Below are 115,343 nucleotides of genomic sequence, written 5' to 3'. Positions count from 1 at the left end.
ATGGTAAACTGTCTAATCCTTTTTTAGGATTTACTTTTGTAAGAATATACTCAAAGTTCGATTTCCATTCTATATTAAAAGTGTCCTTTTTATTATTATAAGTTTCTATTTGTATGGAATCATTTCTTTCTGCCGTAGAAACTTCGTCAGATTCGTCTAAATGTGTTTCAAAAGTTCCGGTTCTAAGTTTAGAAGCATCTAAACCCTCACCGCTGCCACAGGATGAAAATATTAAAGAAAGTACTATGATTAAAAAAACATGCTTCATTAAATACCTGTATAATTACTTGGTGTAATAGCTTTTAATTCAACTTTAATTGTATCAGACACATCTAAATCATCAATAAAATTAGCAATAGAATTTTGATTGATTTTTTCATTCGTTCGTGTTAATCCTTTTAACGCTTCATACGGATTAGGGTAATTTTCTCTTCGTAAAATTGTTTGAACAGCCTCAGCTACAACTGCCCAGTTATTCTCTAGATCTTCCTCAAACTTTTCTTTATTCAGTAATAGTTTATTTAATCCTTTTAGGGTTGACTTAAACCCAATAATAGTATGTGCTAATGGCACACCAATGTTACGTAATACTGTAGAATCCGTTAAGTCTCGTTGTAATCTAGAGACGGGTAATTTGCTTGATAGATATTCAAAAATAGCATTTGCGATACCTAAATTTCCTTCAGAATTTTCAAAATCGATAGGATTTACTTTATGTGGCATTGCTGAAGAACCAACTTCACCTTTTTTGATCTTTTGTTTAAAATAATCCATTGAGACATAGGTCCATATATCTCTATCAAGATCAATCAGTATGGTATTTATTCTCTTTAAATTATCGAACAAAGCTGCCATATGATCGTAATGTTCAATCTGAGTAGTTGGAAACGAATGTTGTAATCCTAAACTTTGAACAAATTGACCACCAAACCCTTTCCAATCAATAGACGGATATGCAACTTTATGAGCATTAAAATTACCAGTAGCACCACCAAATTTTGCTGCACTTGGTATATCGTTCAATAAATTAAATTGTTCTTTTAAGCGAACTACAAAAACTTCTATTTCTTTACCTAATCGAGTAGGTGATGCGGGTTGGCCATGTGTACGTGCTAACATAGAGATAGCTGACCATTCTTGAACTAGTTCTTCTAATTTCTCTAGAACATTAAAATATTCTGGTACATATACATCCCCAATAGCATCTCTTAAAGATAAAGGAATAGCTGTGTTGTTAATGTCTTGAGATGTTAATCCAAAATGAATGAACTCCTTATATTCTTGAAGACTTAGGTCATCAAACTTTTCTTTTATAAAATATTCAACAGCCTTTACATCGTGATTTGTAACTTTTTCAATTTCTTTAATAGCCGAAGCATCTTCTGGAGAAAAATCTTGATAGATTTTTCTTAGACTTTCGAAAAAGGATTTGTCAAAGTTATCAAGTTGAGGTAGTGGAATTTCGCAAAGAGCGATAAAATACTCGATCTCTATTTTTACGCGATATTTTATAAGAGCTTCTTCAGAAAAAAAGTCGGCCAACTGTTCAACTTTACCTCTGTAGCGTCCATCAATTGGTGAAATAGCATTTAAGCTGGTCAAATTCATTCGTTGCGTTGTTAGAAACGCAAAAATAATGATTTAAAAGAAGTTGATAAATGAAAAATAGAAGATTTTAGGCAGCATTATTTTTACCTATTCTATCTAAGATTTTTAACCCTCGAGAAGAATATGCCGCGCTTTCAGCTTCAAGATCACGTTTTATGATCATTTCTAACTCATAATGTATCCAATGAAATTGTTTTCCTAAAAAATAGAGTGCCTCCATAGCATGAGCTTTGCTTGCCACTTTGGTGTCTTCTTTAACTAACCAATCAAAACAAGTCTCTATAATCTGCTCAATTTGTTCTTTGGTAACAATAACTTTAATAGGTGAGTCGAATTTAGAATTTACTTCTTGAGCTATCAAGCTACAGATTTTTGCTGCGGGTCTAATGGCACTTTCATTTTTAAGATATGCTATATTTTCTGTAAAGTGAGAAAGGTTATAAGCTATCCAATCTAATCGTTGCTCACAGGCATTTTCTAATATAAGAGCTGCTTTAACGGAAGTTTCGTCATTATAATCAAATGCTATTTCTATAAGAGATTTAAAAAGTGATTCGTCTTTTAGTACAGCACGACTTACCTTATCTCTATGAGATTTACTCATAGTTTTTATAGCATTTAATTCTTTAATTAAAGAATATTTTGTCATTTTAGTTATGGCTCCCATTTCTTTTTTTGGCAAATTGGGTTAGTAAATTTTAAAAAAGTACTGGATAAATAGAACTCATTTTCTGCTCATTTATTATATGCCCTATTATTTTTATCTGAAGTTAGTTTTTTTAGTATCTCAAAATAAAGTTTAGAAATATGCGTTATTGGTTTGCCGAAATGGCAAGAATATTGTTTACACAACAAAAAAGATTTTATCGAGTTATTAACAGTATGAAAATGCAAAGTAAAATAGTTATTTTCTTCTTTACCTTTATTTTAAGCATTAATTTTTCTAGTGCTCAAGAAACTTCAAATAAGTTTGATGAAAATGGTAAGCGTCATGGTATTTGGAAAAAATATTACAATAATGGTCGAGTGCGCTATGTTGGAAAATTTAATCATGGAAAAGAAGTAGGAACATTCAAATTTTATTCAGCTGCAAGTTCAGATTTTCCTGTTGTGATTAAAGAATACAATTCTGAAAACGATACTGCAAGTGTAAAATTCTTTACTAAAGAAGGTATTATTGAAAGTAAAGGATTGATGGTTGGTAAAAATAGGATTGGCAAATGGTTGTATTTTCATATCGATGGGAAAACTGTAATGTCTGAAGAAAATTATAATGATGGAAAATTACATGGTTCCTATAAAACCTTTTATAATACTGGTAAGCCTACAGAAGTTGCATATTATAACGATGGTAAATTAGATAGTACTTATAAAAAATATTCTATCAAAGGGCACTTATTTCAGCATTTTACTTATAAAGGAGGTAAATTGAATGGTAAAGCTGTTTATTATAATAGAAAAACTGGAGAAATCACAACCAAAGGACAATTTATAAATGATGTTCGCGTTGGTACTTGGGAGAATTATGTAGATGGTGAATTAGTGAGTACAGAACAACCTAACAAAAAGAAACCCCGTTTAAAAAAGAAAACTGAAACTAAAGAGAATTAAAATACCCTCAATACTAACTGAGTTAGCGCTAAACATTTAACTAACCCAACCATAGCCAAGGCTATGGTTTTTTTATGAGTAAAAGCTTCATAATATTTTATTATGAAGCTTTTACAATTAAACCAAACTAATTAAATATCCAACCAATGTTCTAAGAAGCCGGTAGTAATACAGTATCAATGGCATGTATTACACCGTTAGTGCCTTGTACGTCATTTGTTGATTCTCCAACTAATATATTTACTGATTGTCCACTTGAAGTTTCAATTTTTGCTCCACTAGATAAATCAATAGTAACCGAACCGCTTCCAAACATTTCTATTGATTGATCATCTGTAAGCTGATCTGCTTGCACATTAGCGCCATTTACTACATGATATTTTAAGACGGCATTTAATGTTTCTATAGGGATATCAGCTAAAGAATTCCAGTCATTGTTACTATCGAGTAGGGCTTGAAAAGCATCATTTGTAGGTGCGAATACAGTAAATGGGCCATCACCTTGCAATACAGAGATAAAGTCTGTGGTGTGCCTATTGTCAGTTAAGGCATCTACCAATATGCTAAAGTTACTGTTGCCAGATGCAATAGAGAGAATGTTGGGTATACCCATTACTTTATTAATTACATGTACTACTCCGTTTGTGGCTTCTACATCTGTTGCAACAGGAGTGGCTTCATCATTAAACTCTACACCTCCCGTAACTTTAATTAACAGGGATAAAGCCTCATTATTTGGACCTGTGGCCAGAGTTTTCACATAAGTATCTGTTAAGTCTGCGGCTTTAACTTCACCGGGAATTACATGAAAAAGTAAAGTCGATAACAGTAGATCATCAGGAATATCAGCTGCACTGCTCCAACCATTTTCATCTAGTACTGCCTGAAAGGCTTCATTAGTAGGTGCAAAAACGGTAAAAGGGCCGGTACCCGTTAGATCATCGGCTAAACCAGCTTCAATCACAGCATCTACTAAAATGCTAAGGTCAGGATTCGATTGGGCCAATCCTACAATATCGATTGGACCTTGAGACGCATTTCCGTCATCGTCATTACTACATGATATAGTAGATGTTAAGAGCAAGGTAATAATTACGAATTTTGAGATTTTTTTTAATTTCTTCATTTCAGTTATTTTTGTTTAACAAATATAATAAAAGACTAAACAATATAATTATGTTTAATGTTTTTTAATAAAAGTTTAACAAAATGGATTTTGAATATTTCTAAGGTTAAAACACTCAAACTGACTATCTTTGCAACCTCAATTTAAAAGATGAAAAGAGTAATTGTTGGACTTTCTGGAGGTGTTGATTCTAGCGTAACTGCTTATTTGTTAAAAAAGCAAGGCTATGAAGTGATTGGCTTATTTATGAAAAACTGGCATGATGAGTCTGTTACCATTTCTAATGAATGCCCATGGTTAGAAGATAGCAATGATGCTATGCTAGTTGCTGAAAAATTAGGAATTCCGTTTCAAGTAGTAGATTTAAGTGAACAATATAAAGAACGCATTGTGGATTATATGTTCAGAGAGTACGAAATGGGTAGAACTCCAAACCCTGATGTCTTATGTAATCGTGAGATAAAGTTTGATGTTTTTATGAAGATTGTACTCGATTTGGGTGCAGATTATGTGGCTACAGGACATTATTGTAGAAAAGATCAGCTTGAAATAAACGATAAAATTATTTATCAATTGAAAGCTGGTAAGGACGTTAATAAAGATCAATCTTATTTTCTATGCCAACTGTCGCAAGAACAATTGGCAAAATCATTATTTCCTATTGGTGAATTGACAAAACCGGAAGTTCGAGAAATTGCTGCTAAACAAGACTTAATAACAGCTGAGAAGAAAGATTCACAAGGATTATGTTTTATTGGTAAGGTACGTTTACCTGATTTTTTGCAACAGAAATTAGAACCTAAAGAAGGTAAAATTGTTCAAATTCCTGGAGACGCTTCGTTGTATAATATAAACACGAAAGAATTTATTACCAAAGAAGATGAATTAGCTTTTAAAGCTGAGAAATATCAATATTCTATTGCTGATGGAAAAGAGGTTGGCAAGCACCAAGGAGCGCATTATTTCACTAAAGGGCAACGCAAAGGTTTAGCCGTAGGTGGAACCAAAGAACCTTTATTTGTTATAGAAACAGATGTCGATGAGAATGTTATTTATGCTGGAGAAGGTAAAGATCATAGAGGACTATTTAGAAGTACATTATTTGTTAAAAGTGAAGAAGTTCATTGGGTGAGAGAAGATTTAGCACTTAAGAATGGCGAATCATTAAATGTATTGGCAAGAATAAGATATAGACAAGCTTTAGAAAAAGCTACATTATACAAAGTTGATGGAGGCTTGTATGTAGATTTTGAAAACGAGCAATCTGCCATTACAGAAGGACAGTTTGTAGCTTGGTACAGCAATGACGAATTATTAGGTTCTGGAGTTATTTCTTAAATTTAACTCCATGAATAATCGAATTACTCGACTTTTTAATATTCAATACCCTGTAATTCAAGCAGGAATGATTTGGGCTAGTGGCTGGAAATTGGCTTCAGCTGTAAGTAATTCGGGTGGATTAGGCCTTTTAGGTGCTGGTTCTATGTATCCTGAAGTATTATTAGAACACATTCAAAAATGTAAAAAAGCAACGGATAAACCTTTCGGAGTAAATGTTCCTATGTTATATCCTAACATAGAGGAAATTATAAAGATTATTGTTGACGAAGACGTCAAAATTGTATTTACTTCAGCTGGTAACCCAAAAACTTGGACATCTTTCTTAAAAGATAAAGGTATTACTGTGGTGCATGTAGTAAGTAGTGTAAAGTTTGCCTTAAAAGCACAGGCTGCTGGTGTAGATGCTATTGTAGCTGAAGGTTTTGAAGCGGGTGGGCACAACGGTAGAGATGAAACAACTACATTTACATTGATTCCAATGGTGAAAGAAGAAATAAATATTCCACTTATTGCGGCTGGGGGTATTGCTACAGGTAGAGGAATGTTAGCCGCAATGGTGTTGGGTGCTGATGGAGTTCAGGTAGGTAGTCGATTTGTAGCTAGTAACGAAGCTTCTTCTCATATTAATTTTAAAGAAGAGGTAGTTAAAGCAAAAGAAGGCGATACACAGTTGACCTTAAAACAATTGGCACCAGTAAGAATGATGAAAAATAAATTTTACAATGATGTCCAAGAACTATATCAAAAGTCACCCACTATAGATGAATTAAAAGAATTGCTAGGAAGAGCACGCGCAAAACGAGGTATGTTTGAAGGTGATTTGGTAGAAGGTGAGTTAGAAATTGGACAAATTGCAGGATTGATTCACGATATCAAACCTGCGGCACAGATTTTGAAAGATATAATTACAGAATATTCAGAAATCAAAAAACAAATAGCAAGCTTATGAAAAAAATAATACTATTAATTTGTTTATCATTTTTTTGTGTAACTATTTCGGCACAACGAAAAAGTAAGATTAAAGGAAATAAAAATGTAGTTAATAATGAACGTACATTTGGTTATTTCTCTAAATTAGAAGTCAATGATAAAGTAAAATTGTCCTTGAGGCAAGGAAATCAAACTAAACTCGAAATAGAAGCTGACGAAAACTTACATGATGTTGTTGAAACTGATATTGATGATAGTACTTTGTCAATTTCTTTAAATAAAAGAATTACAAATTCTAAACGATTTGAATTGATATTATATGTTGAAGATTTAGACTATATAGAATTAAATGATGATAGTGAAGTTACAGCTATTGATAAGTTAGAGTTTTTTAATGTTCAAGTTGTTTTAAATAATAAATCTGATTTAGAAGCTCATATAGAAACTCAGTTTTTAAGATTAGAATCAAATGAGCGCTCAAAAGCTGAGCTTACTATAAAGACCGATAGTATTGAGTTAAGTATGAAAGAATCCGCTAGGTTAAAGTCAAATCTTAATACTCAAAAAATAGTTATTGATCATTTTGGTAGCTCTAATAGTGAATTTACAGGTAAAACAGATTTATTGGTTATAAATACTAATGATAATGCAACTTTTAAAGGTGCTGAGTTTACCGCAGATGAAGTTTTAGTAAATGCTCTTAATAAATCTGATAGTTATCTTAATGCTAAAAGAATAATTGAGATAAGCGCTAAAAATAAGGCAAAGGTTTACATTTTTAACAAGCCAGAGATCACAATGAAATCTTTTGAAGATAGTGCTAGCATCTTTAAAAGAGAATCGATGACGTTATTAGAAAACCTTTAGATTACCTTTCAGGAATTCTAATATAATATGCTTTACGACTTTTATTGTTTAAATGATTTTCGCGTAACCAAGGATTATGGATTTTCAGTTCCTTATAGTGTGTGCTAAATTTCTTAGCAAAAGCTGCAATGTTAGTAATTGGGGTATCAACTTTTACTTGATAACTGTCAGGTAATACGTATAGATCTTCTTTATCAAATTGAAAACCATATTTTTTAGGATTCGATAGAATTTCTTTTGCTGCAACTATTCTAGGCACATAGCGTTCTGTGTTTTCACCAGCTAATACATCCCAATAATTGTCAACCATTTGTGTATTCATTCGCTTGTCAATACCATGATTTCCTGCATGATATGCTCCGGCGGCTAATGTCCAACTACCTAACCTTTTTTTAGCTTTTATTAAGTAATCACAAGCAGCTCTTGTTGCCTTTTCTAGGTGGTAACGTTCATCTACATTAGAATTTACTTCTAATCCATTTTCTCTAGCAGCACTTCTAAGCATTTGCCACATGCCTTTAGCGCCTGCAGGGGAAGTTACATTACGTAAATCACTTTCAATAACTGCTAAATATTTAAAATCTTCCGGTACACCTTTTTCTTTTAATATTGGTTCTATAGTTGGAAAATATTTGTGAATGCGTTTAAACCATAACAATGCATTAGATTGCCAATAAGTGTTGACTAATAGTTCTCTATCAATACGCTCTTTTACATCATGTCGTTCTAACGGAACACGCTCTCCTGCAAAAGATAAATTAGTAGGAATTTTCAATGCTTTAATGTTATAAGAATCACTTGTGTTTTTTATGGATACTTCTTTTTCTTTAGATTTATAATCAGGGTCTTGTTGTGTGGCATTTATTAAGATGCCGCTTATAATTACTAAAGCTAATAAGAGTAAAATTTTATGTGATTTTAACATTAGAGGAGATTTAAAATGGTGATAAAAAATCAGCAAATTTCATTCCAATCATATCTTTTTCTGAAATAATTGGGTTTTCAATTTGCCAGTTAATATTTAAAGTTTCATCACACCAAAGTATTGCTACTTCAGAGTCTTTATTGTAATAGTCTGTACATTTATAACTAAAAATTGTTTCATCTTCAAGAACCAGAAAACCATGGGCAAATCCTTCAGGAATGTACAACTGCTCTTTATGTTCACCGGATAGAACATGCTTATAATGTTTACCGTAAGTTTCTGAGTTTTTTCTTAGATCAACGACTACGTCTAAAACACTACCTTTAATAACGCGTACTAATTTGCCCTGAGCATAAGGTGGATTTTGAAAATGTAAGCCTCTTAAAACACCTTTTTGAGAAGCTGATTCATTATCCTGTACAAACTCTACATCTAAAATATCTTCGAGCTTTTTTTTATTATAACTTTCTAAAAAATACCCACGTTCATCAGCAAAAACTTGTGGAGTAATAACTAGCAACCCGTCAATAAAGGTTTTTTCAATATTCATGTTGCGAAGGTACTAAATATGTTCTATCAAAATCTGTGAAATTTTCTTCGCTTTGTTTAAGATCATCACATGAGTGCCTCCTTCAATCGTGATGCAATTTTTGATATGTTTAATTGGAAAGACACCGTCTGCACTTCCGTGAATGTGAATAGCATTTTCAATAGGACGTTCTTGCCTCCAATGTAATACATTGTGAATAGCCCATGGTAAATAGAGCTCATCATTCATAGACATGTATTTTTTATAGAGTTTAATACGTTTTTTTGTAAATCCGCTAAAAGCATACTTCTCATAAGTCTCAATATTACTTACAGTTTTTGTTGGAAATAGCTTATATGCTTTAGTTGCTCTTGCTAATCGTAATCGTTTAGGAAGTTCTTTTTTTGACTTTACACTAGAAATAATAATTGTTTTCTTTGAGTTAACAATTTTGCTCATTTCCTGTACCATGACACCGCCAAAGGAAACACCCGCTAAAACAGGATTTTCATGTTGAATTCTATCACACATGCGTTGAGCATAATGTTCAATGGTTTCGTTAAGTGATTCTGGAATGAGCCAATCTAAATAGTGAACTTCAAATTGATCTTGCGGAAATTCTAGATGCTCAAAAATCTGTGTATTGGCACCTAAACCTGGAACAAAATAAATAGGAGTCTTACTCATATCAACTAAAAATAGACTCGTGTATAAAGTTAAAACGAACCAGTCCGTCAATATCAATATCTGTTAATTCAACTTTATGGAGCGTATTGACCAATTCAGGATTCCAAGGTGTTTTTACTTTTACGTAGTTTTCTGTAAAACCATAAATATATCCTTCTTTATTTTCACCTTCAAATAAAACAGTCAATTCATTTCCTAACTGGCTTTCATAAAAAGCATGTCGCTTTTTAGCAGACAAGCCACGTAACATTTTACTACGTTTATGCCTTATGTTTTTTGGTACAACTCCATCCATTAAAACAGCTTCTGTATTTTGTCTTTCAGAATAAGTAAATACGTGCAAATAAGAAATGTCTAGATCATTTAAATAATTATAAGTTTCTAAAAACAATTCTTCTGTTTCTCCAGGAAAGCCAACGATTACATCAACACCAATACAGGCGTTTGGCATTACTTCTCTAATTTTAGTAACTCGGTCTGTATATATTTTTCTCAAGTAACGACGCTTCATTTTTTTGAGTAATTCATCACTTCCGCTTTGAAGTGGAATATGAAAATGAGGCACAAAACTATTAGAGTTAGCTACAAAATCAATCGTCTCATCTTTTAAAAGATTAGGTTCGATGGAAGAGATACGTAATCTATGTATACCTGTTACTTTATCTAAAGCTTGCACCAGTTCAAAAAAAGTATGCTCATGTTTTTTATTGCCAAACTCTCCTTTACCATAATCACCAATATTCACTCCAGTAAGAACAATTTCCTTAATTCCTTTTTCAGAAATTTCTTTGGCATTTTTTAAAACATTGTCTAACGTGTCACTACGTGAAATTCCACGAGCTAATGGAATTGTACAGTAAGTACATTTATAATCGCAACCATCCTGTACTTTTAAGAATGCACGTGTTCTGTCACCAATAGAGTAGGAGCCAATATAGAAATCGGCCTCAGAAATCTCGCAAGAATGTACTTCACCAACATCATTTTTAGTCAAATCATTTAGATAGCTAGTAACATTAAATTTTTCTGTAGCTCCTAAAACCAAATCAACACCATCTACTGCAGCTAATTCTTCAGGTTTTAATTGGGCATAACATCCTACAGCAATTAAAAAAGCATCTTCATTTTGCTTTAAAGCTGATTTCACAACAGTTTTAAACCGTTTATCAGCATTATCAGTTACTGAACAGGTGTTAATAACATAAACATCCGCTTTCTCTTCAAAGCCAACGCGCATAAAACCTTCATTGGTAAAATTACGTGCAATAGTCGAGGTTTCAGAGAAATTCAACTTACAACCTAGAGTATAAAAAGCAACTTTTTTTTGTGCATTCATTACTGTACATTTACAGGTGTGCAAAAGTACAATTTTAGTGCCAATGAATCCAATTTTTGAAACAGAAAGTTTCCTTGCAAGGAGGTTGAAATTAACTGATTTTGAGCCATTTCACGAAATGCAGGGTAATGCTAAGGTCATGCAGTTTGTAAGAGGTAAACCTATGACTTTTGAAGAAGATAAAGAAGAGTTGGAAAAATTGATTATCTCGTATGATAAGCAAGATAATGATTTTTGGATCTTTGCTGTAGAAAGTAAGGTAGATAAAGCTTTTATTGGAACTGTGGCAATTGTAAAAAGTGAAGACCATGGGGAAAAAAGAGAGAATGATATTACTGTTCTTAATATTAAGGACAATGAATGTGAAATAGGATATCGTTTGCTCGAAAAATATTGGGAAAAAGGATATGCCAAAGAAATTGCAAAAGGTTTAATAAAGTATGCACAACAAATTGGGTTTAAACGTTTGATAGCCTGTGTTGCAGACGAAAATATAGCTTCAGCTAAAATTTTAAATTATTTAGGATTTCAATTTATCAAAGACTCTATTGCTGAAGATTTACAAATACGAGAGAAAAAATTTGAGTTATATTTATGATTGCCAATACACCACAACCGCCATACTATGCCGTTATTTTTTCTAGTATCAGATCCGAAGAGGAGAATGGTTATAACAATATGGCCAATAGAATGTTTGAATTAGCAGCAAATCAAATAGGTTATTTAGGTGTAGAAAAAGCCAGTAAAGAGATTGGAATTACAATTTCTTACTGGGATAGTTTAGAAGCTATTAAAAACTGGAGAATGAATGCCGAGCATACAATTGCTAGAGAAAAGGGTAGAAGTATTTGGTATCAATATTTCAAAGTTCGAATTTGTAAAGTTGAACGTGATTATGAATTTAGAAAGTAAATTTTCTTATTTCTTTATCGGAATATTACTATTAGCATGCACAAAACCTAAAAGTAATTTTGACGATTCTCGAGTATTTAGGTATAATGAACATTCTAATATCAGTTCATTAGATCCGGCATTTGCAAAAAAGCAAGCAGATATTTGGGCTGTAAATCAGCTGTATAACGGACTAGTACAATTGGATGATAGTTTACATGTCAAGCCAGATATTACTAAAAGCTGGACTATTTCTGAAGACGGGAAAACATATTCATTTACTCTAAGAGATGATGTGCAATTTCATAAACATCAGTTATTTGGCAAGGATTCTTCGCGCACAGTAAAAGCAGCTGATTTTGAATATAGTTTTAGTAGACTCTTAGATAAGAATGTTGCATCTCCCGGAGGTTGGGTTTTACAAAATGTAGAAAGTTTTAAAGCTGAAAATGATTCTACTTTTATTATTAATTTAAAAAAACCTTTTCCACCTTTTTTAGGATTGTTGTCTATGAAATACTGCTCAGTTGTCCCTAAAGAAATTGTTGAGTATTATGGCAATGATTTTAGATCGAACCCAATTGGTACAGGTCCGTTTCAATTTAAAATGTGGGTTGAAAATACAAAGTTGGTGTATCGTAAGAATCCCTATTATTATGAAAAAGATAAGCAGGGGAAACAATTACCATATCTTGAAGCTGTAGCTATTACTTTTTTGCCAGATAAGCAGAGTGAATTTTTACAATTAGTACAAGGTAATATTGATTTTCTTTCTGGGTTAGATGCTTCTTATAAAGATGATGCATTAACAACAGATGGAAAACTAAAAGATAGATATAAAGATCAGCTGCGTTTAATTACTGGTTCGTATTTAAATACAGAGTATTTAGGTTTAATGATGAATGTTGATTCTGAATATCCAACCTCAAGTCATTTATTGAGAAAAGCTATTAATTATGGTTTTGATCGCGAGAAAATGATACTATATATGCGTAATGGTATAGGCACGCCAGCTATAAATGGATTTATCCCTAAGGGTTTACCTTCTTTTAATGGATTAAAGGGCTATGAATATAATTCTGCTAAAGCAAAAGAATTAGTAGATCAATTTAAAAAAGAAACGGGGAATCATAATCCTGAAATTGCAATTACTACCAATAGTCAATATTTAGATTTATGTGAGTACATACAGAGAGAACTTGAAAAAGTAGGACTTGGTGTGAATGTCGATGTGGTTCCTCCTTCCACTTTGCGACAATCAAAAGCTACAGGAAAATTACCGATTTTTAGAGCCAGCTGGATAGCAGACTATCCAGACGCTGAAAATTATCTATCACTTTTTTATAGTAAAAATTTTGCTCCTAACGGACCTAATTATACGCATTTTAAGAGTGATGAGTTTGATAAGTTATATGAAGAAGCCTTTGTAACGGTAGATAATGAAACGAGATACGCTCTTTATCAAAAAATGGATAGTATTATTATCGCCAAAGCACCGGTGGTACCTTTATATTATGATGCCGTAGTGCGATTTTCACAAAAAAAAGTAAAAGGATTGGGTATTAACCCCATTAATTTATTGAATTTAAAACACGTTTCTAAAACGAAACAGTAGCCATAATTGGATAATGATCAGAATAGTTGACTTCGTAATTTTTATGATTTAAAATTTTTAAACCTTTATCCACTAAAATATAATCAATCCGTAAGGGAAAACCTTTAAAATCATAAGTCTTGCCAAAGCCTTCACCAGCTCTTAAAAAAGAATCTTTTAGTTCTACTTTCAAATTTTTATACACCCAAGAATAAGCCGTATTGTTGAGGTCTCCAACAGCAATTATTTTACCTGAATATTTATTCCTGACTTCTTGTAAAGGAGTAAGTTGATCTTCTTGAAGTTTAAATGCTTTTTTTAAGCGACTTATCAATCTATCCGAATCCTTTTGACCTAAATATTCTTCTTCAGGAACTAATCCAAGTGATTGTAAATGAAAATTATAAACACGTAATGTATCCTTGTTTTTAAGTATATCAACATAAATAATACGATCTTCATGTTTTTTGGAAAAAACTCTACCTTGATTTATTATTGGATACTTTGAGTAAAGTATTAAACCTGAAGTATATCTTCCAATTTTAGGATTATAAATATGTGGATAATTGATTGCTATACCCTCTGTATTTACAAATTCTTGTAACGCTACTATATCTGGATTCTCTTGTTGTATGAATTCGCTTATTTTATTGGGAATAGCTACATCATCTTTCCATTTTCTTTGATTGAATTTTCGCACGTTATAACTCATTATTTTAAGCTGATTTTCGCTTTCAATATCATCTTTTGATGAAAATTTATATATAGGAGTTGATACAAAAAAACCTAAAACCAAAACAAAAGCAGATAGTACAAATTGTTTTTTAAGTCCGATAATAATCCAGTATATAACGAATATAACATTAGTGATAATGAGTGCCGGAATTGCTAAGCCAATAATTGGTGCTAGCGAAAATGAAGAAGGCTTGGTATAAGGCACAAAAAAAGATAACAATAATAATATGGCAAATATATTATTGATAAAGAATAGTACTTTATTTACAAAAGATAGCTTCTTCATAAGGTTTGTAGGGTATGATTAGCTTACTTTTTACCAGCCGAAAATAAGAAATCTTTTTCTTCTTGCGTTAGTGTGTCATAACCCGATTTACTTATTTTATCTAATATGGTGTCAATTTTTCGCTGATGCATATTTTTATCTAATGATGTTTTGGATGGCTTTTCTTTTTTGTAAACGGTTTTTAGAGGCTTTTGTTTCTTTGATGTAAGTAAATTAGAAAACCATTTTCCTATATCATTACCTTTCTTTAATTGCAGAGTATTCAAATAACCTACTAAAGCTCCGCCTAAATGAGCGAACTCCCCTCCAGAATTATTCCCTGGGATTCCCGCTATAAATCCAATAGTTAATAATGTTGATATTACCCATAATTTGACAACAATTAAACCAAAAAGATTAACCTCGTAATTTGGGACGTAAGCCGTTATTCCAATTAATGTCGAAAAAATAGCTGCTGAAGCCCCTATTAAAACTGCTGATTCATTTTTAAATGCTGGCAACAAATTATATGCTAACAAAAATATAATACCGCCAGCTATAATACCTAATATATAGTAAGATAGAAATTGTTTTTCATTAAAGAAATTTAAAAAAATTCTACCGGTAAAATATAAGACTATGATGTTTCCCAATAGGTGAAAAAAACTATAGTGCAAAAAACTGTACGTAAATAATGACCAGGGTATACTGGTAAGACTTGTAATATTATCTGGTAGAGCTAGATAATCTGTAAAAAAATAAGAATTATTGGCATTGACGGAATAAAATATTGCATTATAAATAGCAATAATGGCAAATATTCCAACATTAATGAAAATAAGTTTTATTGAAATATCTGATAAATTGTACTTTGATTTTAATTCTGCAAAAACACTCATAAATCTGTTTGTTTAATCCTTTAATAAGCCACTTAACCAAGTATAAGCAATCATCATTATAAATACGGAACCCGTTAAATATAATTGATTATTAAAAAATATAGCATTAAATATTCCTATTAATAGCATTATAATACTATAACTTAGACTTATCAGTCTAGAATTTTTATTCGGAAATTGCCTTGAATGAGTAATTGGTAATATAGTAAATAAAGACGTTAGAGATATGGTTAAAAAAGAACTTATATTAAGAGTGTAAAATAGAGAGATAGTTATGATTGAAATTGAGCCAAAAGATAATAATAGTAGTCCAGACTCTTTATCTCTTTTATTTAGTAAATATTTTCCGTAATTATTAAATAATAAAATGGCGTTTGATGTTGGAGTTATCAACCATGAGCCTAAGGCAAAAACTAAATAAGCAAAAACCAAAATAGGGGCTATATATGATAATCCGATATTTTTGAAAAAAGAATATGCGAATCTGTAAAGGATATAAATTCCAATTATAAAAAACCATTGCTGATTTTTAGACTTATTTTGAATCCAAAAAGCATATTTTAGAAAAGATCTATATATAAAGTTTTGTGATTTAATAGCCTCTACCATACCCTCTCTGGCATACTGATTATTTGGATCTTTTCGAAGGGCTTCTTTGAAGTGTTCTTTAGCAACTTTATGATTTCCAATTTCTAAGTTTGTCCAGCCAGCATTCGAATGTGTAAATTCATCTTCAGGATTGTCACTAAGTGTATTTTGTAACGTCTCAAAAGCTTCATCTTTTTTCTTTAGCTTAGTTAGTGCCTGTGTTCTGGTGTTAAGACAGTTTAAGTTTTTGGCATCAATATTTAATCCTTGATTAGCCATGTTAAGAGCATCATCAAATTTTTTCAAAGTCAAAAATATTAAAGATTTTTGACCGAAATAATCGGCATCATAAGGGTCAATATTAATAGCTAAATTAATGGATTCTAATGCTTTATCATGTTTGTTTTTTTGTAATAAAATAATTGAATTTAAGTAGTGAGCATTACTGAAATTTGGATTTGTAGATAAAATCGATTTGATAAGTTTTTCTGCAGAATCAAATTTATCTAAATTAAGATAACAAAGAACAAGATAATATTTAGTGTATTCGTCATTTGGGTTAATAGATAACTCTTCTTTAAAAGCTTTTATAGCATCTTGATATCGGCCCAAATTAAATAATTGAGTACCTCTTAAATAATATGATGATTCCATTATTTCTTAATGTTTAGGTAGTCAAGTATCTCGTCATATAGACCAGAATCATTGGAGTAAAGAGCATAATTTTTTGCAGAATTAAACCATTCTTTAGTGCTAGGATTTGTTTTTTTTATAGCTTTAGAAATAGCTTTAGTGGATATAGGCTCAAGCTTACCAGTTTTAAAGGATTCTTGTAGTTTTTCTTCAATGGCAATATCTATAACTGCATTTATGTCTGCGCCTGAGAAACCTGAAGATATTTTTGAAAGTTTATCTGTATCTATCTCACTTGTAGGTTTTTCTTTTAGATTTAATTTGAAAATTTCCTCTCTGGCATCAACATCAGGAGGAGAGATGAATATTATTCTATCAAATCTCCCAGGTCTTCTAAAAGCTGGATCAAGATGCCAAGGAGTATTTGTAGCACCTAAAATCAATATACCGTCATTATTAGAATTTATTCCGTCTAACTCTGCTAAAAATTGATTGATTAAAGTTCGTCCGCCGCTTTTAGACATATCATTTCTATTTGCTCCTAAAGCATCAATTTCATCAATAAAAATTACGCAAGGGATATTTCTACGGGCTGTTTCAAAAATTTCATGTAAGTTCCTTTCGCTATTTCCTATCCACATATCTAGAATATCGTTAATACCAACACTAATAAAATTGGCATTGATTTCTCCAGCGGTTGCTTTAGCAATATAAGTTTTTCCACAGCCTGGAGGGCCGTAAAGTAATATGCCGCCACCTATTTTCTTGCCATAAGCTTTATATAATTCTGGGTGAAGAAGTGGTTGAATTATCTTAAGAGAAATTTCCGATTTCACATTTGTCATTCCACCAACATCTTTAAAACTAATGCTAGGTTTTTCAATAAAACTTAATGCATCTTCGTCTATACCATTACTACTACTAGAGTGGGTACTAATTTTTAATGAACTTTCTAGTTCTTCATTTCTATATCCAGGAACTTGTTCTAGCATTAATTTAAAAACATCTTGAGCTCCACTTATTTCCCCCTGTTTAATAAGTGTTTTACAATACAATTCCTGTACTTCAATATTATTTTGGTTTGTAGCTAGTATTTCTTCAATTATAACTTGTGAAACAGAATACTTACCTAAAGAATAATAAACACTCGCTAGAGCTATTTTAGCTTGTAAATTTTTTGGATCTATATTCAATATTGTTGTATATTCTTTTTCAGCATTTTCAAATTCAAAAACCCTCTCATAGCATTTACCTAGTCTCAACCTTAAAGGAATATTATTTGGTGAATACTTTAAAGCTTCAACTAAATCATTTATTAAATCTCTTTCCATATATTGTTAATACCACCTTTTAAATTGATTTTTTTTCCAGTACCACATTATAATAAAACCGAATAATGCACCGCCTAAATGAGCAAATCTCCCAACATTATCGCCCGGCATTCTAAAAACACCAAAAAACAAATCTGTAAATAAAATTATTGGTACAAAAACTCTTGCTTCTATCATTATTGGAAGAAATATTAAGCCCATTTTAGCTTTGGGTTGGAGCATTGCAAACGATATCATTATTCCATAAAGAGCCCCAGATGCACCAACAGCTATTTTATTATATGCGGAATAAAATTTGTTTAAATTAGATTGGGAAATATTTATATCAAAATTTGAACTCACTGAACCAGTTTCCAAAAAAGTACTTATTTGAGTTGAATTTAAACCAGATTGGATAAATTCATTATAGATTGGATTAAATTGTAAATAATCAATACCTGTTGAAAAAAAAGCGGCGCCTATACCTGCAGAAAAATAAAGGAATAAAAACTTTTGTTTTCCTAACATTTGTTCCACCGAGCTTCCAAACATCCATAAACCAAACATGTTAAACGCAATATGCATTATACTCATCTGCAACATAGCAGGCTCAAAAACATAACCATGCATAAACATGTGAGTTATGTATTGCCATGGTTTAAATAATTTATTTTCAGGGAAATGGAATGCGAATAAATCATAGAAAGGTTCTTTAAATACAAACGATGCTGCAAAGAAAATTACATTAATAATAATTAAATGCTTTACTGTGTCTGTAATTCGCATCATAACTTAACTATCAAATTTCAACTGAATTTCTTCTAAAGGCAATGTGATAAATGTACTTTTGCCATAAGGAGAGTGGTTGGGTTCTTTGCAAGAGAATAGTTTTTCAAGTATTTCTTCTTGCTCTATCATATTTAGTTTCACACCGTTTTTTATTGCCAAACTTTTGGCTAAACTTTTAGAAATAATGTCTATTTGACTAAAACTAGTTTCTGGTATTTCATGTCGAACATTTTCTAACAACTCTTCAAGAATCGAACGAATTTCACTCTCTTTTATTAAGGTTGGTATTCCCTTAATTACAACACTTTCAGATACTACGCTATCAAATTGAAATCCGATACTTTCTAGATCAGTTCTCATTTCTTTAAGTAATTGTATTTCGATAGTAGTAAAGCTTAATTCTATCGGAAATAATAATTGTTGACTAGCGGCTTCGTCTATGGTAATTATGGTTAAAAACTCTTCATATAAAATACGTTGGTGCGCTAAGTTCTGATCAATCATAACAATACCAGACTTAATAACACTTAAAATATATTTTTGATGTATCTGAAATGTTTTTCCTGCTCTATTTGTAGATTGCTGTTGGTCAAAAAGTTCTTTAGTAACCTCTTGTGATTCCACCTCTATATTTTCTATTGCTAAAGCATCGTCTTTAACATTTACATATAGAGAACTCCAACTGGTATTTTGTTCTTTTCTAAAAGTTGGTGATGATTTTTTTCCTGTTTCAAACGGATTAAAACTGGGATCAACAGTTACTTTAGGAGTTGTAGCTTTTTTTTCTTTAAAATCATATGGAACATCAAGAGTTGCATCCTTTTCAAAATCTAATACTGGAGCAACATTGTACTGCCCTAAACTATGTTTAATAGTAGATCTCAATATAGCATACAGTGCATGTTCATTATCAAACTTTACTTCAGTTTTTGTAGGGTGTATATTAATATCAAGGGTATTAGTAGGTACTTTTAAATACAAAAAATACGATGGATGATATCCATGCGCTAATAATCCTTCAAAGGCATTGACTACTGCATGATGCAAATAACCATGTTTAATAAAACGATCGTTCACAAAAAAGAATTGCTCACCTCTTTTCTTTTTAGCAAAATTTGGTTTGGCAATAAATCCCTCAATTTTTACTATATCCGTTTCTTCGCTAATCGGAACTAGCTTTTCATTTGTTTTACTCCCTAAAATTGATACAATGCGCTGACGTAAATTACCAGACTTTAAATTAAAAAGTTCACCATCATTGTGATACAGTGAGAAAGAAACTGATGGATGTGCTAAAGCTACTCGTTGAAATTCGTCAATAATATGTCTGCTTTCTACACTATTTGATTTTAAAAAATTACGTCGAGCAGGTATATTATAGAATAAATGTTTCACAGCAATACTCGTTCCCTTAGGTGTAGAAATAAGACTTTGCGAAATAATCTTGCTACCCTCTAATTTTATTTGTGTGCCTAATTCGTTATTATCTGACCTAGTTTTTAATTCTACATGAGATATAGCAACAATAGAAGCCAAAGCTTCACCTCTAAATCCTTTGGTGGTTAGGTTGAAAAGATCATCGGCCGATTTTATTTTTGAGGTTGCATGACGCTCAAATGCTAATCGTGCATCAGTTTCACTCATGCCAATACCATTATCGATTACTTGTATTAGTGATTTGCCAGCATCTTTAATTAATAATTTAATTTCGGTTGCATCGGCATCAATGGCATTTTCGAGTAATTCTTTTACGACAGATGAAGGACGTTGTACTACTTCGCCAGCTGCAATCTGATTAGCAACATGATCTGGTAAAAGCTGAATGATATCTGGCATTATTCTGATAGGAAGATTGAAAGGTCAAAATTGATGAGGTATAAGAAGATGAAAATTAGAATAGCGGCAATAATAAAAATTGTTTTGTTAGAACCTTTATTCTCTGAACTTTTAAGCTCTTCTACTGCATCAATAAATTTAGCTTTTAGATTTTTATTCTTGCCTGTGGTAGTTCTAAACTCATCAAACTTATGTTTGATTTCAAAAGGATTTCCTTCTCCTTTATAATATCTAGGCTGATATTCAAATTTTTTAGGTTTACGTTTAAAGAATCCCATAAGGCAAAAAATATTGTTTAGATTTTAGCACAAAAATCTTACCATTTTTGATGGTAAATCAAAAGTACCAAAATTAAAAAGAGTGGTCAAATTTTGTTTATAACAAGCGCGTTAAATCTATCATAAAGTTGCCATTTTTATGGCAGCAATAGCGCATTCTACACCTTTATTACCTAATTTTCCGCCTGACCTATCAATAGATTGTTGCATTGTATTATCTGTAAGAACACAGAAGATAGTAGGTGTGTCGTATTGTATGTTTAAGTCTTTAATACCTTGTGAAACGGCATCACATACAAAATCAAAATGCTTTGTCTCACCTTGAATAACGCAACCTATTGTAATAATAGCATCAAAAGATGCTGTTCTTAATAAATGCTTGGCACCATATATTAACTCATAACTGCCTGGAACATCTAACCTAGAAATATTTTTAGGTAACGCACCACAGTCAATAAGGGTTTCCTTAGCTCCTATAAAAAGATTGTTGGTAATAGCATTGTTCCACTCAGAAACAACAATCCCAAATCGAAGAGCCTTCGCATTTGGGATTGTAGCTTTATCATAATATGATAAATTAGTAGTTGCCATAGTTAGCTAATTACTGTTGTGCAAATTTAGCTCTTTGTATAAAAACATCTATTTCTTGACCTTCTTCAGATTTAGAGTAGTTGTCCTTTATTCTATTAAATAAATTTTCAGCTTTTTTAAATTCTTTTAAATCTAATGCTGTTCTACCTGCTTTCATTAGGTAGATAGGTGAGGTAAACTCGTTGCTTTTAAAATCTGCGGCTTTTTCATAATATTCTAATGCTTCTTCGGGTTGATTTATTTCTGCGAAAGCATCACCAATATTACCTAAAGCTAACGCTCCTAAAATTTGATCATCTGTTGAAAAATCACCTAATTGAGAAATAGCATTTTGATAATCTTTCTTTTTTAAATACGAAATACCTGCCATATATTTAGCTAAATTTCCAGCATTGGTACTTCCATAATTGTCTATAATATCTAATAACCCATACTTTCCGTCTGTACCATTTAATGCTAAATTATATAATGAGTCAGCTTCAACAGTATTGGTTTGAGCTTGGTCAAAGAAACTTTTTGAATATGCTAGTTCATCGGCAGCTTCTAGTTCTCTAGGTTCTTTTACATATTTATTATATGCTAAATATGCTAAAATTAATGTAGCAATAATCACCAAACCAGCAAATAAGGGCTTGCTATTTTTTTCTACCCATTGCTCTGATTTTGAAGCGGTCTCATCAAGTGTATTAAACACTTCTGCAGTAGTACTATTTGCTTCAATATTTTGCTTTACTTCTTTATTCGCTTTGTTTCCTCTTTTCTTATAAGTTGCCATTCGTTTCAAAATTTGAATGCGCAAAAATATAATTTTTTATCGAATTCTAAGGTGTATAATTGCTGTAATTTTTGTTTTTTTGTAGTCAGACAGCCACTAGAATGTATCTTAAAAAAATTGCATTAGTAAATTATAAAAATTTCTCCTCAACGGATTATATTTTTGATGAGAAAATAAACTGTTTTGTCGGTAACAATGGTGTAGGTAAAACGAACGTGTTAGATGCAATTTATCATTTGGCTTTCGCAAAAGGATATTTTAATAGTATTGCCTTGCAAAATATTAAACATGATGAAGATTTCTTTTTAATTGAAGGTGTTTTTGAAAAGGAAAGTCGTGAAGAGGTAATTAGTTGTAGCTTAAAGCGAGGACAAAAAAAAGCAGTAAAGAGAAATGGTAAGTTATATGATAAATTATCTAATCATATAGGCTTAATACCATTGGTAATTATTTCACCATCAGACACTAATCTGATTGTAGAAGGTAGTGATGTGCGTAGAAAATTTATTGATAGCGTTATCTCTCAGTCAGATAAAATATACTTACAGAATTTAATTTCGTATAATAAAGTACTTTCCCAACGGAATTCTTTGTTGAAGTATTTTGCTTTAAATCATACATTTGATGTTCTAAATTTAAATATTTATAATGAGCAATTAGTTGATTTTGGGTATAAAATTTACGAGAAACGGAAACAATTCTTGACTGATTTTATTCCGTTATTCAGAAAACGTTATCAGATAATCGCTCAAACAGAAGAGAAGGCAGATTTGGCCTATAAATCTCAATTAGAATCTGATTCATTAGAAAATTTACTTGAAACTAATCTTGAAAGAGATCGGTTATTGCAGTATACTTCAGTAGGAATCCATAAAGATGACTTGTTATATACTATAGATGATCATTTGGTTAAAAAGTTCGGTTCACAAGGTCAACAGAAATCATATTTAATAGCGTTAAAATTGGCTCAATTTGACCTGGTCAAAGAACAGTCAAATACAACACCAATATTACTATTAGATGATATTTTTGATAAATTAGATAAGACAAGAGTAGCTAAACTCATATCTTTAGTGAATGATGACAATTTTGGGCAATTGTTTATTTCTGATACTCATGTTAATAGAACAGAAGAAATTATTAAAAAGACTGAGCAATCGTATAAAATGTTTGAGTTAAAAAAGTTAAGTAATGTCGAAGCGTAATAATGAATTTCTGTCTATGCTAGAGGCAATGAAAGAAATGCTTAATGAAAACAATTTACAAAAAGGTATAGACCAAATCTTGGTGAAAGAGGCATGGTTAGAGGTTATGGGTCAAGGGGTTATGAGTTACACACTTTCAGTAAAACTTGTCAACAGAGAGCTTAAAGTTAAGCTTTCTTCTTCTGCTTTACGCGAAGAATTAAGTTATGGTAAAGATAAGATCATTACATTAATGAACGAAAACTTAAAGAAAACCGTTATAAATAAGATAAAACTCCTGTAAAACAGGATAGAATTTATATATTTGTAAATTAAGAAAAAGATTAAAAAGGGAATTTAATATACTACTCATGATGAAAAAATTACTATGCACTTTTCTATTTACTGTATTTGCTGTTATTCTGGTCCAAGGTCAGGATACTGTTAGTGGAAGAAGTGACTCTGGAAGTACATTTCAAGAAATTTCGACTACAAGTACATCACCTCCTTCTAATACGGTGACCATTACTGAAGGCACCGATTTTGGTTCTGTAGCAGCAGGTGATTTAAATACTAACGAGTTTGTATTTACAAGTGGTGTTGCTGGAACAAGAACATTGATAACAACTGAGTTTCCGGCTAGTACGGGGCCAGATTATACTGGATCTTTTGTTGTTGGTGGACCAGTGCCAAGTTCAGGAATAGAATTAGATGATCAATCTTTTTTTGATATCACATTTCAGCCGGAAGTAGGTGCTACAGTTGGTGAAGTAAGAACAATTTATGTTAGAGTTCGAGCGGCTACTGGTGGTTTTGGAACTCCTTCAGATTATTTCTTTCAGGTTACGGGAACTGTTGGTGCATCTTCACCTCAAATAGAGGTTTTGAATAATGATGGTAATCCAATAACTGGGGGAACTACAGATAATTTTGGTACCGTAGTTGGTAACTTCGGATCGGTTTCGAGACAATATACAATAGTAAATAATGGTACGGGAGCGTTAAATGTAAATGATATTATTTTTGCTTCAACATTTACTTCAACTAGTACAGAAGACTTTGAATTACAAGGGGTAACTTTACCTGCTTCTGTAGCCGCAAATGGAGGTTCTTTAACATTTAATATTGTTTTTACTCCACAAGACCCAGATGCACCAGGTCTTAGTGATGTTCCATATAATGACTTTGTTGGTATAGAAACAGAAACTGTTCCTAATCCACCAGGTGATCCGTTTCCGAATGACCCTACTGATTTTATTTTTCAAATCACTGGTACAGGAACTGCTCCTTCACCAGTGATGGCAGTAACTGGTAACAGTAACCCTATTACTGGTAATGACACCAATATTCCTAGTGTAACTAATGACACTTATTTTGGTGATGTACAAACAAATGGAGGAACTTCCGTACGAACATATACAATTACAAATAATGGGACTTATGATTTAATATTGAACGGTATACCCGTAGTTAGAATAGATGATGATGCTCAAAATAATTTCTCAGTTACATCTTCTCCTGGTTTAACAACGTTAACACCTGGGCAGTTTACAACATTTCAAGTGACATTTGATCCAAATTCACCAGCTGAATTAAAAACAGCTGAAATTAATATTCCAAATAATGCTGGAGCAGAATATGTTTTTGATATAAGTGGTGATGCTAGTACTGGTCCGCCACCAGGTAGCCCATTACTAATAACTCAATACTATGAAGGAGGCGGAAGTGAACAATACTTAGAGATTAAGAATGTTTCTGCTAATGATGTTCAAAATGGAGATTTTTTTGTGGCTATTTACTTTAATAATAGAACAACTAACGGTATTATTAATTCTCAAGCTCCAGATAGAAACTTTCAACTTCCTTTTATAGGTGCTGGTGATGTCTTTTTACTGAGAAATATTGGAGCCTCTGGTAACGGAACTCCAACAGATCAATTAGTTTTTGATGGAGATGATGTTATTTTAATTTCTACTACAAATGATGCTGGAACTTATGCTGCAAGAATAGATATTATGGGAGTTGTTGGTAATGCAACTCCACCATCTTGGGGAAGTAATACATCTTTCATAAAAGGATGTGGTACAAACGAGATACCATCTACAAGTTTTTTATATGATTCTGGAACGAATACAGTTTTAGACTATATTGAGATCTCTGATTTATCTGAAGTAGATAACGCAAACCCTACTACAAATTTATATTTAGGAACACAAACAGTAGGTTCCACTACTTATAGTGGCGGATGGACAAACGGAATACCGGATAAAACGAAGGATGCAATTATTTCTGGCACATACAATGCGGCTGCAGGTTCTTTTGAAGCTTGTAATTTAACAATTAATGGAAGTATAAACTTAGATGGCGGAACTTCTAATTATGTTAAAGTTGCTGAAAATATAAATATAAATGGAAGTTTTATTATTGGTGACACAGAATCATTAATTACAACAAGTTCTAGCTCGAATCCAATTTCTGGTTCAATTACGAAACGTGAAAGCTCAACACCGCTAAACAATTTTAGAGATTTTACTTATTGGTCTTCTCCTGTAGAGAATGCCGATATAGCTACAGTTTTTAGTGGGGTTCAAAGAGTGTTTTATTTGGAAACACCACAGGTTGGTAACCCAGGTTACTGGGCTGTTGCCTCAGGGACTATGGAAGAAGGTAGGGGTTATATAGCAGAGGCACCCACAGGTTCGACTCAACACAATGTGTCTTTTACTGGAACTCCGCATCATGGCTTTTTATCAAGAGGTATAGGTTTTGATAGTGATTGGCCTGGAGGTTATGGGTTTAATTTAGTGGGTAATCCTTACCCATCAGCGATAGATGCTGATATCTTTATTGAGTTCACTGACAATGATGGTCCGAACAATGTTATATTTGATAATAATGCAATAGATGGTACTTTATGGTTTTGGACGCATACAACTGCTTATCAAGATAACCCAGGTGAAGATAATGATTATACTGTTGATGACTATGCAACATATAATCTAGCAGGGGGTACAGCAGTTGGTAGTGGTAGTGGCACCGGATCGCCATCGGGTAGTTTAGCACCCAATGGTAATATAGCTTCAGGACAAGGTTTCTTGGTAAACGCAATTACAGGAGGCGCTAATGTTTTTTTTGATACAAGTATGCAGCTAGAAGGTGGTAATAACCAATTTTTTAGAGGTAGTTCAAAAAAATCGAAAAACCAAGATGAAAAAGATAGAATGTGGTTGAATGTGACTAGTAAAGAGGGGGGCGCTTTTAACCAAATTTTAGTTGGTTTTTTCGAAAAAGCTAGTGACGGGTTTGATAGAGGGTATGACGGATTAAAATTTGATGGCGGTAACTTTGTTAGTTTGTATTCTAATATGGGAGAGAATCGTTATGCAATTCAAGGATTTGGACCTTTTTCTGCAGATAAAAAGATATCTATTGGTTTTGATTCTTATATAAAAGAAGAATTTGTTATTTCTATAGATAGAACAGAAGGTGTATTAGACAATGAAGAAATCTATTTAGTTGATAATGAATTAAACATTGTACATGATCTTAAGACATCTGATTATGAATTCGAGATTACAGAAGAAGGTAGCTTCTCAGATAGATTTACGTTGCAGTTTAATAAATCTGTGTTGAGTGTAAATGGAGAAGAATTAAACAATGATTTTATTGTTGTAAATGAAGATAATACATTAAGAATTAGATCTAATAATCAGATTTCTGAACTAAAAGTTTATGATATGTTGGGTAGATTGTTAATAGATAGAGCTCCAAATGAATTAGACTTTTACTTAAATACTCAAAATATTTCTAAAGGTACTGTTCTTATATTAAATGCAGTATTAGAAAATGGCGCTGAAGTGAGCAAAAAAGCAATAAAATATTAATTGTTGATTTTAAATATATAAATTTAAGCCTTGCTAAAGCGAGGCTTTTTTAATTATAAAGAATATGAAAGAAGGTGATAAGGTAAATCTAATAATTGGTAAAGAGTCGCCATTGGGGTTTTCTGTATTAATCAATGAAGAATATGAAGGTTTATTATACAGGAACGAAATTTTTCAAGCTATAGAAGAAGGTCAACGAACTACTGGGTATATAAAAAAGCTTAGAGAAGATGATAAGATTGATGTGAGTTTGTCTCCACAAGGTTTTAAGAATGCTATTGAAAATATATCTAATCGATTACTACATGCTTTAGAGGAAAATAAGGGTGTTTTAGAATTAACAGATAAAAGCTCACCAGAAGAGATTAAAAGTCAATTACAGATGAGTAAAAAGAATTTTAAAAAGGCAATTGGTAATCTGTATAAGCAAAAGAAAATTAAAATAGAAGAAGATGGTATATATCTTCTAAAGTAAATAAGGACGAGAATTTTTTAAAATTCGTCCTTATTTATCATATGAAATAATATTTTATCTGCCTCCTTCAGTTTCCTCTTCAACAGATTCTTCTTCTAAAGTTTCTTCCTCAATTGGCTCATTCTTCTTTTTAGTTTTGGCTAAAACACGCTCAACATTCTGAAAATAACCATCTGCATTAGGGTCATCAGAAGATATCTTGGCATATCCGTTCTTATAGTATTTTAAAGCTCTTTTAAGATCATTACCTGTTTCATAATATTGACCAATATAATAATCTCCAATTGGTGATTCTGGATATAGGCGATTAATCATTTTACCGAACTCTTCTAAGTAATCACCATTTTCTTTATCTAAAACGATTGACTCTATAGCAAAAATGTCACGTTGCCTTACTTTAAGGTTTGATCCGAATAAGTACTGAATTTCTACATATTTTCTTTCTAAGTATTCAATAGCTTCAGCTGGACTTAGGTCAGCAATGTGATTATCAAATTCTTGTTTAGAAATAGAAGAATACATTTCGAATATATGTGCAACCGCTCCAGGGATAGCTTGCCCTATAGAAGATATTTTTGTAGAATTATCAAATTCATCAAATCTATAGATAAAGTTCTCGTTTTCAATATTATTTAAGATGTAGTGAATCTTTTCTATAGCTTTATCCTTCTTTACACCATTGTACTTCCCTGTATTCATATAGAAATAGGTGTTATTTTCTAAACTTGGAACTTTCCCTTGAAAAAGACCTGCTACATCAGGTGGAAATAACGGATTAATATTAATATAGGCCGTAAAAGGTGGATTTTGCTCTACCAAGTAATAATTAATAAAATTGGCAGTAAGCGTATTACCTACAATAGTCTTGAAAGGTGAAATTCGATACTTACTTTCTATATGGTTAAGTAATTCATTTTTTATGAATTTATAGAATTTAGAACTTGTTTCAGTCAATAAGCCATTTGCAATACTAATTTCACAATCTGATTTTCGCTCATTTCTCTGATTTTGATAAACCCCTACTACTATTTGTTCTGGAGCTTTATCTTTAGAAGCAAATAATTTTGAATTTGCAACATAAATATCAAATAGGTACTCCGCATCCAATACAATAGCTAAAGGATAAACCCTAGTTGAATCTTCTTTGTAGGAATCCGGGACGTAAATTTTTAAGATACGTTCGTTATTTAATTCGCCTGACATTTCCATTGAAGTAAACTTCTCCAAATGAGTGTTTTGCGAAAATCCGTAAATGGTAAAAAAGAGTAAAAATAGTTTAGCGCACAATTTTTTCATCTCAAGTATTTTTAAGTTATAAAAAGCTAATTTTTTTAGTATTTTTCATAGTCATATCTTTACAAACGAATTAAATTGTAAAATATGATACAGATTGACTGGAAAGTTGCTAAAAAATATGATGACATCACTTACAAAAAGTGTAATGGAGTAGCTAGAATAGCATTTAACCGACCAGATATACGCAATGCATTTAGACCTAAAACTACTAGTGAATTATATGATGCATTTTATGATGCTCAAGAAGATACTAATATAGGCGCTATTTTACTTTCCGCCGAAGGGCCATCAAGCAAAGATGGTGTTTATTCATTTTGTAGCGGTGGAGATCAAAAAGCACGTGGTCACCAAGGCTACGTAGGTGAAGATGGATATCATAGATTAAATATATTAGAAGTTCAGCGTTTAATTCGATTTATGCCTAAAGTGGTTATTGCCGTTGTTCCTGGCTGGGCTGTTGGTGGCGGTCATAGTTTGCATGTAGTTTGCGATATGACATTAGCAAGTAAAGAACACGCCATTTTTAAGCAGACAGACGCTGATGTTACTAGTTTTGACGGAGGCTATGGATCTGCTTATTTAGCTAAAATGGTAGGTCAAAAAAAAGCGAGAGAAATTTTCTTTTTAGGACGTAATTATTCTGCACAAGAAGCTTACGAAATGGGTATGGTGAATGCAGTTATACCTCATGCGGAATTGGAAGACACGGCTTATCAATGGGCTCAAGAGGTTTTAGCAAAATCGCCTACATCAATAAAAATGTTAAAATTTGCTATGAATTTAACTGATGATGGTATGGTGGGCCAGCAGGTATTTGCTGGTGAAGCTACCCGTTTAGCTTATATGACTGATGAGGCTAAAGAAGGACGTAATGCATTTTTAGAAAAGCGTAAACCTAATTTTGAAAAAAAATGGATTCCTTAAAATACTACTTTCCAAATTGATATGAAGATTATTTGTATAGGTCGAAATTATGCCAAGCATATAGAGGAATTGGCTAATGAAAGACCAGAAGAACCTGTTGTTTTTTTAAAGCCAGATTCGGCAATTTTACCAAAAAAAACGCCTTTTTTTATTCCACCATTTTCAACTGATATTCATTATGAGGTAGAAGTTTTAGTGAAAATAAACAAAGTTGGTAAGTATATATCGGAAAAATTTGCTCACAAATACTATGACGAAATAGGGCTAGGAATTGACTTTACAGCAAGAGATGTGCAATCGAGTTGTAAAGAAAAAGGCTTGCCATGGGAAAAAGCAAAGGCGTTTGATGGAAGTGCAGTGGTTAGTACTACTTTCTACCCCAAACATGAATTTGATTTAAACAATCTTAAGTTTCAATTAAAAAAGAATGATTCAATAGTTCAAGATGGAAACACCAATGCCATGCTTTGGAAAATAGATGAACTAATAGCTTATGTATCACAATTTTTTATACTCAAAAAAGGCGATATAATTTTTACCGGAACTCCAGCAGGAGTAGGTAAAGTGGAATCAAATGATTTACTAATTGGAATCCTAGAAGGTAACGAAGCCTTTCGAATTAAAATTAAATAAAATTAATTTTTGATTGCTGTTCTATTATAGAGTTTTACCCCAGCGTCATGATACTTATCACCTTCTTTCCAAAATGGAATTTCTGGATCGTTAGCAATTAATCTAGATGCTAATACATATGATTTGAAGAACTTTTCTAAATAATCATAATCTAAACTTTCTGGATTATCAGCTTGTTGATGATAGTATTTTCCAATTTCTGCATCAAAAGAAGTAAACCCTAAACTGAAGGTTGGAGCGGGAATACCTTTTGCTGCAAAATGTACGTTATCTGATCGATCAAATAATCCTTGCTCTGGAGCTGGATCATCTGTTGCTTTCAATCCGAAAGCCTCAGCAGCTTTTTTAATATGTTTGTCTGCGGTAGTTCTACCTAAGCCTATAATTGTAGCTAAAGAAGTATCGTTATATCCTCCGTTATCACTATTAAAGCAATAAACCATTTTATCTAGTGGCACAACAGGATGTTCAACATACCATTTACTTCCTAATAATCCTTTCTCTTCACCTGTGAATAATATAAAAAGAGCAGATCGCTTAGTTGGATACTTACCCATGTTTTCTGCTGCACTTAGCACTGTTACGGTACCTACTGCATTATCTCTTGCTCCATTATAAATAGAATCTTTTTCAGCGTTAGGTTTACCTACACCTACATGGTCGTAATGTGCGGAATAAATAACAAATTGATCTTTTAACTTAGGGTCAGATCCTTCAATCATACCAACAACATTTTTTGCTTTTACTGGAGTTTTAGTAATTCCTTCTATATTTAAGTTGGCATTGACCTTTTTTGTAGATGACAATTCATTTAAGATGGCACTATCAGTATCTTTCAACCACAAATGAAGAGCTTTTTTAGTTTCATTGCTAGCTAATCCCATTTTATCATTATTAAAATAGTGTGCAAAGCGTTCCCATAATTGATCATTAGCATTGCTTAGTTCAATTAACCCGATTGCTCCATTTTTTTCTACTAACTCTCTTTTAGTTCTACCTACACCAAAAGCAGCTTGAGGGTTTGAATTTTCAGGTGTTCCAGCTTTAGCAATGATAAGTTTTCCTTTAACATCCTTTCCTTTGTAGTCATCTTCTAAGCCATAGCTAAGATAGATAGCTTGACCATTAAAAAATGTATTGTAACCTCTTATTTGCATTAATTTGTCTGAAGAGAAATCATTTAACCTAATACCTAATTTTTTTGGTGCAGATATATTTTCAAGTTCAACATTTTGATAATAACTACCATTATTTGCTGGTTTTGCTCCATATCTTCTCAATGTATTTGCTAAATAAGAAGCAGCGATATCAATTTCTGGTGACCCTGTTTCTCTACCTCTTAATTCATCAGAAGCTAAAAAATAGATATGGCCTTCGATATCATTTTTTGAAATAGTAGCTTTTGTTTTCTCTATGTCCGTTTGACCTGTTGTTGATAAGATAGACAATAATAAAATGATTGGTAGTATTATTTTTTTCATGATTAAAATTTAGAAGACGTTAAAGGTAGTTGAATCTAGTATGATTTTCAAAAATTTAACAATAGGTTGTGTTATTCTATTCCCAGTACTTTTTTATCCATATGCATAGTAACTAACATATGAGGAACATCTACAGTTTCAGCAATTTTAAGATCACCAGACAGGGAACATAAAGCATAAGCTTCTAATTTAGAAAGATTATGTTCTTTCATTAAGTAATCTATCATATATAATGTAGCCTTTTTTGCAGCTTCATCTATAGTAGTGCCAAACCCAGTTGTAGCATAATAATCTTCTGTTTCGTATTGTGGTTCTTTAATACTTTTGTCTTTAATCAACTCTATTTGATAGACAACTCTAAGAGGAACTTCAATTGCAGTACCACAAACTTCTCCATGACCTTGCACAGCATGACCATCACCTAAAGAAAACAAGCCGCCTTCAACAAAAACAGGAAAATAAACTGTAGTACCTTTAGTTAAGTTTGGATCATCCATATTACCACCATTTGCTCTTGGCGGAATTGTCGATAATAGTTCGGTAGTGGCCGGAGCAACCCCCATAACACCTGGAAAAGGGTTTAATTCAATTTTTATATTGTCGTTAAAATTAACATGAGTTATATTTTTTCCTAATTCATAAGTCCTAAAATAGGATCCTTCAATAGAATCTGCAACAAAACCAAATCCCGAAAGAATAGCATTCCAACCCCAATCACCAACTTCAATTTCATGGAGAGTAACTTTTAAGACATCTCCTGGTCGAGCATCTTCGACATAAACAGGTCCAGTAAGAGGGTGTACAAGATCTAAATTAAAATTTTTAAGATCTTCAACAGTGGAGTTTATATCAAATTGCTCATCAAAAGCATCTTCTGTAAATGCTTCTATAACAGCTCCAGATTTAACTGTCAAAACAGGTTTGATTGTGCTACTAAATTTATTATGTGTTTGGTCTTTAGTTAAGGTATGTTGAGGTTTTATCTCATTTATAATTTCTGTCTTAGCTTTAGTAGTATTTTGCTCTTCGGTTTTAGTATCATTTTTACAACCTGTAAAAAGAACTAATAAAGTAAATAATCTAATATATTTTTTAGTTGACATTTTGAAGAGATTTAAGGATGAAATAATAATTAAAGTTACAAAATTATTAAGAATAGCGTTAAATTTGCTTTTTCATAAAAAAAGAGATTTGAACGCGGAGATTATAACCATTGGTGATGAGATTTTAATTGGGCAAATTACCGATACCAACTCACAATGGATTGCCCAAGAGTTGAATAAAATTGGAGTTTCTGTTTTCCAGATTACCTCCATTCAAGATAAAAAATCACATATTTTGAAGGCTATTTCTGAAGCTGAATCAAATGCTAATATTGTAATTCTTACTGGAGGATTAGGCCCTACAAAAGATGATATTACAAAACATACTATAGCGGAATATTTCAACTGTAGTTTAGAACTTAACGAAGAAATTGTTGAGCATATTAGAGCGATGTTCGAAAAAATTGGATATGAATTTACCGAATTGAATAAACAGCAAGCTTTGCTTCCTGTTAAGGCTAAGGTTCTAAAGAATTACTTGGGTACGGCTTCAGGTATGTGGTTTGAGAAGAATGGAAAGGTGTTTATTTCATTGCCAGGTGTTCCTAATGAAATGAAAGGGTTGATGCTTAGAAAAGTATTGCCTAAACTTCAAGAATCGTTTGACCTACCTTATATTATTCATAAAACCATTCTTACTTATGGTATGGGCGAAAGTAAGGTTGCTGAACGAATAGAAGAATGGGAGGATAATTTACCTCAATTTATCAAGTTAGCTTATTTACCTGATTATGGTAGATTGCGATTAAGACTTTCTGCAAAGGGAGATGATGAAAAAAGCTTACAGCAATCTCTAGAAAAAGAGGTCGCAAATCTCACGCAATTAATTGATGATATCATTGTAGGTTATGACGAAGACGAGAGTTTGGAGGCTGAGATTGGTAAACTATTAATTAAAAAAAATAAGACCTTGGCTGTTGCAGAAAGTTGCACCGGTGGTAATGTGGCTAAAATGATTACTTCTGTACCAGGAGCATCGAGATATTTTATTGGTTCAATTACAAGTTATAATGAACGTATAAAAGAAGAATTTCTCAACGTTTCCAAAGAAATAATAGATGAACATTCTGTAGTAAGTGCTCAAGTTGCAGAAGTTATGGTGCTAGGTATACAGAAATTGTATAATTCTGATTATGCAATAGCCATTACTGGTAATGCTGGTCCAACTAAAGATAACACTGACGAATCTGTTGGAAAAGTGTATATTGCTATAGCCTCACCATTAGGAGTTTATGTAAAGGATTATCAATTCGGTCAACCACGCCAAAAGGTGATACAAAAGGCTTCTGTAAAGTCATTAGAATTGTTGAAAATTTCTATTTTAAAAAACAATTGAAATAGTTTGTGTGTTTTTTAAAAAGTTATTATTTTTGCACCTCGTTTTAGAACAACCATTAAAACAGTTTAGAAATGTCAAGAGTTTGTGAGTTAACAGGAAAAAAAGCAATGGTAGGAAACAATGTTTCTCATGCCATGAATAAAACGAAAAGAAAATTCGACGCTAACTTAATGAAGAAGCGTTTTTATATTCCTGAAGAAGATAAGTGGATCACTTTAAAAGTTTCTGCTTCTGCTTTAAAGAATATCAATAAAAAAGGAATTTCTGCTGTAATTAAAGAAGCCAGAGCAAATGGCTTTTTAAAAAAATAATATCAAATGGCAAAGAAAGGTAATAGAATTCAAGTTATTTTAGAATGTACAGAGCACAAAAATAGTGGTCTACCTGGTACGTCTAGATATATTACAACAAAGAGTAAAAAGAATACTCCAGATAGAATGGAATTAAAAAAATTCAATCCTATCATGAAGAAAATGACTGTTCACAAAGAAATTAAATAATTTCAGAAAATATTTGAATCATGGCAAAGAAAGCAGTAGCATCGTTACAAACAGGTTCTAAAAGGTTAACTAAGGCTATCAAAATGGTAAAATCTCCAAAAACTGGAGCATACACTTTTGTTGAAGCTATTATGGATCCGTCTAAAGTAAACGATTTCTTAAAGAAATAATCGTTTAAAACGTATATATAAAGAGCTACTTTCAGACTGTTGAAAGTAGCTTTTCTTATTTATATTTGTTACAATAATTTGAATTAATAAATGAGCTTATTTAAAAATATATTTTCAAAAGATAAAAAGGAAACTTTAGATAAAGGTCTCGAAAAAAGTAATGCATCTTTTTTTGGTAAGCTTTCTAAAGCTGTAGCTGGAAAATCTAAGGTAGATGACGATGTTCTAGATAATTTAGAAGAGGTGTTAGTAGCATCTGATGTTGGGGTAGCAACTACTTTAAAGGTAATAGAGCGTATCGAAGCGCGTGTGGCACGAGATAAATATTTAGGGACGGATGAATTGAATAAAATTCTTCGTGAGGAAATTGCAGGCCTGTTATCAGAAACTAATATTGGTAACGAAACAGAATTTTCTGTTCCAAAGGATAAAAAGCCATATGTTATTATGGTGGTTGGGGTTAATGGTGTAGGTAAGACCACAACTATTGGTAAATTGGCATCTCAATTTAAAAAGCAAGGACTAAAAGTAGTTTTAGGTGCTGGTGATACTTTCCGGGCGGCTGCAATTGATCAATTGCAAGTGTGGGCAGATAGAGTAGATGTGCCTATTGTTAAGCAAAAGATGGGTTCAGACCCAGCTTCGGTAGCTTTCGATACAGTACAATCTGCTGTAAATCAAGATGCCGATGTGGTGATAATTGATACAGCAGGTCGTTTGCATAATAAAGTTAATTTAATGAATGAGTTAACTAAGATAAAGCGGGTAATGCAAAAAACTATTGAAGATGCTCCTCATGATGTATTATTGGTTTTAGATGGTTCTACTGGTCAAAACGCATTTGAACAAGCAAAGGCTTTTACTAAAGCAACAGAAGTTACTTCTTTAGCCGTAACTAAGTTAGATGGAACAGCAAAAGGTGGTGTGGTCATTGGTATTTCAGATCAATTTCAGATTCCTGTTAAATATATTGGAGTAGGTGAAGGCATTGACGATCTTCAAGTATTTAACAAGAATGAGTTTGTAGATTCCTTTTTTAAATAATGGAAAATTCCACTAGAAACTTAATGGTTTTATATGGCATAGTTGCTTTCCTTTCTGTTGTTGGAGTAACATTAAACATCATTCAGATTTTTAATTTAAAAACCTTGGATGACCCAAAAATCACAAAAGAGATTGTTGAAGGATTTTCTAAAGGATTTTACACAATTGCGTTCTTTTATTTAGTAATAGCACTGACGTCTATAGGAGCAATGATAAAGAAAAGATTCTCCAAATCACTTTTATTAGTTTTAGCTGTGCTATTAATTACTGTTTTTGTTTTTGGTCCTTTTCTGTTCGATTTCATTCTTGGTGATAGTGCTCTAGATTTAAATATTAAAAGATAAGATGCGTACAAAATCTACAAAACAGAATAAGATTAATGTGGTAACCTTAGGTTGCTCAAAGAATATATATGACTCCGAAGTATTAATGGGTCAATTAAAAGCAAATGGGAAGGAAGTTGTACACGAAGACGAGCAAGATGATGGTAACATTGTAGTAATTAATACCTGTGGGTTTATAGGTCAAGCTAAAGAAGAATCAGTCAATACCATTTTACATTATGCCCATAAAAAAGAAAAAGGCGAAGTAGATAAAGTATTCGTTACCGGCTGTTTAAGTGAGCGTTATAAGCCAGATCTAGAAAAGGAAATACCAGATGTAGATCAGTATTTTGGCACACACGATTTACCTAATTTATTAAAAGTACTAGAAGCTGATTATAAACATGAATTATTAGGTGAACGTTTAACTACTACGCCTAAGCACTATGCATATTTAAAAATAGCTGAAGGTTGCGATCGACCATGTTCATTTTGCGCAATTCCTTTAATGCGTGGTAAACATAAGTCAACTCCTATTGAAGAATTAGTTATTGAAGCTACTAAGTTAGCAGAAAAAGGGATTAAAGAATTGATTTTAATTGCCCAAGATTTAACCTATTATGGGCTGGATATCTACAAGAAGCGTGCTTTAGCAGATTTATTGAATGAATTGGTTAAAATTGATGGTATAGAATGGATTCGTTTGCATTACGCTTTTCCAACAGGATTTCCACTAGATGTGCTTGAGGTTATGAAAAATGAACCAAAAGTTTGCAATTATCTAGACATTCCGTTGCAGCATATCAATACAGATATTTTAAAATCAATGCGAAGAGGTACTACGTTTGAAAAAACAAATAAGCTTTTAACTCAGTTTAGAGCGGCTGTTCCAGATATGGCTATTCGTACGACATTAATTGTTGGTTATCCAGGCGAAACAAATGAGATTTTTGAAGAATTAAAGCAATGGGTAATTGAAACTCGTTTTGATCGTTTAGGTGCTTTCGCTTATTCACACGAAGAGAATACGCATGCTGCAACATTAGTTGATGATGTTCCAGAAAAGGTTAAAGAGCAACGTGTTTCAGAAATTATGGAAATTCAAAGTCAAATTTCATTTGAATTGAATCAAGAAAAAATTGGCAAAACCTATAAATGTATTTTTGATAGAAAAGAAGGTAATTACTTCTTTGGTCGTACAGAATTCGACTCACCAGACGTTGATAATGACGTGATAGTAAATGCTCGCGAACATTATCTACAAATAGGTCAATTTGTAAATGTGAAAATTACTTCTGCAGGTGACTTTGACTTAAATGGTATTCCAGTTTAGTTAAAAAAATGTTAGTAATAACATTCTTATCTAACTGATGCGCTAAATTTTAGTAATTTTAGCACAATCAAATACATTTAAATGACCGAAGAAGATTGTAAAGTTAAAGCTCAAACTATTCCCTTTAAGCAAACTGGTTATTTTTCTAAAACTATATGTGATTATTTAGATAGATCTGAGCATATAAACACTTTTTATAACAATTTTCCAGATTTAAATGGATTTAAAAAGCAGCTAAAAGAAAAGCAGTCATCTTTTAATCCAGAATTTAGAACTGTTTTGGTATCGGCACTTAAGAATCAATATAAAAGCATACCTGCTTCCGATAGTACAAAACAAAATATTGAAGCTTTAGCTCTAGAGAATACCTTTACAATAACTACCGGGCATCAGTTAAACTTATTTACAGGCCCATTATATTTTTTATATAAAATCATTTCTACAATCAATTTGTCAGAAAGGTTAAAGAAAGAATTTCCTAATAGTAATTTTGTCCCTATTTACTGGATGGCTAGTGAAGATCATGATTTTGATGAAATCAATTATTTTAACCTTAACGAAAAAAAAATAGCATGGAATAGAGGGAGTAGTGGCGCTGTTGGAAGGCTGTCTACCAAAGGATTAGATGAGGTATTCGGAGCATTTTCTAGATTAGTTGGTAATACTGAAAATGCTAATTATTTGAAAGATCTTTTTAGAAAGGGCTATTTAGAACATGATGGTTTAACAGAAGCCACTCTATACATTGCGAATGAATTGTTTGCCAAATATGGGCTTGTAATAGTAGACGGAGATGATAAGGGGTTGAAAAAACTATTCATCCCTTTTGTAGAGGATGAATTAATAAAGCAGACTAGCCATAAAGAGGTTTCAGAAACAATTGCTACCCTTGAAAAGAATTATAAAATTCAGGTCAATCCTCGTGAGATCAACCTATTTTACTTAGCGGATGAACTGCGGGAGCGAATCATTATAGAAGATGGAACTTATAAAGTAAATAATACTGATATTTCTTTTAGCAAGGGTGAGATAATCAAACATCTCTATGAGATGCCAGAACGGTTTAGCCCCAATGCATTGTTGAGGCCGCTATATCAGGAAGTGATTCTACCGAACTTATGTTATATAGGCGGAGGGGGAGAGCTTGCTTATTGGTTTGAGTTGAAATCTTATTTTGAAGCAATAAAAATTCCATTTCCAATTTTATTACTTCGTAATTCGGTGTTGTTACAATCAGAAAAACAAACTCAGAAATTGGAAAAATTGAACATTTCTCAAGAAGAAATTTTCTTAAAACAAAATGATTTAATAGATAAAAAAATTAAAGAGGTTTCTGAACTTAAAATTGATTTTTCTTCACAAAAAGAGTTACTAAAAAAGCAATTTTATGAGCTTGAAAAGATTGCAGAACAAACCGATAAATCTTTTATTGGTGCTGTAAAAGCGCAAACAAAAAAACAACTCAATGGGCTTGATAATCTTGAAAAAAGACTATTAAAAGCTGAAAAACGGAAACACTTAGAAATAACTAATAGAATTAAGGACCTTCAAAATGAATTGTTTCCTAACCAGAGTTTAGAAGAACGACAACGTAATTTTTCTGAATATTATTTAGAATATGGTGACCAGCTAATTCCTAAATTAGTAGAAAGTTTAGATCCGTTAATCGGAGAGTTTTCAATAGTACAATTATAATTTCATGGAAAAGCAACCAAGTTTGCATCCTAGAAATATACATCGTTCGGGATATGATTTTTCTAAACTTTGTGATGCTTACCATCCGTTAAAAGAATTTGTATTTACAAATAAGTATGATACTACTACTATTGATTTTTCGTCACCTGAAGCTGTTAAAAAACTAAATAGAGCATTATTATTTGCATATTATAATTTATCTTATTGGGAATTTTCGGATGTAAATTTATGTCCTCCTATTCCTGGGCGTGTAGATTATATTCATCATATAGCAGATTTAATAAATGAATCAGAAATTAAAAATGCAATAATCTTAGATATTGGCACAGGAGCCAGTTGTATCTACCCTATTTTAGGAAACGCAATATATGAATGGAAGTTTGTAGCAATAGATATTGATAAAAAATCATTGCATTTTGCTAGTCAAAATATTATAAACAACAAATTAGAAAATGTAATAGAATTACGTATTCAAGAAAATAAAAGCAATATTTTTAAAGGAATACTAAATCAAGAAGATAAATTTTCAATTACTATGTGTAACCCTCCTTTTTATAATTCTATTGAGGATGCCAAGAAACAAAATACAAGAAAAAATAAAGGTCTAAATATTAAGACAGACCAAAGAAATTTTGCTGGTATTGAGGATGAACTAAGTTTTAAAGGTGGAGAAAAAGCATTTTTGCATACCTATTTATATGAAAGTTCATTATTTAAAATGCAATGTTTTTGGTATACAACCTTAGTTTCTAAAAAAGAAAATGTAAAAAGTATGTACGCTTCGTTAGAAAAATTGGGTGCAACTACTATTAAAACAATCCCTATGCATCAAGGCAATAAAATTACTCGTATTGTAGCTTGGACGTTTTTGAATGAAAAAGAAAAGAAAGAATGGTTACAATAACTGGCATAATTCTAATGCCCTTGTATATGCCTTTAACCTAAATTGTACATCAAAATTTTGTAATTCTTTTGGGTTTATCCAATACAATTTTTCAAACTCATCATCTTGTGGTATTAGCTCCCAAGATGTATTGTAATTGATTTTTATGACAGATAGTTCTTGTCCTTTATAGATATAATATGGATCTTCTGGAGGGTATGTATAACGAATCTTTTCCTTAAAAACGGTTTCAATATCATTATTAGAAATTGAAATACCTAATTCTTCATTTAGTTCTCTTTTTATTCCAGTTAAGGCACTTTCATCAGGATCTAAACCACCTTGTGGAAATTTGTAACCACCGTCACGTGGTGATGAACCAATTAAAACTTTACCTTCTTTATTTACTAATATGGCAAGAACTGCTATGCGGAAAGTATCTTTCGTCATAGCACAAATTTACAACTAATATTAACGGCTAAATGGCAGAAAGATGAATAACTTTTTCTACGTTATCATTAGTTTCATCGATAATTCTAAGTGTTGGTACTTTTGATATTTTTTCAATAATGTTTTTTACATCTACTACAAAATCTGTTAGTATTTTTCCAACTTTTTTATCAGATGATAACGCCTCATCCTGCGGATAATAATCATTTAAAAAAGTGAAATGCTTTTTGTCGATATCACTGAAAGCCTCTTTTTTCAGCATTAAGGTTTGGTACAAAAACGAATATATTTCTAGCTTTTGTTTATTGATTTCAGACACAGACCGTATTTGCATTAATAAATCTAATCTAGTTTTAAAAGTCATGCGTCCTTTTAGACCAAGAGCATTAATTGTTTCAATATCGTCTACCCCTAAGCGTTTTATTAAGTACTTAGAGATTAATTGATCAATATTGTAAGTGGTATAAAAAAATTCTTCTTTAACTTCCTTCAATATATTCATAGCATAGTAGGGTTGTGAGACATACTCTTTTAGTTGTTTTTATAACAAAATTTTAAGGAGAGATGGGTCTCTTTTTATAGCAATTTAAATCACTACTTTATTAGTGATCTACCCAAATATATAAAAATGGAGTATTTAAAAAATTAAAAATTAACGATTTACAGCTTTTCGCCAATAATTGGTATGCTTTTTCTATTTATAAGTAAAGTAATAAGTGATAATACAAAAACCAGTAGGGCCATGAAAAATAAAGTACCACCATCACCATTGATTTCTATACCTAGTTTGGTAAGATGCATAAATACCGCTCCAGAAATAGTTCCCAAAGTTATTAGTGCTCCGAGCCAAATAGTTCTTGGTATTAAAATCAATATAGCTGCAATTAATTCGACAACACCAGAACCTATTCTTCCAGCATCACCTAAACCCGTTTTTTCAAAAATATAAAGGCTATCTTCATGTCCACCAAATTTAAAATAGAGTGTTTGAATCAAGATTACAGCAACAACAATTCTAATAATTAAAGGAAAATATTTTTTCATGGTTCAGTATTTTTATAATCTGATTTTTTAGACGACAGAAACAAAAATCATTACAGATTAATTTTTAATACCTGGCTGAGTAATCTTAAAATTTTCTTTTTGTTTAGCTTCGTTGACCATACGTTTAACGTCAACTAATATTTTTTTTGCATCATAGATAATTCCATCTTTTATAGTGTATTTTACACCGCCAACACGAACAACTTCATTATCTTCAGTTAGTTTAATGGCACCAGTTCCATATAATGCTTTTAGGTTTAATAATGGGTTTTCCTCTAAAATGACAAAATCTGCTAGTTTGCCTATTTCTACTGAACCTATTTTATCGTCCCAGCCTAAAGCTTCAGCACCGTTTAAAGTAGCAGCTCTTATTACTTCTAAGGGATGAAATCCAGCTTCACGTAGTAATTCTAATTCTCGTATATATGCAAAACCATATAATTGAAAAATGAATCCAGAATCTGAACCAGCAGTCACTCGACCACCTCTGTTTTTATATTCATTAATAAAGGTCATCCATAATTGGTAATTCTTTTTCCATGCTATTTCTTGTTCAGTACCCCAATAATGCCAGTAGGAACCATGCGATATTTTACTTGGTTGATAGAACTTCCATAAAGAAGGTAAAGTGTAGTCTTCATGCCATTCTGCTCTTCTAGCTCTTTGAAGATCTCTACTTGCTTCATAGATATTAAATGTAGGATCTAGGGTAAAATCTAGTTCAAGCAATTCATTCATTACGTTATTCCAATGTTCAGAATAAGGCTTTGCAGCTTGCTGCCATAATTTACCAGCCTCTTCAAAACGATGCTGCTCATTATTGTAATTGTATTCCAACGGATAATGCTGAACAGTTCTATCTTCAAATAAGGCTTCAGGTAGACCGTACCAATGCTCCATTGAAGTCATTCCTGCTCTAGCAGAATGTAGTACATTCCACCTAGCAACACTCATTTGTGCATGGTGAGCGGTAGATCTAAGGCCTAATTTTTTGTTTTCGTCTAATGCCGCTGCCATAATATCAGGTTCAGCACCAAAAAATTTGATGCCATCAGCACCATTTTTTGCATTTTGTCTAACCCAAGCTCTTGCCATTTCAGGTGTGCTAATAGGTTTATCACTCCCTGAGCCAAAGCCTGTATATTCAAAAATTCTAGGAGCTATAATTTTGTTAGCAGCACTTTGACGTTTTAGCTCAATTGCATTACGACCACTAGGTTGTTTAACCGTTGTTATTCCGTGTGCCATCCAAAGCTTAAAAACATAATCTGGTTCTGCTCCTTGAGCTTTTCCGCCAATATGACCATGCATATCAACAAATCCTGGTAAGAGATACATACCATTAGCATCTAATTCTTTTCCCCCAGCTTTTAACTTAGGTCGCTTACTTTCGTCTATCTTAACTCCTGGGTATCCAACAACTTTTATATCCTTAATAATATTATTTTCTACTACAATATCGACCGGACTTATTGGTGGAGCTCCGTTGCCATTTATAAGTGTAATACCCCTAATGATAAGTTGAGAGAATGGCCCTTCACTAAAATCTTGGTTGCTTTGTGAGAAGCCAATGAGTGTTGAGCTAATAAAGGCAAGTAGGGTAAAATATTTTTTCATAATGTTAAGGTTAGAGGATTGCTAAGTTAATCAACATTTTCTTTATAGTCTTGCGTTACCATAGGTCCTAGTTTTTTACCACCTAGTAGGTGTAAATGAATATGAAAAACTGATTGACCAGAATCTTCATTATTGTTCATAGACAATCTGTAACCGGTTTCTGCTATTCCTTTTTCTTTAGCTAGTTTTTTCGCTATTAAAAAAAGTTTACCAAGTACTTTGGTATCCTCTTCTGTAGCATCATTAATGGTGTAAATTTCTTTTTTTGGCACAATGAGCAAATGTACTGGGGCCTGTAGGCGTAAAGGAACAAAAGCTATTACGTCATCATCTTCATATTCAATAGTTGCTGGTAATTTTCTGTTTATAATTTTAGTAAATACTGAGCCTTTTTCGATTTTCTCTTTTTTCTTTTTGGTATAGGCTTCACTTTGAGCTGTAGAAATTGAAACTCCTATAATTAAGCAGGTGACAAATAAGTAAATAGCTTTCATTAGAATACATTTTATTAATACAACAAAGTACTAAATATTTTTATAGAAAGAGGTTCAAGATTTCTCAATTTAATTTTACTTTTGCAAATGCAACAGAAGGTACTTATTTTAGACTTTGGCTCACAGTTTACACAACTGATTGCGCGCCGAATTAGAGAACTGAACATTTATTGTGAAATTCATCCTTTTAATAGTAAAAAGGTAAATCCTGAGGATTACAAAGCTGTTATTTTATCAGGAAGTCCTCATTCAGTAAGAGGTGAAAATGCCCCAAAACCAGATTTGCCCAAAATAAAAGGGAAGAAACCATTATTGGGAATTTGTTATGGAGCTCAATATCTAGTTCATTTTTTTGGAGGAGAAGTAGGAGCATCAAATACAAGAGAATACGGCCGTGCTAACTTGACTTCTATAGACACTACAAGTGAATTATTAAAAGGACTTGAAGACGGTTCTCAGGTCTGGATGAGCCATTCTGATACTATTTTAAAAATACCTTCGAACTACCAACGAATAGCGAGCACTCACGACGTTGAATATGCAGCGTATAAAATTGAAGGCGAAGAGACCTATGCTATTCAATTTCATCCAGAAGTATACCATTCTACAGATGGTAAGCAATTACTAGAAAATTTTTTAGTGAATATTGCTCAAGTAGAACAAAGTTGGACACCAGATTCTTTTGTTGACTCTACCGTAAATTCATTAAAAGAGAAGTTGGGTAATGATAAAGTTGTTTTAGGTTTATCTGGTGGGGTAGACTCAAGTGTTGCAGCGGTTTTGCTTGATAAGGCAATCGGTAAAAATTTATATTGTATCTTCGTTAATAACGGTTTACTGCGTAAGAATGAGTTTGATAATGTTCTTGAGCAGTATAAAGGAATGGGTTTGAATGTAAAAGGTGTTGATGCTTCGGCACGTTTTTTGAAAGCCCTACAAGGAATTACCGATCCTGAGAAAAAACGTAAAGCGATCGGTAATACGTTCATTGATGTTTTTGATGATGAAGCTCATAGAATAGAAGATGTTAAATGGTTAGGACAAGGAACAATTTATCCTGATGTAATAGAATCAGTTTCTGTTACTGGAGGCCCATCTGCTACGATTAAAAGTCATCACAATGTTGGAGGATTACCAGATTTTATGAAATTGAAGATTGTTGAGCCACTAAGAATGATCTTCAAAGATGAAGTAAGAAGGGTAGGGAAGTCCTTAGGAATGAACTCAGATTTGTTGGGAAGACATCCTTTTCCTGGTCCAGGATTAGGCATTCGTATTTTAGGTGACATTACAGCTGAAAAAGTTCGAATTCTTCAAGAAGTAGATGCTATTTTTATTAATGGTCTTAAAAAGTGGAATTTGTATAATGAGGTATGGCAGGCCGGAGCCATGTTACTTCCGGTAAATTCGGTAGGAGTTATGGGAGATGAGCGCACTTATGAAAAGGTAGTGGCTCTCAGGGCTGTTTCATCAACAGACGGTATGACAGCTGATTGGGTAAATTTACCTTATGAGTTTTTGCAAGAAACATCAAATAAAATAATTAATAATGTGCCTGGTGTAAATAGAGTAGTGTATGACATTAGTTCTAAACCACCTGCAACTATTGAATGGGAATAGTATAAAATCAACCAATGAATAAGATAAAGTTTTTAATAATTGTTTTCCTTTTTAGTTTTGTCTCTCTTTTTTCGCAAGAGAAGAAATATAGTAAGTACTTAGTACAGGAGGGTGAAACTATACAAAGTATCTCTCAAAAATTATCGTTAACTCCATACGATTTATTAAAGCTAAACCCTGATTTAAAAAATGGATTAGAAGGAATCAAGGTTTTAATAATTCCAAATAAAAATTTTAAGGCTAACGCTCAAGATGAGCATAAAGATTATGTTGAAAATGGGTTTTTATTTCACAAAGTTTTACCTAAAGAAAATTTCTATAGAATTAAACAAACATATGGTGTCGCTAAGCGATTATTGCGTAAGCATAATCCTATTTTAAGAAGAGAAGATTTAAAAGCTGGTCAGATCATTAAGATTCCTGTTTCAAGTAATTTTCAACTTCCTAATGAAGATAATTCTGAGATGATTTCTGGAAACACAAAACCTTATTTAGTAAAGCCAAAGGAAACAAAATATAGTATCTCTAGACGATATGGTATTAGTATAGATAAGTTAGAAGAATTAAACCCAAAAATAAAGATAGACGGATTGCAAGAAGGCACTATTATCTTAGTTCCTGATACGGCGGAAATTCCAGATGAGAGTGATGATTTTGTGACGCATCGAGTTGAAAAAAAAGAAACAATTTTTAGTCTAGGGCAAAAATTTAATATTACGGAAGAAGAATTAATTGGCGCTAACCCTGAAATTAGAGAAGGACTCAAAGAAGGAATGTTAATTAAAATTCCTAAAATAGATTCTAGTGAGGAAAAGTTATTTGTGCCATTTATTGAAGGTAATAAAGAAATCAATGCCGTATTATTATTACCGTTTATGAGTAATAAGGCGAGCGTAGATTTTGAAAAGAATAGAACAACTGATATTGTTTCAGATTTTTATCTTGGAGCTCAAATGGCATTAGATTCTTTAAAAAAGCAAGGTTTGTCTGTGAACATAAAAGTCTTTGATACAAGAAACAATAAACAAAGAATACAAACGATTTTTAGTGCCTTAGATGTTTCTAATATTGATATGGTTATTGGTCCAATGTTTTACGATAATATAGAATATGTGTCAAGTTTATTAAGAGGGAGAAGCATTCCAATTATTTCTCCGGTGTCTAAAAAAGATCATTCAAAAATTTTTAGTGCAGATCTAATACAGGAGATTCCTTCAAAAGAAGGTCTATCAGAAAAAGTGACCTCCTATATTAAAGATAATTATAAACAACAAAATTTAGTTGTTATAGCTGATGACAAAGAGGAGACAATTCCTTTTCTAAATACAATTGTAAACAACTTGCAAGAAGTTGACTCCATTAATAAAATTGAAGTTATTAAACCAGAAAAAGGATATATTAAACCTGAAATTTTTAGAGAAAAATTAATAGAAAATAAAGATAATTGGGTGGTGCTGGTTACTGAGGATGCTGTGGTAACTAGAGATGTTATTAATAACCTTGGTGTGTTGCCAAAAGAATTTAAACCAACACTTTTTGCATTAGAAAAAGGTAAGAATTTTGATAATCAAAATGACGTTAATAACAGCCTAGCTCATGTGAATTTTCATTACCCTACATATAGCTTTATTGATGGGGATAATGATTCAATTAAGTATTTTATTAATTCTTATAAGAGAGTTAATTACGTTGAACCGACTGAATATGCTTTTAAAGGGTTTGATATGACATATGATAGTTTACTTAGATTTGCTAGCTATAATGATATAAACGATGCTTTAAACGCTGGCTCGTCAGAACGATTATGTACAAAATTTCAATACCAAAAGAACAAATCGGGAAGCTTTGTAAATAACGGAGTTTATTTAATAAAATATGACGGACTGAATTTGGTAGAAGTAGAATAGAATTATCTGAATAACAGATAATAAAAGAGTGATCATTTTGGTCACTCTTTTATTATTTTAGAAAGTTTGTTTAGCGAATTTTTGGGTTTCATTGTTAAACTTATCATAAATACCTAAATGTTAAGTGTTTACCTTGTAAATTTTGTATATTTGGTTATCAACAAACTATATGTATTTCCCTAAACCAACCTACGTTTTATTATTATCATTATTCGTTTCTTTAAATTTTTATGGGCAATCCAGATATAATGTATCTGGTATTGTTAAAGAATCAGATGGTAATCCGTTACCATTTGCAAATGTGCTATTGCTAAATTCTAAAGATTCTGTTTTAGTAAGAGGTTCTGTTACTAACGAAGGTGGTACATATAATTTAGAGAGAGTACAATCTGGTAATTATATAGTTATGATTAGTATGGTGGGATATCAATCCACTTACTCTGAACCATTTTCGTTGAGTTCGAATTATAGGGTTGAAAATATTACCTTAACTAGCGGAGAGGCTTTAAATGAAGTAATTGTAAAAGCAGATAAACCTTTATATCAACAGAAGGTTGATAGAATGGTAATTAATGTAGAAAATAGTATTGTGTCTGCTGGCGGTTCAGCTTTAGAAATTTTAGAACGCTCACCAGGAGTTATAGTGAATAAACAAAGTAACTCTATTTCAATAGTAGGTAAAGAAGGTGTGGTTATTATGATTAATGGTAAAAGAAGCTATGTGCCTGTGGCATCATTAGTACAAATGTTAGAAGGTATGAGTTCAGATAATATTTCTTCAATAGAATTAATAACAACTCCTCCTGCCAATTTTGACGCCGAAGGCAATGCCGGGTTTATAAATATTGTCTTGAAGAAGCGAACAGATATTGGGCTGAATGGATCATATTCATTTTCTGGAGGTTATGGCAAAGGAGAGACTACCTCAGACAATGTTAATTTTAATTATAGAGAAGATAAATTTAATCTTTTTGGTAGTTATTCTTTTTCTCTTGATAAACGAGATCAAATTATAAGTACCAGTAGAGAGTTTCTGCAAGATGCTGACTTATTAGGTACTTTTACAGAAACAGATCGCGAACCTACTCAGAGAAATCATAATGTTAGACTGGGAGTTGATGTAAATCTTTCAAAGAAAACAGTAATGGGAGTACTACTTAATGGTTATGATAATCGATGGTCTATGGATGCTTTTAACGAGAGTTTTGACTCAGAAAATAGAGTAGCAATGTCTTTCGTAGATTTAATTAATGATGAGGTAAATCAATGGAAGCATTTTGGTGCTAATTATAATATTAAACATAATTTTAAAGATGATGAATTTATAAGTTTTGATGTTGATTATTTATATTATAACAATGATAACCCTACAAATTATACTAATACTTTCTTTGATCAAGATAGAATTTTCTTGAATCAAGAATTGTTGAGAAGTGGAAAAAAAACAGTTTTAGACACTTGGGTTGGTAAGCTTGATTATAATAATCAGATATCTAAAAAAGCAAAAGTTGAGATAGGAGTAAAAGGAACCTTTTCTGACTTTAACAATGATGTTGCAGTTGAAAACTTTATTAGTAACAATTGGGTTTTTGATACTGAACTTACTAATAATAGTGTGCTCAATGAGAAAATTCTTGCTACCTATCTTGCTTCAGATTATAGTATAACGGATAAAACAAGTTTAAAACTGGGATTACGCTACGAATTTACCGATACTAAATTAGATGTTGATACGCAAGGCACAGTTGTAGATAGAGAGTATGGCATCTTTTTTCCTAGCGCTTTTTTAAATCATAAATTCAATGATAATCTAAGTATGAATTTATCGTATTCAAAACGTATAACCAGACCAACATTTAATGATTTAGCACCCTTTGTAATATTTTTTGATCCAACTACTTTTTTATCAGGTAATGCTGCGCTTCAACCGGCCACCTCCAATTCAATTAAATACGATATCAATTATAAATCTTATATATTTTCTTTACAATATACTAATGAAGATGAGTCTATCGCGATTTTTCAAGAGCGAATTGATGAAGCTACGGGTAGATTGATTTTTGAAGCGTCTAATCTAGATTATACTAAGACTTTTTCTATTACTGCTGGGTTTCCTTTAAAGTTGTTTAGTTGGTGGAGAACCCAAAATAATTTGAACTATATCGATCAGAAAGTTCGCGCATTATATGAAGGCGATCCAATTGAATTAAGCCTTGGTAATCTTACCGCTAATACAACACATTCATTTAAAATATCACAGAAAACTTCTGGAGAAGCCTCATTCTTTTATACAAGCGAGGGCTTTTTTGGAACAGCAAAGTATGACGGATTTTATCGTGTAAATCTAGGTATATCTCATAAATTTAGTGATAAATGGGGCACATTAAAACTTGCAGTTAACGATTTGTTTGATTCAGTAGAATTTGCAGGAGGGACCAATTTACCAGATCAAAACTTTAGTACTAGAAATCTTTTCGATTTCATGAATAGAACGTTTACACTAACCTATACTCGAAATTTTGGTAATAGTAGCGTAAAATCTTCAAGAAATAGAAAGACAGGAGCCGACGAAGAACGTAGAAGAGTGAATTAGAAAATAAAAGAACTCTCAAATTGAGAGCTCTTTTATTATGCCTTAATTTTTTTATACTAACATAGTTACCGGATTTTCTATATAACCTTTTAAAGTTAGTAAGAATTCAGCGCCAGTTGCACCGTCAACAGACCTGTGATCACAAGCCATAGTTAATTTCATAGTATTTCCTACTACAATTTGACCATCTTTAACTATTGGTTTTTGTACAATTGCACCAACAGAAAGAATAGCCGAGTTTGGCTGATTGATAATTGATGTAAAATCAGTAATACCAAACATTCCTAAATTCGAAATAGTAAATGTACTACCCTCCATTTCTTGAGGAGTCAATTTTTTATTACGCGCTCTACCAGCATAATCTTTTACTTGAGCACCGATTTGAGGTAATGTTTGCTCATCTGCAAAACGAACCACAGGTACGACTAAACCATCTTCTACAGCAACAGCTACACCTATATGAACATGATGATTTTTCTTGATTCTATCATCAAACCATTGAGAATTTACTTGCGGATGCTGTTTTAATGCTAGTGCCGTTGCCTTTACAATCATATCATTAAAAGATATTTTAGTGTCAGGTATTGAGTTGAATTGTTTTCTAAAAGCAATGACATTGTCCATATTGAACTCTACATTTAAATAATAATGCGGAGCTGAAAATTTGGATTCACCTAGTCTGCGAGCAATTACTTTACGCATTTGAGAGTTTGGTATTTCCTCTGAACTTTCGGTACCAGACGGAGTAAAAGGCATTGCAGAAGCTGCACTTGCTGCCGGAGAGTAATTTTCAACATCTCGTTTTACTACACGACCATTTTCACCAGTACCTTGCACTCTTGAAAGATCTATACCTTTCTCTTTTGCTATTTTTTTAGCTAATGGAGAAGCAACAACACGACCATTACTTGATGATGTAACAGCAGTGGGAGCTGGTTCAAATGCTAAAGTCGGTGCTTCTGTTTTGACAGTTTCTACTTTAACCGCGGTTTCTTCCTTTTTTACTTCTGGTTTTGCATCAACTTTAGAAAACGCACCATTTTTTATTCCCTCTATTACCGCAGAAACGTCAGTTCCTTTTTTACCAATAACAGCTAATACACTATCTACTGGTGCAGAACCACCTTCATCAATACCTACATATAATAAATTGCCTTCATAGAAAGATTCGAACTCCATAGTGGCTTTATCAGTTTCTATTTCGGCCAAAATATCACCTTCACTTACATCGTCACCAACCTTTTTTAACCATGTTGCCACTGTACCTTCTGTCATGGTATCACTTAAGCGAGGCATAGTAATTATCTCAACGCCATCTGGAAGATCAACACCATTACTGCCAGCTTCCTCAGAAGCTTCTTTTTTTGTAGGAGCTTCATTACTTACTTCTTCTACTTTATCAGGAGTTGCTTGGGTAGTTTGAGTAAGCAAAGCGGTAATATCTTCTCCTTTTTCACCAATAATAGCTAGTAAGGTATCAACTTTTGCCGATTCACCTTCATTAATACCGATATGAAGCAATGTGCCTTCGTGAAAAGATTCAAACTCCATAGTTGCCTTGTCGGTCTCTATTTCAGCTAAAATATCTCCTTCTTCAATAGTATCGCCAACTTGTTTTAACCATTTTGCAACAACACCTTCTTCCATGGTGTCACTTAAACGAGGCATGTTGATAATTTCTGCCATAACTTATCTATGTTTTAAAAAAGGATAATTCTCTTGTTGGTATACGACATCATACATAACATTCTTTTCTGGGAAAGCCGATTCTTCAGCAAATTTTTCACATTCAGAAACCATGCTTTTTACCTCTTTATTGATAGCATCAATTTCTTCTTCGGTAGCATACTTCTTATCTTTTATTACATCTAGCACTTGTGTGATAGGATCTATTTTTTTGTACTCGGCTACTTCATCTTTTGTTCTATAATGCTGTGCATCACTCATAGAATGTCCTCTATAACGATAGGTCTTCATTTCTAAGAAATATGGACCTTCTGTACGTGCATGTTCAATAGCTTCATGAACTGCTTCCGCTACTTTTACAGGATTCATACCGTCGACAGGTTTGCTGGGCATTTCGTAACCTAAACCTAATTTCCAAATATCTTCATGATTTGCAGTACGTTCAACCGATGTACCCATGGCATATCCATTGTTTTCTACTATAAACACAACAGGTAGTTTCCATAGCATCGCCATGTTAAAAGTTTCATGCAATGATCCTTGACGTGCAGCACCGTCACCAAAATAGGTCAATGTAACTGCATCTGAACCTTTATATTTATCCGCGAAAGCGAGACCAGCACCTAATGGAATTTGACCACCTACAATACCGTGACCACCATAAAAGCGATGTTCTTTTGAGAAAATATGCATAGAGCCACCTAAACCTTGCGAAGTACCTGTACCTTTACCATATAATTCGGCCATTACACGTTTAGGGTCAACACCCATACCAATCGGCTGCACATGATTACGATAGGCGGTAATCATTTTATCTTTAGTTAGATCCATCGCATGTAAAGCACCAGCTAACACGGCTTCTTGACCATTATATAAGTGTAAGAAACCTCTTACTTTTTGTTGTATGTAAACAGCGGCAAGTTTGTCTTCGAACTTACGCCAAAACAACATGTCTTTATACCAATTTAAGTAGGTTTCTTTAGTGATTTTTTTCATACGATTATATGTAGTTAGTAAAAACGTAGTTACAAAAATACTATTTTAGAAATTGTAAGAGAAGAATTGAGAAAATTATTTTACGCTATCGATTTAGTTATTTTCATTATTTTGAATCCAAACTAAATCTATTTTATTATCCATATCATCATCAACGAAAATAATACCATTTTGGTTTACTGATTCTCCAATTGTTCCAATTACAGCCGAACTTTTTCTGAGTTTCATTGTGTCGCTTTCTATTTGATACTTCTCTTTTATTTCTTTAATATTGGAGTTTACACCAAAACCATCTTTAGTTTTGTATTGATTGGATATTGTAATTATGCGCGACACCTTGCCTTCTTCATTAATTTGCAAATAAAACAATGAGTCTTTCATATCCGCTTTTATTTCTGAGCCTAATTTATATTTACCAATTTGGGTTTTAGTAATGAGGTGTACATTTTTTTCGCAAGAAAATATTGTAAAGGCTATTATTAAGAAGTTTATTTTTTTCATAGATTGAAATTAATAATTGTAGTTTCCATGAAAAAGTACAATTGAGTAAAGACGTTGTTTAATTTAGGGAAACAAAAAACCCCACTAGAAGCGGGATTGAATTTTATTGGGCATCTATATAATCTTCAATTGGGTTACAATCGCAGATTAAATTACGGTCACCGTAGGCATCATCTACACGTCTAACAGGTGGCCAGAATTTATTTTCAGTAACATAAGCTAATGGGAATGCGGCTTCTTGTCTTGAATAATTATAGTTCCAATTATCCGAAGTGATCATTGATTGCGTATGAGGTGCATTTTTTAATACAGAGTCATTACCATCTACATATGTATCAATTTCTGCTTTAATTTGTATCATGGCATCACAAAAACGATCTAATTCTTTTTTGTTTTCACTTTCGGTTGGTTCAATCATTAATGTGCCTGCCACAGGAAACGAAAGAGTAGGAGCGTGGAAACCAAAATCCATTAAACGTTTTGCAATATCACCAACTTCAACTCCTTTAGCTTTAAATTCTCTAAAATCTACAATCATTTCATGTGCTGCAAAACCTTTTTCACCAATATATAATATTTTATAATGTTCTTCTAAACGAGATTTTAAATAATTAGCATTTAAAATGGCATAAATAGTAGCTAATTTTAATCCTTCTGCTCCTAGCATTTTAATATATCCATACGAAATAATATCAACCAAAGATGAACCCCAAGGAGCAGCAGAAATTGCGGTAATGGCGTTTTTACCTCCAGTTTTTATGATGGGATTCGTTGGTAGAAATTCTGCCAAGTGTTCGGCAACACAAATTGGACCAACACCTGGACCACCACCACCATGTGGGATGGCAAAAGTCTTGTGTAAATTTAAATGACAAACATCTGCGCCAATAGTAGCAGGGTTGGTTAAACCAACTTGAGCATTCATATTTGCACCATCCATATATACCTGACCGCCATTATCATGAATGATTTTTGTGATTTCTGTAATTGAACTTTCAAAAACACCATGTGTTGATGGATAGGTAACCATTAAAGCTGCAAGATTATCTTTGTGTAATTCAGCTTTTTCATGTAAATCATTCACGTCAATATTTCCTTCTTCTGTAGTTTTTGTAACTACCACTTTCATACCAGCCATGACAGCTGAAGCAGGATTGGTACCATGTGCCGAAGCAGGAATTAAACAAATATTTCTATGCGAATCTCCTCTAGATTTATGATAAGCTCTAATGACCATTAAACCAGCAAATTCACCTTGTGCACCAGAATTTGGTTGTAGAGTGGTAGAGTGAAAACCAGTAATTACATTTAATGAATCTTCAAGACCTTTTAACATTTCTTGATAACCTTTCGCTTGATCTATAGGTACAAAGGGATGAATATTATTCCACGAACTAGAACTTAATGGTAGCATTTCTGAAGCTGCATTTAATTTCATCGTACATGAACCCAGCGAGATCATAGAATCCGTTAACGATATATCTTTACGTTCTAATTTTTTGATGTAACGCATCATTTCGGTTTCTGAATGATAATTTTCAAAAACCTCATTAGTCATAAAAGTTGTGGTACGTTTTAGGTTTTCTGGTATCGAAAAAGTTTCTACATAATTTGATACTGTTATAGAATCCTTTCCTTCAGCTTTAGCTAAAATATTTATAATCTGATTAATGTCTTCTAAAGTGGTAGTTTCATTTAGAGAAATGCATACAGTAGTATTATCGGGGTAATAGAAATTTACTTCTTGAGCTTCGGCTATTTTCTTTACAGCTTCCGCGGAAGCGACTTTAATTTGCAGTGTATCAAAAACAATAGTATTTATCTGATCTAGCCCTAATTTTAGAATAGCATCATTTAATAGATTAACTTGAGAATGAATAATCTTACCAGCAATATATTTTAAGCCATCTGCACCATGATAAACACCATACATGCCAGCCATAACAGCCAATAAAACTTGTGCTGTACAGATATTAGAAGTTGCTTTTTCGCGCTTGATATGTTGCTCTCTCGTTTGTAATGCCATACGAAGAGCGCGATTGCCATCATTATCTTTTGTAACGCCGATGATTCTACCTGGTATTAGCCTTTTATACTCCTCTTTGGTTGCGAAGTATCCAGCATGAGGTCCACCATACCCTAAAGGAACTCCAAATCGTTGAGATGTGCCAACAACAACATCGGCACCCATTTCTCCAGGAGACTTTAGTATAGCCAAACTTAAAAGGTCAGCCGCTACAACAACTTTAGATTCATTCTGATGAGCTGCAGCTATAAAGTCGGTATAATCATAAATTTGCCCATGTTTTGTAGGATATTGCACTATTGCTCCGAATACATTTGAGGTAAATTCAAATTCTTGATGATTGCCAATAACTAATTCAATCCCAATTGGAATAGCCCTTGTTTTTAGAATAGAAATGGTTTGTGGCAACACATCCTCAGAAACAAAAAATTGATTTGCACCTTCTTTCTTTTGTGATCTAGATCGTGCTGCAAAAAGCATAGCCATAGCTTCCGCAGCAGCGGTACCTTCGTCTAATAAAGACGAGTTTGCCAATTCCATACCTGTCAACTCAGATACCATAGTTTGATAATTTAACAAGGCTTCTAATCTGCCTTGAGAAATTTCAGCTTGATAAGGCGTATATGAGGTATACCAACTTGGGTTTTCAAAAATATTACGTTGTATAACTGCTGGTAAAATTGTTGGATGATAGCCTAAACCGATATAAGACTTGTATTGTTTGTTTTTTGCAGCTAATTTTTGAATATGATCACTGAATTCAAATTCGCTCATAGCTTTCGGAAGATCAAGATCATTCTTTAATTCTATATGACTTGGTATAGTATTATAAATAAGTTCTTTTAAAGAGGATACGCCTATGGTTGATAGCATTTGCTTTACCTCATTTTCACGAGGTCCTAAATGCCTTAATACGAAAGAATCTGTCTTCATTTTACGATTTTGAAACTATAATTTTTTGCTTATCAAAAGTAAGTAAAAACTGCATATTTGTAATGATGGTAAATGAATATTTTTCAACCACTTTCTTTTGGTTATTTTTGTTAGATGTCGAAATTAGAACAACTGCTAGATTTTTATGTTTTTAGCAATATTCATGTGGCGTTAGCAACATTTTACTTTACAACAATTACCTTAAAAACTTATGGTATTCAGCAAAATGAAATAGCATGGTTTGTGTTTTTTTCAACAGTGTTATCTTATAATTATATACGCCTATATCGTAGAACTGAAATTAAAACTGATTGGTTTGCAATTTGGATTACAAATCATCGAAAAATATTAATTATAATTTCTATAATTTCTTTATTCGGAATAATTTTTTACGGATTAAGATTAACTAAAAACACCTTGTTGACATTAATCCCTTTTGGATTAGCTACACTCTTTTACGTATTGCCATTTGGTCGAGGTAAATCGTTACGAATGATATCTACACTCAAATTATTCTTAATTGCGTTTTGTTGGGCAGGAGTAACAGTTTTATTGCCATTGATTCAATATGAAGTCCATTTTAATATGGACGTTTTTATCACTTTTATCCAACGATTTTTATTTGTATTGGCAATTACAATCCCATTCGATATAAGAGATTTAAATTTTGATGCTGACTCACTAATGACGTTACCCCAAATGATAGGTTTAGATAAATCTAAACGGTTAGGGTTGTTGTTTTTAATGCTTTTTTTAGGACTTAATTTCTTAAAACCTGGCCTTAATATTGGTATACTTCGTATTGAATTGATTGTTGCTTTGTTGGCGTTGATTTTATTGGTTAGAGCCAAGGAGTATCAGCATAAATATTATAGTGCGCTTTTTGTAGAATCGTTACCAATAGTTTGGTATTTACTCATTTCAATTCAATAAAAAAGCCTTTCAATTAGAAAGGCTTTTTATAATGTGTTTTGTTGAAAATTTATTAACTAAATAATTCAGCCATTTTTTGTTTTTCTTCTTCAGCTAATTGTGCGTCTACTAAAATTCTGCCGCTATGCTCATCTGTCGTAATTTTTTTACGATTTGCAATTTCCATTTGCTTTTGAGGAGGAATTGTAAAGAATGAGCCACCAGAAGCACCTCTTTTAATTGGTACTACTGCCAATCCGTTACGAACTTTAGCTCTAATTCTTTTATATGCGGTAAGTAAACGTTCATCTATTAGTTTGCTGAATTCTTCAGATTTTTTATTCAATAGTTTTTCTTCTTTATCCGTTTCAGCGATAATGGCATCAAGTTCATCTTTTTTATGTTTTAGATGATCTTTACGCTCTTTTATTTTTTCTTTGGCAGCAGAAATAATTTCATTTTTTTGCTCAATTTTAGCTTGAAATTCTTTAATATGCTTTTCTGCTAATTGTATTTCTAATTCTTGAAATTCAACCTCTTTAGATAAAGAATCAAATTCTCTATTGTTTCTTACATTTTTCTGTTGTGTAGCATATTTTTTTACTAGAGCATTCGCTTCTTCAATAGTTTGTTTTCTACTCTTAATACTTGCTTCTAAATTTTCAACATCACCATTAAAATTTGTCAATCTAGTATTTAAACCTTCAATTTCATCCTCTAAATCTTGAACTTCTAAAGGTAATTCACCGCGCGTATTCTTTATTTCATCTATTCTTGAGTCGATTAATTGTAAATCGTATAAAGCTCTCAATTTATCTTCTACGGTAATTTCAGTCTTTTTTGCCATGTTTTATATGTAATTGATGGGATTTGTATTGATTTCCGATAAAACGACTGCAAAATTACGGAATTTTTCCGTAAGATAATCAGCTAAAAGGTTTTTTGTGAACTGTTCACTTTCGTAATGACCAATGTCGGCTAAAACAATTTTATTTTCAGCTTTATAAAACTCATGATATTTAAAATCTGAAGACACATATACATCTGCATTTGCGCCCTTAGCAGCTTCTATGGCAAAGCTGCCCGAACCACCTAAAACTGCTACTTTTTTAATAGTCTTATTTAAGAGCTTAGAATGACGAATATATTTTAAATGGAATCTATTCTTTAACATGGAAAGAAAATCGTTTTCTGATAAATCGTTTTCTAACTCACCAACCATACCCATGCCAATGTTTTGATGAATATTATCAGTAGTAACAACGTCGTAAGCAACTTCTTCATAAGGATGAGCCTTGTGGAGGCTTTTTAGTATACTATTTTCTAAATGCTTTTCGAATACAACACTAATAAAGGTTTCATTTTCTTGATGTAATTTTCCTTTTTTGCCAATTGTAGGATTAGAATTTTCATTGCCTAGATAAGTGCCAATACCACGCATATTGTAACTACAGTTTTCATAGTTGCCAATGTCTCCCGCACCAGCTTCAAATAGTGCTCTTCTAACGGTGTCCGCAGCTTTGTTCGGTACATAAGTAGTTAGTTTTTTAATCAATCCTTGTTTTGGTAATAAGATTTTAACGTTTTGTAGCCCTAAAACTTCAGTCATTTTTGCTGAAACTCCTTTAACGGAATTATCTAAAGCAGTATGAATAGCATAAATAGCAATATCATTTTTTATGGCCTTTAACACTACACGTTCAACATAATCATTACCATTAATTTTTTTAAGACCAGAAAAAATAATAGGGTGGAAGCTTACTATTAGATTACAATTTTTCTCTATGGCTTCATCTACAATACTTTCTAAAGTGTCTAAGGTTACTAATACACCTGTTAATTTTGTGTTATAGTTACCTATAAGCAGACCAACATTATCAAAATTTTCGGAATACTTTAAAGGTGCTATTTCTTCTATAGCGGCTGTAATATCTTTTATTGTCATTGTTGGTTGTTCTTGCTGCTAATTTACGTGATTTTACCAATAGTTTTTTTGCTATATTTACATAGATGTAACTATCTGATGTGTAGTATTTTAAAAAATAGTATTGCAGATAGTTTAAACAATTCAACTAAGCCATGCTAAAATTCTTCCGTAGAATCAGACAAAACCTATTGTCTGAAAATAAATTTTCAAAGTATGTATTGTATGCTTTAGGCGAAATTATACTTGTTGTTATTGGTATTCTTATTGCGCTTCAGATTAATGATTATAGTGAATATAAAAAAGAACGGAAGCAAGAAAAAGTACTGCTTGCCAACCTCATTAATGAGATTGATCTAGATATTCAGCAAATTGAAAACAATACTGAATTATCTACCGAAAGATTATCAAGATTGAATAACGTAATAGACCTTTTAAAAGAACCTAAAACTATAAATAAACCAAACTTTATTGAAAAATCTTTTGAGTTTGTAATTGATCAATATTTTAAAAGCAATAGTGGCATCTTTGATGAGGCTGTTTCTTCTGGTAAAATGAGTACAATTCAAAATGATATATTACGGCAAAATATTTTTGACTATTATCGTAACGCTAGAGAAAGTGATAATGACGGTACTACACGTCAGGTTACAGATGAACTAATAACACCTGTGTTTGTAGAAACATTGTTTCTAAATTCTGAAGGCTTATCTTCTTTAGGATTAGAAGTACAAGATATTGCTAACTTGCAAAGTATAAATCCTGAAGAGCTTAAGAGCAATAAAGATTTTTGGAAAATGGTATTGCTAAAATTTGGAAGTAATAGAGAACAGATGTTAAGGTGGCAACAAATTGAAGTACAAGCGCACGAAGTGAAACAGCAAATAAAACAAGAGTTAGAAAATTTAAAATGATCAAATTCTTTAGACATATTCGTAAATCACTTTTAGAACAAAATAAAATGGGTAAATACTTTAAATACGCTATTGGTGAGATTGTACTGGTTATAATAGGTATACTTATAGCATTACAAATAAACAATTGGAATCAGAAGCGGTTAGATAGGAACTTTGAAATATAACCATGCTTAAAGAAATTAAAAGTGCTTTAGAGGCTGATTTTAATAGGTTTGAAATGATAAAGTATAGAGCATCTTTAAAAGAAAAAGGCATTCAAGAGCTTTTAAAAATGATTGCTTCTAATAAAGTGTATCCAGATTCAACATTATTAAAATCATACAATAAAATGTCAATGGGTATTTTGTTCACTTATGATAAAGGTGCATACGAAGGGCTAAAATCGGTTGGTCTAGATCGAATTTCTAATGATTCTTTAAGGAGAGAGCTAATTTTAATTTTTGAAGGCGGTCTGCCATTTATTAAAGCTAATTTTGAAAGCATAGACAATGATAGTAGAAACAAAGAATATAAATTAAGTCTTCATAATGCATTATGGAAGCGGGTTCAAACGCAAATGCCTGACGAAAGTTATAAATTGGTAAGTAGACCAATTAATACTGAAGAATTTTTAAAACAACCAAAACTTATAGATAGAATTAAAATAGCTCAAGATAATTTAAACTATATGAGGTTTAGGTTTCCTTATTTAGAACAGATGTTAAAAAGTGGACTTAACTTTGTAAATAAGGAGCTTGAGAGGTATGATTAAATTCTTCTAGCAGATCTATCAAAATATATTTTCAAAAAATAGATTAAACCTATACTAAACAATAGCCATAATGAGTACACTAGATATAGTAATGATTATAGCTGTAATCCTCTTTGCAAGATTAGGTGTAAGATTGGTAACCCGCTATATTAAAATGAAAAACGAAGAGAATAATAAAAAATAAATTTCATTTAATTATAATAATCAATACTTCAGTTAAAGTTGAGTTAAATAGTTTTTAATATTCTTTGGAAAGATTATCTTGAGTGAATAGATATTTTTTTTAGACATGTACTCTAACAAACTTCTAATTTTTATAACTATTTTTTATTTGAGCCCAAGTTGGGCGTTTTCTCAAAATAAAGATAGCGTTAAAGAAACTTGCTTGACTTCGGGGTCATTTGATAATAGATATGCTAGCTATAATTCTTTTGGAGATAAAATTGTATTTGAGTCTAACCGTGATGGTAATTGGGAAATATATACAATGAGCTCTAATGGTAAGAATCCGATAAGGTTAACGAATAATTCTATAGATGATAGAAGACCGAGTTGGCATCCAGATGGAAAAACAATCCTTTTTGAATCTGATAGATTTGGTAAAAACGAACTCTTTGAATATGATATAGAAACAAAGAGTACAACTAAAATTTCGATTAAAATTTCTGATAGAATTATTTTTTCTAGGTTTTCACCTGACGGAAAATCTATTGTTTTTAGTGCCGAAGAGAAAGAAAACGATATTAATATTTATATGATAAATAGAGATGGAAGTAATTTTATAAAGCTTGTTGATAACGCATATAGAAATGTGTATCCAACAGTATCAAATGATGGGGAAAAACTTTTATTTTTTTCTAGAAAAGATACGGATAATATGGATGATGAAATTTATGCATTAGACTTAATATCAAAAACTGAAAACAGATTAACCTATTGGCCCAAACATAATTTTTGCCCAAGTTGGTCTAGTGATGGTAAGAAGGTAGCGTATGTTACCTCTATGGAAGGTAATAGACCAGAAATTTATATTATGGATAGCAATGGTAATAATCAACAAAGAATTACCAACAACAAAGATGGTGACACATTGCCAAATTGGTCGCCAGATGATTCTAGGTTATTGATTACAGCTTATAGAAATGGTAATTATCACATTTGTGAGCTTATAATAAAACAAAATTAAAACCTGGAAAACGGTATAGTCGGAAAATTTAATTTTATTTCTTAACCTTTTTTAATGGAGAGTTAGTCCAATATTTTTTTACATCTTGATTATTATTGATAGTAGATTCAGATAAATTTATAGCTTTCCTTACGTAATAATCCTCATTAGACAAAGGCTTATTTTTAAACGATTCTTGCACAAAAAACTCTCTTAGTTGATTAACTTTTGTAACAGAAGGCTTATTTATTTTTCTATTTGCAAAGTCTACTACGTTTTTAACTGTGTATTTAAATTCAGAAGAATTTATTGAATCAATTTGAAAATTATTAATAGAATTTTCTACTAGCGTCACTTTTATAGTTCTTGGCTCTTTTAGAATAACACTTTCAATATTAAGTCTCTTTTTTTTATAAACAAATTTGTAATTGTTTTTATTATTTATTGAATTAGGTTTAATATCACCGTTAAAATTGAGATAAAAAGCATTTTCAGTTTTGTCAAAACTTATTTCTTCCATTTTAAAAGCATTCTTACTTCTAACTTCAAATTCATTATTGAATGAGATATAATTTAAAAACATTAAATCATCTTTTTTCGAATATTCAATTTTTACAGTAAATAGTGGATCTTTTTTATTTTTTGTGTTTACCGCATATTCTAGTTTATGTATTGCAAAATTATCCTTAGATATATATATAATTCCATTGGCGCTATATTCTCTTCCTAAAATATATTTTTTGGTATTAAAACTAATTTCATACAACCCAATATTGTCTAAAAAAAGAGTTCCTTTTAATTTAAAAGTGTGATTTAATAAAAAATCTCTATTAAAAACTCCTATAAAAGAAAAACTTTCTTTATTATGATTTCTTATAGGGTCATGAGTATTTAAAATAGTAAGCTCATTACCACCATGAGATGTAAGAGTAGCATTTTTTATATATTTAGATTCGTTATATGTACCTTCTAAATAAGGATCTCTTATAAAATCTATGTTTTTTACGTACCTGTACAATACACTTTGATTCAAGGAGTTTTTTATTTTATCAGTAAAAAAACCCGCGTCATAAACTTGAACAATAGCCTCATTAAGATTAATGTAATTATCTTTTAATAATTGATAATCTCTGTAATAACCAATATAAGAAAAAGGTGTTTTAGGATAATTTATATTAATATTTTCTATGGCTTGGCTAACAATTTTCTGAGCTGAAACCTCATTTCTGATAATTTTTTTTTTAGAGACTAATATCACCTCACTAAGTGCTTCTACTTTTGGAATAAGTTTTAAAATATTTAGCTCATTATATTTCAATATTTCAATAGCTACCTCTTTGTTTTTATATCCGATTGAAGATATAATTAAAGTGTCTTTTTGTTGTTTATATTTGATAGGTAACCTAAAATTACCATTTTCATCAGCTATTACTCCTATTCCTTTATTTTTTAATTTAATAGTGGCAAAGACTACTGGTTCATTTGAGTGTATATCTATTACTTTAGAAATAATTTCTTGCGATAATGTATAATAGCTAGAAAATAAAAAACATAATAGAAAGAAAATTGATTTCATAGTTGAATTGGCTAACTTGTGAAGTTGAAATGGTACAAAAAATATACCATAATTTTCTAAGTAATTAGATTGATTTAGGTATGTATAATAGAAACGGTTATTAAAATATTTAATCTTCGTAAAACTTTACTACATTTTCGCCATTCGATTTTTTATAACCGCGGTACATTCCAGCGGTATTAAACGACCAGGCTACATTACCATCTTTATCTAAACCAATTAAACCACCATCACCACCAAGATCACCAATTTGTTTAATAACATTATCTAAAGCTTCTTGCAACGAAAGGTTTTTATATAGCATTAGGTTTGAAGCCTCGTGAGTGGCCAGTGTTCTAATAAAATATTCTCCTGTACCAGTACCCGAAGAACCACAAGTTTTATTATTTGCATAAGTACCTGCACCAATGATCGGTGTATCGCCAATCCGCCCATATTTTTTATTAGTTAAACCACCAGTCGAAGTTGCTGTGGCGATATTGCCATTTTTATCTAAAGCTACAGCACCGACAGTTCCATATTTATGATCATCTATTAATTCTTTGGTATTCATGACTGAATGGTCTAATAACACTTTGTCTCTTTCTTGAGCTTTTAAAAGTTGATTATATCTCTTTTCAGTATGAAAATAATTATCATCAACCAATTCTAATTTATGAAGCTTAGCAAAATCTTCGGCTCCTTTACCAGCCATCATAACATGACGTGTACTGTCCATTACAATTCTTGCCGCATTGATAGGGTTTTTAATTTGTTTTACACCAGCAACTGCACCAGTATTCAACGTTTTGCCATCCATAATAGAAGCATCTAATTCGTTTTTACCAGCACTATTAAAAACTGCTCCTTTTCCTGCATTAAATAGTGGTGAATCTTCCATAACATTCACCGTTCTTTGAACTGCATCTAATGCAGAACCGCCATTTTCTAAAATTTTATAGCCTGTATCTAATGCTTCTTGAAGTTTAGTGCGGTAAGCAATTTCTTGTTCAGGAGTCATATTTTCTTTTTTTATAGTACCAGCACCTCCATGAATGACTATAGCAAAACCTTTTTCTTTGGGGGTTTCGATTGCAGAAGTTGCATTTTCGGTTGACTTAGAGTCAACTTGTTCTTTTTTACAAGAAATAAATATAAAAAAAGCAAATAGTGAAAATAGAAAGATACGTTTCATAACGAATAGGTTTATTCGTTAAAAGTACAAAGATTATTTGAAGATTTTCTTGAATTATTTCAGCTGGCACTATTTGAAAAATTCCTTAGAATTATTCCAATACACGTCCATCTCTGCTAAGGTCATATCAGAAAGTTGCTTGCCTTCTTTTTTAGCAGCTTCCTCTAAGAATTGAAATCGTTTTATGAATTTTTTATTGGTTTTTTCTAAGGCATTTTCAGGATTTACTTTAATAAATCGAGCATAATTAATCATAGAAAATAATACATCGCCAAATTCCTTTTCAATATTTTCTTGATTACCTTTTTCTATTTCCGTATTTAATTCAGAGAGTTCTTCTTGAACTTTTTCCCAAACTTGATGAGGTTCTTCCCAATCAAAACCAACACCGGCAACTTTATCTTGAATTCTATTTGCTTTTACAACCGCTGGCAAACTTTTTGGCACACCTTCTAAAACTGATTTTTTACCTTCTTTAAGTTTAAGTTTTTCCCAGTTTTGTTGCACTTCTTTTTCATCTTTTACATCTATATCTCCATAGATATGTGGATGACGATCAACTAGCTTTTCCGAAATTGAATTTGCCACATCAGCTATATCGAAATCATTCGTTTCAGAACCTATTTTAGCATAAAAAACAATATGGCAGAGAAGATCACCAAGTTCTTTTTTTACTTCTTGGAGATCATTATCAAGTATGGCATCACCTAGTTCGTAGGTTTCTTCTATTGTTAGATGTCGTAAAGATTGTATGGTCTGTTTTTTATCCCAAGGACATTTTTCACGGAGTTCATCCATGATGTCTAATAGCTCTTCGAAAGCAGCAAGTTGTTCTTTACGTGTGTTCAATTTACTCTTCTTCTTGAGTAACTTCTTCTTCCGTTAAAGTAGAAAAGTCAAAATTAGAAGCTACTAAAATATTATACCATTGTACTACTTTTTTTACATTAGAAGCATACACACGTTCTTCATCAAAATTTGGTAATACTTTACTAAAGAATGACAATAAGGTGTCATTACTTTCTTTATGACTAATGGTTTCTTTTCCTTCTTCTTTATCAGAGATATTTTTAAATACTTCTTGTAAAGGAACTTCATCTTCGTATGTAAACATGGCAATATCACTCAATACGCTTACATTTTGAACTGCATTTACCGGAAATCTTTTATTATCTACTAAAGAACGTACAATAATGCCACCTTTAGTTTGTGAAATAATTTCAAATAACCCTGGTTTACCAGAAATTGCTACAATTTTATCTATTGTCATTTTGCTTTATTTTTTAGGAAAACGCATTCTGTATTCAACGTCTACTTTTCCCTTACTAATATTTTCTAATTTCTTTTTAATCAGTCTTTTTTTTAATGATGATAATTTATCAGTAAATAGCTTTCCTTCAATATGATCGTACTCATGTTGAATTACACGAGCCGCTAAGCCGTTTACTATTTCCGTATGCTTTTTAAAATTTTCATCGTAGTATTCAATCGTTACTGTTTCTTGACGGAATACATCCTCATTGATATTCGGAATACTCAAACATCCTTCACTAAATACCCATTCATTTCCCTCTTCTTTTAAGATCTTGGCATTGATGAACACCTTGCTAAAGGTTTTCAGAAAATCTTGTTCTTCCTTGTCTAATTCATCATCTTCAGCAAAAGGAGAAGTATCAACCAAAAACAATCGAATAGCCTTACCAATCTGGGGAGCAGCCAAACCAACACCACGAGCATTTTTCATAGTGTCTTTCATATTTTCGATCAGTTTTGCTAAATCTGGATATTCTTTATCAATATCTTTTCCTACTTTTCGTAAAACAGGATCGCCATATGCTACAATGGGTAAAACCATGGTTATTTTTAATTTATTGGCTGCAAAAGTACAAAATAGCTTGAAGCCTTAAGGGAGAAAGACTAAGATTTTTAATTATTTGCTATAAAGATAAGATTGCAAAATGATGGTAGCACTAATCTCATCTACTAGTGCTTTATTTCTACGTTGTTTTCGTTTAAGCCCACTATCAATCATTGTTTGAAAAGCCATCTTAGAAGTAAAACGTTCATCAATTCGTTTAACAGGAATGTTTGGATAAGTCTTTTCTAGTTTCTCTACAAAAGGAGCAATTAACACTTCACTTTCTGATACAGTGTTATCCATTCTTTTTGGTTCACCAACTAAGATGAGTTCTACTGATTCTTTAGAAAAGTAATCGCCTAGAAAAGAAAATAAATTTTCTGTTGGTACTGTAGTTAAACCTGATGCGATGATTTGTAATTCATCGGTTACTGCAATACCTGTACGTTTTTTTCCGTAATCTATAGCTAATATTCTTCCCACGCTAAAAATTTAAACAAAAGTAAGTTTTCTGTTTTTACCTAGCTAAAGTTGTGCCAATAATTGTGAAGCCTGTATATTTGTGGAAATTAATTTTTAACAATGACAACATTACAGCGAACAATAGAATCGGCTTGGGATAACCGTGAACTTTTAAAAGAGGAAAGCACTCAAAAAGCTATACGAGAAGTAATTGACTTACTAGACGTAGGAGCTTTACGTGTTGCAGAGCCTAAAGGAGATGATTGGCAGGTGAATGAATGGGTAAAGAAGGCTGTGGTATTGTATTTTCCTATCCAGAAAATGGAAGTTTTAGAAGCAGGTATTTTTGAATATCATGATAAGATTCCGTTAAAACGAGGGTATAAAGAAAAAGAAATTAGAGTTGTACCTCATGCAGTAGCACGCCACGGAGCATATATTTCTAAAGGAACTATTCTCATGCCAAGTTATGTGAATATTGGTGCTTATGTTGATGAAGGTACTATGGTAGATACTTGGGCAACAGTAGGCTCTTGTGCACAAATAGGTAAAAATGTACATCTTTCTGGAGGTGTTGGCATTGGTGGAGTTCTAGAACCTTTGCAGGCAGCACCTGTTATTATAGAAGATGGTTGTTTTATAGGTTCTCGTTGTATTGTTGTTGAAGGTGTTAGAGTAGAGAAGGAAGCGGTTCTTGGAGCTAATGTTGTATTGACTATGAGTACAAAAATTATAGATGTTACAGGAAAAGCACCTGTAGAAATGAAAGGTAGAGTACCGTCTAGATCAGTGGTTATTCCCGGAAGTTATACGAAGAAATTTGCGGCAGGCGAGTATCAAGCACCTTGTGCTTTAATAATTGGTAAGCGTAAAGAAAGTACCAACAAAAAAACTTCTTTAAATGATGCGCTGCGAGAGTATGATGTAGCTGTTTAATTTACTTTAGATCGTATTTTTTATTGAGAAGTATTTCTTTTAATCGTTTTTCCCTATCAAATTTCTTGTGGAATTGATTATTAAAAAACCACATTAGATCAAAAACTTCAATTGGATCTTTTTGAATTAATTTAGCATAAAAGCTGCTTATTTGTTTAATGAGTTCTTTTTTTCGAGTAAGTCGCGCAAAATTTTTGAGACGTTGATCATAATTTAGATTACCAAATTTCATTCTGTTTAAATCTACCAAATAGAAATCGTAATCATTTTTTTTCTTAACTATTAAGGTGTTACCTGGTGAATGATCTAAAAATTCTATTCCTTTTTCATGTAAACTATATGTAAAATTGGTAAAGCCTTCAACAATTTTTTCATGATCTGGATAGTTTGGCTCATCAATTAATGTTCTAAATGTTAAGTCATAATCTACATATTCACTTATATAGAAACTAGTTTGTAATCCTATAAAATTAAAATTTTCAATATAGGCTACGGGTGTTGGGGTGTTTATTTTTTTCGCCAATAAAATATTAGCATATTCAAATGAACGTTTAGCCTTTGATTTGCGAAAGTATTTGTAAACAATTTGATTAATGAGCAAAGGTCTTTTAAATGATTTAATTACAAAGGTTTTTTCATTAAGTGTAATTCTTTTAATAGAATTTCGTTTCCCCGTATCAAAGGAATTATCGTAATTACCAAAATTTGAAATGCTATTTAGAATATCTTTTTTAAAAGAATCATATTGCTTATTAAAGTGCACTGTCATGTCGCAAAAATAGTATTTATCTTTACTAATAATGTAGAATACTAAAACAAATACTAAATTTACGGCTTCAAATAAAATGTATTGACTGAGTCATTAAAAATAACTGCTATTATTCCAACATTAAACGAAGAAATGAACATTGCAGATGCCATTGATTCTGTTGGTTTTACTGATGAAATTATAGTTATTGATTCATTTAGTGATGATAGAACAGTAGATATTGCGAAAGAAAAAGGTGCAAAGGTTGTGCAAAGGGGATTCGACAATTTTTCTACTCAAAAAAATTATGCCATAAATCTTGCAAAAAATAACTGGATCTATATTTTGGATGCAGATGAAAGAGTAAACAATGCGCTTAAGGAAGAGATAGAGATTGTAATTAAAGACCCAAAAGATTTTGTTGGATTTTATATTTATAGAACATTCTATTTTTTTAATAGAAGAATTAAATATGGAGGGTGGCAGAATGACAAGGTTATTAGGCTTTTTAGAAAAGATAAATGTAAATATGATGGAAAGTTAGTTCATGAACTTATAGAGTATGATGGGGAGGTTGCTATCTTAAAGAATAAGATAGACCATTATTCATATCAAAACTACGATTACTATTCTAGTAAATTAGATCAATATACTTCATTACAAGCAGAAGGGTTGTTTAAAAAGAAAAAACGTGTCACCCTTTTTCATGTTGTGATAAAACCTCTTTATAGATTTGTTTCACATTATATTTTAAGATTAGGGTTCTTAGATGGTTTTCCAGGTTTTGTATTGGCAACTCATCACGCGTATGCAGTATTCACTAGGTATGTTAAGTTATGGATGCTAAATAAGAACGATAGCTAGTTTATATGAAAGTTAAGATGGATGATGAAATAAGTGTTGATGCAGTTATCATGTGGGTAGATGGTAATGATAAAGTTTGGCAAGAAAAACTAAATAAATACGCCGAGATAAAAATTGATTTTAGCGAGAAAAAGCAAAGTGTTCGCTTTAATTCAATTGGTGAAATCCAAATTGCCGTGAAGTCTATTATTAAGTATGCACCTTTTATTAGAAATATTTTTTTAGTTACCGATAATCAAATTCCAGATTCGTTTAATGAATTAAAAGATAGGGCTTCTAGTAACGGAATCAGTTTGTCAATTATAGATCACAAAGTTATATTTAGAGGATACGAAGAGTATTTGCCTTCTTTTAATTCACGCTCAATTGCAAACGTTTTGCATAGAATTCCAAAGATGTCTGAGCATTTCATCATTTTTAATGATGATACTTTTTTAATGAGAATTACAAAGGTTAGTGATTATTTTATAGAGGGGTATCCTGTACTTAGAGGTAAGTGGAAAAAATTTTATGAAGATCAAATTTTTAGAAAATTATTTTATAGAGTTATTCCTTTTTTTGGGTTTAAGAAAAAACCAAACGCAATAGGTTTTAAAAAGGCAATGCAAACGAGTGCAAAATTAGCAGGAACTAATGCTTATATTAGAAGGTTTCACAATCCAATACCGTTGAGAAAATCTACTATTGAGAACTATTTTAATGATGACGAATTATTAAGAAACAATATAAAGTATCGATTTAGAAATCAAAATCAATTTCTTGTTGAAGCTTTAGCAAATCACCTAGAGGTTAAAAAAGAAACGTACTTTTTTAAAAAAGATACTCAACTTACATATTTTAGATCTTATAAGAAGCCAAAAAGGGTAAAATTAAAATTGGCTGAATTTTTGAAAGATAGGAGTAAACTATTTATGACGTTTCAAAGCTTGGAAATGGCAGATAAAGAAACCTTAGAGTATATATTGGGTTGGATTAACAATAGGATTAAGAATTAATGGAGTTAGAGTTAGAGCAAGCGTTGTTGGTTTTAAATAAAGGACAAACACTTCTATATCCTACGGATACTGTATGGGGTATTGGTTGTGATGCAACCAATGTAAAGGCTGTTTCTCAAATTTTTAATTTAAAGAATCGTGAAGAAAGTAAAAGCTTAATAATCTTAGTTAATTCTTTAGAAATGTTAGGTGAGTATGTAGAAAGAATACCTGACAATGCGATCGAAATTCTTAAAAAAGCTAAAAATCCAACAACAATTATTTATAAGAACCCAGAGAACTTAGCAAAGAATATAATTGCAAAAGATAATACCATAGCCATTAGAGTTGTGCAAGACGAATTTTGCCAAAAACTTATTTCAGAATTTGGTAAACCAATCGTTTCAACTTCAGCAAATGTAAGTGGAGCTAAGACACCTATGTCTTTTAAGGAAATAGAACTTTCAATTTTGGATGCAGTTGATTATGTGGTAAATTTGCATCAAGAGAGAATTTCGACACAATCTTCGAGAATAATTAAAATTCTTGATGATGAAAAAATTGAAATTATTAGAGACTAGAATCAATGCACACTTTTTATAAGGAAGCTATTTCATCCAGAATTTTTCAGGTTTTAAGCAAGGCCTCTAACCAGTTAGGTTTAGAGAGTTATGTTATTGGTGGTTTTGTTCGTGACTATATTTTAAAAAGAGGTAATGCTAAAGATATAGATATTGTAACCCTTGGTAGTGGTATAGAATTAGCAAAAGCTGTTGCATCATTGTTACCCAATAATCCAAAAGTTCAGATTTTTAAAACTTATGGAACTGCAATGTTACGATATGATGATATCGAATTAGAATTTGTTGGAGCACGAAAAGAATCATATTCAGAAGATAGTAGAAATCCTAACGTAGAGAAAGGTAGTTTACAAGATGACCAAAACCGTAGAGATTTTACAATTAATGCATTAGCGTTAAGTTTGAATGGAGATACCTTTGGTCAATTATTAGATCCATTTGACGGAATATTAGACCTAAAGAATAAAGTTATCCGTACTCCTTTAGATCCAGATGTTACTTATTCTGATGATCCGTTAAGGATGATGAGAGCTATTCGGTTTGCGACTCAATTGAATTTTAAAATTGAAGCCGAATCGCTAAAGGCAATTAGTAAGAATGCTTCTAGGATCGATATTATTACTCGCGAGCGTATTGTTGATGAACTTAATAAAATACTATTAGCAGAAAAGCCTTCAATAGGATTTAGATTATTAGAAGAAACCAAATTGTTAAACCGTATTTTACCTGAATTAATAGCTTTAAAAGGTGTTGAAGAGGTAGAAGGACAAAAACATAAAGACAATTTTTATCACACATTACAAGTTGTAGATAATATTGCAAAAAATACAGATAACTTATGGTTACGTTGGTCAGCATTACTACATGATATTGGCAAGGCACCAACAAAAAAATTTCATAAAAAGATTGGGTGGACATTTCATGCGCATGAGTTTGTAGGTTCTAAAATGGTACATAAAATCTTTAAACGGTTAAAAATGCCATTGAACCACAAGGTGAAATACGTTCAAAAGATGGTGTTGTTAAGTTCGCGGCCGGTTATTCTCGCTGAAGAAGAGGTGACTGATTCTGCGGTTCGACGTTTAATTTTAGATGCTGGCGAAGATATTGATGATCTAATGACGCACTGTGAAGCAGATATCACTACTAAAAACCCTAAGAAGCAAAAGCAATATCTAAATAACTTTAAGCTTGTCCGTCAAAAAATAAAGGAAGTAGAAGAAAGAGATCGAATTCGCAATTTTCAACCACCCATTTCTGGTGAACTAATAATGGAAACTTTTAAATTAAAACCATGTCGAGAAATAGGTCAAATAAAAGAAGCTATTAAAAATGCAATTTTAGATGGTATTATTCCTAACGAGTATGATGCTTCGTTTCAATTTATGTTAGAAAAGGCAAAAGAATTAGGTATAAAAAAATAGTATATTAGCCTGCAAGACCAATAGAACCAAATGAGAAAAATATTTTTTGCACTTCAATTTATATTTATCTTAAATATTGCTTTTGCTCAACAAATTAATGATACTCTGATTGTTGCCTACACACCCGCTGCCCCTTTTATTATTGAAAAAGAAAATAGTTTAATAGGTATAAATGGTTGGCTATGGAAACGTGTTGCAAATGACTTAAATTTAGAATATAAGTTAGTGCAAATGGAGTTTTCTAGTATGTTAGAGGCTTTAGAAAACCAGACAATAGATGTAAGTATAAATCCATTGACAATAACAAGTGACCGAAGTAAAAAAATGGAATTTACACATTCATTTTTTGCTTCTAATTCTGCTATAGCAGTTCAGAAAACCACTACGATTAATAGGTTTTTCGAGTTTTTAAGGTCTTTCTTTAATATTAATTTTATAAGAGGAATTTTAGCCTTATTAATAATTATTTCTTTATTTGGATTTTTAATATGGATTTTTGAAAGAAAAAAAAATCCAAATCATTTTCGTAAAGGATGGAAAGGTTTTTTTGACGGAATGTGGTGGTCAGTAGTGACTATGACAACGGTAGGATACGGTGATAAATACCCTAGAAGCGGAACTGGAAAAATGATTGCTCTTGTGTGGATGTTTATTGGCATTTTACTTATTTCCGGACTTACTGCAAGCGTTGCTTCTAGTCTTACAGTTAATCAATTGTCAAATAGTACTGAAGATTTTAATGACTATAAAGATCAACCTGTTGGATGTATCAATGATTCTAGTTCAGCGGAGTTCTTAAATAATAATTTTTTTAAGAATATTAAACTATACAATAGTGTTGAAGAGGGGTTAGGGAAATTAAGTAATAATGAAATTAATGCTTTTTTATATGATGAACCTATTCTTAAATACCGCATAAAACAGAATGAATCATTTAACAGTCTTAAATTATTATCAACAAAATTTGACTTACAGCTATATGCTTTTGGTTTACCTAAACAACATGCTGAATTAGAACAGCTTATCTCTCAAAAAATATTAGAAATTACTGAAAGTCATGAGTGGAAAGTGGTTTTAAACGAGTATGATTTAAATCAAATCTAATTAAAAACTACTTTTAGTGTAACAAAGTGACTCTTTCGAGCGTCTATAATAAAAGCAACTCTCAATTTACCTTAATTAACCAAAATAAACTTCAGATGTTCGATATCGATCGCTGGCAAGAGATATTTGATACTATTCGTAAAAATAAGTTGCGTACTTTTCTTACCGGGCTTTCAGTAGCTTCAGGAATATTTATCCTTGTTATTTTGCTTGGCTTTGGTCAAGGCTTCCAGAACGGAATCAAAAAAGAGTTTGAAGCTGATGCTACAAATCGTGTTTGGGTATGGACACAAGTAACTACAAAAGAGCATAATGGTTTAAATCCAGGTAGAACTATCCAGTTAAAGAATGATAATTTCGAATATTCAAATAATGCTTTCGCTGAAGACTTAGAATACAAATCAGGTGTTTACAGAGTAAGAGGAGTGTCCATAAACTACAAGCAAGAATCAGGCTCTTACGGTATTCAAGGTGTAAGTCCCGATTATCAGTGGATTGAAAATATGAAGATGATTTCTGGTCGCTATTTAAATCAGTTAGATATGGATGCTGGTCTAAAGGTGGTTGTGATCAGTAAAAAGATTAAAAGAGAAATGATGAAGAAAGTTGAAAATCCTTTAAACGAATATTTACAACTTTCAGGTATCAATTTTAAAATAATAGGTGTGTATGCTGATGAAGGAGGAGAACGTGAAGAGAATAGAGTATATATACCAATGACAACTGCACAAAATGTTTTTAATGGACAGAATAGGCTAAATAACATGTCATTCACTTTAGCTCCGCAAGAAACGTTCGATGAGTCGGTAATAGCTGCAAATAAATTCACTGAAAAGCTAAAGAAATATTTAAAAAAAGCCCATCAAGTAGCGCCAGATGACAATAGTGCTATTGGAGTGTTTAGTGCAGAAGAAGAGGCCAAAAGATATTTTACTTTAACTAATAATATTGCTATGTTCTTTTGGTTTGTTGGTATTTGTACAATTATTGCTGGTATCGTTGGTGTGAGTAATATTATGCTCATTATTGTTAAAGATAGAACAAGAGAAATTGGTATCCGCAAAGCCTTAGGTGCAAAACCTTGGTCTATTGTAGGAATGATTTTACACGAAGCAATTTTTGTAACGGCAATTTCTGGTTTTGCAGGCCTAATTTTTAGTATGGGTTTGTTAGAAATCGTTGGCCCAAATGTTGAGGTGGATTATGTATCGAACCCAACAGTAAATTTTTCAATAGCCATGACAATGGTTGTTCTGTTGATAATAGCAGGAGCTATTGCAGGATTTTTCCCAGCATGGCGAGCGGCGAAAGTACAACCAATAGTAGCACTTAGAGACGAGTAATATGTTTAGTAGAGATCGTTGGAAAGAAATAATAGAAGTACTATCAAGCAATTGGTTTAGAACTGTATTGACCGCTTTTGGTGTTTTCTGGGGAATATTCATATTAATCATTTTATTAGCAGCTGGTAAAGGATTCGAAAATGGTGTAAATATGGAATTTGGTGATACAGCTACGAATACCATGTTTATGTGGACACGTACAGCTACAAAAGCCTATCAAGGCATGCCAAAAGATAGACGTTTTAGTTATCGCCTTTCTGATGTTGAAGATATCAGACGCAATGTTGCAGATCTTAGATATATATCACCAAGAAATCAATTAGGTGGTTTTAATGGTTCTAATAACGTTGTAAGAGGGATCAAAACAGGTGCTTATGATGTTTATGGAGATTATCCTGAAATTATTAAACAAGAGCCGATGGATATCACTTCTGGTAGATTTATAAATTATAATGATATCAATCAAAATCGAAAAGTTGCCATAATAGGCGAGGGCGTACGAAATGAACTCTATGAAAAGGAAGAAGAAGTTTTAGGTAGCTATATAAAAATACAAGGTGTCAATTTTATGGTAATTGGCACTTATAAGAAGAAGAATAGTGGAGGTGATGGTGAAGAAGATCAAAAGCAAGTTTTTGTTCCCTTTACCGCCTTTTCGCAAGCATTTAATAGAGCAGATAGAGTAGGATGGATGGCCATTACTGCCGTTGATGGTAAACCAATTACAGATATAAAAAATAAGATATTCGATATTGTTAGAAAGAATCATAAAATTCATCCTGACGATGAGAGGGCGGTGGGTCATTTTGATTTGCATGAAGAATATAGTCGTGTACAGCGCCTTTTTGTAGCCATTCGAGTAATCGCCTATTTTGTAGGAACATTGGTGTTATTATCAGGTATTATTGGTGTGAGTAATATTATGCTAATTGTTGTAAAAGAACGTACAAAAGAAATTGGTATTAGAAGATCATTGGGTGCATCACCATGGAATATTAGAAGTCAGATTTTAACTGAATCTGTATTCTTAACAATTATATCGGGTATGGCTGGCATCGTATTTTCATCATTACTAATTTACCTAATAAACATGGCATTAGAAAGTAGTGGGCCTGTAGATATGTTTGCAAATCCAAGTGTAAATATTGGTGTAGTATCGATTGCTTTAACCATATTAATTATTTCAGGGTTATTAGCAGGATTCATTCCTGCTCAGAATGCTATTAAAATCAGACCAATAGAAGCTTTAAGAACAGATTAAATTATAAAACTAGAAACGAACTAAAATGAAAAAATCAGTAACCATATTTATATTAATTTTTATTGTTGTCACATTTGCTGGAGCGATGTATTATTTGTACTCGAAAAATGCTGAAGATCCAGTAGTTTACAAAACTGAAAAACCATCGAAGCAATCTATTGTTAAAAAAACTGTTGCCACAGGAAGTATTTTACCTTTAGAAGAAGTTTTGATTAAACCTAATATTTCTGGTGTAATCCAAGAGGTGTATGTAAAAGGAGGTGATATGGTAAAGAAAGGTGATTTACTCGCGAAAATTAAGGTAATTCCTAACCTAACATCTTTAAATAATGCTAAGAACCAAATTCAGACAAATAAGATAGCTTTAGATAATCAAAAGTTAAATTTTGATCGTCAAAAATCACTATACGAAAAAGGTGTAATATCTAGGCAAGATTTCGAAAATGCTGAAGTTAGCTACAAACAAGCTCAGCAAGATTATAATGCGGCTAACAGAAGTTACGATATTGTTCGTACAGGTTCAACTAGAGGTTTGGGTACTGCTGCAAACACATTGATAAAAGCTACTGTTTCAGGTATGGTTTTAGAAGTTCCGGTTGAGGTTGGTAATCAAGTAATTGAAGCCAATAACTTTAATGAAGGTACTACAGTAGCTTCGTTAGCAGACGTTAATAAATTAATTTTTGAAGGTAAGATTGATGAATCTGATGTTGGTAAGATAAAAGAAGGGCTACCATTAGAAATTACTGTTGGTGCTGTAGAGGATACAAAATTTGATGCTGTTCTAGATTATATAGCTCCAAAAGGAAAGTTAGAAAATGGAGCTATTCAATTTGAAATAAAAGGAACGCTTAATAAACAAGACACTACTTTTGTACGTGTTGGTCTTAGTGCAAATGCGTCTATTATTTTGGCAAGAGCAGATAGTGTACTGGCTATTAAGGAGGCGTTAGTACAATTTGATAAAGATACGAAGGCTCCTTACGTAGAAATAAAAAATGGTGATGGCTTTGACAGAAAAGATGTGACCTTAGGCGTTAGTGATGGCATACATGTAGAGATTAAAGAAGGTGTTGCAAAAGAAGATGCTATTAAAGTGTGGAATGAGATAAAAGAAGAAAAGAAAGGGTAGCAATTAATAATTATACAAATTGTTAGTCTTAGTTGTTAGAGTTTGGTAAAATTTGCTTCATTGAGTGAATGGTTACTTGTCCTTATTTTTTTTACCAAAGAAACCAACTCCGATAAATGCACCACCTAAAATTGCGATGAATTTCCCGTATTCCGATAATTTTTTTAGAAAATCACTTTCTATAAGATCATTTATAAAAATGAGTATAATTGCTAGAACGAATAATATGATCCCAATAATTCCTACTGTTTTATTTTTCATTTTATTTAAATATGATTGTTTATAATCAAATTCGTTTAACGGTCTCGGTTATACTTTCGTTATTTATTCAATTGTGTTATTTCAACATCTAATAATTCAATTAAAGATATAATATCTTCTTTTAACAGTACAGCTTGTCTTGTATAAAAATTAATATTTTTAAATTGAATGCTTAAATCTGCCAAAATTAAACTATCGTTAACTTTAATATTATTAGAACCATATTTTCCGTATTTAAGTGTATATGCATGTTTCCTTGAATATTCACTATACCCTCTATCAATCTCATTCCCAATATCTTCTAAACTTTTCATTTGCACATCATATACATTCTGAATCAAATTGAATAGTTTACGATTAGAAATTAGGCTTGATTTACCTTCTGATATTAGTGATTTATAAGTTCCTAATTTTGGCCTAAAATCTCTTTGATTACGAAAAAAATATGAGATATGATCTACTTTATCTGGCTTAGGTAATATTCCTATTATTTTGCTGAAACTATAGTTCAACGAACTATCCAATGCTATAAACCTTGACATTCTAAGCTTGCGTGCACTAATTACTTTGTTAAGAAATAATGTATCTTGAATTAGATCATTTCTAATTTCATTCAAATATATTTTTTCAAAATTGCGTAGTTTTTTAGATTCATTCCAATTGTTAACCTGTAATGCAATCAAAATTCCGATGACAACAAGAATAATTTCTCCGAATGCATAAATCAGGTACTTACTGAATTTATTTTCGGAAAGTAATTTTTTTCTAATTTTTTTAAAGAATTTTATCATTGGTTAGGATTGGTCATAATGAAGAACAACGTTAAGCTGTGAGGAGTTTTAATTCCATCCAGAACAGTTAAATATTAGCTTTTTTAATTTCAAAAATATCATTATCAGGGTCTTCTTCATCTTTTATGGTCGGGTTATATACAAAACCATTTTTTAATAGTAACTGCTTAGAACTTTTGTTCAATCCGTTTGTGTAGGCATCAATTATGTCTAGATTTAAATTTGTAAACCCAAATTTTACTACAGCATTTAATGCTTCAGACATAATACCTTTATTGTGGTGATTAAAATCTAAATCGTAACCAGTTTCGGCTCTTTTTCTGTCTTTAGAAAAGTTCCATATGCAAATTGAACCAATCATTTCGCCAGCTTCTTTTAAACAGATGGCCCAATTAATATTACTCCCGTTTTCATAACCTTTATTTATCTTTTCTATAAAATCTTCGGCATCCTTAATATTTTTGGTCTCTGTTCTATTAATGTATTTATTTACTGTCTTATCAGATCTTAAGAAATACACAACTTCTTTATCTTCTAAAGTAATTTCTCTTAAAACTAGTCTTTCGGTTGTCAATTTTGGGTATTCTTTAAACTCAAACATTATTTTTTATTCTTTATCTCAATTATTTGAGCGGCAATACTAACGGCGATTTCCTCTGGTGTTTGGCTGGTAATCGAAAGACCAATTGGTGCATGTACGTTGGCTAGTTCATCCTCGGTATATTCTTCATTTTGCATCACTTCATACATCGTTTTTAGTTTTGCTTTACTACCAAGCACACCAATAAACTTATACTGATTTCTAATCAATTTGGTTAACGCGAGCTTATCGTCTGTGTATTTATTGGTCATAATAGCAACATAATTAGTAGCCCCTTCTGGGATATATTCCGCGACAGCGTTATAATCTATAATATGCTTTTTATGAGCATAGCTGTTTTGCTCAAAAGTATTTAGATGATCTCTATTGTCAAAAATTACAACATAAAAACCCAACTGCTTAAATAATTTTGACGTAGCCAAACCAACATGACCACCACCAACTATATAAAGCGTTTCTTTAAAACCAAGTTGTTCTTTAAAAAACCAATCATTTTCATTTTTCACATCGTATTGATATTTTTTGTCAGAAATTTTATGTGAAAAGTAAAACGAATCTTGTGTTAAGCTCAAGGTACCCGTTTGATTATTCTGTAAACATTCTAAAATATTTTCAATAACAGAAATGTAGGAAGTGTCTAAACCATGAAAAACTACGGTTTGCTCACCAGAACAGATCATTCCAGAACCTCCATTTCTACTTCCTTTATGATTCTGATGTTTTAAGAATATTTTATACTCTCTTTTATTCAATAAATCTTTACATAGCTCTACTAAATTATGTTCCATGACACCACCACCAATAGAACCGTAAATTTCATTATCACTAGCCACGGCCATTTTAAAACCTTGACGACCAGGTGAACTACCGCTATGGTGGATAACAGTCATTGCGTAAATAGTTTTACCTTCCTTGAGTTTTGAATATATAAATTGCCAGTAGTTCATTACAATTTCGCTCTTCTATCTTTTAAAATTTTTGCAAAAGACCGTGTTCTTATTTCATCTAAAGTTAACCCAGTAGCTAATACTTCATCGATAGTGATGGCGCCACTATTTAACGCTTTTAAGAAATAATTCAATAACCCTTGTCCTGTTGCGGCGTCATCAAATGTATCACCTATTAGTGTTGCTTGAGCGGCTTTTTCTACAAAGGTTTTTAATCTTAAAACAGCATCATCATAACTTTCTAAAAAGAAGGCATACACAGCTGTATAGCGCATAGGTAATTGCGCAGGGTTTAAGTCCCAACCCTGGTACAAACCTTTATACAATGAATGACGAATATGATCATACCCTTTTAACCATGCTTTATGAACTACCTCTTTATTTTCCTGTTCTTGTTGAGGTGTTAAATCACCACGATGCGGGCCAATCGGCATAGTGTTGGTCGCTCCATCTGAAAGCCAAACACCGGTATGATTTAAAGCAACTTTGGTCATATAATGGGCAAAATCACAGACATCATGATCCATTTCTTGATACTTTGCTGTGATGTTGTTTGAGGCTGTATAATCATATGTGCCAAAATGAGTAGCAATGCATCTACCTTTGCTCGTAGTTATAAATGTTCTTAACGGGTTTACACCTTTTTTATTTATAATAGACTGTGTCGTTTCCACCATAATTTCCATTTGTAAACTACCTTCTTCTAAAGAAAATTGCTCCTCTATAATTTCGAAGAAAGAGACCAATGCTTCAATTTGTTCAGGTATGGTTACTTTGGGTAGCATCACTACAAAATTGGTAGGTAATTTACCATTACTTTCGGTTAATAATGTGCTTAAAAAGATGTCTAAAGTTCTTAAACCACGTTCTTTTAATTCTTCAGTAAATGGTTTTATTCTAATACCAATAAAGGGAGATAAAGTGTTTTGTTGCATACCTTTTACGACAGCTTTGGCCGCATTGGTAGCCGTTTGATCTTCTTCGGCATCTGGGCGATTACCAAAACCATCTTCAAAATCGATTCTAAAATCTTCTACAGCCTCACTTTTTAATTTAGCAATAACCTTATTGTAAATTCTATATGAGAATCCTGCATGATGCTTTTTTAGCTCTTCATCAGTTAACTTCTCAATGCTCTGTAAGAGCTTTTCTTTTTCAGAATCATTAGATGGAAGTTGCTCGTAACCTTGTAGTTGAAATGCATTACCAAATTCAATGAAATTAGGGGCGTAAGCTAGTAATGATCTTAAAGCAATATCACCTAGTACTTTTGGAGTGTTTGATTTAAATAAATTAGCACCACCATAAACTGTATGGATGGGTTGACGATCTTCTCGATCACCTTTATATATTTTGTTAAATGCCTGATTCGCTTCTTTTAGCTTATCAAATATTTGTTTCTTTTTATCTGAATGTATACTTAAATTCATATTAAAATCTCAAAAATTAACTTCCGCGGTATGTAGAATACCCATATGGATTTATCAAAAGGGGAATGTGATAATGCGTATTATCTGTTACTTCAAACTGTATTGAAACCTCAGGATAGAATCCTTTTTGGCCACTAGCTTCATAATAATTTTTGCTATTGAATTGCATTACATAAATTCCTTTTTCTAATATTTTTCCTGGAGGTAAAACATCAGCAATTCTTCCATCAAGGTTTGTAACTCCAGTACTAATCGGTTTCCATTGATTGTTTATAATACCTTTTAAGGTGATGATCATTCTACTAGCAGGTACACCTATAGATGTATCTAAAGCATGTGTTGTGATTTGGCTTTTATTACCTAGAGACGAAAGTTCATCTATTAATTTGGCAAGTCGTATTACAGTAATTTTATGTTGCTCATTCATTGCAACGTTTAGTTCATCATCAGTATCATTGTGAAGTCTTGTTTTTAAAATAAACAACATTTCGTAGGCAGATTTTGCACTAGCACTCACTATAAAAATATAGCCGTACTTTTCCTCATATAAAGAGTTAGCGATTGCTAATTCTTGAATAATTTCATCTGTAGCTTCCGATACTTTTGCCTGCTCATTGCCTGCCCATTCTTTAGTATTTGCAAATTTTTCCTTTAGACTTTCTACATCACCAATTTTAGGATGTCCTGTAAATGCTTCTTTCCAATCATCTTCATTGCATTCATTATACCAAATATTTGCTGCTTTGTTTATTAAGTCATCGATAGAAGTGAAGGGCATTAGATTAGCCATCTTGCTTGTCCAACTCTTCGAAACACAACATTTTTGCAAAGCTGCCTCTGCATCTTTAGTTGACAATTTATTAAACTCATTTAATGTCATAGTTGATTATTTTAAAGCTTGTTGGTGTATCCAACATTCTATAAGATTGCGTTCTTTTTGCGTCATGCCAGTTTGATTGCCAAGTGGCATATCCTTACTAAGGATTGCACGCTGAAAAATTTTATCTTTAAAATTAAGAATTTGATCTTTAGTATCATATTTTACACCGTTAGGTGCAGTTTTCCAAACTGCATCAGTCGGCGTAGCTGAATGACAAGAAATGCATCTATTTTGAATAATGGTATTTACTTGTGTAAAAGTAATATCTTCTTCGCATCCTTCTACCTTTGAAGATGGCGCAGTAACAAAAGCTACCGCCAATAACATTATAATAGATATGGGCATTACCCAAACAGAAAGTTGCCCTTTTTCACGTAGGTTTAAATAATGTTTTATGCCTGCACTACCTACAGAAATCGCTAAAAGAACTATCCATTGATAGGTGTGTCCAAAAGTACTAGGGAAATGATTACTGATCATTACAAACAATACGGGTAGTGTTAAATAATTATTATGCAATGATCGCATACCAGCGGCTTTGGCTAAAGATGCATCAGGTAGTTTCCCTTTTTTTGCCGCATTTACCATAGCTTTCTGAGCCGGAATAATTACAAAAAACACATTTGCTGCCATTATGGTTCCAAGCAAAGCACCGAAATGAATATAAGCTGCTCTTGCATTAAAAACATGTGTATAAAACCAAGCAAAGCAAATACAAATTACTAATCCGATAAGAGTGAAGGAATGGTTTTGCTTAAAATTCTTACATAAATAATCATAAATAGCCCATCCAAAAATTAAAGAAACTATACCAATTGTAATAGCAGTGACAGGGGTTAAATCCATTACCTCAGGGTCTATTAAAAATGATTTGGCGTTAAAATAATAAACCACAAAAAGCAAACAGAAACCTGTCAGCCAAGTAAAATAAGCTTCATATTTAAACCAATGTAATTCCTGTGGAATTTTTTTTGGAGCTAGTTTATATTTTTCTAGATAATAAAATCCGCCACCATGAATTGCCCATAAATTACCCGCTAATTCATCTCTTACATCTTTGGTTCTATTAAGTGCATTTTCTAAAAACACAAAATAGAATGAAGCACCTATCCAAGCAATACCGAATGTGATATGGATCCAACGAATAATGAGGTTTAACCACTCGAAAAAATGACTTTCGTAAATTGTTTTTTTTATAAAGAAATAATAGAGAAGAAAAACACAAAGAATACTAACAGTTACTAAAAGAGTATAAGCAATGTTCTGCTTTATAGCTACTTTATGAACTATTGTTTCATCATCTTGCAATTTTGCACTTTTCATCTGATGATGAAGAGTATAAGTAGCTTTAATAATAATGATTAAAATGAGTAACCCAATAAATAAAGCTATGGTTCCTATCATATTATTTCTTAACTGTTCCTAGTACGCGTAATCTACTTACGCCACCATCTGGGTAAATTTTCAATTTAACATGTGTAACAACTTCATCGCGCTCAATAAGATCATCACTTTTAAAAATGTTTTCTCTATGAGGAGAAAGTCCTTTTTTTGGTAGGATACTCAGCCACTCAACTTTATCATTCAGTACATCTTCATCATTTTCTGAATAGCAGCAGTCAATTGCACATTTATGGGGATAGTTTCCTTTAAAATGATAGGTGTCTACGATTAATTTTTCGATAAATCCTTTATGGCCTAATTTTACAATCACCCAATCTTCATTGTCTGGAGTTCTATTGCGCTTGGTTTCCCAACCATCACCCATATCTTTTCCTTTATGAGGATTGATAAGGTTATGCATAGAACTAAAGAACATATCATTACAAGTAAGTACTTTGCCGCAATTATTTACCAGAGCAAGATCAATTTCGTTTTCATCGCTTACTTTATCCCAATCTTTATGAACTTCTCCATACACTCTGAATCGTGCCACGCCACCATCAGGATAAATATGTAAACGCACATGCGTGTATACTTTATCTGAATCAACCTCAAAAAAGTGTTGACTACCGGGCTCTAACGGAGATTTTGGTAGAATTTCATCCCAATCTAGGTAATTTGCCAATTCCCAATCTTCTACTTCTCCTTCAAAAGACATAGCATCTACAGAAGCGAAAGGAGGATGATTTCCTAAAAAGTGATTGGTATCTATATCAAACCCTTTAATTTTTCCTTCAGATCCTAATTTTACTACTGCCCAGTCATGTCCTTTATCACGTTTCCGTCTTGACTCCCAGCCGTCCATCCATTTGCCATGATCGGTATATTTATCTTCGATAAAAATACCCCTACCAGATTTGATTAGATTTTCTTTTTCAGCAAAAAAATCATCTGTGGCAAAGACAACTTTGCCACCAATTTTCTCTGAAGCCAGATCTGTAAAACTTAATAACTTGTGTTCCAAAATTAAAGGTTTAGATTTTTAATAATAATTCTCCTGCACTTAATTCCTTTAATTCACTATTCTCAACTACGTGCCTCCCCTTAACAAAGGTATGAATTATTTTACCTTTTAGTCTATGCTCTAGATAAGGCGTAGTTTTATGTTTATGAGCAATGATTTCTTTTGTTACCATAAATTGTTTGGAGTCATCCCAAATTGCGATATCAGCTTCATAACCAGCTTTTAAATATCCTTTTTTATTGTCTAAACCTAAAAATTTAGCCGGATTAGAAGTTAATAATGGTATTAAATTTTCAATAGTTAGCCCTTTCTTCTCTCCCGAAGTCCATAGGGCAGGTAAAGTAAACTGCAAACCAGCAATACCACCCCAAGCTTTAAACAAATCTCCACTTTCTAGTTCTTTCATTTTAAGTGGAGCAGGAGAGTGGTCTGACGCTAAAAAATCGAATTCATTGTTTAACAAACCTTTCCATAACTTATCATTATTTTCTTGCTCTCTTATAGGTGGAGCACATTTGTATAAGGGATCTCCATCAGGAATAGCCTCTGCATTAAAAAATAAATAATGCGGACAGGTCTCAACAGTAATTTTTTTGGTTCTTTTTTTTTGCTTATTTATTGATTCTAAACCACTTGCAGCAGAGAGGTGAACAACATGTGTTTTTATGTTATACTTTTCTTGTAAATCAAGCGTTAGTTTAAGTGCATTTAATTCCCATTCCGTGGGTCTAGATGCTAAATACGCTCTATAGCTTTTTGGATTATTTATTGCCTGCGGAATGTTTTTATTCTCCCCCAATTCACAATGCAGCAATAAAGGTAAATCATACTTAGCTAAAATAGGAGCAATTTTTTCAAGATTGGTTTTAGAAACATTAGGAAATTCATCGATACCTGAATGGGTTAAAAAACCTTTAATACCAAAAACACCAGCATTTATAAGTGGTTCAATATCTTTTTCGTTACTTGGAATCGCGCCTCCGTAAAACCCACAGTTTACATGCAATTTGTTTTTTGTTGCTTTCTTTTTAAGTTCAAATGCCTCAACATTAGTTGTAACTGGATCTGCGTTTAATGGCATTTCTATAAGAGTAGTAATACCTCCCAGAGCAGCTGCTTTTGTAGCGGAGTCAAAGCCTTCCCAATGAGTTCGCCCCGGCTCATTTATATGTACATGAGCATCGATAATTCCTGGCATTATTATAAGGTCATCGAAATCTTGAAAAAAAATACCTTCTTTATGATGTTTTCCATTTAAAACTGCATGGATTTTGTCATTTTTTATATGTAGAGTTGCTTCAGATAATTGCATATCTATCCAACATCGTTTACTATAAAGTAAGAACTCATCCATAAATTACTTCTGGTATAAACTCATTAACACCTTTTCTGGGGTCATGGGCGAATGAAATTCCATCTTGTAGTTAGGGTTGAAAGCTTTAATGGCATTTTGTAATGAAAAATAAACTCCAATCCCATACATTAAAGGTGGTTCGCCTACTGCTTTAGATTTTAGAATTGCATGTTCATGGCCATCGGTTTGTAAAGGAACTACTTCAATATCTTCAGCAATCGAAAAAATATCTGGCACTTTATAAGTTGATAATGCATTTGATAATAATCTTCCATTTTCGTCATAAGCAATTTCTTCCATGGTCATCCAACCAATTCCTTGAGCTAATGCACCTTCTACTTGACCAATATCTATACCTTCGCTCATGCTTTTACCAAAATCATGTACAATTTTTACAGAATCAATCGTATAAATACCTCGAGTACAATCTACTGTGGTTGTAATAATTGCAGTTCCGTATACATGATAGGCAAAAGGATGTCCTTTTTCTTTTGTTTTGTTAAAATGAATCTCGGGTGTTGCATAATGTGCTTTCTCTGATAATGAAATACGTGCCAACATTGCTTTAGCTATTAATTCCTTCCACGAAAGTGCTGATTTTTTTCCATTTATATAAATCCATTCTTCTTTAAGGGAAAGCTCTTCTTTATTTACTTTTAAATGATTTGCTGCAACCGTTTTTAAACGTTCAAGAATGGCATTACACGCTTTGAGTAATGCTTTTCCATTTAAATCGGCCGTAGAACTGGCTGCACTCGGTGATGTGTTTGCAACTCTTGTAGTATTAGTTGTCTCTAACTTTACATCTTTTTTACTTATACCGAAAGTTAAAGCCGCTATTTGCAACATCTTAGTGTTTACACCTTGCCCCATTTCTACCGCTCCGGTACTAACACCAACACTTCCATCTTGGTAAACATGCACCAATGCTCTTGCATTGTTCATTGGTGTATTTGTAAACGAAATTCCGAAACAAATTGGCATTAAAGCAATGCCTTTTTTGTAATCGTAATTCTTCTTATTAAAAGTTGTTACGTCATTTTTTAACGATTCATAATCAAAACCTGTCAATGCCGACTCCCAAGAGTTTTTAGCTTCAACCTGCGTCATTATTTGACCATAAGACAACTCATCATTTTCTTGTAGTAAATTGGCTTCTTGAATTTCTTTAGCTGAAACGCCTACTTCTTGCGCTGCTTTAACAATAGCAGCTTCTATAACAAACATACCTTGTGGGCCTCCAAAACCTCTAAATGCCGTATTTGGAGGTAAATTGGTTTTACAACTATAAACCGTTGCTTTTACATTTTCTACAAAATAACTATTTGTGGCATGAAATAATGTTCTTTCTGCTACTGCAGGAGATAGATCGGCCGCAGCGCCAGAATTTTGATAGAAATCAGCTTCAAAAGCGATAATTTTTAAATCTTTATTGAGTCCAATCTTAAAGTCGCTTTCATAAGGATGGCGTTTGCCCGTCATTCTAAGATCATCATGCCTGTTTAAAACAAATTTTACAGGTTTTTTTAGAATATAAGTTGCTAAACCAGTCATCACAGCCCAAGGGGTAGCTTGATCTTCTTTACCACCAAAGCCACCGCCTAATCGAATTACATCTATTTCAACATTATGCATACCTACACCTAAAACCTTTGCAACGGTTTTTTGAACTGCTGTTGGTCCTTGTGTGGATGAGGTTATTTTGATAGTGCCATTCTCCATAGGTACAGCATATGCACCTTGTGTTTCTAGATATAAATGTTCTTGACCGTTTGTGAAAACCTCACCTTCAAAAACATAATCACATTTGGTAAACGCATTTTTTGTATTACCTAAATTAAATGTTCTTGGGTTGTTGATTAGTTTTCCTTTTGTGACTGCTTCTTTAGCTCTAGTTATAGTTGGTAGTTCATCAATTTCTATTTCTATTAATGCTCTAGCTTTTTTAGCAATTAATTCAGATTCGGCAACTATAAATGCAATAGGTTGCCCCATAAAATGAACTTCATTTGTTGCAAACAAGGGCTCATCTGGAATAATACCTCCAATTTGATTTTCCCCCGGGATATCTAAATAAGTGAAAATTCTTTCGACACCTTCTAGACTTTTAGCTTTTGAATAATCTACTTTCTTTATTTTTCCATGAGCTTTAGGCGAATCAAATACCAATCCATACAAAGTTCCCTGTTGCACATTAATATCATCTACAAACAACGACTCACCTCTTACATGACCAAAAGAATCAATATTTTGAATATTCTTATCCATTAACCAATTCTTTAAGGTTGAATTTTTTTGGATATAATTTCGAGAAGTGAGCAAATAACAACTGCTTAGCCAATAATCGTTTATATTCACTTGCGCCTCTCACATCACTTATAGGAGCTATTTCTTTTTGCATGATCACATTTGCTTCAATTATTAAGTCAATACTCAAATCTTTTCCTTTTAAAAAGGCTACTGTATCATGTAGGTATTTAGGAATTGGTGCTACACCGCCAATTGAAAAATGTACATTTTGAATGATATTATTTTTTTCTAGAATGAAGAAAGCTGAGTTTACACTAGCAATATCTAAATGCGTTCGTTTACTTATTTTTTCAAAATTGAATTTTCCTTCTGGATTAGGAACATCAAAAGAAATATTCGTGATTATCTCACCTTTTTTAAGGTCAAACTCTTTATATCCTTTATAAAAATATTTAAGCGCTACAGTTCTAAGTTTATCCGTAGAATTCTTAATTGTAGTCTTACTATCTAGAGCTAAAAAAATGATAGTCATATCGCCTATGGGTGATGCATTCACAAAGTTACCGGCTATGGTTGCCATGTTTCTAATTTGTTCAGACGAAACTAGCTTTAAATATAACTTGATATCTGGGACATATACTGACATAGCATTGTTATACATTATATCTGTTACTGTGGTAGAAGCCCCCATTACACAGGTATTCTTATAAAAAGAAATTCCTCTTATTTCATTATCTGCAGCTAATAAATGAACTTCTTCTTCAGAAAGAGTGTCTGCGTGTCTAACATATACATCAGTACCACCAGCTACAAAATTTAATCCGCTGTTTATGTTATTTTTTGAATTAAGTTGTTGTAGTTTTTTAGGAATATTAGCAAAGTAATCAGGTAGAAATCCGTTGTCAATAAGCCAAATAAGTTTATTTTTCACATTTCGTTCTTCAATTTTACTAGTAATTTCTTTAACAGCTTTTTCTATAGATTTATAGCCAGTGCAACGACAAATGTTTCCGCTTATAGCATCTAAGCCATCAAAATAATTTGTTGCTTTGTTGTTTAATGCGAACCCTGTTAAAGACATTATGAACCCTGGAGTGCAAAAGCCACACTGTGTCGCATAATTGTCTGCCATCGCTTTTTGTGAGGTATTTAATTTACTTTCTAGATTAATACCTTCTATGGTTACAATATGTTTTTCATGAGCATTTCCTAATGGAGAGATACACGAAGTAATACTCTGATAAGAAATATCATTGTTGTTTAGAGACCCAACTAACACTGTACACGCACCACAATCACCTTCTCTACAACCTATTTTTGTGCCTTTAAGTTGTTTGTTTTCTCGAATAAAATCTAATAACGTTATACCAGGGTTAGCTTCAGTTTTTACAAGTGTATTATTAAGGATAAATTCGATCATAGCTTATAAAGTTATTAAAAAAAATACTATGATCTTAACTCATTTACTTTATTCATAAATGCGATAATTCTATCATAATCAAGTGAATTTTTCCAGTTTCCATTTTTCTTAAAATGTGAGCCGACAATTAACCCATCACAGGCTTTTAAATATTCTGAAACATTATCTAAGGTAACGCCAGAACCAACTAAAACAGGAAGTTTTGTTGCTTCTTTAACTTTGATTAGCTCATTAATGCTTGTCTTTTCTCCAGTACTTTTACCTGTAATTATTAGTCCGTCACTTAAAAAGAATTCAGCTGCTTTAGCTGTTTCTACTATATTAATGTCTTCTGTTAAAACATGAGAACTATGCTTCTTTTTTATATCTGTAAAAACCGCGATATTTTCAGCATTTATGCTTTTTCTAAATCTTAGTAATTCACCAGCATTAGCATCTATATAACCTTCATCAGCTAGATGTCCATACACAAAACCTTCAGCTCTAACAAAATCTAAGTTCGCATTTTTTGCAATGGCTATGGCAGCCTTATTAGCACCTGCTAAAACTTGAATACCACAGGGTAAATTAATCTCTTTCTTTATTTGATATGCAATGATGCTCATCAAAGAAGATATTTCATGACCAACTTCGTTTTTTATATACGGAATATCATGCATATTTTCTATGGCAATAGCGTCAATTTGAGCTTTTTTATAAATACTTAATTCTTGTAAAGAAGTATCTATAATTTGATTAATGTTATTTTTAAAATTCGGAGTTCCAGGTAATGCCGGCAAATGAATCATACCAATTACTGGTTTCTCTTTTTTAAAAATTGACTTAAATTTAACCATATGCTTTTGTAATCTATTGTAAATTTACTTAAATTTAAAAGAGTTTTACTAATACGCTATAATTATGTCTTCTTCACCAAAAATAACAGTAATTGGAGCCTCTAATATTGATCTGATAGGTTTGTCTAAAGAAAAATTAATCTTTAAAGATTCTAATATTGGTAGCTTTGAAAATATTCTTGGAGGTGTTGGTAGAAATATAGCAGAAAACCTCAAAAGATTAGATATAGATGTTGAGCTAATGAGCATTTTTGCTGATGATGAGTTTTCGAAGACTTTAATTAATTCATGTAATGATTTGGGTATTTCGATTAAGTATAGTCTTACTAAAAAGAATAGTAAGACCTCACTCTATGTGGCTCTTATGAATCATTATAATGATTTAGCATTGGCGTTATCTGATATGGAAATTTATGATGAAGTTCCTAATTCTTTTATTACCGATAGCTTAGATGTTATAGAGCAAAGTGATTACTGTGTTTTAGAAACTAACTTACCCAAATCTATCTTAGAATTGGCAGTAGAAAAACTGCCAGATACCAAATTCGCCATTGAAGCTGTTTCTGCACAAAAAGCATTAAAAGCGAAGTCTATTTTAAATAAAGCGTATATTTTAAAATGTAATTCTATTGAAGCGGAATTGCTGAGTGGTATTAAAGTTCACTACGAAAGTGATCACGAGCGTATTGTTGAACATTTTCTGAATTTAGGAGTAAAGAAAGTGTTTGTTACTTTAGGAAAAGATGGCGTTGCATATGGAGATGAAAAAGAAATTTTTACAGCAAAAAATAAGATAATAACTCCTGTAAACACGAATGGTGCTGGTGATTCTTTTATGGCAGGATTACTATATGGAGAGTTAAATAATATGGAAATGTATGATATGGTAAAGTTTGGTGCTACTTGTGCACTGGCTACTATTCAGCATAAGAATGCCGTTAACCCTGATATTTCTGTAGAAATGGTGAAAAAGCTTATGGAAGAATGACCTCAAATTACCTCGAAGTCCATCCTGAAGTTAAAAACGCTCTAAAGCAAAATAAACCTGTAGTTGCTTTAGAATCTACAATTATTTCTCATGGCATGCCTTTTCCACAAAACATGGAAACTGCCCTTAGAGTTGAGCAAATAGTTCGTGAAAATGGAGCTGTTCCAGCTACTATTGCTATCCTTAACGGGAAATTTAAAGTTGGCCTTACGAAAGAGGAGATCGAACATTTGTCTAGATCAGGCATAAAAATAGTTAAGGCTAGCCGAAGAGATATACCTTATTTAATTTCTAGTAAAATTGATGGAGCCACAACAGTTGCTTCTACTATGGTTGCTGCTAATATGGCTGGAATTAAAGTTTTTGCTACTGGGGGTATAGGTGGTGTCCATAGAGGAGCAGATACTTCTTTTGATATTTCTGCTGACCTACAAGAATTAGCAAACACCAATGTAGCCGTTGTCTGTGCTGGAATAAAATCCATTTTAGATTTAGGTTTAACATTAGAATATTTAGAAACTCATGGTGTACCTGTTTTAGGATATAAAACTGATGAACTGCCAGCATTTTATACACGTGAAAGTGGATTTAAACTAGATTATAAAATAAACTCTACTCAAGAAGTCGCTGATTTTCTAAATACAAAATGGAATATGAATTTAAAAGGAGGTGTAGTAATTGCCAATCCTATCTCTAAAGAGCATGAATTAGATTATACTATTATGACGGAGGCAATAAACCGAGCTATTGAAGAAGCAAATGAAAAAAATGTAGGTGGTAAAGAGAATACACCTTTTTTATTGGCAAAAGTTAAAGAATTGACTGGTGGTAAAAGCTTAGAGGCTAATATAAATCTAGTTTATAATAATGTTAAGTTGGCAGCTGAAATTGCTAAAAGACTATAAGTTACTTTAAAAGATAAACTCTCTTGATATAATCTAATTTTGGAAATTCTTTTCTAAGGTATTTGTTACCTGATTTTTCTGTTTTGTCTAATTTTTCTGAAGGTCTTCCTTTGTAACCATTATAAAATGATTTTACAACATCCATTCCACTAATTACTTTTGCAATAACTGGAAACCCTGCAACGCCTTTAAAATTTATAGTATCTAATCTTGGGGAATTATTTTTTAAATTGACAAATAATTCGGTTGTTCTAGTTTCTTTCCCACTTCTTGCAAATGCAATAGTACCTACCGCATTTTTTTGTAATACTGGTTCGTCAGGAACCTTATAATTTTCCCATTTATTATTTAAAAGAGATTCATTATGAATACCAAATTGAGCAACATAATTAGGAACTACTCTGAAAATAGCAATATCTGTATAGTACTCAGATATAATTAATTGATATAGCCGATCAACTGCTTTTGGTGACCAAGATCGGTGAGCTTTAATGTCAAAGTTTCCTTTTGTAGTTTCAAATCGAGCTTTAAAAGTTTTTGGAGCCTGTTTTTTTGTCCATCCTTCTTTGAATAATTTTGGACCACACCCTACAATAAAAAAAAGTAAAAATATAAGCGATATATTTTTACTCATTTGTAGTTTCAACAACTTCTTCATCTATAACAATTGCTATTTTATTTCCTGACGGACTTACAGCAAGTCTGGTAATTCCGTTTAGTCCAAACTCTTTTAAGGATGCAATTTCAACCCAATCTTTATCATCGCCGGGCTTTAGTTTGTAGAGTTTGTCATCTTTACCCATAATCATAGTACCATTGGGTATCCATGCCATATCTTGAGAACCAGCAATTGCATCAGCTAAATATTCTTTTTTACTATTTAAAGGATCAATAGAATAAATCTCATGATCTTCATGCTCATGACTTATATAACTTATTAGCTGGGTATTTGGAATAACATGAATTGACCTTCCAATATTTTTTTCAATGGGATATTTTATCTTAAACTTAAGATTAGAAACTTCCAGAGTTGGTGGATCGTTTAATACAAATGAAACTACCATTTTTTTATTAAGCCAAGCATGATAACCAACTTTTAGGTTTTCTATTAATACTTTAGGTTTTTTTCTATTAAAACGATAAAGCCACAACAACTGTGTTTCATCTTCCTCAAGTTTTATTGCTGTAAAATATTTAGTAAGTGGAGATTGTGTTGGGGAATATTCACTACCTAATGTATTTGTTAACCAAGATTTGAGGTTACTTTCAAGATCATATAAGGCAACATCGGTTTGGTCATTTCTAGTTGAAGCAAAAAGTACCCCTGTACCATCTAATAAAAAGGAAGGCTGATTATCATAAAAACCTTCATTATCAGAAATATTTATTGGGTTCTCAAGTTTAAAAGTTTTTAGACTATCATTTACTATAAAATCAAAAAGATATACCTCCGTTGCTGGCTGAGAAAAGCACAGCCCAGAAGTTAAAATGATAAATAAAAAATATATCTTTTTCATAATTGTTAATACTTCGCGGGAATACCGTTCTTAGGTAATGTCTTTTTAATAAACTCTCTTAAATCTTCATTTGCTTTTTCTAGATCTTCTTTGCGTAGGTACATCATATGTCCGCTTCTATAACCCTTAAAATCAAATCGATCTTTCATTTTTCCACTTGGGTCTATTTGCCACATAGAATATTTGGCAGCAGAATAAGTGGTTGCACCATCGTAATATCCAGATTGAGTCAATACATTTAAGTATGGGTTTTGAGCCATAGCTTGACGCAATCTTTCACGTACATTATTATTAGTTCTATCCCAAGGGCGTACAGGCCCAAACATGTTATACTTTATATCTGTTTTGTAATTTAAAACTTCTCGAAGATAGTAGTTAATTGCTGGTGTAAATGAATGTAGCCAAGAAGTTAGTTCAGCGCTATAATCTGGACCATTTCCAGTTTCATTTTTATCAATACCCAAATAGCGAGAATCTAATCTACCAAGTGTTTGACCAGATTTATCACGTAATAGTTCTTTCCAGAAAAAACGAGGTGTCACATCGAGATTGCTTTGTAAAATAGCTTTTTCACTAAGCCCTGAATAATAAGCCATTTTTTTAGCAATAGCTTTACGCTTTTCATCACTAATAAAACCGCCTTTTGCTAAAGCAGGAATCAGCTCGTTAATGGCAAATTCTTCAGATTCAGGTAATATCTCTAAGAGATCTTTATTCTGAAGTGCAGGAGGCAACATTTTATGGTGCCATGCTGCTGCTGTCATATATGGAAAGTCAATGCCAGTCGATACAGGAACGTCAGATTCAAACACTTTATAATCGGCTGGTGATACCATAATAACACCATTTAAATACATCCATTGATTATTTTGTAACTCAGAAGCTAAACCCATTACACGAGTGCCTCCATAACTTTCACCAATTATATATTTAGGTGATTGCCATCTGTTAGTACGAGAAACAAAAGTGTTAATCCATTCAGCTAAATATTTAATGTCAGCATTAATACCGAAGAATTGTTTTTTATCTGGATATTTTCCTTTCTCATCTTTATACATACGTGAGTACCCTGTATTAACAGGATTTACATAAACGATATCGGCAACATCAATAATGGAATATGGATTCTCTTTTACTCCATAAGGTTGAACAGGATACCCCTCATCATCAATTTTTAAAATTCTAGGCCCAGTATAGGCAACATGCATCCAAACAGATGCAGAGCCAGGACCACCATTAAAAGATATAATTAAAGGCCTTTTTGCATCATTTTTAATATCTGAACGCTTGTAGTATGTGTAAAAAAGTGAGGCGATAACATTACCGTCTTTATCCCACACAGGTTGTGTTCCTGCCTTAGCAGTATAAGGAATCAGTTTGCCTTTTACAGTTACTGTATTTTTGGTTGTAACTACTGAATCTGGTTTAAGCATTCTCTCTTGGGCATACGCAGTAGCGACGCACAAGAATATGGCTAGTATTCTAATGAGTTGTTTTTTCATATTATTTATAATTTGATTGCCTGTAGGGTTTAGGAAATCACACAAATATAGCAATTATTTATAAGCGTTTGTGTTAATTTTAATGATCTATAAAAGGTTTAGTCTCTTATTTAGATTTTATGTTTTTTTCACATAGATCAATAATTTCTCGAATTCTTTTTTGTCGAGTTTCTTCTCTTTTTGCCTGATTTAACCAGTATAAATATGATTTTCTATAACTTTTAGCAAAATTTTGATAGTTTTTGAATGCCTTTGTGTTTTTATCAAATGCAATTTTAAGGTCATGAGGAATGATGCCGTTTTCAACATCATCTAATGCAGTCCAAGAGCCATCTCGTTTTGCAGTTTCAATTTTCTTAAGACCACTTTTGTGGATGAGGTTATTAGTCAGTAATTCCTTAATATATCTTTTATTCAATGCACTCCATACACTTTTAGGTTTTCGGGGGCAGAAATATTGACGACGTTTTCCATTACCTAAACTTTTAACTGTAGAATCTATCCATCCAAAACATAAAGCTACTTTTACAGCTTCCTCCCAACGCATGGTTGGTATTTTAGTTTCAAGCTTATAAAGGATGATATAAACACCTTTAGATGAATCATGATTTTTTAAGAGCCAATCGTACCAATCAGTATCTACGGTAAAATATAATTCAGGTTTTTCTGAAGTCATTAGAAAATATTTAACAGTAAAGTTAATATTTTGATAGTATCTTTAGCAGAATCAAATTTTTAAAAATGAAATACCTTATAACTTTTTTAATAGTAGTATGTATGCATATTAATTTACAAGCTCAAGATGAATTACCTTATTATCAAATACCAGATTATCCAGATTCATATACTGCTGGAGCTGTAGCTGCACGAATGATTGACGGGTTAGGGTTTAGATATTATTGGGCTACTGAAGGATTAAGACCTGAAGACTTAGATTATAAACCAAGTGAAAATGGTAGAATAACTAAAGAAACTATAGACCATATTTATGGATTATCTAAAGTAGTTGTAAATGCAGCAATTAAAGCTGTAAATGATAGAACGTTACCAAAGGAAGAAGAATTAAGTTTTGATGAGAAGCGTAAAAAGACATTGCTTAATTTTAAAACTGCTGCTGACGCCTTGAGAAATGAAAAGGATTTAACTGATTTTAAGATAATTTTTAAGAGTGATCGAGGTTCAAGAGAATTTCCATTCTGGAATAATATTAACGGGCCTATAGCAGATGCACTTTGGCACACAGGTCAGGTGGTTTTAATGCGTAGAGCTTCTGGAAACCCGTTCAATTCTAAGGTGAGTGTATTTAATGGTAAATTGAGAGAATAAAAAATTTTGTCCAAAAATCCAATGATGATTTGTCTTTAGAGAAATCATTAAAAATAATTAACAATGAAAAAATTTATTTTATTACTTCATGATGAATTAGAAAAAGAAAAAGGCTATTCGCCAGAAGAAATGCAAAAACTAATAGAGGCGCATATTGTTTGGTCTGAAAAATTAACAGAAAAAGGAATGCTATTAGGCGGCGAAGGCCTAGAACCCGATGGTAAATTTATTGTTGGTAATGACTCAGTTGTAAAAGACGGCCCTTATATGGAGGCTAAAGAAATTGTGGGTGGTTTTTATCTACTGCAAGCAAATAGTATAGAAGAAATTATTGATATTGCTAAAGAATGTCCTTGCCATTTATGGGGTGGTAAAACAGAAATTAGACCTGTAATAGATTACTCACAATTTGAAGAATAACACTTCTCAATATATATTAACAGAACACCTCTTTAGAAACTTTTATCAAGAGGTGTTTTCGTCTTTGGTGGTAAAGTTTGGTAATCAGCATATAAATTTGATTGAAGACGCTTTGCAGAATACATTTTACAAAGCATTAAAATCATGGAAGTTTAATAATTATCCTAATAAGCCAAAAGATTGGCTGTTTATTGTAACGAGAAATAATGTCATTAATGAGCTTAGAAAATCATCTAAACTGGTTCATAATGATAGTTTAAATTCAAACGCTGATGCATTACAGTTAGATATTAAAAGTTCTAAGGACGATCAGTTGCAATTGCTTTTGGCCTGTAGTAAGTTTGATGTCAAACCTAGAGCTAAACTCATTTTTACACTAAAATACATTTGTGGTTTTGGAGTAACTGAAATAGCAAATAGTTTGCAACTAAAAGAAGATAATGTCTATAGAATAGGACAGCGTGTAAAACAAAAGTTAAAGAATCTGCCTAAAAATTATTTTATGTCATCTGAAAGTAAACAGATACTACCTAAGGACACTGAATATCTTGAGCAGATTATTTATTTTATGTTTAATGAAGGGTATGATTCCTTTAATAAATCATCAAAAACTGCTATTAATAAAGATATTTGTTTTGAATCTGTTCGTTTAGCTCATTTATTGGAAGAGCGTATTTCTATTGATTCAATAAGTAATCTATTGGCCTTGTTCTATTTCCATATGGGACGTTTTAATTCAAGAACAAATGCTGAAGGTGAGTTTATTTCTTTGCGAAATCAAGATAGGAGTATGTGGGATATTGAGCTTATACAATTGGGATTTAAATACCTTAAAAAACCAAATAGATTAAATCGTTATTATTTAGAGGCCTTGATTGCATCGCTACATGCTACGGCGCCAACTTTTGTAGAAACTGATTGGTCACAAATCTTAAAGTTATATGATACCTTATTATTGCTACAGAATACAGCAATTATTAGATTAAATAGGGCTATCTGTTTATTTGAACTTGGAGATCATATTGCAGGAAAAAAAGCTTTAAGCGAAATTAAAAATCAGTTAGAAGATTCTTATGTATACTATTCTGTAAGTATGGCAGAATACTTATCTGATAAAGACAAAAAGCTTTCAGAATATTGGTATAAAAAGAGTCTTAAAAATGCAAAACAACCCTTTAGAAAAGAATTAATTCAAGATAAACTAAATCAATTAAACTGATTTTTCGTAGGCTTCTTTAATCCAACCTAAAACTTCGCTGTCAACTTCATCTATAGAAGTTAATTGAATTCTATGTGTACACATGGTTCCAAAAGGGCCTGAGTCACCCAACCTTCCTTCTGTAGGTTTGTCTTTTAACTTTAGTCCAAGATCAATGCGAGTTTTAGTAGCAGGTTTAATTAAAGCAAATTGACGTTTTCTAATCAAACTAACACTTCCTTTTTTAGGAGTTTTTATAACGTCATTTCCAAATTTTAGAATTTCTTCAACTAACTTATCATATATAGGGATCAAAGTTTTCTTTCCTTTATATTGATTAGTAACTAGATCATCTGGCGTATCATTTTTTTGTTTAGATAGCGTTACAATTGTATTTGCAAAACCATGGGTAACGCCATGTTCAGTTTTTAAAAATTTTACAGCTTCGCCATGTTTAGTAAAGTCTTTCGACTTTAAAATTTTAATCCATTCTTCTAATGATTTACCAGTTTTTTCTGGCATGTTATTAATCATTGTTTGTAGTGCTTTATCCATTTTATTGAGTTAAAAAAGAGTCGATTTTATTTTTAAATTCTTGCGCTTTGTCCACATACAATAGTATAGAAGTGTAACTTTTTTTAAGCTCATAGAATCCGTAAAGTGTATTTTCTTTATTGAGTTTAATTAAAATGTTATGCCCTTCTATATGAGCTATAGGAGATAATTTTTTAATTTCTTTATCAGATTCTATTTCTTTAGCAGTAATAGTTACAGATTTGATGTCTTCTATATTAATAGTGGTCTCATTAAGAATACCATATTTTAGATGTAGCTTATCCTCTTTAATTTGAATTGGTCTTTTCGGAATTGATTTTATTACAGCAACTATTTGAAATGAAGTATATATACTTAACCCAGTTAAGATCCAGGCAATTGTTACATTCCATTTTACAAGTAGAATATGCAGAACAACAGTTTCAATACCAACAATCAAAATAATACCTATTAAAAGAGCAATACTTCCAGTATTTTTATGATACGAAAATTCATTACTGTTTAACTCAGGCTTTTTCCAATCAAAAAAAGTATAGTAAATCACTGCCAATTCTGTAGCTAAAAGTGTAGCCATTTTGCCAGGAGCTATTTCATTACTAACCTTTTTTGCGGTTGTGAAAAAATCTGTAGAATGGTTCTGTTCTTTTTTAAATAACCGAACAGTTTTATAAATTTTAAAACTTACATATGTAAGAACTCCAAATTCAACTATGGGTAAGACCCAAGTTTTGGCCAATTGTAATAGAAATTGGTTTTCTTTCGGAATTATGAATGAGGCAACAACAATTCCAAGGATAAATACTGGAACTACTGTAGTTTTTGGAATTTTCTTTTTTCTAATAAGTAAATAATAGACAATTGGAGTAGAAAGTAATAAATCCAATGATATAGCTAAAGAAAGTGTACTTTGATTAGCTATAAAGGTTGGGGTTTGAACGATAGCTATACAACTTATAATTAGTAATAAAGGGATTCCAAAAACTATAAAAGGACTATTAAAGAGAGTTGTTTTAGTCATGTTAAATGATATTTATAGTTCTAACTATTTGTCTCATTTTTTACTAATTCGTTACTGATTTGGTCAAAAGTTTTCAATAAAATAGAGTTAAACACCAATGGTATTTTCAGTACCTCTCATAATCTTATTTTAATGGTAATAACTTCTCTAATCTTGATGCCCTAAACCACATCCGCAACCAGGTAACGTAAAGCTTTGGGCATCTTCATGCCATTTGAAAGATTGATTATATTTGTTGTTTTCCCAATAAAACTTAGATCTTGTTTTCCGAGTGTTTCCAATCTCATTCATGGTTTCAGTATCATACAATCTACCATTTATCATGGTATATGTAACACTATCGGTATTTAGTATATTATCTAATGGGTTTTTATCCAAAACAATTAAATCAGCTAGCTTGCCAACTTTTAATGAGCCAATTTCTTTACCCAGACCTATATATTCAGCACCATTAAGAGTTGCTGCGCGTAAGGCTTCTAGATTGGTCATACCACCTTGTTGTAACATCCACAACTCCCAATGAGCACCAAGACCTTGCATCTGGCCATGAGCACCTAAGTTAACTTTTACCCCAGCATCGGTCAACGCTTTACAGGTTTTTGAAGTCAAAATATGTCCATTTTCATATTCTTCCATTGGAATCATAGTTCTATGTCGTGATCTTGCGTCAATTATCCTTCTTGGTGTATATTTCAGCAATTTTTCATTTTCCCAAATATTATCTTTTTGATACCAATAATATTCACCACTTATTCCTGCATAATTTACAACTAAAGTAGGGGTATAGCCTGAATTACTATTACTCCATAAAGTAATTACATCTTTGTAAACTGGTGCAACAGGAATATTATGCTCTATACCAGTATGGCCATCCATAATCATGTTCATATTATGATAGAATGTAGAACCACCTTCTGGTACAACAAAAATGCCTTCTTCACGTGCAGCTTGCAATACCTGTTGACGCTGTTCTCTACGCGGTTGATTATAACTTTTAACAGATTTTGCTCCAAAAGCTTTTGTTCTTCTTATTGCAGAACGAGCATCATCAAGACTATTTACAACAGCTTTAAAATCACCATCTGCCCCATAAAGAATTACACCGGTAGAGTAGAGGCGAGGACCAACCATAGTACCATTCTTTATCATTTCTGACATGGCGAAAATTGATTCAGAATTTGCTGAAGGGTCATGTGCTGTAGTGATACCATATGCTAGATTAGCATAATGTTGCCAGTGTTTTTGAGTTGATAAACCATACCTGAATCCACCTACATGTGCGTGAGCATCTACAATGCCTGGGATAATAGTTTTGCCACTAACGTCATATACCTTAGCATCATTAGGTATTGAAATCTCACCTGTTTTACCAATAGCTTCAATTTTATTTTCGTTAATCACAATGGTGCCATTTTCAATAACTTGATCACCTTCCATTGTAATAATTCTGGCATTGGTAAAAGCAATACGCCCTTTTGGTTTATCACTTTTAGAGGATAAACCTATCATTATACCTTTTTCAGTTACAGGAGGAATACTATCTGGGGAATCTTTTAAAAAGGTAAATCTATCTGAAACTTTATTAGAAAAATACTCATCACCTAACGTCCAGTATACTCTTTTACTATCTATAGACCAATGTAAATTAATACCTGCATCTTTAGAAATTTGAGATACAGGGATCGTCTTTGTTTTATTATCTAAATCTATAGCTTTTCCATTTAATAATAGAGGGGCAATATAGGCTTTGTGTAGATGACTAAAAGCGATCCATTTGTTATCTGGACTTGGTACTAGTCGATTTGCATATTTAGATTTTATATGTGTTTTTTCATCTTTTCCGTTAAGGTCAACACTTTTTAATTCTTTGGTTAAATTGCCAAATAAATATCCTCCGGTTTGAAATAAAACACGCGAATCATCTTTGCTAAACGATGGATAATTACCTGATTTAGTGATTTGCTTAGAATTTGAACCATCAGAATTCATTGTATAGATTCCTGTGTTTTTAGCAAAGGTTCTGCCTTGATCACCATTTCCATTTTGTTTAACGTAAGCAATTTTATTACCAGCATTATTGAACTTTGGGTTTCTATAAATTCCTTTTTTGGTGGTTAATTTTACCGGAGTACCTCCTTTAGTAGGAATTTTATATACAGTTCCTAAATTTTCATCATTCCAGGTAACATAAGTGATGGATTTACCATCTGGTGAAAAACTAGGTTCAGATTCGAAATTAGTTCCTTTAGTTAACCGCTTTGGTTTTCCGTTTGGAAGTTTTTTAGTCCATAAATATCCTAATGCATTAAAAACGATTGATTTTTCGTCAGGTGAAGTTACTGCTCCACGAATTACCTTAGCCGTAAAGTTATCTTCAAATACCGGATAGTCAAAAGCTACAGTTTCAGCAATTTTAATTTTTGCTTCAGCTTTAAAAGGGATATTCTCAACTTTAAGCGTATTGATATTTATTTTATGAATTTTTCCACCAGCCCAAAAAACGATTTCTTCATTGTTAGGCATCCAGGTAAAGCCAGGATACACACCAAAAATGGCCCATGCCTCTTGTTGATCTTTATTTAGATTGTCATAAACTGGCCATTCTTCGCCAGTTTCAAGATCATGAATGAATAGTACAGATTTAGTTCTGATACGTTTTACAAAAGCTAACTTTTTACCATCTCTAGAGATTTGAGGCCTTGCTGCACCGCCTGGACCCCCGGTTATAGTTTCAGTTTCACCGTTTTCAAAATTGTAACGTTTAATTACATAAATCTGTTTGTTTGGATCTTTGTTGTATTGAAAGAATCCGCCAGGATAAACATCTTCACTATAATATAAATACTTACCATCAAGTGAAGCATTCGGTTCATTAACATCTTGTTGATCATTTTTACGTTTGGTTATTTGTGTTCCAGAACCTCCCGTAATATGATACATCCACATTTCTCCAGCTCCGAGCGAACGTTGTGAAGTAAAATGCTTACGTGCTATGATATAATTTCCATCAGCGGACCACGTACCATTATTTAAGAGTCGAAACTTTTCTTTAGTGATCTGTTTTGCATCCGAACCGTCTGCATTCATAATCCAGATATTATCGCCACCACCCGCGTCACTTGTAAATAATATCTTAGAACCATTTGGGCTAAAACGAGGTTGAACCTCAAAAGGAAGACCTTCTCGTAATAATTTTGCTTTTCCTCCCGTGATTGGCATCTTATAGATATCACCCAATAAATCAAAAACAATTTCTTTTCCATTGGGACTCACATCTAAATTCATCCAGGTACCTTCATCTGTATTAAGGAGTACTTCTTTAAAGTTAAAATCACCTTCAGGATTTGAAACATCCCATTTTTTATCCTTTTTTTCTTGAGCATTAATTGCAAATGAAAAAATAACTCCTATAAATAGGAATAAATACCTATAGTTAGCCATTATTATAAATCGATTTAAGTTAGTTTACTAAGATAGTTATTATTATAAAAAAGCCACAACTAGAAGTCGTGGCTTTCCAAACAGAAAATAAAATTAAATTTATTTTACTTCTTTTAACGCATTATCTATTAATGTACGTAAATGTTGTCTATGTGCTCTTGAAGCTACATTACCAGTTGGTGTAGCCATCGATCTAATATTCTTTAAGTTATACAAGATCATAGATTTTACTGTATGAGAATAACGATCATTTTGCTTACCAGTTAAGGCATCAATAAGCATATTAGTATACTCTAATTGCAAGTTTTGTCTAAATGTATTTACACTAGAATATCTGTCAGATGCAAAAATAGCATTGTTAAGATCAGTCATCATTTCAGATAATTTGTATTTGTTACCATACAATTCAGAATCAACAATTCTTTGCGTAGTATTTGGGTGTAATAAATGTCTTAATACATTGCGTTGAATACCCAAAACTCTGTTGTGAATCTTTGGATCTTCTGGTGTTCTAAAGAAATTATATCCTCTTCTTTGTCCTGCTAAGTAATTGTATAAATCATTAGGCACAGTGAAGGCATTGGCGGCAAAAACATAATCACTTAATGCTTTCATTGCTTTCTTTTGCTTCTCTCTTTCAACAGGTGTATATGGTTTTGTTGCACCATTTTGACCATTCATGGAACGATCTACATATACACCACCGATATAACGAGAAATAGTATTAGCAGAACCTGCTTGCTGACCGGTTAAAATAAAATAAGAAGTACGTAATTCTTGGAACGATTTACCAGTTGAATTTTTCTTATACTTGTCTAATACTCCTTTACCAACTTCGTTGGCAAGTTTTATTCTATTAATTGAATATTGAACAGCATCATTGGTCATATCGCCAACATTTACTCTTGGGTCAATTGCCTTACCTGGTGCTCTCATATCATCAGCATCATTACCAAAGGTTAATTCTGGTTGAGATGATTTATCTAATAGCGCTTTCATTTCAGCTTTGTTCATTGGCTGGTATCCAAACTGAATTGCCCAAACATCATATGGTCCCGGAGTAGTTGTCCAATATTGCCCTTGATTATCTCTATCAGCATTATAGTTAATTGCAGGATAATCCATCACAGAGCCTGTTAAACCTACTTTAGAAGTGATTGCCTCATTATTTACATCAGCCAAAGAATGTAGCTGGCTAGATTTCATGTTGTGATTTAGTCCTAAAGTGTGTCCCATTTCATGTAAAATCAAAAAATGCATAAATTCATTTAGCATTTTACTTTTCTCCATTTCACCATCATCAAAAGCTACACTAGCAACATTTGCAAACAAATTGTCTAAGTGAGCCATTTGACTTGCAGCACAAAACTTACCAAAATTATTGTCATCAATGTGCTCAGACATTTCATCATAAAATGTATTCAAGGCAGCTTTTTCAAATAATTTTTCATTTCTTAATGAATTACCTAATACTGCATGCTCTAACATAATGTCTGCGCCTAATATTTGACCAGTTTTTGGGTTCGCAAAATGGGGACCATAACCACCAAATCTAATGCGAGGGGAAGAAGTCCAACGTAATACATTGTAACGAATATCTCCAGCATCCCAATCTGCATCATCCGGTTGTTCTTTAATAACAACAGCATTTTTAAATCCTGCTTTTTCAAAAGCAACATTCCATTGTTCACCAGCTGTTTTAATGATAGGTCTTATTTCTCTCGGAGTTGTGTTTTCAATCCACCACATAATTGGCTCAACTGGCTCAGACATAGCTGCGCTAGGATCTTTTTTTACTAAATGCCATCTATGAACTAAGTCTCTAAAAGGAAGTGCTTCTGTAGATGATTGATCGTTTACCTGAGTCATAAAATAACCTACTCTTGGGTCATCAAAACGAGGCTTATAATCATTTTCTGGCATTTCAATTAAACTGTGATTAACCTTAACGCTCACATATCTTCCTTCTGCAACAGCATTAGAACCTCCATTTAAAGTAGAACCTTTTGAGTATACATATTCTGTACTTACATCAGTATTTTCGGGATAATTCTTAATGTAATTAATCTTTGTTTTACTTTTATCTAAATTACCTAAAGTAAAAGCGGTAGGTTTTTGTCCTGGTCTTCTTGCAGGTTTAATTTGTGAAAAAGTTTCCTTAAGAAATAAAGGATCAGCTTTTATCAGGTATAAACCTTCATCTTTATTATGAGCTTCAATTTTTAAGCTCGCCATGTTACCATTACTAATATTGGCATCACTCGCTTTAGAAATTGCTTTGTCTTTATCGTAATAATAAGAAGTATTTTGAGTTACAAATTCTATTTTATTAAAATATTTCTGAATTTTAAACACTTTTGAACCGCCATAGATTCCTCGTCCAATAAAACCTAAATCACCAGGTGCGTTATCTACTTGAACAAAGTAAATATATTCTTTACCGATTTGGTCTTCGGTAATAACCATTTGTAAAGAACCGGTAATGGTGTCTTGATAAATTTGAAAAAGGCCATCGATTTTTTTACTAGATTTTATTAAATCTTTTATTTTTTTCTCTTTAGATTTTTTAGGAGCTGGCTTAGCAGTCATTTCAGTCTTACCCTTCTTTTTCTTCTTTTTTCGCTGTGCATCAATATTTTGAGGAGTTAAAAATGCAGTTAGTAAAATTGCCAACGAAAACAATTTTACAACTCTTAAATAGTTAAATTTCATAGTAGTGAATTAAGTTATTACGCATAAAAGTATTATGCTTTTTTAGAATTTCGCTAAGGTACAGAAATTAATGGCTCTGCTATAATTACTAAATGTTAAAAAATGTTAACATATTAATTGAAAGATTCTAATTTTTTTTGGTTAAAAATAGTCACATTTGTAATTAAATTGTAAATTCACGCACTTTTTAATCAATTTAAATAATTTATCTATGAAAAAAACAAAATTTATTGTACTACTATCAGCTGTAGTACTATTCTTTGCTTGTGAAAAAGAAGAAGGAATTATCGACAATGGCTTAGAACCGTCTATTTCAGCGAAAAATGGGAATTCAACCAAATCTTACATGGTTATCTCAAAATCGGAGAGTTTATCGGCTGGTTTAGAAGCTTCAGTTAGTAAATATGGAAATATAGTAAATACTATACCAGAAATTGGAGTGGTAGTAGTTGAATCTTCTGATCAAAATTTTACCAGTAAAGTATCGAAAAATGGAGAGGTAAGATCTGTGGTGCCTGATTTATCAGTAAATTGGAGAGGACCTAATGATGTTCAGCCAGAAGTAAACCCACCTAGTATTGGAGATAATGAGTTCTTCTTTGCTCAAGGTTTATTATGGGGACTAGATGATATAGATGCACCTGAAGCTTGGAATGCCGGTTACACGGGGTCTGGAGTTACTATTGCTATTTTAGATAGCGGAATTGATAGAAATCACCCTGACTTAAGTCCTAATTTGAATTCGGCTACTTCTGCATCTTTTGTGCCAGGGGAAAATTGGTATGTAACTGAAGGTGTTGGATCATTCTTTAATCACGGATCTCATGTTGCTGGTATAGCTGCTGGAGCTGACAGTGATTTTGGAATTATTGGTGTTGCTCCTAATGCTGAAATTATGGCAGTAAAAGTATTATCAGAGTTTAGTGGATCTGGTGCTTTTAGTTGGATTAATGCTGGTATTGTACATGCGGCAAATAACGGCGCAGATGTTATCAATATGAGTTTAGGTGCAACGTTAAATAAAAATGGTAAATTTTATGACGATGAAGGTAATTTAGTAGATAAAATTCCTTCTAAGTTCATTCAAGAAATTGTTCATGCACAACAAAGAGCAATTAATTATGCATACAGAAATGGTGTTACAATCGTAACATCGGCAGGTAATGCGGCTATAAATGGAGACGGAAACGGTTCACAAATTGTTATGCCAGCTGATTTAAATAATGTGGTTACAGTGGCTGCAACTGGTAAAGAGAATACTTCAGCTTCATATTCTAATATAGGAAGATCTTTAATCGATATTGCTGCACCAGGTGGCGATTTTGCATATTCATTTTCAATTACTGATGTAATTTTGAGTGCTGGTGGTGGTGGTTCATTTTGGTGGGCTCAAGGTACTAGTATGGCATCTCCTCATGTTGCAGGCGTTGCTGCTTTAATTATTGAAAAGAATGGTGGAGATATGGATCCTCATGAAGTTGAAAAGCAGTTAGCAAATTCAGCAGTTAAAATTGACACAAATGGCAATAGCTTATTCTATGGTAAGGGAGTAGTTAATGCCTATGATGCGATAAAATAGCTTAAGCTAATTTTTACATTACAAAAAGCCGATTCAATTTTGAATCGGCTTTTTAATTTCCACTAAACTTTGTTTTCAATTAAGAATTAAAAACAATATTTATTTTCTGCTTTTACTTTTTCAGCTATCTCTAATCGCAAATCTACAATATCTGGATAGTTAGTATATTTAGTAAAACGTTTAAGACCCATTAACATCATACGTTGTTCATCACCCTCAGCGAAAGAAATAATACTTTCTTTTCCTTTTTCTTCTATAATATCTACAGCATGGTATAAATATAATTTTGACATCGCTATCTGCACAGACTGCGCTTCTTCACCAAAACGTTTTGCATTCTTTTCAGTTCTTAAAATTGCAGATTCAGCCATATAAATTTCAATTAAAATATCCGCTGCAGCAATTAACAACTGCTGATGTTCTTCAAGATTTTGCCCATATTTTTGAACGGCTCCACCTGCAACCATTAAGAACGTCTTTTTTAATTTCTTAATCATTTCTTTTTCTTCAGAAAATAATTCAGAATAATCTGGTGTATCAAAAGAAGGAATACCCATTAATTCTTCTTGTACTGCTTGTGCGGGACCCAATAAATCAACATGGCCTTTCATTGCCTTTTTTACAAGCATTCCAACAGACAACATTCTGTTAATTTCATTGGTACCTTCATAAATACGAGCAATACGAGCATCTCTCCAAGCGGCTTCCATTGGTGTCTCTTCTGAGAAGCCCATACCTCCAAAAATTTGGATGCCTTCATCTGCACAATTTTGAACATCTTCAGAAACTGCAACTTTTAAGATAGAACATTCTATTGCATATTCTTCAACGCCTTTTAATTCAGCCTCTTGATGTGTATTGCCAGATGCTTGTCTAATAGCTATTCTATCTTCAATATTTTTGGCTGCTCTATAGCAAGCGGATTCTCCTGCATAAGCACTTGTAGCCATTTCTGCAAGCTTGGTTTTTATAGCACCAAAATCAGAAATTGGTGTTTTAAATTGTTTGCGCTCATTTGCATATTGTACCCCTAATGAAGTTATACGTCTTTGAGAGTCTAAACATGCAGCTGCTAATTTAATACGACCTACATTTAATGCATTCATTGCTATTTTAAATCCGTTACCTCTTTCTGATAGCATATTCTCAATAGGAACTACAGTATCATTAAAAAATACTTGACGTGTTGAAGACGCTCGAATGCCTAGTTTATGTTCTTCTTCACCCATGGTAATACCATTCTCTGGATCGTTTTCAACAATAAATCCGGTAATGTTTTTATCATCTTCGATACGAGCAAAAACAATCATTAAGCTACAAAAACCTGCATTAGAAATCCACATTTTTTGACCATTGATCTTGTAGCTTTTTCCATCTTCAGATAGAGTAGCAGTAGTTTTACCAGAGTTAGCGTCAGATCCAGCACCTGGTTCTGTTAAGCAATAAGCTCCAAACCATTCACCAGTAGCTAATTTAGGAACATATTTCTTCTTTTGCTCTTCTGTTCCATAAAGTGTAATTGGCATCGTACCAATACCAGTATGTGCACCAAATGCAGTACTGAATGATCCTGTACCACTCGAGATATAATCACATACTAGCATAGTTGAAACAAAGCCCATATCCATTCCGCCATATGCATCAGGAACGGCTACACCTAAAAAACCAAGTCCACCAGCTTTACGCATGCATTCTTCTGTTAATGCGTAATCTTTTGCTTCAAATCTAGCTTTATGTGGAATAATCTCGCGATCATTAAATTCCATTACAGCTTCTTTCATCATTGTTTGTTCTTCAGAAAAATCTTCTGGAGTAAACACATCTTCACATTTTGTTTCTTTTACTAGAAATTGTCCTCCACGTAAAATATCTTTTTCCATCACTTCCATAATCTATTGGTTATAATTTATTTTTTGATTGTTAATTTTAATTAAGGAATTCAAAAATTCCTGCTGCACCTTGACCTGTACCAACACACATAGTTACCATACCGTGTTTTCCTTTCATATCCCGCTTACGCATTTCATCAAATAACTGAACAGATAGCTTAGCACCAGTACAACCGAGAGGATGACCGAGAGCAATGGCTCCACCATTTACATTTACTAAGTCATTATTTAGATCTAATTCGCGAACAACAGCGAGTGACTGAGAAGCAAAAGCTTCATTTAGCTCAATAAGTTCAATATCTTTTTGTTCAAGACCAGCTTGTTTTAAGGCTTTTGGAATTGCTGCTATTGGACCAATACCCATAATTCGTGGAGGTACACCTGCCGCTGCATAACTCACTAATCGAGCAATTGGTTCTAGATTTAATTCTTTTACCATTTCTTCGCTCATTACCATAACAAAGGCTGCACCATCACTAGTCTGCGATGAATTACCTGCAGTTACACTACCATTGGCCGCAAAAACCGGACGCAATTTTGCTAATGCTTCTTTGCTAGTTCCTTTACGAGGACCTTCATCTTTATGTACTGTGAATTTTCTAGTCGCTTTTTTTCCTTTTCTATCAATAAAAGTCTCATCTACTTCTATAGGCGCAATTTGATCTTGAAAGCGATCCTCGCTTAACGCTTTCAATGCTTTCATATGAGAGTTGTAAGCAAATTCGTCTTGATCTTCGCGAGATACATTATATTCTTGCGCTACAGCTTCAGCGGTATTACCCATTCCCCAATAATAATCTTCATGACCATTATTAACAATATCGTAATTTAATTCTGGTTTAAAGCCCGTCATAGGAACAGAACTCATGCTTTCTGCACCACCTGCAATAATACAATCTGCCATTCCGGCTTGTACTTTGGCTACGGCAGTACCAATAGTTTCCAATCCCGATGCACAAAAACGATTTACGGTTACACCAGGAACATCAACTGTATCTAATCCTATCAAAGAAATAATACGAGCCATATTTAAACCCTGCGAACCTTCTGGCATTGCATTACCAACAATTACATCATCGATCCTTTTTACATCAAAGTCAGGCATTTTACCCATCATATATTGGATGGTTTCTGCAGCTAATTCATCTGCTCTTTTAAATCTGAATCCGCCTTTTTTGGATTTACCTACGGCGGTTCTATATCCTTTTACTATATATGCTGTTTTCATTTTCTTAATTTCTTAAAGGTTTACCAGTCTTTAACATATGCTGAATTCGTTCTAAAGTTTTGCGTTCTGTACATAAACTTAAGAAGGCTTCACGCTCAATATCTAATAAATATTGTTCTGATACTCTAGTCGGTTCAGAAAGATCACCACCAGCCATAACATATGCCAGTTTATTGGCAATTTTTTGATCATGTTCACTTATATACTTACTAGCTTCCATAGAGTCAGTACCCACTAAGAACATTCCTAAAGCTTGCTTACCAAGTACCAAAACATCTTTACGTTTAGGTTTTTGAGTATAACCTGCTTCTGCCATTAATAAAGCATGTTTCTTAGCTTCAGCGACTTGCCGATCTTTATTAACTACTACTATATCTTTTCCTTTTTGAAGGATACCAGTGTCAAAAGCTTCATAAGCAGAAGTCGCCACTTTGGCCATACCAATAGTTAGGAAATATTCTTGCAATACATTTAGTTGTACATCACCTTTATGGAATTGATCAGCAGCTCTAAGTGCCATCTCTTTAGATCCACCACCACCAGGAATAACACCAACACCAAATTCAACAAGACCAATATACGTTTCGGCTGCTGCGACCACTTTATCTGAATGAAGCGATAATTCACAACCACCACCTAAACACATACCATGAGGCGCCGCTACAGTTGGGATTGACGAATAACGCATGCGCATCATTGTATCTTGAAAATACCTGATAGCCATATTGAGCTCATCATACTCTTGCTCAACGGCCATCATAAATATCATTCCAATATTAGCTCCAACTGAGAAATTAGCTGCTTGATTACCAATTACCAGTCCTTGATAATTTTGTTCGGCTAAGTCTACAGCTTTATTTAATCCAGCAAGAACGTCACCACCAATGGTATTCATTTTAGATTGGAATTCACAGTTTAAAATACCATCACCTAAATCTTCAATTACAACACCTGAGTTTTTAAACACTTCATTAGACTTACGAATATTATCTAAAATGATAAATGAATCTTGACCAGGTTTTTTAGTTTGAGCTTTGGCAGGAATATCATAATAATAGGTAGCACCTTCTTTAACCGTATAGAAAGAAGTTTCTCCTTTTTCTAACATTTCAGTTACCCAAGCTGTAGGTTCTTTACCTTCAGCTTTCATTAGTTCAATACCCTTTTCAATACCAATGGCATCCCAAATTTCGAAAGGGCCATTTTCCCAACCAAAACCAGCCTTCATTGCATCATCTATACGATATAGTTCATCTGATATTTCTGGAATTCTATTTTGAACATAAGCAAACATTGCTGCAAAATTCTTACGGTAGAACTCGCCAGCTTTGTCTTTACCACCAACCAATACTTTAAAACGATCAATTGGTTTATCAATAGTTTTTGTTAACTCTAAAGTAGCAAATTTCGCACGCTTTTTAGAACGATATTCCATCGTATCAAGATCAAGTGTTAAGATCTCTTTTTTACCTTCTAAACTTACTGATTTTTTATAAAAACCTTGTTTGGTTTTACTACCTAACCATTTGTTTTCCATCATGGTATTGATAAAACCTGGTAGCTTGAATAATTCATGAGCTTCGTCTTCTTGACAATTTTCATAAATACCATTTGCTACATGAACTAACGTATCTAAACCAACTACATCTACTGTTCTGAATGTAGCCGATTTGGGACGACCAATTACCGGACCAGTTAATTTATCAACTTCTTCAACGGTTAGCCCTAATTCTTTTACTTGATGAAATAATGATTGGATACCAAAGATTCCGATTCTATTTCCTATAAAAGCGGGAGTGTCTTTTGCAAGCACTGAAGTTTTTCCTAAAAACTTTTCACCATACATCATCAAGAAATCAGTAATCTCTTGTTTACAATTAGGACCAGGAACTACTTCGAATAACTTTAAATATCTTGGAGGATTAAAGAAGTGTGTTACAGCAAAATGTTGTTGAAAATCTTCGCTACGTCCTTCATTCATAAATTTAATTGGAATCCCTGAAGTATTAGAAGTAATTAATGTACCAGGTTTTCTGTGTTTTTCAACTTGCTCAAATACCTTTTGCTTAATATCTAAGCGCTCTACTACAACTTCCATCACCCAATCTACATCTTTAATTTTATGTAGATCATCCTCTAAATTACCTGCAGAAATTCTATCCGCAAATTTTTGAGAATAAATAGGTGAAGGTTTCGATTTTAATGATGCCTTTAAGCTATCGTTTACTAGTCTGTTACGAACTACCTTATCTTCTAAAGTTAATCCTTTAGCTTTTTCAGCATCACTTAGTTCGCGAGGAACAATATCAAGTAGCAAAACTTCTACGCCAATATTTGCGAAATGACAGGCAATACCAGAACCCATGATTCCGGAACCTATAACAGCTACTTTTTTAATTGGTCTGTTTTTCATGTTTAGTTTATACAATATTTATTATACAGCTTTGCTTTTAGTCTCTTTATAGACTTCGCGCTCAGCAATTAATTGATTAATTTTTTCCGTTACCTCAAAAAAGTGATTGAGTTTTTCCTCAGAAATATGTTCTCTTACTTTTTCATTAAAAGTTATTACATGTCTTCGAGAAACTTCACGCATTTCTTTACCATAATCTGTTAACTTAATAAGAACACTTCTGCCATCATCTGGATTTCTTTCTCTACAAATCGCGCCTTTTTCTTCCATAGTTTTAAGTATTCTAGAAAGGCTAGTAGGTTCCATTCCCATCTGAGGACCTAAGGCTGTTGAAGGAGTTCCATTTTCGTAATCTATGTTTAATAAAACAAAGGCTGTTGCCATGGTGCTACCATGTCTGGCAGCCTGTTCATTATACATCTTTGCTACGGCTTGCCAAGTTGCCCGTAACGCATGATCTATGGTTGTTTCTTTATGCATTCTACAAATATAATAAAATTTATTATGCACGCATAGTAAATTGATAAAAAATTATGCACGCATAGTAAATTATAATTTTGAGTTGTAACAATTAATAGGCTTTGGTGACAAACTTTTACATATTTTTGCCAAAATTCAAACCAAACGGATGAACAATTTACTCGAAGCTAAAAACATTATTAAGAATTATGGCGATTACAGAGCTCTTAATGATGTGTCTATAAATGTTCCTAAAGGAAGTATCTTCGGATTGCTAGGTCCAAACGGAGCTGGTAAAACTACCTTGATACGTATCATTAATCAGATTACGATGCCAGACGAAGGGAAGGTTATACTCGATGGAGAAAACCTAAAAGCAGATCACATTAGAGATATAGGATATTTACCTGAAGAGCGCGGGTTGTACAAGTCAATGAAAGTAGGGGAGCAGGCTTTATACCTAGCTCAATTAAAAGGTTTAAGTAAAGCAGAGGCTAGAGAGCGATTAAAGTATTGGTTTGAGAAGTTTGAAATAGGAGATTGGTGGAACAAAAAGATTCAAGAGCTTTCTAAAGGAATGGCACAAAAAATACAGTTTATAGTTACTGTATTACATCAACCTAAATTATTAATTTTTGATGAGCCTTTTTCAGGTTTTGATCCTATTAACGCAAATAGAATTAAAGACGAAATACTTCAATTAAGAGATGAAGGTGCCACTGTAATTTTTTCCACCCACAGAATGGAATCTGTAGAAGAATTATGTGATCATATAGCTTTAATTCATGAATCTAATAAAGTATTAGACGGAAAGTTAATAGATATAAAAAAGGAATATAGATCAAATACTTATGAAGTTGGATTAATTTCTGATAATAAAGAAATTGTGACGAATAAATTAGCAGATAAATTTGAATTGTCTCAAGCCAATTTTAAAACCATAAACGAAGAGTTAAAGTTTAATATTAAGATTAATGGCAACGGGTCAGCCAACGATTTAGCATCTTACTTAACAACTTTAGGCGAGTTAACTCATTTTGTAGAGGTAATACCAAGTGCCAGCGATATCTTTATTCAAACTGTAGAAAACAACTAGTATGAACCATTTAGCATTAATTACTAAGAGAGAATTCTTAAATAAGGTAAAGAATAAATCCTTTATTATTATGACTTTTTTAAGTCCATTAATAATGGTAGGTATTTTCGCATTGGTGGCTTACTTAACTCAGTTGAACAATGATAAGGTAAGAACAATTTCTGTATTAGATGAAAGCCATTTATTTGCTGATGAATTTAAAAACACTGAAAAAACTAAATACGATATTCTAGAAAATGTCAGTTTAGAAGATGCTAAAACCGTAGTTAAAGAAGCGGAAAATTACGGTTTATTATATATTCCAAAAGCAGATAGCATTGATGCTATTGCAGATAAGATAAAGTTCTTCTCAGAAGAATCGCCGTCTATTATTGTTATGCAGAAAATAGAGAATAGAATAGAAGACAAGGCACGAAATATAAAGTTAAAAGAATCTGGGTTTGATCCTGAAACTATCAAGAAACTAAGGATAAATATCAATGCAAACTTGGAAACTTTTGAGGGCGAAAAAACTTCTAAGCTTGGAGGTGGATTAA

General features: G+C 32.3%; 109 protein-coding genes (2 of these 109 running past the window's edge). 47 read left to right on the top strand and 62 right to left on the bottom strand.

Annotated elements, in window-relative coordinates:
* From AC1EUV_RS08160 to AC1EUV_RS08150, 3 genes are all read right to left on the bottom strand, one after another.
* A protein-coding gene (locus AC1EUV_RS08160) for a DNA topoisomerase IV (protein WP_480198191.1) crosses the window boundary here: on the bottom strand, nucleotides 1-268 show its 5' portion. Its footprint begins 107 nt before the window's first position; only the first 268 of its 375 coding nucleotides appear in the window; its start codon is at nucleotides 266-268; its stop codon lies beyond the left edge, outside the window.
* Nucleotides 268-1,608, bottom strand: a complete 1,341-nt coding sequence (gene purB, locus AC1EUV_RS08155; protein ID WP_480198190.1) for an adenylosuccinate lyase — start codon at nucleotides 1,606-1,608, stop codon at nucleotides 268-270. Before purB ends, AC1EUV_RS08160 begins: the two co-directional genes overlap by 1 nt.
* 67 nt (nucleotides 1,609-1,675) lie before the next feature.
* Nucleotides 1,676-2,275: a hypothetical protein gene (locus AC1EUV_RS08150; RefSeq protein WP_480198189.1), complete on the bottom strand. Its 600-nt coding sequence runs from the start codon at nucleotides 2,273-2,275 to the stop codon at nucleotides 1,676-1,678.
* Between the two features lie 221 nt (nucleotides 2,276-2,496).
* Between AC1EUV_RS08150 and AC1EUV_RS08145 the strand changes: the two genes are divergently transcribed.
* On the top strand, nucleotides 2,497-3,219 hold the full coding sequence (locus AC1EUV_RS08145; protein ID WP_480198188.1) for a toxin-antitoxin system YwqK family antitoxin: 723 nt from the start codon (nucleotides 2,497-2,499) through the stop codon (nucleotides 3,217-3,219).
* 151 nt (nucleotides 3,220-3,370) lie between these two features.
* On the opposite strand, the gene AC1EUV_RS08140 is transcribed toward AC1EUV_RS08145, so the two are convergent.
* Nucleotides 3,371-4,345: a fasciclin domain-containing protein gene (locus tag AC1EUV_RS08140; RefSeq protein ID WP_480198187.1), complete on the bottom strand. Its 975-nt coding sequence runs from the start codon at nucleotides 4,343-4,345 to the stop codon at nucleotides 3,371-3,373.
* Between the two features lie 150 nt (nucleotides 4,346-4,495).
* Between AC1EUV_RS08140 and mnmA the strand changes: the two genes are divergently transcribed.
* The 3 genes from mnmA to AC1EUV_RS08125 are packed head-to-tail and all read left to right on the top strand — an operon-like array spanning nucleotide 4,496 to nucleotide 7,483.
* Nucleotides 4,496-5,683: a tRNA 2-thiouridine(34) synthase MnmA gene (gene mnmA / locus AC1EUV_RS08135; protein ID WP_480198186.1), complete on the top strand. Its 1,188-nt coding sequence runs from the start codon at nucleotides 4,496-4,498 to the stop codon at nucleotides 5,681-5,683.
* Nucleotides 5,684-5,693: 10 nt separating this feature from the next.
* Complete coding sequence (locus tag AC1EUV_RS08130; protein ID WP_480198185.1) at nucleotides 5,694-6,635, top strand: NAD(P)H-dependent flavin oxidoreductase; 942 nt, start codon at nucleotides 5,694-5,696, stop codon at nucleotides 6,633-6,635.
* A complete protein-coding gene (locus AC1EUV_RS08125; protein WP_480198184.1) occupies nucleotides 6,632-7,483 on the top strand; it encodes a GIN domain-containing protein in 852 nt (283 codons plus the stop codon). Before AC1EUV_RS08130 ends, AC1EUV_RS08125 begins: the two co-directional genes overlap by 4 nt.
* Before the next feature lies 1 nt (nucleotide 7,484).
* Here the strand turns inward: AC1EUV_RS08125 and AC1EUV_RS08120 are convergent, their stop codons facing one another.
* From AC1EUV_RS08120 to mtaB, 4 genes are read right to left on the bottom strand one after another with little or no spacing between them, the layout of a single operon-like run.
* A complete protein-coding gene (locus tag AC1EUV_RS08120) occupies nucleotides 7,485-8,408 on the bottom strand; it encodes a lytic transglycosylase domain-containing protein (protein ID WP_480198183.1) in 924 nt (307 codons plus the stop codon).
* Between the two features lie 10 nt (nucleotides 8,409-8,418).
* A complete protein-coding gene (gene rfbC / locus AC1EUV_RS08115) occupies nucleotides 8,419-8,958 on the bottom strand; it encodes a dTDP-4-dehydrorhamnose 3,5-epimerase (protein WP_480198182.1) in 540 nt (179 codons plus the stop codon).
* A 12-nt stretch (nucleotides 8,959-8,970) separates the two neighbouring features.
* Complete coding sequence (locus tag AC1EUV_RS08110) at nucleotides 8,971-9,624, bottom strand: alpha/beta fold hydrolase (RefSeq protein WP_480198181.1); 654 nt, start codon at nucleotides 9,622-9,624, stop codon at nucleotides 8,971-8,973.
* A 1-nt stretch (nucleotide 9,625) separates the two neighbouring features.
* Nucleotides 9,626-10,960 carry a tRNA (N(6)-L-threonylcarbamoyladenosine(37)-C(2))-methylthiotransferase MtaB gene (mtaB, locus tag AC1EUV_RS08105; RefSeq protein ID WP_480198180.1) on the bottom strand — a complete coding sequence of 445 codons (1,335 nt, stop codon included), beginning with the start codon at nucleotides 10,958-10,960 and terminating at the stop codon, nucleotides 9,626-9,628.
* Nucleotides 10,961-11,003: 43 nt separating this feature from the next.
* Here mtaB and AC1EUV_RS08100 point away from each other — a divergent pair, with 43 nt between their 5' ends.
* The 3 genes from AC1EUV_RS08100 to AC1EUV_RS08090 are packed head-to-tail and all read left to right on the top strand — an operon-like array spanning nucleotide 11,004 to nucleotide 13,466.
* Nucleotides 11,004-11,558: a GNAT family N-acetyltransferase gene (locus AC1EUV_RS08100; protein ID WP_480198179.1), complete on the top strand. Its 555-nt coding sequence runs from the start codon at nucleotides 11,004-11,006 to the stop codon at nucleotides 11,556-11,558.
* Nucleotides 11,555-11,872 carry an antibiotic biosynthesis monooxygenase family protein gene (locus tag AC1EUV_RS08095; protein WP_480198178.1) on the top strand — a complete coding sequence of 106 codons (318 nt, stop codon included), beginning with the start codon at nucleotides 11,555-11,557 and terminating at the stop codon, nucleotides 11,870-11,872. The genes AC1EUV_RS08100 and AC1EUV_RS08095 overlap by 4 nt, the downstream gene beginning before the upstream one ends.
* Nucleotides 11,856-13,466, top strand: coding sequence for an ABC transporter substrate-binding protein (locus AC1EUV_RS08090; RefSeq protein ID WP_480198177.1), 1,611 nt, complete (start codon nucleotides 11,856-11,858; stop codon nucleotides 13,464-13,466). The genes AC1EUV_RS08095 and AC1EUV_RS08090 overlap by 17 nt, the downstream gene beginning before the upstream one ends.
* Here AC1EUV_RS08090 and AC1EUV_RS08085 read toward each other — a convergent pair.
* From AC1EUV_RS08085 to AC1EUV_RS08045, 9 genes are all read right to left on the bottom strand, one after another.
* Entirely contained in the window at nucleotides 13,450-14,466 is a 1,017-nt protein-coding gene (locus AC1EUV_RS08085; RefSeq protein WP_480198176.1) for an endonuclease/exonuclease/phosphatase family protein, read from the bottom strand. The two genes, AC1EUV_RS08090 and AC1EUV_RS08085, sit on opposite strands and share 17 nt — an antisense overlap.
* Nucleotides 14,467-14,489: 23 nt before the next feature.
* Complete coding sequence (locus AC1EUV_RS08080; RefSeq protein WP_480198175.1) at nucleotides 14,490-15,344, bottom strand: rhomboid family intramembrane serine protease; 855 nt, start codon at nucleotides 15,342-15,344, stop codon at nucleotides 14,490-14,492.
* Nucleotides 15,345-15,356: 12 nt separating this feature from the next.
* Nucleotides 15,357-16,586, bottom strand: coding sequence for a tetratricopeptide repeat protein (locus tag AC1EUV_RS08075; RefSeq protein WP_480198174.1), 1,230 nt, complete (start codon nucleotides 16,584-16,586; stop codon nucleotides 15,357-15,359).
* Nucleotides 16,586-17,896 (bottom strand): AAA family ATPase, encoded by a 1,311-nt coding sequence (locus tag AC1EUV_RS08070; RefSeq protein ID WP_480198173.1) that lies wholly within the window; start codon nucleotides 17,894-17,896, stop codon nucleotides 16,586-16,588. The genes AC1EUV_RS08075 and AC1EUV_RS08070 overlap by 1 nt, the downstream gene beginning before the upstream one ends.
* Before the next feature lie 6 nt (nucleotides 17,897-17,902).
* Nucleotides 17,903-18,664, bottom strand: a complete 762-nt coding sequence (locus tag AC1EUV_RS08065) for a rhomboid family intramembrane serine protease (protein WP_480198172.1) — start codon at nucleotides 18,662-18,664, stop codon at nucleotides 17,903-17,905.
* A 3-nt stretch (nucleotides 18,665-18,667) separates the two neighbouring features.
* Complete coding sequence (gene mutL / locus AC1EUV_RS08060; RefSeq protein WP_480198171.1) at nucleotides 18,668-20,500, bottom strand: DNA mismatch repair endonuclease MutL; 1,833 nt, start codon at nucleotides 20,498-20,500, stop codon at nucleotides 18,668-18,670.
* Nucleotides 20,500-20,778 carry a riboflavin synthase subunit beta gene (locus tag AC1EUV_RS08055; protein WP_480198170.1) on the bottom strand — a complete coding sequence of 93 codons (279 nt, stop codon included), beginning with the start codon at nucleotides 20,776-20,778 and terminating at the stop codon, nucleotides 20,500-20,502. The genes mutL and AC1EUV_RS08055 overlap by 1 nt, the downstream gene beginning before the upstream one ends.
* Before the next feature lie 120 nt (nucleotides 20,779-20,898).
* Entirely contained in the window at nucleotides 20,899-21,369 is a 471-nt protein-coding gene (ribH, locus tag AC1EUV_RS08050; protein WP_480198169.1) for a 6,7-dimethyl-8-ribityllumazine synthase, read from the bottom strand.
* A 10-nt stretch (nucleotides 21,370-21,379) separates the two neighbouring features.
* The gene (locus AC1EUV_RS08045; protein WP_480198168.1) at nucleotides 21,380-22,144 is read right to left on the bottom strand and encodes a tetratricopeptide repeat protein; all 765 of its coding nucleotides are present in this window, start codon (nucleotides 22,142-22,144) and stop codon (nucleotides 21,380-21,382) included.
* Between the two features lie 101 nt (nucleotides 22,145-22,245).
* Here AC1EUV_RS08045 and recF point away from each other — a divergent pair, with 101 nt between their 5' ends.
* From recF to AC1EUV_RS08025, 4 genes are all read left to right on the top strand, one after another.
* Nucleotides 22,246-23,349 (top strand): DNA replication/repair protein RecF, encoded by a 1,104-nt coding sequence (gene recF / locus AC1EUV_RS08040; protein WP_480198167.1) that lies wholly within the window; start codon nucleotides 22,246-22,248, stop codon nucleotides 23,347-23,349.
* Nucleotides 23,336-23,632: a DciA family protein gene (locus AC1EUV_RS08035; RefSeq protein ID WP_480198166.1), complete on the top strand. Its 297-nt coding sequence runs from the start codon at nucleotides 23,336-23,338 to the stop codon at nucleotides 23,630-23,632. The genes recF and AC1EUV_RS08035 overlap by 14 nt, the downstream gene beginning before the upstream one ends.
* A gap of 67 nt (nucleotides 23,633-23,699) precedes the next feature.
* The gene (locus tag AC1EUV_RS08030; protein ID WP_480198165.1) at nucleotides 23,700-27,212 is read left to right on the top strand and encodes a choice-of-anchor D domain-containing protein; all 3,513 of its coding nucleotides are present in this window, start codon (nucleotides 23,700-23,702) and stop codon (nucleotides 27,210-27,212) included.
* A gap of 64 nt (nucleotides 27,213-27,276) precedes the next feature.
* Nucleotides 27,277-27,687: a S1 RNA-binding domain-containing protein gene (locus AC1EUV_RS08025; protein WP_480198164.1), complete on the top strand. Its 411-nt coding sequence runs from the start codon at nucleotides 27,277-27,279 to the stop codon at nucleotides 27,685-27,687.
* Between the two features lie 54 nt (nucleotides 27,688-27,741).
* Here AC1EUV_RS08025 and AC1EUV_RS08020 read toward each other — a convergent pair whose 3' ends face one another.
* Nucleotides 27,742-28,983, bottom strand: a complete 1,242-nt coding sequence (locus AC1EUV_RS08020) for an alpha/beta hydrolase (RefSeq protein ID WP_480198163.1) — start codon at nucleotides 28,981-28,983, stop codon at nucleotides 27,742-27,744.
* An 84-nt stretch (nucleotides 28,984-29,067) separates the two neighbouring features.
* Between AC1EUV_RS08020 and AC1EUV_RS08015 the strand changes: the two genes are divergently transcribed.
* On the top strand, nucleotides 29,068-29,907 hold the full coding sequence (locus tag AC1EUV_RS08015) for a 1,4-dihydroxy-2-naphthoyl-CoA synthase (RefSeq protein WP_480198162.1): 840 nt from the start codon (nucleotides 29,068-29,070) through the stop codon (nucleotides 29,905-29,907).
* A gap of 21 nt (nucleotides 29,908-29,928) precedes the next feature.
* Nucleotides 29,929-30,540: a fumarylacetoacetate hydrolase family protein gene (locus tag AC1EUV_RS08010; protein WP_480198161.1), complete on the top strand. Its 612-nt coding sequence runs from the start codon at nucleotides 29,929-29,931 to the stop codon at nucleotides 30,538-30,540.
* 2 nt (nucleotides 30,541-30,542) lie between these two features.
* Here AC1EUV_RS08010 and AC1EUV_RS08005 read toward each other — a convergent pair whose 3' ends face one another.
* Both AC1EUV_RS08005 and AC1EUV_RS08000 read right to left on the bottom strand, forming a co-directional pair.
* The gene (locus AC1EUV_RS08005) at nucleotides 30,543-32,021 is read right to left on the bottom strand and encodes a M28 family peptidase (protein ID WP_480198160.1); all 1,479 of its coding nucleotides are present in this window, start codon (nucleotides 32,019-32,021) and stop codon (nucleotides 30,543-30,545) included.
* 71 nt (nucleotides 32,022-32,092) lie between these two features.
* Nucleotides 32,093-33,124: an acetamidase/formamidase family protein gene (locus AC1EUV_RS08000; RefSeq protein ID WP_480198159.1), complete on the bottom strand. Its 1,032-nt coding sequence runs from the start codon at nucleotides 33,122-33,124 to the stop codon at nucleotides 32,093-32,095.
* Nucleotides 33,125-33,212: 88 nt separating this feature from the next.
* Here AC1EUV_RS08000 and AC1EUV_RS07995 point away from each other — a divergent pair, with 88 nt between their 5' ends.
* The 9 genes from AC1EUV_RS07995 (at nucleotide 33,213) to rlmF (ending at nucleotide 40,432) form a co-directional block, all read left to right on the top strand.
* Complete coding sequence (locus AC1EUV_RS07995) at nucleotides 33,213-34,460, top strand: competence/damage-inducible protein A (RefSeq protein ID WP_480198158.1); 1,248 nt, start codon at nucleotides 33,213-33,215, stop codon at nucleotides 34,458-34,460.
* Between the two features lie 74 nt (nucleotides 34,461-34,534).
* Complete coding sequence (gene rpmB, locus AC1EUV_RS07990; protein ID WP_480198157.1) at nucleotides 34,535-34,774, top strand: 50S ribosomal protein L28; 240 nt, start codon at nucleotides 34,535-34,537, stop codon at nucleotides 34,772-34,774.
* Nucleotides 34,775-34,780: 6 nt separating this feature from the next.
* Nucleotides 34,781-34,963, top strand: a complete 183-nt coding sequence (gene rpmG, locus AC1EUV_RS07985) for a 50S ribosomal protein L33 (protein ID WP_480198156.1) — start codon at nucleotides 34,781-34,783, stop codon at nucleotides 34,961-34,963.
* 20 nt (nucleotides 34,964-34,983) lie between these two features.
* A complete protein-coding gene (locus AC1EUV_RS07980) occupies nucleotides 34,984-35,133 on the top strand; it encodes a DUF4295 domain-containing protein (RefSeq protein WP_480198155.1) in 150 nt (49 codons plus the stop codon).
* A 90-nt stretch (nucleotides 35,134-35,223) separates the two neighbouring features.
* A complete protein-coding gene (gene ftsY / locus AC1EUV_RS07975; protein ID WP_480198154.1) occupies nucleotides 35,224-36,177 on the top strand; it encodes a signal recognition particle-docking protein FtsY in 954 nt (317 codons plus the stop codon).
* Nucleotides 36,177-36,521 carry a hypothetical protein gene (locus tag AC1EUV_RS07970; protein WP_480198153.1) on the top strand — a complete coding sequence of 115 codons (345 nt, stop codon included), beginning with the start codon at nucleotides 36,177-36,179 and terminating at the stop codon, nucleotides 36,519-36,521. The genes ftsY and AC1EUV_RS07970 overlap by 1 nt, the downstream gene beginning before the upstream one ends.
* 1 nt (nucleotide 36,522) lies before the next feature.
* Nucleotides 36,523-37,833 carry a 30S ribosomal protein S12 methylthiotransferase RimO gene (gene rimO / locus AC1EUV_RS07965; RefSeq protein ID WP_480198152.1) on the top strand — a complete coding sequence of 437 codons (1,311 nt, stop codon included), beginning with the start codon at nucleotides 36,523-36,525 and terminating at the stop codon, nucleotides 37,831-37,833.
* 81 nt (nucleotides 37,834-37,914) lie between these two features.
* Nucleotides 37,915-39,528, top strand: coding sequence for a bacillithiol biosynthesis cysteine-adding enzyme BshC (gene bshC / locus AC1EUV_RS07960; RefSeq protein ID WP_480198151.1), 1,614 nt, complete (start codon nucleotides 37,915-37,917; stop codon nucleotides 39,526-39,528).
* A 4-nt stretch (nucleotides 39,529-39,532) separates the two neighbouring features.
* A complete protein-coding gene (rlmF, locus tag AC1EUV_RS07955; protein WP_480198150.1) occupies nucleotides 39,533-40,432 on the top strand; it encodes a 23S rRNA (adenine(1618)-N(6))-methyltransferase RlmF in 900 nt (299 codons plus the stop codon).
* Here the strand turns inward: rlmF and AC1EUV_RS07950 are convergent.
* The 5 genes from AC1EUV_RS07950 to AC1EUV_RS07930 all read right to left on the bottom strand — a co-directional run bounded on the left by AC1EUV_RS07950 (nucleotide 40,424) and on the right by AC1EUV_RS07930 (nucleotide 44,016).
* Nucleotides 40,424-40,861, bottom strand: coding sequence for an NUDIX domain-containing protein (locus AC1EUV_RS07950; RefSeq protein ID WP_480198149.1), 438 nt, complete (start codon nucleotides 40,859-40,861; stop codon nucleotides 40,424-40,426). The two genes, rlmF and AC1EUV_RS07950, sit on opposite strands and share 9 nt — an antisense overlap.
* Nucleotides 40,862-40,889: 28 nt before the next feature.
* Entirely contained in the window at nucleotides 40,890-41,363 is a 474-nt protein-coding gene (locus AC1EUV_RS07945; RefSeq protein WP_480198148.1) for a hypothetical protein, read from the bottom strand.
* Between the two features lie 158 nt (nucleotides 41,364-41,521).
* A complete protein-coding gene (locus tag AC1EUV_RS07940) occupies nucleotides 41,522-41,905 on the bottom strand; it encodes a DoxX family membrane protein (RefSeq protein ID WP_480198147.1) in 384 nt (127 codons plus the stop codon).
* A 57-nt stretch (nucleotides 41,906-41,962) separates the two neighbouring features.
* Nucleotides 41,963-43,522 (bottom strand): amidohydrolase family protein, encoded by a 1,560-nt coding sequence (locus AC1EUV_RS07935; RefSeq protein WP_480198146.1) that lies wholly within the window; start codon nucleotides 43,520-43,522, stop codon nucleotides 41,963-41,965.
* 26 nt (nucleotides 43,523-43,548) lie between these two features.
* Entirely contained in the window at nucleotides 43,549-44,016 is a 468-nt protein-coding gene (locus AC1EUV_RS07930; protein WP_480198145.1) for a histidine triad nucleotide-binding protein, read from the bottom strand.
* Nucleotides 44,017-44,103: 87 nt separating this feature from the next.
* On the opposite strand from AC1EUV_RS07930, the gene guaA reads away from it, so the two are divergent.
* The 3 genes from guaA to AC1EUV_RS07915 all read left to right on the top strand — a co-directional run bounded on the left by guaA (nucleotide 44,104) and on the right by AC1EUV_RS07915 (nucleotide 50,136).
* Nucleotides 44,104-45,636, top strand: coding sequence for a glutamine-hydrolyzing GMP synthase (guaA, locus tag AC1EUV_RS07925; protein ID WP_480198144.1), 1,533 nt, complete (start codon nucleotides 44,104-44,106; stop codon nucleotides 45,634-45,636).
* 14 nt (nucleotides 45,637-45,650) lie between these two features.
* Complete coding sequence (locus AC1EUV_RS07920; protein WP_480198143.1) at nucleotides 45,651-47,543, top strand: LysM peptidoglycan-binding domain-containing protein; 1,893 nt, start codon at nucleotides 45,651-45,653, stop codon at nucleotides 47,541-47,543.
* Between the two features lie 169 nt (nucleotides 47,544-47,712).
* Entirely contained in the window at nucleotides 47,713-50,136 is a 2,424-nt protein-coding gene (locus tag AC1EUV_RS07915) for a TonB-dependent receptor domain-containing protein (protein WP_480198142.1), read from the top strand.
* 51 nt (nucleotides 50,137-50,187) lie between these two features.
* On the opposite strand, the gene AC1EUV_RS07910 is transcribed toward AC1EUV_RS07915, so the two are convergent.
* The 4 genes from AC1EUV_RS07910 to gcvP form a co-directional block, all read right to left on the bottom strand.
* Nucleotides 50,188-51,822, bottom strand: coding sequence for a pyruvate dehydrogenase complex dihydrolipoamide acetyltransferase (locus AC1EUV_RS07910; protein ID WP_480198141.1), 1,635 nt, complete (start codon nucleotides 51,820-51,822; stop codon nucleotides 50,188-50,190).
* 3 nt (nucleotides 51,823-51,825) lie between these two features.
* Complete coding sequence (gene pdhA, locus AC1EUV_RS07905) at nucleotides 51,826-52,818, bottom strand: pyruvate dehydrogenase (acetyl-transferring) E1 component subunit alpha (RefSeq protein WP_480198140.1); 993 nt, start codon at nucleotides 52,816-52,818, stop codon at nucleotides 51,826-51,828.
* A 93-nt stretch (nucleotides 52,819-52,911) separates the two neighbouring features.
* A complete protein-coding gene (locus AC1EUV_RS07900; RefSeq protein WP_480198139.1) occupies nucleotides 52,912-53,319 on the bottom strand; it encodes a hypothetical protein in 408 nt (135 codons plus the stop codon).
* Nucleotides 53,320-53,422: 103 nt separating this feature from the next.
* Nucleotides 53,423-56,278: an aminomethyl-transferring glycine dehydrogenase gene (gene gcvP / locus AC1EUV_RS07895; RefSeq protein WP_480198138.1), complete on the bottom strand. Its 2,856-nt coding sequence runs from the start codon at nucleotides 56,276-56,278 to the stop codon at nucleotides 53,423-53,425.
* 114 nt (nucleotides 56,279-56,392) lie between these two features.
* Here gcvP and AC1EUV_RS07890 point away from each other — a divergent pair, with 114 nt between their 5' ends.
* Entirely contained in the window at nucleotides 56,393-57,211 is an 819-nt protein-coding gene (locus AC1EUV_RS07890) for a UbiA prenyltransferase family protein (protein WP_480198137.1), read from the top strand.
* A 52-nt stretch (nucleotides 57,212-57,263) separates the two neighbouring features.
* On the opposite strand, the gene AC1EUV_RS07885 is transcribed toward AC1EUV_RS07890, so the two are convergent.
* Both AC1EUV_RS07885 and AC1EUV_RS07880 read right to left on the bottom strand, forming a co-directional pair.
* On the bottom strand, nucleotides 57,264-58,037 hold the full coding sequence (locus AC1EUV_RS07885; protein ID WP_480198136.1) for a zinc ribbon domain-containing protein: 774 nt from the start codon (nucleotides 58,035-58,037) through the stop codon (nucleotides 57,264-57,266).
* Nucleotides 58,038-58,040: 3 nt separating this feature from the next.
* On the bottom strand, nucleotides 58,041-59,135 hold the full coding sequence (locus tag AC1EUV_RS07880; RefSeq protein WP_480198135.1) for a Nif3-like dinuclear metal center hexameric protein: 1,095 nt from the start codon (nucleotides 59,133-59,135) through the stop codon (nucleotides 58,041-58,043).
* A 134-nt stretch (nucleotides 59,136-59,269) separates the two neighbouring features.
* Here AC1EUV_RS07880 and AC1EUV_RS07875 point away from each other — a divergent pair, with 134 nt between their 5' ends.
* The 4 genes from AC1EUV_RS07875 (at nucleotide 59,270) to AC1EUV_RS07860 (ending at nucleotide 61,968) form a co-directional block, all read left to right on the top strand.
* Nucleotides 59,270-60,028: a DUF6090 family protein gene (locus tag AC1EUV_RS07875; protein WP_480198134.1), complete on the top strand. Its 759-nt coding sequence runs from the start codon at nucleotides 59,270-59,272 to the stop codon at nucleotides 60,026-60,028.
* Nucleotides 60,025-60,195 carry a DUF6090 family protein gene (locus AC1EUV_RS07870; protein ID WP_480198133.1) on the top strand — a complete coding sequence of 57 codons (171 nt, stop codon included), beginning with the start codon at nucleotides 60,025-60,027 and terminating at the stop codon, nucleotides 60,193-60,195. Before AC1EUV_RS07875 ends, AC1EUV_RS07870 begins: the two co-directional genes overlap by 4 nt.
* Before the next feature lie 2 nt (nucleotides 60,196-60,197).
* Complete coding sequence (locus tag AC1EUV_RS07865; RefSeq protein ID WP_480198132.1) at nucleotides 60,198-60,782, top strand: hypothetical protein; 585 nt, start codon at nucleotides 60,198-60,200, stop codon at nucleotides 60,780-60,782.
* Between the two features lie 289 nt (nucleotides 60,783-61,071).
* Entirely contained in the window at nucleotides 61,072-61,968 is an 897-nt protein-coding gene (locus AC1EUV_RS07860; RefSeq protein WP_480198131.1) for a hypothetical protein, read from the top strand.
* Between the two features lie 34 nt (nucleotides 61,969-62,002).
* Here AC1EUV_RS07860 and AC1EUV_RS07855 read toward each other — a convergent pair whose 3' ends face one another.
* The 6 genes from AC1EUV_RS07855 to ruvX form a co-directional block, all read right to left on the bottom strand.
* Nucleotides 62,003-63,523, bottom strand: a complete 1,521-nt coding sequence (locus AC1EUV_RS07855) for a carboxypeptidase-like regulatory domain-containing protein (protein ID WP_480198130.1) — start codon at nucleotides 63,521-63,523, stop codon at nucleotides 62,003-62,005.
* A gap of 109 nt (nucleotides 63,524-63,632) precedes the next feature.
* On the bottom strand, nucleotides 63,633-64,697 hold the full coding sequence (locus AC1EUV_RS07850) for an isoaspartyl peptidase/L-asparaginase family protein (RefSeq protein ID WP_480198129.1): 1,065 nt from the start codon (nucleotides 64,695-64,697) through the stop codon (nucleotides 63,633-63,635).
* A gap of 69 nt (nucleotides 64,698-64,766) precedes the next feature.
* Entirely contained in the window at nucleotides 64,767-65,546 is a 780-nt protein-coding gene (gene mazG / locus AC1EUV_RS07845) for a nucleoside triphosphate pyrophosphohydrolase (RefSeq protein WP_480198128.1), read from the bottom strand.
* A gap of 1 nt (nucleotide 65,547) precedes the next feature.
* The gene (locus AC1EUV_RS07840) at nucleotides 65,548-65,967 is read right to left on the bottom strand and encodes a DUF5606 family protein (protein WP_480198127.1); all 420 of its coding nucleotides are present in this window, start codon (nucleotides 65,965-65,967) and stop codon (nucleotides 65,548-65,550) included.
* 6 nt (nucleotides 65,968-65,973) lie between these two features.
* Nucleotides 65,974-66,552 (bottom strand): peptide deformylase, encoded by a 579-nt coding sequence (gene def / locus AC1EUV_RS07835; protein ID WP_480198126.1) that lies wholly within the window; start codon nucleotides 66,550-66,552, stop codon nucleotides 65,974-65,976.
* 75 nt (nucleotides 66,553-66,627) lie between these two features.
* Nucleotides 66,628-67,038, bottom strand: coding sequence for a Holliday junction resolvase RuvX (gene ruvX, locus AC1EUV_RS07830; RefSeq protein ID WP_480198125.1), 411 nt, complete (start codon nucleotides 67,036-67,038; stop codon nucleotides 66,628-66,630).
* A 99-nt stretch (nucleotides 67,039-67,137) separates the two neighbouring features.
* Here ruvX and AC1EUV_RS07825 point away from each other — a divergent pair, with 99 nt between their 5' ends.
* Nucleotides 67,138-67,953 (top strand): 2,3,4,5-tetrahydropyridine-2,6-dicarboxylate N-succinyltransferase, encoded by an 816-nt coding sequence (locus AC1EUV_RS07825; RefSeq protein WP_480198124.1) that lies wholly within the window; start codon nucleotides 67,138-67,140, stop codon nucleotides 67,951-67,953.
* Between the two features lies 1 nt (nucleotide 67,954).
* On the opposite strand, the gene AC1EUV_RS07820 is transcribed toward AC1EUV_RS07825, so the two are convergent.
* On the bottom strand, nucleotides 67,955-68,722 hold the full coding sequence (locus AC1EUV_RS07820) for a lipopolysaccharide kinase InaA family protein (protein WP_480198123.1): 768 nt from the start codon (nucleotides 68,720-68,722) through the stop codon (nucleotides 67,955-67,957).
* Between the two features lie 81 nt (nucleotides 68,723-68,803).
* On the opposite strand from AC1EUV_RS07820, the gene AC1EUV_RS07815 reads away from it, so the two are divergent.
* The 8 genes from AC1EUV_RS07815 to AC1EUV_RS07780 all read left to right on the top strand — a co-directional run bounded on the left by AC1EUV_RS07815 (nucleotide 68,804) and on the right by AC1EUV_RS07780 (nucleotide 77,384).
* Nucleotides 68,804-69,565, top strand: a complete 762-nt coding sequence (locus AC1EUV_RS07815) for a glycosyltransferase family 2 protein (RefSeq protein ID WP_480198122.1) — start codon at nucleotides 68,804-68,806, stop codon at nucleotides 69,563-69,565.
* Nucleotides 69,566-69,570: 5 nt separating this feature from the next.
* Nucleotides 69,571-70,560 carry a Stealth CR1 domain-containing protein gene (locus tag AC1EUV_RS07810; RefSeq protein WP_480198121.1) on the top strand — a complete coding sequence of 330 codons (990 nt, stop codon included), beginning with the start codon at nucleotides 69,571-69,573 and terminating at the stop codon, nucleotides 70,558-70,560.
* A complete protein-coding gene (locus AC1EUV_RS07805; protein ID WP_480198120.1) occupies nucleotides 70,560-71,120 on the top strand; it encodes an L-threonylcarbamoyladenylate synthase in 561 nt (186 codons plus the stop codon). Before AC1EUV_RS07810 ends, AC1EUV_RS07805 begins: the two co-directional genes overlap by 1 nt.
* Before the next feature lie 5 nt (nucleotides 71,121-71,125).
* Nucleotides 71,126-72,544 (top strand): CCA tRNA nucleotidyltransferase, encoded by a 1,419-nt coding sequence (locus AC1EUV_RS07800; RefSeq protein ID WP_480198119.1) that lies wholly within the window; start codon nucleotides 71,126-71,128, stop codon nucleotides 72,542-72,544.
* A 30-nt stretch (nucleotides 72,545-72,574) separates the two neighbouring features.
* Nucleotides 72,575-73,648 carry a transporter substrate-binding domain-containing protein gene (locus tag AC1EUV_RS07795; protein WP_480198118.1) on the top strand — a complete coding sequence of 358 codons (1,074 nt, stop codon included), beginning with the start codon at nucleotides 72,575-72,577 and terminating at the stop codon, nucleotides 73,646-73,648.
* A 95-nt stretch (nucleotides 73,649-73,743) separates the two neighbouring features.
* Nucleotides 73,744-74,991, top strand: coding sequence for an ABC transporter permease (locus AC1EUV_RS07790; protein WP_480198117.1), 1,248 nt, complete (start codon nucleotides 73,744-73,746; stop codon nucleotides 74,989-74,991).
* A 1-nt stretch (nucleotide 74,992) separates the two neighbouring features.
* A complete protein-coding gene (locus tag AC1EUV_RS07785) occupies nucleotides 74,993-76,252 on the top strand; it encodes an ABC transporter permease (RefSeq protein ID WP_480198116.1) in 1,260 nt (419 codons plus the stop codon).
* A gap of 25 nt (nucleotides 76,253-76,277) precedes the next feature.
* On the top strand, nucleotides 76,278-77,384 hold the full coding sequence (locus AC1EUV_RS07780; RefSeq protein ID WP_480198115.1) for an efflux RND transporter periplasmic adaptor subunit: 1,107 nt from the start codon (nucleotides 76,278-76,280) through the stop codon (nucleotides 77,382-77,384).
* Nucleotides 77,385-77,456: 72 nt separating this feature from the next.
* Here AC1EUV_RS07780 and AC1EUV_RS07775 read toward each other — a convergent pair whose 3' ends face one another.
* The 12 genes from AC1EUV_RS07775 to AC1EUV_RS07720 form a co-directional block, all read right to left on the bottom strand.
* The gene (locus AC1EUV_RS07775; RefSeq protein ID WP_480198114.1) at nucleotides 77,457-77,645 is read right to left on the bottom strand and encodes a hypothetical protein; all 189 of its coding nucleotides are present in this window, start codon (nucleotides 77,643-77,645) and stop codon (nucleotides 77,457-77,459) included.
* 59 nt (nucleotides 77,646-77,704) lie between these two features.
* Nucleotides 77,705-78,436 (bottom strand): DUF6090 family protein, encoded by a 732-nt coding sequence (locus tag AC1EUV_RS07770; protein ID WP_480198113.1) that lies wholly within the window; start codon nucleotides 78,434-78,436, stop codon nucleotides 77,705-77,707.
* 67 nt (nucleotides 78,437-78,503) lie between these two features.
* Entirely contained in the window at nucleotides 78,504-79,037 is a 534-nt protein-coding gene (locus AC1EUV_RS07765) for a GNAT family N-acetyltransferase (RefSeq protein ID WP_480198112.1), read from the bottom strand.
* Nucleotides 79,037-79,984, bottom strand: a complete 948-nt coding sequence (locus tag AC1EUV_RS07760) for an XdhC family protein (protein ID WP_480198111.1) — start codon at nucleotides 79,982-79,984, stop codon at nucleotides 79,037-79,039. Before AC1EUV_RS07760 ends, AC1EUV_RS07765 begins: the two co-directional genes overlap by 1 nt.
* Complete coding sequence (locus AC1EUV_RS07755) at nucleotides 79,984-81,414, bottom strand: DUF6986 family protein (protein ID WP_480198110.1); 1,431 nt, start codon at nucleotides 81,412-81,414, stop codon at nucleotides 79,984-79,986. Before AC1EUV_RS07755 ends, AC1EUV_RS07760 begins: the two co-directional genes overlap by 1 nt.
* Nucleotides 81,415-81,430: 16 nt before the next feature.
* A complete protein-coding gene (gene uraD, locus AC1EUV_RS07750) occupies nucleotides 81,431-82,294 on the bottom strand; it encodes a 2-oxo-4-hydroxy-4-carboxy-5-ureidoimidazoline decarboxylase (RefSeq protein ID WP_480198109.1) in 864 nt (287 codons plus the stop codon).
* 6 nt (nucleotides 82,295-82,300) lie between these two features.
* A complete protein-coding gene (locus tag AC1EUV_RS07745; protein ID WP_480198108.1) occupies nucleotides 82,301-83,698 on the bottom strand; it encodes a urate hydroxylase PuuD in 1,398 nt (465 codons plus the stop codon).
* A gap of 1 nt (nucleotide 83,699) precedes the next feature.
* Nucleotides 83,700-84,701, bottom strand: coding sequence for an allantoicase (alc, locus tag AC1EUV_RS07740; protein ID WP_480198107.1), 1,002 nt, complete (start codon nucleotides 84,699-84,701; stop codon nucleotides 83,700-83,702).
* 10 nt (nucleotides 84,702-84,711) lie between these two features.
* Complete coding sequence (gene allB / locus AC1EUV_RS07735) at nucleotides 84,712-86,055, bottom strand: allantoinase AllB (RefSeq protein WP_480198106.1); 1,344 nt, start codon at nucleotides 86,053-86,055, stop codon at nucleotides 84,712-84,714.
* Between the two features lie 3 nt (nucleotides 86,056-86,058).
* Nucleotides 86,059-88,323, bottom strand: a complete 2,265-nt coding sequence (locus AC1EUV_RS07730; RefSeq protein WP_480198105.1) for a xanthine dehydrogenase molybdopterin binding subunit — start codon at nucleotides 88,321-88,323, stop codon at nucleotides 86,059-86,061.
* Nucleotides 88,316-89,725, bottom strand: a complete 1,410-nt coding sequence (locus AC1EUV_RS07725) for an FAD binding domain-containing protein (RefSeq protein WP_480198104.1) — start codon at nucleotides 89,723-89,725, stop codon at nucleotides 88,316-88,318. Before AC1EUV_RS07725 ends, AC1EUV_RS07730 begins: the two co-directional genes overlap by 8 nt.
* Before the next feature lie 26 nt (nucleotides 89,726-89,751).
* Nucleotides 89,752-90,561 (bottom strand): BtpA family protein, encoded by an 810-nt coding sequence (locus tag AC1EUV_RS07720; RefSeq protein ID WP_480198103.1) that lies wholly within the window; start codon nucleotides 90,559-90,561, stop codon nucleotides 89,752-89,754.
* Nucleotides 90,562-90,625: 64 nt separating this feature from the next.
* On the opposite strand from AC1EUV_RS07720, the gene AC1EUV_RS07715 reads away from it, so the two are divergent.
* Together AC1EUV_RS07715 and AC1EUV_RS07710 are read left to right on the top strand one after the other, a co-directional pair.
* Nucleotides 90,626-91,549: a PfkB family carbohydrate kinase gene (locus tag AC1EUV_RS07715; protein ID WP_480198102.1), complete on the top strand. Its 924-nt coding sequence runs from the start codon at nucleotides 90,626-90,628 to the stop codon at nucleotides 91,547-91,549.
* Nucleotides 91,546-92,454, top strand: a complete 909-nt coding sequence (locus AC1EUV_RS07710) for a pseudouridine-5'-phosphate glycosidase (RefSeq protein ID WP_480198101.1) — start codon at nucleotides 91,546-91,548, stop codon at nucleotides 92,452-92,454. Before AC1EUV_RS07715 ends, AC1EUV_RS07710 begins: the two co-directional genes overlap by 4 nt.
* Nucleotide 92,455: 1 nt before the next feature.
* Here the strand turns inward: AC1EUV_RS07710 and AC1EUV_RS07705 are convergent, their stop codons facing one another.
* The 4 genes from AC1EUV_RS07705 to AC1EUV_RS07690 all read right to left on the bottom strand — a co-directional run bounded on the left by AC1EUV_RS07705 (nucleotide 92,456) and on the right by AC1EUV_RS07690 (nucleotide 96,149).
* The gene (locus AC1EUV_RS07705; RefSeq protein ID WP_480198100.1) at nucleotides 92,456-93,088 is read right to left on the bottom strand and encodes a peptidylprolyl isomerase; all 633 of its coding nucleotides are present in this window, start codon (nucleotides 93,086-93,088) and stop codon (nucleotides 92,456-92,458) included.
* The gene (locus tag AC1EUV_RS07700) at nucleotides 93,081-93,971 is read right to left on the bottom strand and encodes a TolB-like translocation protein (RefSeq protein WP_480198099.1); all 891 of its coding nucleotides are present in this window, start codon (nucleotides 93,969-93,971) and stop codon (nucleotides 93,081-93,083) included. The genes AC1EUV_RS07705 and AC1EUV_RS07700 overlap by 8 nt, the downstream gene beginning before the upstream one ends.
* Nucleotides 93,972-93,976: 5 nt before the next feature.
* Nucleotides 93,977-95,473: a S10 family peptidase gene (locus tag AC1EUV_RS07695; protein WP_480198098.1), complete on the bottom strand. Its 1,497-nt coding sequence runs from the start codon at nucleotides 95,471-95,473 to the stop codon at nucleotides 93,977-93,979.
* Between the two features lie 106 nt (nucleotides 95,474-95,579).
* A complete protein-coding gene (locus AC1EUV_RS07690) occupies nucleotides 95,580-96,149 on the bottom strand; it encodes a YdeI/OmpD-associated family protein (RefSeq protein WP_480198097.1) in 570 nt (189 codons plus the stop codon).
* Nucleotides 96,150-96,214: 65 nt separating this feature from the next.
* On the opposite strand from AC1EUV_RS07690, the gene AC1EUV_RS07685 reads away from it, so the two are divergent.
* The 3 genes from AC1EUV_RS07685 to AC1EUV_RS07675 all read left to right on the top strand — a co-directional run bounded on the left by AC1EUV_RS07685 (nucleotide 96,215) and on the right by AC1EUV_RS07675 (nucleotide 98,438).
* Nucleotides 96,215-96,799, top strand: a complete 585-nt coding sequence (locus AC1EUV_RS07685; protein WP_480198096.1) for a hypothetical protein — start codon at nucleotides 96,215-96,217, stop codon at nucleotides 96,797-96,799.
* Nucleotides 96,800-96,862: 63 nt separating this feature from the next.
* Entirely contained in the window at nucleotides 96,863-97,219 is a 357-nt protein-coding gene (locus AC1EUV_RS07680; protein WP_480198095.1) for a YciI family protein, read from the top strand.
* Nucleotides 97,209-98,438: a sigma-70 family RNA polymerase sigma factor gene (locus AC1EUV_RS07675; protein ID WP_480198094.1), complete on the top strand. Its 1,230-nt coding sequence runs from the start codon at nucleotides 97,209-97,211 to the stop codon at nucleotides 98,436-98,438. The genes AC1EUV_RS07680 and AC1EUV_RS07675 overlap by 11 nt, the downstream gene beginning before the upstream one ends.
* Here the strand turns inward: AC1EUV_RS07675 and AC1EUV_RS07670 are convergent.
* The 4 genes from AC1EUV_RS07670 to AC1EUV_RS07655 form a co-directional block, all read right to left on the bottom strand.
* Entirely contained in the window at nucleotides 98,430-98,972 is a 543-nt protein-coding gene (locus AC1EUV_RS07670; protein WP_480198093.1) for a DUF5655 domain-containing protein, read from the bottom strand. The two genes, AC1EUV_RS07675 and AC1EUV_RS07670, sit on opposite strands and share 9 nt — an antisense overlap.
* Before the next feature lies 1 nt (nucleotide 98,973).
* Complete coding sequence (locus AC1EUV_RS07665; RefSeq protein ID WP_480198092.1) at nucleotides 98,974-99,990, bottom strand: hypothetical protein; 1,017 nt, start codon at nucleotides 99,988-99,990, stop codon at nucleotides 98,974-98,976.
* Nucleotides 99,991-100,137: 147 nt separating this feature from the next.
* A complete protein-coding gene (locus AC1EUV_RS07660; RefSeq protein WP_480198091.1) occupies nucleotides 100,138-103,431 on the bottom strand; it encodes an amidohydrolase family protein in 3,294 nt (1,097 codons plus the stop codon).
* Nucleotides 103,432-103,530: 99 nt separating this feature from the next.
* Nucleotides 103,531-106,143, bottom strand: coding sequence for a zinc-dependent metalloprotease (locus AC1EUV_RS07655; RefSeq protein ID WP_480198090.1), 2,613 nt, complete (start codon nucleotides 106,141-106,143; stop codon nucleotides 103,531-103,533).
* Nucleotides 106,144-106,354: 211 nt separating this feature from the next.
* Here AC1EUV_RS07655 and AC1EUV_RS07650 point away from each other — a divergent pair, with 211 nt between their 5' ends.
* On the top strand, nucleotides 106,355-107,722 hold the full coding sequence (locus tag AC1EUV_RS07650) for a S8 family peptidase (protein ID WP_480198089.1): 1,368 nt from the start codon (nucleotides 106,355-106,357) through the stop codon (nucleotides 107,720-107,722).
* Nucleotides 107,723-107,808: 86 nt separating this feature from the next.
* Here AC1EUV_RS07650 and AC1EUV_RS07645 read toward each other — a convergent pair whose 3' ends face one another.
* The 4 genes from AC1EUV_RS07645 to AC1EUV_RS07630 are packed head-to-tail and all read right to left on the bottom strand — an operon-like array spanning nucleotide 107,809 to nucleotide 113,732.
* Nucleotides 107,809-109,611, bottom strand: a complete 1,803-nt coding sequence (locus AC1EUV_RS07645) for an acyl-CoA dehydrogenase family protein (protein WP_480198088.1) — start codon at nucleotides 109,609-109,611, stop codon at nucleotides 107,809-107,811.
* A gap of 37 nt (nucleotides 109,612-109,648) precedes the next feature.
* Nucleotides 109,649-110,839, bottom strand: coding sequence for an acetyl-CoA C-acyltransferase (locus AC1EUV_RS07640; protein WP_480198087.1), 1,191 nt, complete (start codon nucleotides 110,837-110,839; stop codon nucleotides 109,649-109,651).
* Nucleotides 110,840-110,843: 4 nt separating this feature from the next.
* Entirely contained in the window at nucleotides 110,844-113,252 is a 2,409-nt protein-coding gene (locus AC1EUV_RS07635) for a 3-hydroxyacyl-CoA dehydrogenase NAD-binding domain-containing protein (protein WP_480198086.1), read from the bottom strand.
* Between the two features lie 21 nt (nucleotides 113,253-113,273).
* Nucleotides 113,274-113,732: a MarR family winged helix-turn-helix transcriptional regulator gene (locus AC1EUV_RS07630; protein ID WP_480198085.1), complete on the bottom strand. Its 459-nt coding sequence runs from the start codon at nucleotides 113,730-113,732 to the stop codon at nucleotides 113,274-113,276.
* A 148-nt stretch (nucleotides 113,733-113,880) separates the two neighbouring features.
* On the opposite strand from AC1EUV_RS07630, the gene AC1EUV_RS07625 reads away from it, so the two are divergent.
* Nucleotides 113,881-114,807, top strand: coding sequence for an ABC transporter ATP-binding protein (locus AC1EUV_RS07625; protein WP_480198084.1), 927 nt, complete (start codon nucleotides 113,881-113,883; stop codon nucleotides 114,805-114,807).
* A gap of 1 nt (nucleotide 114,808) precedes the next feature.
* A protein-coding gene (locus AC1EUV_RS07620) for an ABC transporter permease (RefSeq protein ID WP_480198083.1) crosses the window boundary here: on the top strand, nucleotides 114,809-115,343 show its 5' portion. 782 nt of this gene lie beyond the right edge of the window; 535 of the gene's 1,317 nt are visible here — the first part of the coding sequence; it begins with the start codon at nucleotides 114,809-114,811; the stop codon falls past the right edge of the window.

This window comes from Maritimimonas sp. 2304DJ26-3, assembly GCF_056591635.1.
Note: the sequence above shows the minus strand (reverse complement) of the source record. Positions and strands in the feature narration are given on the sequence as shown.

What these genes read in the sequence shown, in the direction of transcription:
- purB (WP_480198190.1), bottom strand. Translation starts at nt 1,608, where the DNA reads ATGAATTTGACCAGCTTAAATGCTATTTCACCAATTGATGGACGCTAC.
- AC1EUV_RS08150 (WP_480198189.1), bottom strand. Translation starts at nt 2,275, where the DNA reads ATGGGAGCCATAACTAAAATGACAAAATATTCTTTAATTAAAGAATTA.
- AC1EUV_RS08145 (WP_480198188.1), top strand. Translation starts at nt 2,497, where the DNA reads ATGCAAAGTAAAATAGTTATTTTCTTCTTTACCTTTATTTTAAGCATT.
- AC1EUV_RS08140 (WP_480198187.1), bottom strand. Translation starts at nt 4,345, where the DNA reads ATGAAGAAATTAAAAAAAATCTCAAAATTCGTAATTATTACCTTGCTC.
- mnmA (WP_480198186.1), top strand. Translation starts at nt 4,496, where the DNA reads ATGAAAAGAGTAATTGTTGGACTTTCTGGAGGTGTTGATTCTAGCGTA.
- AC1EUV_RS08130 (WP_480198185.1), top strand. Translation starts at nt 5,694, where the DNA reads ATGAATAATCGAATTACTCGACTTTTTAATATTCAATACCCTGTAATT.
- AC1EUV_RS08125 (WP_480198184.1), top strand. Translation starts at nt 6,632, where the DNA reads ATGAAAAAAATAATACTATTAATTTGTTTATCATTTTTTTGTGTAACT.
- AC1EUV_RS08120 (WP_480198183.1), bottom strand. Translation starts at nt 8,408, where the DNA reads ATGTTAAAATCACATAAAATTTTACTCTTATTAGCTTTAGTAATTATA.
- rfbC (WP_480198182.1), bottom strand. Translation starts at nt 8,958, where the DNA reads ATGAATATTGAAAAAACCTTTATTGACGGGTTGCTAGTTATTACTCCA.
- AC1EUV_RS08110 (WP_480198181.1), bottom strand. Translation starts at nt 9,624, where the DNA reads ATGAGTAAGACTCCTATTTATTTTGTTCCAGGTTTAGGTGCCAATACA.
- mtaB (WP_480198180.1), bottom strand. Translation starts at nt 10,960, where the DNA reads ATGAATGCACAAAAAAAAGTTGCTTTTTATACTCTAGGTTGTAAGTTG.
- AC1EUV_RS08100 (WP_480198179.1), top strand. Translation starts at nt 11,004, where the DNA reads ATGAATCCAATTTTTGAAACAGAAAGTTTCCTTGCAAGGAGGTTGAAA.
- AC1EUV_RS08095 (WP_480198178.1), top strand. Translation starts at nt 11,555, where the DNA reads ATGATTGCCAATACACCACAACCGCCATACTATGCCGTTATTTTTTCT.
- AC1EUV_RS08090 (WP_480198177.1), top strand. Translation starts at nt 11,856, where the DNA reads ATGAATTTAGAAAGTAAATTTTCTTATTTCTTTATCGGAATATTACTA.
- AC1EUV_RS08085 (WP_480198176.1), bottom strand. Translation starts at nt 14,466, where the DNA reads ATGAAGAAGCTATCTTTTGTAAATAAAGTACTATTCTTTATCAATAAT.
- AC1EUV_RS08080 (WP_480198175.1), bottom strand. Translation starts at nt 15,344, where the DNA reads ATGAGTGTTTTTGCAGAATTAAAATCAAAGTACAATTTATCAGATATT.
- AC1EUV_RS08075 (WP_480198174.1), bottom strand. Translation starts at nt 16,586, where the DNA reads ATGGAATCATCATATTATTTAAGAGGTACTCAATTATTTAATTTGGGC.
- AC1EUV_RS08070 (WP_480198173.1), bottom strand. Translation starts at nt 17,896, where the DNA reads ATGGAAAGAGATTTAATAAATGATTTAGTTGAAGCTTTAAAGTATTCA.
- AC1EUV_RS08065 (WP_480198172.1), bottom strand. Translation starts at nt 18,664, where the DNA reads ATGATGCGAATTACAGACACAGTAAAGCATTTAATTATTATTAATGTA.
- mutL (WP_480198171.1), bottom strand. Translation starts at nt 20,500, where the DNA reads ATGCCAGATATCATTCAGCTTTTACCAGATCATGTTGCTAATCAGATT.
- AC1EUV_RS08055 (WP_480198170.1), bottom strand. Translation starts at nt 20,778, where the DNA reads ATGGGATTCTTTAAACGTAAACCTAAAAAATTTGAATATCAGCCTAGA.
- ribH (WP_480198169.1), bottom strand. Translation starts at nt 21,369, where the DNA reads ATGGCAACTACTAATTTATCATATTATGATAAAGCTACAATCCCAAAT.
- AC1EUV_RS08045 (WP_480198168.1), bottom strand. Translation starts at nt 22,144, where the DNA reads ATGGCAACTTATAAGAAAAGAGGAAACAAAGCGAATAAAGAAGTAAAG.
- recF (WP_480198167.1), top strand. Translation starts at nt 22,246, where the DNA reads ATGTATCTTAAAAAAATTGCATTAGTAAATTATAAAAATTTCTCCTCA.
- AC1EUV_RS08035 (WP_480198166.1), top strand. Translation starts at nt 23,336, where the DNA reads ATGTCGAAGCGTAATAATGAATTTCTGTCTATGCTAGAGGCAATGAAA.
- AC1EUV_RS08030 (WP_480198165.1), top strand. Translation starts at nt 23,700, where the DNA reads ATGATGAAAAAATTACTATGCACTTTTCTATTTACTGTATTTGCTGTT.
- AC1EUV_RS08025 (WP_480198164.1), top strand. Translation starts at nt 27,277, where the DNA reads ATGAAAGAAGGTGATAAGGTAAATCTAATAATTGGTAAAGAGTCGCCA.
- AC1EUV_RS08020 (WP_480198163.1), bottom strand. Translation starts at nt 28,983, where the DNA reads ATGAAAAAATTGTGCGCTAAACTATTTTTACTCTTTTTTACCATTTAC.
- AC1EUV_RS08015 (WP_480198162.1), top strand. Translation starts at nt 29,068, where the DNA reads ATGATACAGATTGACTGGAAAGTTGCTAAAAAATATGATGACATCACT.
- AC1EUV_RS08010 (WP_480198161.1), top strand. Translation starts at nt 29,929, where the DNA reads ATGAAGATTATTTGTATAGGTCGAAATTATGCCAAGCATATAGAGGAA.
- AC1EUV_RS08005 (WP_480198160.1), bottom strand. Translation starts at nt 32,021, where the DNA reads ATGAAAAAAATAATACTACCAATCATTTTATTATTGTCTATCTTATCA.
- AC1EUV_RS08000 (WP_480198159.1), bottom strand. Translation starts at nt 33,124, where the DNA reads ATGTCAACTAAAAAATATATTAGATTATTTACTTTATTAGTTCTTTTT.
- rpmB (WP_480198157.1), top strand. Translation starts at nt 34,535, where the DNA reads ATGTCAAGAGTTTGTGAGTTAACAGGAAAAAAAGCAATGGTAGGAAAC.
- rpmG (WP_480198156.1), top strand. Translation starts at nt 34,781, where the DNA reads ATGGCAAAGAAAGGTAATAGAATTCAAGTTATTTTAGAATGTACAGAG.
- AC1EUV_RS07980 (WP_480198155.1), top strand. Translation starts at nt 34,984, where the DNA reads ATGGCAAAGAAAGCAGTAGCATCGTTACAAACAGGTTCTAAAAGGTTA.
- ftsY (WP_480198154.1), top strand. Translation starts at nt 35,224, where the DNA reads ATGAGCTTATTTAAAAATATATTTTCAAAAGATAAAAAGGAAACTTTA.
- AC1EUV_RS07970 (WP_480198153.1), top strand. Translation starts at nt 36,177, where the DNA reads ATGGAAAATTCCACTAGAAACTTAATGGTTTTATATGGCATAGTTGCT.
- rimO (WP_480198152.1), top strand. Translation starts at nt 36,523, where the DNA reads ATGCGTACAAAATCTACAAAACAGAATAAGATTAATGTGGTAACCTTA.
- bshC (WP_480198151.1), top strand. Translation starts at nt 37,915, where the DNA reads ATGACCGAAGAAGATTGTAAAGTTAAAGCTCAAACTATTCCCTTTAAG.
- rlmF (WP_480198150.1), top strand. Translation starts at nt 39,533, where the DNA reads ATGGAAAAGCAACCAAGTTTGCATCCTAGAAATATACATCGTTCGGGA.
- AC1EUV_RS07950 (WP_480198149.1), bottom strand. Translation starts at nt 40,861, where the DNA reads ATGACGAAAGATACTTTCCGCATAGCAGTTCTTGCCATATTAGTAAAT.
- AC1EUV_RS07945 (WP_480198148.1), bottom strand. Translation starts at nt 41,363, where the DNA reads ATGAATATATTGAAGGAAGTTAAAGAAGAATTTTTTTATACCACTTAC.
- AC1EUV_RS07940 (WP_480198147.1), bottom strand. Translation starts at nt 41,905, where the DNA reads ATGAAAAAATATTTTCCTTTAATTATTAGAATTGTTGTTGCTGTAATC.
- AC1EUV_RS07935 (WP_480198146.1), bottom strand. Translation starts at nt 43,522, where the DNA reads ATGAAAAAATATTTTACCCTACTTGCCTTTATTAGCTCAACACTCATT.
- AC1EUV_RS07930 (WP_480198145.1), bottom strand. Translation starts at nt 44,016, where the DNA reads ATGAAAGCTATTTACTTATTTGTCACCTGCTTAATTATAGGAGTTTCA.
- guaA (WP_480198144.1), top strand. Translation starts at nt 44,104, where the DNA reads ATGCAACAGAAGGTACTTATTTTAGACTTTGGCTCACAGTTTACACAA.
- AC1EUV_RS07920 (WP_480198143.1), top strand. Translation starts at nt 45,651, where the DNA reads ATGAATAAGATAAAGTTTTTAATAATTGTTTTCCTTTTTAGTTTTGTC.
- AC1EUV_RS07915 (WP_480198142.1), top strand. Translation starts at nt 47,713, where the DNA reads ATGTATTTCCCTAAACCAACCTACGTTTTATTATTATCATTATTCGTT.
- AC1EUV_RS07910 (WP_480198141.1), bottom strand. Translation starts at nt 51,822, where the DNA reads ATGGCAGAAATTATCAACATGCCTCGTTTAAGTGACACCATGGAAGAA.
- pdhA (WP_480198140.1), bottom strand. Translation starts at nt 52,818, where the DNA reads ATGAAAAAAATCACTAAAGAAACCTACTTAAATTGGTATAAAGACATG.
- AC1EUV_RS07900 (WP_480198139.1), bottom strand. Translation starts at nt 53,319, where the DNA reads ATGAAAAAAATAAACTTCTTAATAATAGCCTTTACAATATTTTCTTGC.
- gcvP (WP_480198138.1), bottom strand. Translation starts at nt 56,278, where the DNA reads ATGAAGACAGATTCTTTCGTATTAAGGCATTTAGGACCTCGTGAAAAT.
- AC1EUV_RS07890 (WP_480198137.1), top strand. Translation starts at nt 56,393, where the DNA reads ATGTCGAAATTAGAACAACTGCTAGATTTTTATGTTTTTAGCAATATT.
- AC1EUV_RS07885 (WP_480198136.1), bottom strand. Translation starts at nt 58,037, where the DNA reads ATGGCAAAAAAGACTGAAATTACCGTAGAAGATAAATTGAGAGCTTTA.
- AC1EUV_RS07880 (WP_480198135.1), bottom strand. Translation starts at nt 59,135, where the DNA reads ATGACAATAAAAGATATTACAGCCGCTATAGAAGAAATAGCACCTTTA.
- AC1EUV_RS07875 (WP_480198134.1), top strand. Translation starts at nt 59,270, where the DNA reads ATGCTAAAATTCTTCCGTAGAATCAGACAAAACCTATTGTCTGAAAAT.
- AC1EUV_RS07870 (WP_480198133.1), top strand. Translation starts at nt 60,025, where the DNA reads ATGATCAAATTCTTTAGACATATTCGTAAATCACTTTTAGAACAAAAT.
- AC1EUV_RS07865 (WP_480198132.1), top strand. Translation starts at nt 60,198, where the DNA reads ATGCTTAAAGAAATTAAAAGTGCTTTAGAGGCTGATTTTAATAGGTTT.
- AC1EUV_RS07860 (WP_480198131.1), top strand. Translation starts at nt 61,072, where the DNA reads ATGTACTCTAACAAACTTCTAATTTTTATAACTATTTTTTATTTGAGC.
- AC1EUV_RS07855 (WP_480198130.1), bottom strand. Translation starts at nt 63,523, where the DNA reads ATGAAATCAATTTTCTTTCTATTATGTTTTTTATTTTCTAGCTATTAT.
- AC1EUV_RS07850 (WP_480198129.1), bottom strand. Translation starts at nt 64,697, where the DNA reads ATGAAACGTATCTTTCTATTTTCACTATTTGCTTTTTTTATATTTATT.
- AC1EUV_RS07840 (WP_480198127.1), bottom strand. Translation starts at nt 65,967, where the DNA reads ATGACAATAGATAAAATTGTAGCAATTTCTGGTAAACCAGGGTTATTT.
- def (WP_480198126.1), bottom strand. Translation starts at nt 66,552, where the DNA reads ATGGTTTTACCCATTGTAGCATATGGCGATCCTGTTTTACGAAAAGTA.
- AC1EUV_RS07825 (WP_480198124.1), top strand. Translation starts at nt 67,138, where the DNA reads ATGACAACATTACAGCGAACAATAGAATCGGCTTGGGATAACCGTGAA.
- AC1EUV_RS07820 (WP_480198123.1), bottom strand. Translation starts at nt 68,722, where the DNA reads ATGACAGTGCACTTTAATAAGCAATATGATTCTTTTAAAAAAGATATT.
- AC1EUV_RS07810 (WP_480198121.1), top strand. Translation starts at nt 69,571, where the DNA reads ATGAAAGTTAAGATGGATGATGAAATAAGTGTTGATGCAGTTATCATG.
- AC1EUV_RS07805 (WP_480198120.1), top strand. Translation starts at nt 70,560, where the DNA reads ATGGAGTTAGAGTTAGAGCAAGCGTTGTTGGTTTTAAATAAAGGACAA.
- AC1EUV_RS07800 (WP_480198119.1), top strand. Translation starts at nt 71,126, where the DNA reads ATGCACACTTTTTATAAGGAAGCTATTTCATCCAGAATTTTTCAGGTT.
- AC1EUV_RS07795 (WP_480198118.1), top strand. Translation starts at nt 72,575, where the DNA reads ATGAGAAAAATATTTTTTGCACTTCAATTTATATTTATCTTAAATATT.
- AC1EUV_RS07790 (WP_480198117.1), top strand. Translation starts at nt 73,744, where the DNA reads ATGTTCGATATCGATCGCTGGCAAGAGATATTTGATACTATTCGTAAA.
- AC1EUV_RS07785 (WP_480198116.1), top strand. Translation starts at nt 74,993, where the DNA reads ATGTTTAGTAGAGATCGTTGGAAAGAAATAATAGAAGTACTATCAAGC.
- AC1EUV_RS07780 (WP_480198115.1), top strand. Translation starts at nt 76,278, where the DNA reads ATGAAAAAATCAGTAACCATATTTATATTAATTTTTATTGTTGTCACA.
- AC1EUV_RS07775 (WP_480198114.1), bottom strand. Translation starts at nt 77,645, where the DNA reads ATGAAAAATAAAACAGTAGGAATTATTGGGATCATATTATTCGTTCTA.
- AC1EUV_RS07770 (WP_480198113.1), bottom strand. Translation starts at nt 78,436, where the DNA reads ATGATAAAATTCTTTAAAAAAATTAGAAAAAAATTACTTTCCGAAAAT.
- AC1EUV_RS07765 (WP_480198112.1), bottom strand. Translation starts at nt 79,037, where the DNA reads ATGTTTGAGTTTAAAGAATACCCAAAATTGACAACCGAAAGACTAGTT.
- AC1EUV_RS07760 (WP_480198111.1), bottom strand. Translation starts at nt 79,984, where the DNA reads ATGAACTACTGGCAATTTATATATTCAAAACTCAAGGAAGGTAAAACT.
- AC1EUV_RS07755 (WP_480198110.1), bottom strand. Translation starts at nt 81,414, where the DNA reads ATGAATTTAAGTATACATTCAGATAAAAAGAAACAAATATTTGATAAG.
- uraD (WP_480198109.1), bottom strand. Translation starts at nt 82,294, where the DNA reads ATGACATTAAATGAGTTTAATAAATTGTCAACTAAAGATGCAGAGGCA.
- AC1EUV_RS07745 (WP_480198108.1), bottom strand. Translation starts at nt 83,698, where the DNA reads ATGATAGGAACCATAGCTTTATTTATTGGGTTACTCATTTTAATCATT.
- allB (WP_480198106.1), bottom strand. Translation starts at nt 86,055, where the DNA reads ATGGATGAGTTCTTACTTTATAGTAAACGATGTTGGATAGATATGCAA.
- AC1EUV_RS07730 (WP_480198105.1), bottom strand. Translation starts at nt 88,323, where the DNA reads ATGGATAAGAATATTCAAAATATTGATTCTTTTGGTCATGTAAGAGGT.
- AC1EUV_RS07725 (WP_480198104.1), bottom strand. Translation starts at nt 89,725, where the DNA reads ATGATCGAATTTATCCTTAATAATACACTTGTAAAAACTGAAGCTAAC.
- AC1EUV_RS07720 (WP_480198103.1), bottom strand. Translation starts at nt 90,561, where the DNA reads ATGGTTAAATTTAAGTCAATTTTTAAAAAAGAGAAACCAGTAATTGGT.
- AC1EUV_RS07715 (WP_480198102.1), top strand. Translation starts at nt 90,626, where the DNA reads ATGTCTTCTTCACCAAAAATAACAGTAATTGGAGCCTCTAATATTGAT.
- AC1EUV_RS07710 (WP_480198101.1), top strand. Translation starts at nt 91,546, where the DNA reads ATGACCTCAAATTACCTCGAAGTCCATCCTGAAGTTAAAAACGCTCTA.
- AC1EUV_RS07705 (WP_480198100.1), bottom strand. Translation starts at nt 93,088, where the DNA reads ATGAGTAAAAATATATCGCTTATATTTTTACTTTTTTTTATTGTAGGG.
- AC1EUV_RS07700 (WP_480198099.1), bottom strand. Translation starts at nt 93,971, where the DNA reads ATGAAAAAGATATATTTTTTATTTATCATTTTAACTTCTGGGCTGTGC.
- AC1EUV_RS07695 (WP_480198098.1), bottom strand. Translation starts at nt 95,473, where the DNA reads ATGAAAAAACAACTCATTAGAATACTAGCCATATTCTTGTGCGTCGCT.
- AC1EUV_RS07690 (WP_480198097.1), bottom strand. Translation starts at nt 96,149, where the DNA reads ATGACTTCAGAAAAACCTGAATTATATTTTACCGTAGATACTGATTGG.
- AC1EUV_RS07685 (WP_480198096.1), top strand. Translation starts at nt 96,215, where the DNA reads ATGAAATACCTTATAACTTTTTTAATAGTAGTATGTATGCATATTAAT.
- AC1EUV_RS07680 (WP_480198095.1), top strand. Translation starts at nt 96,863, where the DNA reads ATGAAAAAATTTATTTTATTACTTCATGATGAATTAGAAAAAGAAAAA.
- AC1EUV_RS07670 (WP_480198093.1), bottom strand. Translation starts at nt 98,972, where the DNA reads ATGGATAAAGCACTACAAACAATGATTAATAACATGCCAGAAAAAACT.
- AC1EUV_RS07665 (WP_480198092.1), bottom strand. Translation starts at nt 99,990, where the DNA reads ATGACTAAAACAACTCTCTTTAATAGTCCTTTTATAGTTTTTGGAATC.
- AC1EUV_RS07660 (WP_480198091.1), bottom strand. Translation starts at nt 103,431, where the DNA reads ATGGCTAACTATAGGTATTTATTCCTATTTATAGGAGTTATTTTTTCA.
- AC1EUV_RS07655 (WP_480198090.1), bottom strand. Translation starts at nt 106,143, where the DNA reads ATGAAATTTAACTATTTAAGAGTTGTAAAATTGTTTTCGTTGGCAATT.
- AC1EUV_RS07650 (WP_480198089.1), top strand. Translation starts at nt 106,355, where the DNA reads ATGAAAAAAACAAAATTTATTGTACTACTATCAGCTGTAGTACTATTC.
- AC1EUV_RS07645 (WP_480198088.1), bottom strand. Translation starts at nt 109,611, where the DNA reads ATGGAAGTGATGGAAAAAGATATTTTACGTGGAGGACAATTTCTAGTA.
- AC1EUV_RS07640 (WP_480198087.1), bottom strand. Translation starts at nt 110,839, where the DNA reads ATGAAAACAGCATATATAGTAAAAGGATATAGAACCGCCGTAGGTAAA.
- AC1EUV_RS07635 (WP_480198086.1), bottom strand. Translation starts at nt 113,252, where the DNA reads ATGAAAAACAGACCAATTAAAAAAGTAGCTGTTATAGGTTCCGGAATC.
- AC1EUV_RS07630 (WP_480198085.1), bottom strand. Translation starts at nt 113,732, where the DNA reads ATGCATAAAGAAACAACCATAGATCATGCGTTACGGGCAACTTGGCAA.
- AC1EUV_RS07625 (WP_480198084.1), top strand. Translation starts at nt 113,881, where the DNA reads ATGAACAATTTACTCGAAGCTAAAAACATTATTAAGAATTATGGCGAT.